This window comes from Streptomyces sp. Je 1-4 4N24, from assembly GCF_026239515.1.
In the GTDB taxonomy this organism is placed as follows: domain Bacteria; phylum Actinomycetota; class Actinomycetes; order Streptomycetales; family Streptomycetaceae; genus Streptomyces; species Streptomyces nigrescens.
In genome coordinates this window covers 8,784,329-8,898,464 of the sequence record NZ_CP110836.1, presented here as the reverse complement: position 1 = coordinate 8,898,464, position 114,136 = coordinate 8,784,329, and the positions used below count along the sequence as shown (strand labels likewise).

The window sequence follows — 114,136 nt, the reverse complement described above, 5'->3', positions numbered from 1 at the left end:
GAGGTCGAGCAGGGGGATGATCTCGTCGGCGCGTTCGGGCCGGGCGGCGACTCCCAGGCTCTCTTCGGAGTCGTCGGAGATAGCCCAGTCGACACGGTGGATGACGTGCTCGTCGTAGGTGCTCAGGGCGATGAGGACCTGGTAGAGGAGCCGGTAGCGGGTTCCTTTGACTCCCTCCTCCAGCTCTTGGCCGGGTTCCATGAAGACGGGGACGACGATGGTGGAGATCTTGTCGTCGCCGGGGTTCTGGCGCAGTGCGCGGCCGACGGCTTGGGTGATGTCGAGGGAGCTCTGCTTGGAGTCGGCGAAGAGGATCGAGTCGGTGCTGGGGACGTCGATGCCCTCGCCCAGGCAGCGGCAGTTGGTCAGGACCGCTCGTTGAGGGGTGGTGTCGGGGCTGGGGCTGTTGATCGGGACGGATGCGAAGGCTTCGAGTGCCTGGCGGCGGACAGCGGGGGTCTGCTTGGCGTTGACGGTGCCGGCGAGGAGAGGCGCTTGCGTCGCTACGGGCATGAGCGCTGCTGTTTCGTGGAGGGTCTCGGCGAACACGCCGGCGGATGCGATGAGGCGGTGGAAGGTCAGGGTCCGCCGCAGGTCGTATCGCTTCTGAGCACGCAGCAGGGCGATTTGGGCGGCTGCCACGCGCAGTCCTTCGGCTCCGGCGGATGCGATGGAGGCGTAGCGCAGGACGCGGTGCAGCTCGGCGTCGCTGATCTCAACGGCGACGATGCGGTAATCCGCGAGGAGGCCCTGGTCGATCGCTTCGGCGAGAGAGATGCGGTAGACGACGGGGCCGTAGAGGCTGTGGTCGTCCATGGAGGCCACTTCGCAGCCGATCGCAACGTGTGAGCCGGCTTTCTCGTCGAAGACGCGCGGAGTGGCGGTCATGTAGAGACGGCAGCGGGCGGGCAGGACGTCGTTGTCGTGGATGACGCCCCAGGCTTTATGGCGGTTGCCAGCGGTGCGGTGAGCCTCGTCGGAGATCACGATGCCCCAGCGCGGCAGGTGGTGATCGCGGTGGGCTCGGGCCAGGTTGTTCAGCGACTGATAGGTGCAGAAGACGTTCACCGGGCCGTCGGTCAGGGAGGCGTGACGGGCGAGTTCGCCCGGGTCGTGGATCATGGTGAGAACGCCGCGCAGCGGGCGGACCTGAGGGTCGTCGCGCCCGCAGTAGCCCAGGTAGATCCCCTGTCGGCCTTCCTGCTGCCAGACGGCGGCCGTCTGTTCGAGAAGGTCCAGGGTGGGCATCACGACCAGCGCGTTGCCCTGGGGAGCGGTCTCCTGGACGGTGTTGAGGGCGACAAGGGTCTTTCCCGTTCCGGTGGCCATGATGACGCTCACACGGGGTGCGCCGTCGGTGAACTCGTCGACGCAGGCGTCGACGGCGAGTGTCTGGTGGCCGCGTAGTGGTGTTCTGAGGCCGTTGCTCGTCAGCGTGGCCACGATGCCCTCCTGGCAGCGGATCGTCACGTTGCGGATCAAGAGTCAGACCCGTGCCGTGGAGGCTGTCGGGGCGTTGCGACCTGGTTCACCCGAAGGGGTTAAGGACGCTTGACCAAGCTGTACGGCGCCTGGCGACGATAGAACACAGGCGTGCGGGGCGGTCAGAGAAGAGAGGGAACGGCGTGGTACTGCAGATGCCGGGGCTCTACGGTCCGCGTCAGCCCCTGCCGCTCCGGGTCCAGCCTCTGCCCGGTGAGTCGACGGGGTCGTTCGTGAACCGGCTGGCCCACGCCAACGGGCTGGGGCTCGCAGATTTCCTTCAGCGCGTGGGCCAGGGCACGGGATCGTCGTCGGACGATGCGGCGCGCGTGGCGAAGTATCCGCAGTGCACCGAGATGTACGTGAACGGGCCGGGCCTTGAGTATCTGGCCATGCTGGCCGGCGAACCGGCGGCCGTGTTGCGGCGGGCACTGCCCGGGCTTGCCACGCGCCATCTTCTGCCCGGTAACGCGGATGCGGTGTGGAAGTGGCCCTGGCAGCCGTCCGAGGGGCATCTCGTACGCTGCTGCACGAGATGTGCGGAGGTCCGCGGGGTCAGGGAGCCGGCCTGGTGGCTGATGTCTGACAGCTGGCGGGTGTGTGCCCGGCACCGGCGGTGGTGCGACGACTCGAGGACGGAGCCGCAGGACGAGCTGCCCTTGAAGGAGCTTCCCGAGGTCGTCACCGCACACCTGGAGCGTGCCCGGCTGCACAAGCAGTTCGGCCGGTCAGGTGCGGAGCTGTTCGCCGACGCTTTCCAGGTAGCGGCGGACTGGTGGCGGGCGATGCCCATGGTGCTGCGCTGGGTCCACCGGGCGTGGGCATGCGGGCTGGAGGACCGCAGTAGCCGGGTGATGCCACTGGTGATCTACCCGGAAGCGGCACGGCTCGCACAGCTGATGGCCGAGTTCGAGCAGTCGGACATCCGGGACACCAATGCCCGCGCCCGGTGGCTCGGCAAGGCCGAGGCGCTCATGGAGGTGTGGGAGCTGGATGCCCAGGCAGGCGGGGCCCCGCTGCTGGACTGGCTGCACCACCACCGAACACCGACCGCGACCGTCCCTGCAGACACGGAAACGCAGCCGGCCACCAGAACCAAGCAGGAACGGCTGCCACTTGCACCGGGACACAACCGGCTCGCCTCACCTACAGGCCCGCTGGAAGCACGATCATGCCTGACCTGAACCGGCCTTGGCAGCCGCGGGTGCCCGGCCGCGCCCGCGTCTGACCTGCACTGGCCTTGGAGGAACTCGTCTGGTGCGGGGGACGGTCCGGAGAGGTCGACGGGGCCGTATGCGACGGGGAGCGGAGGCGTCGCCGACTCCGGTACCTCGCCCAGCCTCAGCACCGCGGCGCTCTGGCGTATCTGCTCGTGCCAGCCGTGCAGTGCACGGCTGGCCGAACGCTCCAGCCAGGTGTACTCGCTCTGCTCCACAACGGCGACGTGTTCATCGGCAGCACCGGAGAACAGCACGCCGGTGTGTAGGGTCGAGGGGACACCGAGGTGAAGCTCGAGCCTCGGCGAGGCGTCCCAGGCCAGGCGTTCCGTATAGGGCATCACGTGCAGCGCGCTGGCTCCTCCGTTGGCGGCGGGCCCGGGCCGGGGGGCGAGCAGCAGGGAGTCAGCATCGACGCCGAGTGTGTCGGCCAGCTCCTCGGCAACAGCGGCGGCGGCGGAGCGAGAGCGGGTGCGGACGATGACGGGGCCGCCTGCCCGGTCGGCCCGTGCCCAGGCGATCAGCGCAAGCAGGAGGTCCCGGCGCGGGTTGTCGTCGTATAGCAGTTCATACAGGTCCAGCACGCCGCGCCGAAGGTCGGGCCATTGGGTCTCGCGGAACAGCCCCCACGGCCCGACCCTCCCCTCCAATGTCCCGCGGGACACCGACCGGGCCAGCGCCCGTGCACCACTGCCGCGCCCCATGAGCACCTGCCAGGCGTCTTGCTTCCCGATCGAACCCCAGCTGCACCACAGCAGGTTGAGCAGACGCACGGCGTCGGCGATCGGCTGCGGCCAGGACTCCGACGTGTGGACACGCCGTGCTGCGACCACACCCGCCACGACCGTCCGATGGAGCTCGGCGAGCTGCTCGTGACGGTATAACGCCACGCTTGCCGTGGCTGCCGGGCGGTGGGCGAGGAGGGCGTTACTGGTCAGGGGACCGTATGCGGGACGATGACCGAGGGTGTGCCGCACGTCGGCGCGCAGCGCGGGAGTCCACGGCCATTGTGTCCAGGCCCGGCCACTGCCTGGCTGGGTGCCCAGGTCGGCCACGGCCACGACGCGAGCGGCATCGTGCTCGCTCGCCCAGGCCAACGCGCGCTCCCAGGACTGGTCGTTGGCCATACTGGTGCGGTCGATGACAACGGTGCCGACGCTGGTCCCCAGCGAGGGCCGGCCTAAGGCGGTGTTGAGGTAGAACAGCCCCGAGGGCGAGTCGACAGCCCTCGTGATCTTTCCTTGGAGATCAACGACCCGGCCGTCACCGCGGATTCTCTGCATGCGCAGGGCTCGCGAGAGGTTCTGCCTGCCGATCGCAAGCTGTGCCAGCCGTACGGTGACGTTGGTACGCAGTCCGACGACGACCACCGGTCCGTCAGGGACCGGGCAGGATGGTCCGCCGGTCAGCTCTGCCCCGCGCCGTATGAGCTGAAGGTAGATCCCGACCAGCACGGCCAGGTCGTGCCGCCCGCGGGGCAGGCTCAGGTACACGCTGCGTTGATTGCTCGATAACGCATGGGACAGCAGGGTCAGGGTGGCACGGTCCAGCGGGCCGAGATCGACGGTGCGGCCGCGGTCCGTCATGCGAAGGGCCTGCACGCGCTCGAAGAAGTCGGCCGGGCCTGCGTCGGGAGGGACGAGGCAGTCCAAATATGTCACGCGCGCAATCACCCACCTGGTATCCCCCCACTACCTGCCGTTACAGTAACGCACGTTGACAGGCCGTCACCTGCTCCTGCCCAATCCGAGGGCGGTGGATCCGGGTTCGGACCACCGGGGGCGTACACATGAACGAGAAGTCAGGAGCGGGCCTCCCTCCGGTCTCACTTCTCGAGGCCGGGCCGGCGCCAGTGGAGTGGAGCCGGATCGCCGAACACGAGTCATGGCGCAAGGAAGTGCACCGGCCCGCGACCTACGTGCACAAGTGGTGGGCGAGGCGCCTAGGCAGCGTCGCACGCCACTTACTGTTGGCTGCCGTGTCCGGGCCGGACGACTCCATTGCGGACGCCTCGGCCAGGCTGCGGGGGCTCGTCGTCTACGACCCCTTCGCCGGATCGGGCACCACCCTTGTCGAGGCGGCCAAACTCGGGGCCGCTGCCGTCGGCCGCGACATCAACCCCGTCGCGACGCTCACCCAGCGGCAGGCGCTGCAGCCATGGGATCTCGAGGTGCTCGCGGACCTCTTCGGGCAGGTCGTCAGGAAGTGCGCCCGCCCCGTCCAGGAACTGCACCGCACCGTCTCCAATGAACCGGTCCTGCACTACTTCTGGGTGGCCCTCGCGCACTGCCCAGAGTGCGGCGAGGACGTGGAGCTCTTCACCACCCGGGTCTTCGCCCGCCATGCGTACCCGCGCAGATTCCCCCGCGCACAGGCCATATGCCCGGGCTGCCGGGGCATCTGCGTCACCGACTTGAGCAAGGACGAGAGGGGGCACTGTCCCGCCTGCGGCATGGCCTTCTCGTTCCAAGGGGCCGCCCGCGGACGGTTCATGACGTGCCGTCTCGGACACCGCACCCCGGTCATTGCCGCGCTGAACGGCGTCGTCCCGGAACGGCGCATGTACGCGAAGCTGGTGCTGCACGCCGACGGCAAGCGTGAGTACCGGGCGATCGACGACTTCGACCTCTGCCTGTACGACAAGGCGGCGAAGTCCCTCGCCGACACATCCCCCGATGAGCTCGTACGCCCGCTCGGCGCGCTGGAGAAAGGCGTCAGCACGGTCCAGGCGCTGCGCTGGGGGTACGACTCCTGGGAGCGGTTCTTCAACGAGCGCCAGCGTTATAGCCTCGGGCTGATCGGCGCGGCGCTGCGCGATCTCCCTGGGGCGTCCGCGGAGCGTGAGGCGCTCATCGCATCGTTCGGCAGAACCGTCGAACACCACAACCTCTTCTGCTCCTACAAGGGGGAGGGCACCGGCCCGGTCCGCTCGATCTTCCACAACCACGTACTGCGACCGGAGCGGTGCAGCGTCGAAGGAGACCCCTGGGGCGCCCAGGGGGGATCGGCCGGGTTCTCCGGGGTGCTCACCCGGCTGCACAAAGCGGCCCAGTACAAGAACACCCCGCTGGACTTCAGGGCCGAGGCCGGCCGGATCCTCGCCGTCGACCAGTCCTCGCTGCCCGTCGCCCGCCCCCTGAGCACGACGTGGCAGCAGTTCGCACGGGATCCCGCAACGGCCTACACCATCACCGGCGATGCCTCGCAAACGGATCTTCCCGACGACAGCGTGGACCTCATCGTCACCGACCCCCCCTACGTCGACAACGTCCACTACTCGGAACTGGCCGACTTCTTCCACGCGTGGCTCAGCGCCATGCGCCCCTACCAGGGCTACCCGGACATACCCAGCACCCGAGCCGTCCAAGAAGTACAGAACGCCGCCCCTGATGGATTCCAAGCCACCGCAGCCCGTGTCTGGCGCGAGTGCCGGCGCGTCCTCAAACCCGGCGGCTGCCTCCTGTTCAGCTTCCACCAGTCGCAGACCAGGGGCTGGTGCGCTCTGATGCGGTCGCTGTCCGACGCCGGCTTCACCGTCACCACCACCCGCGCCATGATCGCCGAAGTGGCCACCAGTCTCTCCAAGACCGCAGCGGCGGAGCCCAACCGCATCGACGTCATCGTGGTGTGCAGGGACGCTGCGGGCACGTCTGCCGGGGCAGCCCCCGACCTCGACCAGGCCGCCGCGCAGGCGCTGTCGGAAATCCAGGGCCTCAGGGGAGCCGGGCTGCGGGTGGGCCCCGGCGATGTCCGCACCGCCGTACGCGCCGCGGTCCTGGCGGCAGGAACACGCCAGGCACCCGCCGACTGGGAGACCCTGCAAACAGAGGCAGACCAGCGAGCCACGGCGGCGGTAGCGGAATTCGACACCACCTGACTCCCCCGCCGGTGCCAGCCACATCCGACCTGCCCCGGACCGGCGAGGAAAACCGGGTGTGGCCCCAACACGCGGACCGTCCAACGTCGGCTGCCCGCCCTCGCACTGCTGCCAGTCGCCTGCCGAGGAACAGGGGGCCGCGTCGCACTGCTCACGACCGGCCCTGTGGTCCGGCTCAGAGCCCGAGGCGGTCCTGCGGCGGCGTTGCGCGGAAGAAGGCACGCAGGGGTTCATCGACGGCGCGTTCGCGGCCGGTGCCGGCAGCAGCAGCGTCGAGGAGGGGTGCGAGGTCTTCAGTGTCACAGGGGGTGAGGACGAGCCAGCGCAGAACAACCTGCCGCACGATCAGCCTGAGGTCACGCAGGGCGGCCAGCTTCTCGCTCTCGTCCTGGTTTTTGAGGACGTCCCCATGCACGTACTTGGAGCGCGCGCTGTACGCATCCTGCACAATTGTCTCGACCTGCTGGCGCAGGGACGGGGTGAAAAACAGGGCGGCTGCACGGGACCGGATCCTTTCGCTGACGCCCTCGTGCTTGTCGTCGGGGCTAGCCATCAGGGCTTCCAGCGTGATGACGTAGTCCAGGTGCAGCTCGTCAGCCTCCTGCTCCCACACGCCGTAGTCGCTGTGGGTGCGCTGGTGGGCCTGCACCAGGTGCCGGGCCGCGCGCTCCAGGCGCAGGGCGCGCCTCCTGGGCAGCCTTCGGCTGCTGGTGGCGCCGTCCACGACGGCGTCGATCTTTGCGGTCACGGCGGAGCAGAAGGCTTGCAGGCGCGGGAGTTGCGCCTGGGTGACGTGGAAGGTGCCAGTCTCGCGGACCTCGACTTCCTCCTGCCTGCCGTCATGGTCCTCGTAGATCTGGAGGGTGGTGGGCACGTGGTTTGGGTGCAGCCCGAACTCGCGACCGCGTTCGACGTCGAACACCGCGTCGACATGCAGGAGTTCGGGGCTCCACAGGATCAACGGCAGCAGCGCCCTCCAGTGCCGGGCCTCCGGCCGCGGGCCGGTGAAATCGAACCAGGGCGCGCCACTGCGGTCCGAGGCACGGTCCGGATCGGGGGCGTGGACGAACGGCGCACCAGCCAGGAGACGGAGGTCGAGCCCGCCCGGCTGAAGGCCGTAAAGGGCGGGCATCTGGCCCAACTGCCTCAGTTCGTCGGCGGTGAAGGTCTGAAGGGTGTACCGGCCCAGCGGGATCCGTGCCCCCTCGGGGAGATCGCCGGTCAGCAACAGCCAGTCCTCCACTGCCGGCGCGGGCGCCGTGCAGAAGGCGACGAAGCTGTCCGCAACCTCTTCCACCGGCACCGTCGCCCCCTGGGCAACCAGACGGGTCGCGTCCCCCAGCCCTGATCCGCTCAAGAGCGTGGACCATCGGGGCATCCAGTCACCATCGGCCTTGCCGTACAGGTCGCGGTGTTCGGATTTCGGCGCGGCGCCCACCACCGCGTTGATCACGGCATCGAACTCCGGCTGCGTCGACAGAGCCACATCGGTGATTGCCTGGGGTATCGAGGCCAGGTCCCGTGCCAGCTCGAGCCAGGCAAGGACGGCCTGACGCAGTGGGGAGGTGTCTTCCATACGGCACGAAAATAGCGCACCCTCGCCGCCCGCCAGACCCAACCACCAGGCCACAGCTCCCGGCCTGAGCGGCCGTTCCCGCGTTGTTCTGCAACTCGGACCGCTGCGCTGATCGGTGGCTGGCCCGCTGCGATCAGTTGATCTTCTCGAATGGGTGACCTGCGGAGAACGGATCTAGCGCTGAGCTGGGCCGGCACCCGCTCGACCTTCCAACGGCATCGAGCTCCGGGGCACCCGTCCACCAGTGGCACTACCCGCAGTACGCCCTCACTCAGCAGTCGTAGCTCTTGAGCGTCTTCGAGGCACCGGTGGCCGACTTCAGGTAGTCGTTCTCCGACTTCAGGCTCTCGTTCTCCGCCGTCGACTCCGCCAACTGCACAACCAGTCCGGCAGCCATGGACAGGAGCCCCTCGTGCTTCGTCTGGAGCCCCTCGTGCTCTTCCTGAAGCCCCTTATACTTCCAGGCAAGGAGCCCGATGGTGGTGGCGGCCAGAACGCTGACGCCGGCCTTACCCACGACCCTGGCTTTGCCGAACTTACCTCCGGCTGGCCCGACACCGCCCTTGCCGATACAAACGTGGCCCGTCTGGTGCAAGTGCTGTTGAGCCTCGCCGAGATGGTCGCTCTGATACGAGCACGATCCGCATTGGTAATGGGCCATCAGTCGTTCCTCTCCCCCAGGGAGATGAGCTTGCCACAGGGCACGTGCCTCCGGAGACCACTTGGTCATCCTCCGTACGCCCACCGACGCTGAGGGAAGGACGCGCACCTGCACGGGCGGCGCGCCCCTGGTTGTGGGCTATGCCGTCAACGCCCCCAGGATGGCCCATGGCGCGCCACGGGTAGCTCGTTCAGGTCTCTGGCCAGCGGGGACGCGTCGGTTCCAGGCCGAGGAGGTCGAGGAAATGGAGCTGGACGCCGCGGCTGATGACGATGATGGTCGGGTCGGTGGCACCGACGACGCGTAGCCGCAGGCCAGAGAGATGGTAGAGGATCATCCGGCCGGTGGGCCGGACCTGCTGGTTGCCGGGATAGAGCCCGGGCATCCTCTGGTCGCTCCCGAGGGCCCGGCGGGCCTGGCGCTCGATCAGGCAGAACACGAGCAGGGCCAGGCAGATCACCGTCACCAGTGCGGCAACCCTCTTGTTGTCCTGCACGAAGACGGGGGTGACTGCCAGGAGGCCCTTGAAGTCGCTGTAGCGGCGCTCGACGGTGCCTTGGCCCTTGTAACACCGCAGTACCTCTGCGGTGTCGGCATGTTCGGGGGTGAGGGTGGTCAGCCGCGTGTACCAGCCGTCGATGGCGGCTTCGGCCTGGAGGACGTCTTGGTCAAAGTGCCAGTTGAAGGTGGGCCGTCCGGTGGCGTCGGTGGTGATGGAGGTACGCAGGCAGCCAGTGACGCGGCGGGCTTTGGCGATCACGCCGATGCGGGCGGCGATCTTCTCTGCAGTGTTGCAGTAGCGGCCGCCGGCCCTGCGCTGCAGCTGTCGAGCTCTTCCCGGGCCTTGACCAGGCGTTTGTCCCGGGCCCGCTGCTAACCGCCCTGATGATCAACCCGTCAGGCGTCGTGCACGCCCTGACCATGTGCCTCGCCCCTGAAATCGCCGCGCTCGCCACCTGGCTGGAGTCGGTGCTCACCGAACAGGCCGACACCGGGGAGGGGCTGCTGCGGCTGCCCGGGGCCGAACAGGGCGGGGCGGAGGTGTTCATGCATGGCTGGATCGACCACCTCCACCAGCTCACCGACCGGGCACGCGCCCGCCGCACCGGCGCCGACGAGGACGTCGACGGAGCGCGGCCGTCCACACGAGCATCGGCGGACATCAGTCCGGCCGGGAGCAGCATGGACGGGACGGACCGCCAGCCGGACGAGGGCGGCCGGGGCGCCGGCCGAGCGGGAGGAACAGAATCAGTGGCCAGGCACGACGGTGAACTCGGCGTCGCAGCGCGGCTAGACGCCCACGGCTTCCTTGCGGCGGCCCGCGCCGTCGTAGAGCACCGTCTGGGCCTCCACCTCGGCGACGAGGAGCACCGGGCGCCGCCCGCCGGCTCCTCTGAATCCCTCCCCGACGGCGCCGACAGCCCGGACCTGTATCTGATGGGCCGCGCCCTCGCAGAGCCTCTCCCCACCGCGACGAGCTCGCCGAGCGCCTGACCCTCGTCCTCGACGGCAGCGCCCTGCTCACCGACCGCCGAGGCATTGCAGTGGCGGTGACGCCCCAACTCCCCGCCGGACGGCGGGCCGTACGCTCCAGGCCCGCGCCACCGGGCGCAGCGGCAGGACGCGGGAACAGCACGGCGCGGGCGGCCCGGAGCGGGGACTTCGCGCAGGTGAGGCCGTCATGAGGCGGGAACCGGGCGGCCCGCGGACCTACGGCTGGGCCCAGCGGCACGACGCCGTACGCGAGCTGCTGGGACAGCTCGCCACCGACGCCACCCTCGCTGGCGTCTGGCCCGGACTCGACGAGCTCGCCCAGTTCGTGCCCGCCGCCTCCTCGACTCTGTCGACCAGGCCGCCAAGGCAGCTGTCGGAACGCACGGAAGATTTCAGTAGAGCACGATTCATTTCGATACGTCCTTCAGAACCGCAGCGAAGATTTCAGTGCTGGCCGTGTCGGAGGCGAGCTCGGCAACCATCGACCGTGCTCGATCGTCCCTTCGGGTATGCCACACCCGAGCCCTGAACCGTCCCCGACTCCGCCTGACTGGCCGCACTGTGGCCACGGCACTACCCCGGAGGACACGGTCGGCTGCCGCGGCATTCACGCCCCTGGTCACACAGTCTGCCTCGCCCATCTGGCCGACGCCGACCGCGACGCCTACCTGGATGGCCTGACACCCGGCGCCGACATCGACCATCGCGGCACCTCCTTCACCGAACCCCTTCTCGATGCCCTCCTCGACGCCCTCCTCGACCCCGCCACCGGACACCCCCGCCTCGGCGAAGCCCGGTTCGACTCGGCGACCTTCCAAGACGATGCCCAATTCGTAAGGGCGATCTTCCAGGGCCACGCGTGGTTCGACTCGGCGACCTTCGAGGGCCTTGCGTGGTTCGACTCGGCGACCTTCCAGGGCCTCGCTCGCTTCGAGTCGGCGACCTTCCAGGGCTACGCCCATTTCGACACGGCGAGCTTCCAGGGCTACGCCGGGTTCAGATCGGCGACCTTCCACGACCTCGCATGGTTCGACTCGGCGACCTTCCAGGGCATCACCAAGTTCGACTCGGCGACCTTCGAGCACCTCGCCCAGTTCGACTCGGCGACCTTCCAGGACGCCTCTTTTGTGCGGGCGGCCTTCCAGGGCACCGGCCAGTTCGGGCAGGTGACCTTCGAGGGTCACGCCTCATTCGGGTACGCAACCTTCCAGGGCGCCGCCCACTTCCGGTCGGCAGTTTTCGAGGGCGACGCTAGGTTCGATGAGGCGACCTTCGAGCGGCTGGTCACCCTCGGCCCCTTGGTGTGCGCCGGGCGGTTTGTGCTCTCCGAGGCGACGTTCAGCAGCCCAGCGAACCTCTCGTTCGCTGCGCGCCGGCTGGAGTGCTTGCGAACCCGCTGGACATCAACGGCCGAGTTACGTCTGCGCTACGCCACAGTGGACTTCGCCCACGCTGTCTTCGAATACCCCCTCACGATCGCCGCGGAGGCCAACCCCTTCGTACTCCCCGACGGACAGACGGTGGACGAACAGGTTCTTGCCGATGCGCCCGACGCCGCGGTGCGGATGGCCTCGTTGCGCGGGGTGGACGCGGCCCACCTGGTCCTCGCCGACGTCGACCTCGCGGGATGCCTGTTCACCGGAACCGTGCACCTGGACCAGCTGCGACTGGAGGGTGCCTGCATCTTCGACACGGTGCCGCCCGCAGTGCATTGGCGGGGCTGGCGCCCCGTACGGTTCACCCAGCGCCGCACCCTCGCCGAAGAACACCACTGGCGCGCGAGCGAGCCATCGGCGGCCCGGGGCTGGAACGTGGCAGTGTTCGGCGCCGGGCGCGTCGGGCCGTTGCAACTGGCACCGGTGTACCGCGCGCTGCGCAAAGCGTTCGAGGATGGCAAGCATGAGCCTGGGGCCGCCGACTTCTATTACGGAGAGATGGAGATGCGCCGCCACGCCGACGACATCCCCCGAAGCGAGCGAAGCCTTCTGACCGCTTACTGGGCGCTGTCCGGCTACGGCCTGCGCGCCTCCCGGGCTCTGGGCTGGCTCGCCGCCGCCATGCTCGTCACCATCGTGCTCCTGATGAGCGTCGGCCTCCCCAAGGACGCCCCGAAGCAGGAAGCGACCGGCACCGTCCCCGTCGGCGGAGGCACGGTCACCTTCGAGATCGACAAGGACGAACCGCACAACCCCACGGGGAACCGGTTCACCGGCGAGCGTTTCGAGAAGGCCCTGAACGTCACGCTCAACTCGGTGGTCTTCCGCTCCGCCGACCAGGACCTGACCACCGCCGGCACCTACATCGAGATGACCTCCCGCCTGGCCGAGCCCGTCCTTCTGGGCCTCGCGGTCCTCGCCGTCCGCAACCGCGTCAAACGCTGACCCACTGCCACCCGACACTGAAGCAATCGCTGCACCCGAACCCACATGAGCCATCGCGCGGAAGATTTCAGTGCCCAAGTCACAGGCTCGCTCACTGAAATCTTCCGTGCTGCCCGACAGCAGCGGACGACGCGGGTACGGGACACCGTCGCCGACCTGGAGAAGGCGTTGCGGGCGGCCGCCCGCAACGCCCGGGGCTCGGCAACCCCGCCCCCTCGGCCTCCTCACCCGCACCCGGGTCCGCGAAGGCACCCCCGACTGGTGACCACCACACCCCGGCCGGACCACTGGGCACCACGGCCGGCTCTGAGCGCTGGGGCGCGTACACGGGGGCGCGGGAGCCCGCCGGGCACCACCCCGTCGGCGGGGGGCGAGTTGTGTAACGCGCAGGATGTACCGGCGAAAAGATGTAACGCCCGCCGGAAGTATCTACCCTTCAGCGGAAATACGTCCCGGCTGACACGGCGCCGGGACGGCCGACGGCCCGTCACCTCGCGCCCCGTCCAGGGTGCCAAGCATTGCAATGTCCAGGCCGACGACGGTGAAGACCGTGTCCTATGACGCGGGGTCGCTGCACCGGTGGACCCGCTCATGTACAGACAGCGGCGAGGGCTGCAGTCATCGCTGCGGCAACAGTGATGACCGCAGCAAACGTGGTGGCGGCCTGCTTGAGGGCAGTGGGGTAGCTGGCGCCGTCCAGGCGAGCGAGTACGGCGGCACCGACGGCGGCCAGCAGCGCGATCACGACGACCAGGGCGGTGGTGAGCAGTACGACGGCGACGTTCACGGCAGGCTCCCTGCGCACGGTGAGGTGTTGACATGGTTGAAGGTCGCGGAATCGGTGTGCGCCGGGGTTCGCCGGAGGGAAGATGAACAGCGGCGAACACATCACGGCCCGGGGGCGAGCACGTGCACGACGAGCAGAGCGAACACCATCCGGCACTGACCGAGCTGCGCAGGAGACTGAACGGCGGACTGGCCCGGGCCCGGCTCGACAAGACGCAACTCGCCACCCGGGCACAATTGGGGCGTACGACCGTGTCGGAGGCGTTCGGGGCCGACGGGCGGGTGCCGTCCGAAAAGACGGTGGCGGCACTGGCCCGCGCGCTGAAACTCCCCGTGCAGGAGCTGCTGGAGCTGCAGCGGACCGCGGCGGCCTCGGATGCGGGGTCCGGGTCGGGGCCGGGCAGGCCGATCGGTGAGTGGGAGCCGCACGCTCTGGAAGTCCACCCGGCCGGTCCCGCCCCGGCCGGTCCCGGTTCCGGCTCGCCGGAGCAGCGAGCCCTGCCCGGCTATGTGCCCCGCGAGCACGACCGGATCCTGGCGGACGCCGTGCGCGAGGCCGGCGAGGGCCACAGCCGGATGCTGATTTTGGTCGGCACATCCTCCACCGGGAAGACACGGGCCTGCTGGGAAGCCATCCAGTCGCTGGCCGAGAAGGGGTGGCGGCTATGGCACCCCTTCGACCCGACCCGCGCCGAGGCCGCGCTCGACGACCTGCACTGCGTCCGGCCACGGACCGTGGTCTGGCTGAACGAGGCCCAGCACTACCTCGGCGACCCGAGGACCGGCGAACGAATCGCGGCCGCCGTGCACAGTCTGCTCGTCCAGCCGGAGCGTGGGCCGGTGCTGGTGCTGGGCACGCTGTGGCCCGAGTACGCCGCCCAGTACACCGCGCTGCCCACCCCAAACGGGCCGGACCCGCACAGCCGGGTCCGGGAACTGCTTACCGGCCGCACCCTCACGGTCCCCGACACGTTCGACGCTCCGGCTCTGGCCGCTGCGAACGTCCTCGCCAAGGGCGGCGACCGGCTGCTGGCCGACGCCCTCAACCGCGCCAGTGCCGACGGACGCCTGACACAAGACCTGGCCGGAGCCCCCGAACTCCTGCACCGCTACCAGAGCGGCACCCCGGCTGCCAAAGCCGTACTGAAAGCGGCGATGGACGCACGCCGCCTCGGCGTCGCCCTCCACCTCCCCCAGGCATTCCTCACCGACGCCGCCCTCGACTACCTCTCCGACATCGACCACGACCAGCTCACCGACGACTGGGCAGAAGCTGCCTTCGCTGAACTCGCACACCTGGTTCATGGGAAGCAAGCCCCCCTACGCCGCGCCAGCCCCCGCCCCCAGCGCCGCACGCCCGGAACCCCACCAATCGCCACGCCCTCCCACCCGACAGCGGCGCCGGTATTCCGACTTGCTGACTACCTCGAACAACACGGCCGCGCCACCCGCCGACGCCTGTGCCCACCCGCCTCTTTCTGGCAAGCTGCCCACACCCATCTCACCGACATGGACGACTTGCTAAATCTCGCTGAAGCAGCGCGATTCCGTTACCGCAACCATTGGGCATTGCACCTCCGACATCAGGCCCGCAGGCACGGGCCTACCCTCGCTGCACAAGCCGAGAATCTCGCCAGCATCGTGGTGGCACCTGAACGGAGAAGGCCACACGAAGAGAGCACAACCGAAAGCTCCGGTGGACAAGTCGCGGACGCCAGCGAGGTGCCTCTCTTCTTACTCGCGCAGCTGCACGAGAGGGCCGGAGACCAGGAATCGGCCGAGGTTTTACTTCTGCAGGCCGCCGACGACGGCGCCCCGGAGGCACTGTTTGCCTTGGCAAGACGGCGAGAGCGTACCGGGGATATAGGCGCTGCCGAGGCCTTCTACCAGCGCGCCGCGGATGCCGGCTACAGAGTCGCACTGGTGACGCTGGGGTGGATCCGCGAGACTTCTAACGACCTTGTCACAGCTGAAGCCCACTATCAGAGGGCCAGCGACGCTGGCATTCCGGACGGCCGAATGAACCTGGCACGCATGCGCGAGCAAGCCGGAGACCGAGATTCGGCCGAAGCCCTGGCCCGACAAGCCGCAGACGCTGGCGACACCAGCGTTCTGGTCGCCCTGGCACGCATGCGCGAACAGGCTGGAGACAAAAAGGCCGCCGAGGCCCTCGCTATGCAGGCCGCCGAGGCTGGGAACACCAGCGCTCTGGTCGCTGTGGCACAGATGCGCGAGGCTTCAGGAAACCAAGACGCCACAGAAGTCCTCTATCGATGCGTTGCCGACTTCGGCGGGCTCTGGCAGTTCCTGCAGGAGCGATGGCCACATGGGTTGGACCCGGATGGCACGCCCGCACAGCCATGGGAATGAACAGCTGGGGCCTTGGGCCTCGCCGGAGGCGGGTTTCCGGCTGCCCACGGAGGTGAACGGGTGCTCGCGGCGCTCACCCCGGGATATCTCCCCGCAACCGTGGTAGGTGAGCTGCTGGCGCAGGTCCAGGTAGCAGAGCAACCGAACGCCGGGCTCGCCCGCGTTCCGGGTCGTGTACTCCGCTGCTCGCCGCCGCCCACCGGTCGGCGAGCAGCTGCTGGAAGGCGAGCGCGGGGCGTCGGCGGCGGCCGCGACGTCGACCAGGCCAGCCGGCTTACGTGCACTTCGTTCATGTACGGCACTACGCCGGGTGTCCCCGGGAGGGTTCCGCCGCAGTGTGTCTTCACCCGACCGAGTGGCAGGCCGTCAGGGGCCGTCGCCGCCCCAGTCCAGCCACGCAGACATAGGGAAATCCCGCGCCGATCACTGCATTCCGAGACGATCACTGAACTCGCACTTCAGGACCTCTCCAGCTTCTACAGCTCCACAAACCCCCAGCTCAGAGCCGCGCCACACCACGGCCAAAAATCCGGAAATGATCACCAGATCCCAAGGTCAGCGCTTCGCTCATGGAGTGATCGGCAACGGATTTGTCACACACGCGGGCCCTTTGCGGTAGAGCCCGGAAGGCGGCGAACGGACTGTCGGCGAGCCGCATCTGCTGGTCGATGTCGGTCACGGCGTACTCGGGAACCGCCGCGGTGAGATCGTCTAGGGCCGTGGCGGGGGTGGCCTGGGCGAGCATACTGAAGCGGCGGATCTCACCGGTGCGGGCGATGTCCTCGAAGAAGCCGGCAACGAAGCACAGCCGAATGAGCGCGTCCTCGTCCAGGCTGCTGGGCTCGGCGAGGTAGGTGTCGACGGCGGGCCAGCAGCTCCTGGCCCGCCGCGTGCAGGGCCTTGCGGGCCCCACGAGCCGGTGCGCCGCGCAGCGGTCCGGTGCCGTCGAGAAGCATGACGCCCCGGCAACGGCCAGTCCGAGCCGCCCGCCGAGGCTGAGGCGGAGGCGGTAATCGATAGCGTGCCCGAGGGCCGACCAGTTCGGGTACTGCACGTCGATCGGCTGCACCGGGTGCGGGAGGCCTGCTACGCGCGCCTGATAGTCGCGGACCAGGTTCTGGCTGTAGGGCAGGTGGGTGGACATGCACTGCGAGATGGGTGAGGAGTCGTACTTCAGCTGTCCGGTCAGGCTCAGCTCGATCATCGGCCGCCCGGCTACCGTGCCGTCCCGGCCGGCGCCGGCCATGGCCTTTTCGTACTCGTCGATCCAGGCGATGCCCTCGGTGTCCAGCAGGTGGCGGGCGTGGGTGACCGCGACGTGGATCAGGCGGGCCTCGCTCGCATTCAGCGCGCGCTGCAGGCCGTGGTCGTCCACCGACGGGGCCATGAAGCCCTTGCCGATGCGTACCGACGGCCACTCGCGTCCCTTGGCCTTGACCACCTGCAGGGCTGGCACCGCTTCGCCACCACCGCCCCCGCCCCGGCCCGGCGACCCGCCCCGCAGCACGGAAGAACGCCTGGCCTACCACTCCAGCTTCGTCACCATCCGCACCCCCGCCATCAGCCAACTCGCCACCCAGGCCCGCACCCTGATGGTCCTCGGCCGCCACAGCAGACCACCGCACGACCCTCCCTGATCGTCACCGGACCCGCCGCAGCCGGCAAACCACCGCCCTCCTCCACGTCGGCCGCGCCTGCCACCTCGCCCACACCCGCAAAAACCCGCCCTCGACCGGATCAGCCCACACCGCGGTACCCGTCGCGTACGTCCTCGTCCCGCCCGGCGCCACCGCGAAAACCCTCATCACCGAGTTCGCCCGCTACCTCGGCATCCCACCACCACCCGCATGACCCAGACCCAGATCACCGACGCCGTCTGCCACACCTACACCGCCACTGGTGTCCAGCTCGTCCTCATCGACGAGATCCACCGCCTCAACCCCCGCACCACCACCGGCGCCCAAACCGCCGACCTGATCAAAGACCTCACCGAACGCCTCTCCGCGCCCTTCGTCTGCGCCGGCATCAACGTCACCGCCCCCCTCTTCACCGGCACCCGCGGCGCCCAACTCGCCGGACGCGCCACTCTCATCACCTGCGGCCCCCTCCCGCCCGCCACGGCACCCGCCACCCCTTCACCGACGTCATCACCGACATCGAAAACAACCTCGACCTCACCCACCACAAACCCGGCACCCTCCCCACCACGCCCCTACCTCCACCAACGCAGCGCCGGCCGCATCGGATCCCTCACAAGGCTCATCCGCCAAGCCGCCATCACCGCCATCAGCGACGGCACCGAACGCATCACCAAAGCTGCCCTCGACGCAGTACGACTCGGCCACCTCGCCGAAACCCACCACCGCCCCCGCACCCGAAACCGATAAACCCACTCGCCAGCACAAACAGCTCTGAACAGCACAAACGCCAACCGGGCCATTACACGCTAGAGCCATCTACAACGAACCCGGTCCCATTCAGCACAGAACACACAACCCAGCTCACACACCACAGCCACCCCGCTGGAACCGAACATCCCGCCTCTCAGCAAATCCGCAACACACCAGGTCAACCGCCACCCCGCACACCAACAACCCCCTCCGAGCGTCAACTGGTCATCGGCGTACGGGACGACTTCTACGGCCGGTGCTTCACCCACCCGGAGCTGCGGGCGGCGCTGCGCGAAGGCGCGCAGCTGCCCGTGGGCCCGCCCTCACGCGCCGAGCTGCGCGAGATCATCGTCGAGCCCGCGGCACAGGCAGGGAGCACGGCCGCCCCGAGCTCGTGGCAACCGTCGTCGCCGAGGCCGCCGACCAGCCCGGCGCCCTCCCGCTGGTGGCCCACGCCCTGCGCGAAACCTGGCACCGCCGCCACGGCCCGCCCTGCGCCTGGACGACTACCGCGCCACGGACGGAATGCGCGGCGCCGTGGCCCCGAGGGCCGAGGCGCCCTACGCAGCCGAACCTCCCACCCGACGGGCCCTGATGCGCGCCGTCTTCCTCCGCCTCACCACGCTCGGCGACGGCACCGAGCACACCCGCCGACACGTACCACGCACCGAACTCAACGAACTCGCCTCACCGGCAGACGTGGACGCCGTTCTGGGGAACTTGACACCCGCCCGGTTGGTCGTGCTGGCGCGCGGCAGCATGGAAGTGGCCCACGAAGCGGTGATCCGGGCCTGGCCCCGGCTGCGTCGCTGGCTGGACGAAGACCGGGACGCGCTGCGAACCCACCGCCGACTCACCGCCGCCGCCACAACGTGGGACGCCTCGACCGGGACAATGGCGCGCTGTACCGAGGCGGCCAGCTTGAGGATGCCCGAGCCTGGACCCAGAAGCGTGGGCGGGCCTCCCTCAACTCCTGGAGGCCGACTTCCTCGACAAATCCGTCATCGCTGGCCGCCGCCGTGAGCGGCGCGCCCACCGCACCCTGATCACTGTCGCCACCCTCCTGTGCCTGGCCTCATCGCCACGACAGTCCCTGCCCACAGCGTCTCCGGGCGGAGAACGAGCGTCGTCTGGCCATCTCCCGTGAACTTGCCACCCACCTCGCCCAATTGAGCGAACGGGCGCCGGGGGGGCGACTTCGGTCTTGGTCAGGTGATGGTTGGGCTGCGACGTTCCATAAGGACGACGTCGCGCCAAGCGCCATGCTGGCGACCGATGCGTTCGCGGGTGCCGATGATGCGGAAGCCTGCCTGCTGGTGGAGCCGGAGGCTGGCGGTGTCCTCGGGGAAGATGCCGGACTGAATAGTCCAGATCCCTGCCGCTTCGGTGGACACGATCAGTGCGTTGAGGAGAGCGGCCCCGGCTCCCTGCCGACGGGCTTCGGGGTGGACGTAGTCGGAGTACTCCACCACGCCCGCGTACTGCGCGCAGCGGTCGGAGACCTTCGTGGCGGCTATCCAGCCGAGGATGCGCCCGTCGGTGTCGAGCGCGATGTGTCGGTGGTTGAGGAGTTTGGCTGCGGCGAATGCTTCCCGGGTGGGTGCGGTGGTCTCGAAGGTGGTGTTGCCTTCGTCGATGCCGAGCTGGTAGCTCGTCAGCACGTCTTGAGCATGTTCGGCGGTCAGCTCGGTGATCCGGAGGGTGCCGGTGGTCGGCGTTTGGCATCCATTACTGACAATCGGGGAGCCTACTCCCGGCTCCGTTCTGGGCTGAGCCGCTGCCGGTCAGCCGTCTGATCAGACCGAGGCTGCGGGCACGGCCTGATCAGCCGAACAGCCGGGAACCGAGCGGGTGCTGCCGGTCGAAGCCGGGGAGGATCAGGAATGTCGCGCTGGCGGTTGTGGTGGTGAAGGGCAGCAGTGCGTCGGAGGTGTCCATGTGGGTGAGGGTGGCGGAGAAGGTCCGCAGGTCGTTCTGGAAGCTGATGAAGAGCAGGCCGGGGGCGGGCTCGTCGGTGCTGTAGGAGCGGCGGAGCATGAGCCCGACCCCGACCACGGTGGCGTGCGCTCTGCGCACGTGGGCGTCCGCGGGGACGAGATAGCGCCCGTCTGGTGTCTTGGCGCCGAGTTCTGGGCCCGAGGCGACGGGGCCGCCGGAGAGGGGGACGCCGCTGGCCCGGCGCCGCCCGAAGACCGCTTCCTGCTCGGTTACGGACAGGGCGGCGAACCGCGGCAGGTCGAGTTCCATACGCCGCAGTACGGCAAGAGTTCCGTCGGCGACCGCAGGGGGCCCCGCCAGCCACAGGTCGCGTTGTTGTTCGGCGGTCGTGTGCGGGCCCACGATGCCATCGATGAAACCGAGCGGGTTGCGTGGCGCGGTAAGGCCGTTGCCGACGGACACGTTCGTACCGCGGCGTGCGGACTGGCGCCAGCGTTCGCGGATGCGGTCACCGGCCCGGTCCAGGAGCGCGGCGGCGACGACCGGTAAGAGCAGTGCGTCGCTGGCGCAGATCTGCATCAGCAGGTCACCGCCGCGTGCCCGTGGGGCGATCCGTTCGCGGGAGAATCGCGGGAGGTCGGTCGCGCCGGGCAACGAGGCACCCACCGTGCGCACCAGCCGGGGGCCCACGCCGACGGTCACGGTGAGGTCGCCCGGCGGCAGGCCCATCAGCCGCGGGTCGGTCCCCGTGGTGAGTGTGCGGATGGCCTGGCCGAGTTCGGCCAGTAACGGGCCCGGAGCCACAGCGGCTCCGAGGTCGGCCACCACGGCCAGCAGGTTGCCCTGGGCCGGCTGGGGAAGCGTGATGCCCGCCTGATACCGGCCCATCGCCGCAACCGGCGTCGGCGTGGCCGCTGGGGTAAGGGCCTGCCGGCCTGGCTGGGCGGAGTCCGATGTGCACCCGGCGGCCAGACCTGCGGCCACCACGGCGCCGGTGACATCGAGGAACCTGCGGCGCGACGGATGGTGATCGGCTCGGTGCATGGTGTGCAGAGTGCCACACCCGCATCGTACGTGCGGGTCAACCTCCCGATTCTGGCTTGGACTTGGACGCCATGCCAGACTGGGATCATGCCTCGATTAGCTCTTCGCGTGGTGGCGGCGGTACTGGGCACGTTGACACTTGTGGTCGGCTGCAGCGGCGGCGATGGCGGATCGGGCATAGGCCGGCGACCGGCCGGTGCGGATGTGACGATCCGAGTGCCTGCCGATGCCCCGACGATCTCGGATGCGGTGTCGTTGGCTCGGCCCGGTGACCTGGTGCTGGTCGCGCCGGGCGTGTACCACGAGTCGGTGAAGATCGACACGGCGCGCATCACTCTTCGCGGTTTGTCCCGGGACAAGGTCGTCATCGACGGGCGGTTGCAGCAGCCGAACGGCGTCGTTGTCTCGGCGCCGGGGGTGGCCGTGGAGAACCTGACCGTGGAGAACAACACGCAGAACGGGGTCCTGGTCACCGGTTCGGCGAAGGCGGCCGCCGGCCTGCCGGGGCAAAGCGGCGGCTACGACACCGGCGATGAGCCCGTCACCTTCCTGAAGTCGTTCCTGGTCTCGTATGTGACCGCGACCCGCAACGGTTTGTACGGCATCTACGCGTTCTCCGCCCAGAACGGTGTCATCGAGCACTCGTACGCGTCGGGCGGCGCCGACTCGGGGATCTACGTCGGCCAGTGCAAGCCCTGCAACATCGTGGTGCGGGACAACGTCGCCGAACTCAACGCGGTCGGTTACGAAGGCACCAACGCCAGCGAGGACATGTACGTGGTCGGCAACCGCCTGGTCGGCAACCGGGTCGGACTCACCACCAACTCCGACCACCAGGAGAAACTTCTCCCGCAGAAGGGCTCCGTCATCGCGGGCAATCTGATCGCCGCCAACCAGCAGTCGGCCACCCCGGAGCAGGCCGACGGCGGGTGGGGCACCGGCGCCGGCATCGACGGCGGCAGCGACAACCGGTTCATCCGCAACCGCATCTCCGACAACAGCAACGCCGGGCTGGTGATCACCGCGACCACCGACATAGCTCCGGTCGGCAACCAGATCGTGGACAACACGTTCACCGGCAACGGCGTCGACGTCGGCTGGACGTTCCCCACCGCCACGCGGGGACGGGGCAACTGCCTGCGGGGCAACGATCTGCGCACCACCGTGCCCGCCCGGCTCGCGACGACTGCGGCCTGCCCGCTTCCGGCCGGGTCGCCCTCGCCGGTCGGCAGGTGGGCGATGCCGACGGCGCCCGGTGGCATCCCCTTCACCGAGGTCGCGGCGCCCGGTCCACAACCGCAGTTCCCCCGCGCCACCGCTACGGGCGCCACCGCTGTCCCGCCCGTCCCGGCCCTGCCGAAGACGGAGGGCATCCGGCTGCCGCCGGCGTCCCTGCTCGCCGCGAACGCGCGGGTGCAGACGTCCTGAACAGCGGCTACCGGGTCGGGGTGGTTCCGGGTACCGGCTTGACCGGAACGTACTTGTGGGTGTCGAAATCGATGACTACCGGCTCCTGCTGCGAACCCACGCTGACGCGGACCCGGTACATGGTGCCGTCGGAGCCGATCCAGTAGTGCACGTTGCCCGCCGTACCGGCGCGGTCAGGGGAGGACGGTCCGGTCATGACCTCCACCCAGCGCCCGTCCACCTGCTCCCGCCCCCACCAAGCGGCGCCGTTCTGCGGGAGCAGTTCGGCGTTGTCCGGCCGGTCGCCGCCGAGACCGAGCGCGATGGACAGGGAGGTGTCCAGCGCGCTGCCGGACGACAGCAGCGGACGGTCGTACCAGCCCGAACGGGGCAGCGAGGCGGGTGCGTGCGCCGGGGCGTCCGTCATCGGGCGGACGTGCACCGAGGTGGGCGTCCACTGGATCAGCCCGTCGCTGGACTTGTCGCGCCCGGTGCCGTGCACCACGCCGTAACCGACCTTGCGCCGATAGTCGACGGACCCGGTGACGGTCAGCCCGCCGGCAGTGCCCGGCACGGTGATCGTCACCGTGCGGCCCTGCGCCTGGTAGTTACGGAATCGCGTGATCGCCAGCCGGCTCGCCTCATCCGTCGTCAGCGAGCGCGGACCGCCGGCGCCGGAGCCGCCGTCGGCGACCAGGAACGCGGCCACCGCGGCCACCGCGACGGCCGCGATGCCGATGACGGCCGCGGCCCGGCGCGACCGCGGCCATCGGCGCCGGTCAGCCGGACGACCCGGTGGGGCTTGCCGGTTTCTCACGCTCCGCACGCGGTTCGACGCTGACACTCTCCGATTCATCCTTTCGATCACTACACCGTCCGGCCGCCGCGGGCTCGCGGCGGCACTCGGCAGTCCGGTGGCAGACCACGCCAAGGCCGGCCCTCGTGGACCGGCCGAGACGTGATCTGCCCGTACGCGCCGTCCGGATCGCGGACGGGCAGATCACCGTTGTGCGGGTGCGTTCAGTGTTGCCGGGCGCGACGATTCCGGGTCACGAACGCGATGACCAGGCCCGCACCCACCAGCAGACCGACGATGCCGATCATCTCCGCCACCCCGGGCGTACCGGTGTTCGCCAGCGAACCCCCGCCTCCACCGGCCGGGGCCGGGCGGTTGGCAGGCGGCGCGGGGGACGGCGGCGTGGAGGCCGCAGGCGGCGTCGGAGTCGGAGTCGGTGTCGGTGTCGGTGTCGGTGTGGGAGTCGGGGTCGGGGTCGGCGTGGGAGTCGGCGTCGGCGTCGGGGTCGGCGTTTCCTTCGGGATGTACACCCCGGCGTCGATCGTGTGATCGACCCCGCCCGGCTTGTCCGGCGCCGTGACAGGCGCGTAGCCGTTGCACAACGGTCCGGTGGTCGGCGGGGTCACATTGGAGTCGTGCGCACGGTTGGCACCGGCCCGCGGGAGCGTGAACCTCAGCTCGCTCGCCGGGGGCTGCTCGGGCACCTGGCTGGTGTCCGCGGTGCACACGTCGAACTGCACCGTGTACTTCGCGCCCGGCGTGAGCTCGTACGCAGCGCCGACACCCCCGAAGTAGTACTCGCCGGCGGCATTGGTCCTGGTCGTGGCGACCCGTTTGCCGTCCGCGTCCAGCAGGTTGATCGTCGCCCCCGGCAGCAGCACATGCCCCGGGTCCTGAATCCCGTTGTGGTCGCCGTCGAACCACACGACGTTGCCGATCTGGATCGGCGCGTTCGCCGCCGCGTACGCGATGTCACCGAGCCCGCCGGCCTTGCCGAACCCGCCTTGTTCCCGGCTGACGAACTGGAATCCGTTGGCGGTCGGGTTGTTGCCCGGGCCCTGACCGGACGTGATGTTGTGGTACCCGGTCCCTGAGGTCGCGACGTTGACGACCGGGTCGAACTCTGTGCTGACGACCCACTCCTGCTGCGGGATATAGGCCACCGACCCCAGCGCGGTCTCCTGGTGCGCGTTGGCGTAAAAGTCACCCGGGAAGTATTCGACGACATCGGCGGCCTGGCCGCCATTGTTGGCGGGGGTGGCGTGGTTGGGGCAGCCCCCGGTGCCCTCCCACTGGTATTCACCGGTGGGAGTGGCGCAGACCATGGTGATGTCACCACCGGACATGCCGTTTTCCGCTGTGTCGTTCCCCGGGCGGGGGTCCAGCCCTCCCCAACTGAGCACGTCCATGAACCGGTCGCGGAAACCCAGGATCATCGAGCCGTCGCGGGCGAAGGCGAGGGAGGCCAACTCCGGCTGCGGATCGATGAAGACGCCGCCCGCCTTCCGGTCGTCCCACGTGTCCAGGCTGGTGTTCCACGGGTTCCAGTGGGTGGCCTTGTCGCCGGAACCGAAGACGCTGCCGCGTTCGTCCGTGAGCGGGTGGCTCAGCACCGTGGTGAACCGCTTGCCGTCGTAGGTGGAGACGAAGGCTTTCAGGTCCGCGCGCTGCCGCGTGCTCTCCGCGCTGCACACGCCACCGACGTACAGCGTGTTGTTGTGGACCTGGAGACCGAACGGCCGCCAGTCGTCGGGGCTCGCGCACCCCGGGTCCGGGATCGGGACCGTCGACTTGGGCGCCGCGGCGGTGGCCCCTGTCGCGTCGAAGCTCACCAGGCTGCGGGTCCGCAGGTTCACCGCGTACAGCGTGGAGCCGTCCTCCGACAGGGCCAGGCCACCGATGCTCTCCTTGCCCGGCGCGTCGGTGAACCCGGGATCCTTGATCATGTTGGCGGTGTCGTGCCGCGTCACCGCGGCGTCCGGCACCCGCGCGAACAGCTCCGGCGCACCCGAGCCATTGACCGGCACCGTGTAGATCGCGCCCCCGCCCTGCGGCCCGTACGGGGCGTACCGGCGGGCGAACGCGCTCTGGAACAGCCGGGTCCGGTGCTTGTCGTACGCCAACCCGAACGTCGTGCCCACCTGGTCCTGCGTGGCCAGCGTGGTCGGGCACGCCACATCGGTGGGACACGTGCCCCGGGTCTTCGTACCGAACGCCACCAACGCCCGGTTGTCGGTCCCGTTGGCGCCGCTGTGGATCGGCACGAAGTACCGCGAGTCAGGCAACGCGTAGTCGGCCTGATCCCAAACCCCCGTCACCACCGAGGCGTTCTTTCCACCCGACACATCCACGAACGACGTGAAGCTGTCGAAGTGGTCCCCCGCCGTCGACGCAGGCGCCGCCTGCAGATAGCCGCTGTACGGCGCCGGGATGCTGACGTCGACGCGGTACCGGCCGCCGCTCAGCACGGTCGACCGCGACACCACGACCTTTCCGGTGGCATCCGTGACGCCGGTGACAACGTGCCCAGCGGGGTCGGAGATCTCCACCTTCATGCCCCGCTGCGGCACGTCCATCGTCGTGTTGATCACGCCGGTGCCGAAGAAGTCGCGCAGCACCTCAACCGTCAGCGTACCGTCGGCGGTCGAAGCGGCGGCCGGTCCAGCCGTCGCTCCCACGGCGCCGCCTGCCAGCAAGAGAACAGATAACCCTATGCGCGCCAGCGCACCCGCAAGCCTGCGGGCCGACCGGCGTGAGTCTCTGCCGACTCGGTTCATGGCATCACACTCCACACTTCTCTTGTCGTGAAAACGAAGCACGCGCTTCTCGCCGCACGGCCACTTCGTGGCCCCAGACGCGGATGCCGGCCGCGACCGCCACGGAAAAGAAAAAGGGCCCACCGCCGTTGCGTGGACCGCTTTGTGGTGATCGCTTTAGCTTATTGCGGGCGAGCCGTAAGTTCCGTGCGCCATGAAAAGCGAACGCGTGTTCAGAGCCTTGAGCAGAATCGCCCCGGGTTGCGTCTTTTTGCAGATCAACCACGGCACCCTCGCCCCCACCGCCTACCTCACCGACCGCCATCGCGAGCAGCGCGCGATATCTTATCCGCTTGAGTCTCGCCGTCACCAGCAGAAGCCCTGGAATCCATCGAGATCCGCGACGGTCCCGGAGCGCCCAGAGAATGGCGATCGGAAGAATGTGCGAGAGCGACGTAATGGTCGGATCCGGCCGGTGGGGTGCGATTACGCCCAGGTGACGCGCCTGGGACGCGCTCGTCACGCAGGGACGTTGCGTAGCCGAGATTGGTCCACGATTCGCCTGCTGCATGATTGTTGGGGCGTCATATTTGTTATGCGGAAAGGGGATCCGAAGTCGTCGCACAGCTCGTCGGGTCCAGGGCCTGGCCGAGCACTCCCGAGGCCCCGGTGAGCAGCAGGGTCGGGCGTTCACCCCGTGGACGGAAGGGGACGCGGCAGTGGATTCGGGCGGCATTCACGGACTCCCCGCGGGTGCGGTGCAGGATGGCGGGTCGTGGTCCGGGGCGAGGACACCTGGGATCAGGCGATGGTGAGCGGCCCGTCGGCCAGGTACGCCGCCAGCGGACCGGTCATCCGGTGCCGTTCCGGCGGATGCAGGTCGGCCCGTTGGCGCAGGTGGCGAGGTAGCCGACCTCATCAGAGGCCATGGAGTCGAGGTCGCCGGGCAGTTCGACCGCGCGCGGGACCACACGAGAGAGGGTGTCCTGCACGCAGTACCGGACGTACAGCGAGTCGGCGAGCATCGACACGTCCGGGCCGCCGTCGTCGATCCGGCGGGCGACGCCCTCCGCGGCCGACATCGCGCCTCGGTCCACCAGCAACCGGACCCGCTCGACCAGTGCGCTGGCGGCCCCCCGAGGTAGCTGCCCGTCATCAGCAGCTGGAACCAGACGAAGCCTGCGGTCAGCACGTCCGGCTGCCCGTCGAGGGCCGAGGTCGTCACCAGCAGCTCCGTCGGCACCAGTACATCGTCGAGGGTGACCTGCGCGCCCTCCGCCCCCGCCCCGCCGACGCTCAAACCCTCGCTTTCTGCGGGCACCAGCGCCACCGCCGATTCCTCGCCATCGTCGCCGTCCAAGCGGGGGACCATGACACTGACAACGAGCAGGTCCATCGACCGGGCCAGACTGCACAGGCGCGTGACCCCGCTGATCCGCACCCCGTCGGGCCCCACCGTGGTGGTCAGCGAGGCGGAGAGGATTCGAGATCCGCGTCGGCTACGCCAAGATCCGCAAAATGGCCGCAGGCGACAGCCTGCGGTTCAACTCCGGCTATCACTTCCTCCTCACCCGCATCACCAACCTCAGCGAGTACACGTCCTTCGAGGAGTTGCTCACCGCGGAGGACAACACCGCCGTCGGCGAACCTGGCACGACCCGCGACCAGTTGCTGGCCGCCTGCCGCGACATCTAACGCTTCGCGGGAAATTCTGCTAACTGTGGCCCCCGTTGCGGGCGCGCCGGGCCTCGCGCACGGATTCCGCCAACGCGGCCATCAGATCCACCGGCGGCTGCGGCTCAAGCGGCGGCGCTGCCTTCCCGCCCGCGGCGAGGGTGGCCACCAGGAGGTTCAGCGCCTGGGCGTAGTCGTCGTGCAGCTCGGTGGTGTCGACGCCGGTCATCTCGGTTGCCTACTCCCATACGTCCGGGCCGCCGCCCTCCCAATCGATCAAGCTCTGGTCGTCCAGACAGATGAGGCTGTCGTCGAGGCCCGCTTGGCGCAGGAGACGCACCACATCGGCTGGGCTATCGGCGACACCGAGCGCCACCCCGCCCAAAGTCGCCGGACGGCCCCCCGTGCTGGAAGGAGGGCAGATCCGCGCAGGAGCACATTCGCCATGGCCCCAGACTCCCCCGAACGCCTCCCGCCGCATCGGCAGCGCGGACTGCGCCATCTGCGCTCTACCGCGCGCCTGCCCCGCACATACATGAGGTCATGAGTGGACCGCTCCTGTCGGAGCCCGACCACGCACGCACAGAGGAGAGCGCCATGGCAGCCTGCGAAGTCTGTGGCAACGACTACGCGATGGCCTTCGAGGTCCGCACAGTCGGCGGTGCGGTCCACACCTTCGACAGCATCGAATGCGCAGCACACAAACTCGCACCCGTCTGCGACCACTGCGGCTGCCGCATCCTCGGGCACGGCCACCAAACCGACCGACACTTCTTCTGCTGCGCCCACTGCGCCCGGGCTGAAGGCCACACCGCACTCACCGACAACGCCTGAGCGCGCACGGCTCTCAGCAGAGCCGGCCCAGACGATGAACACCCCGCCACATGTTCGACGGGCTGGTTCGAACAGCTTGCCGGGTGCCGCTTCACGGGCGGGAGGCGATGCGCCGGCCGAGGCCCGCCGCACCGCCGCTCCTCGGCGCTCCCGCCGCCCCCAGGGCTGAGCCCCCGCCCTGGGGCACCCCCGGCCGCGGCCCGCCCCCTCCGTACGCGTCCCGCGCATTGCGCCAGGCAGTCCAATCCAGGCAACCCGAAGGCGGCGTAGTCGAGCGCCGCGCCACCTGCCCGCGGCCGCCCGGCGGACCGAGCGGCGATCGTATCCGCGAGCCGGTGTGGACGCCCGCTCTCCCCGCGCCCCGTCCGCACCGGTCGCGTCGCCCGCCCGGCAATGCCCCTCTCGCGGAGGTAGTTGAGAGATGACCGGCACCACGCCCGCCACCCAGGAGACCCCGTCCGACGAGCAAGGCGTCTCGCTGACCGTCCGTGCCAATCCACAGACGGCCGTACAGGGGCTCGATCTGACACTGGAGACCACCGTCCGGGTCGGCAGGGGCCCAGCCGGGACGGGCAAGACCGGAAAGTTCCGGATCACCTACGAGGGACAGTTCGCCTTCCAGCGGTTCGATGACCCCAACGGCCTTTTCACCGTGGTGGAGCAGAGCCAGAGCAAGATCGTGCTGGAATCCGTGGAACTCCCGGTCGATGACGCCCGGATGGGCGTCCAGACATTCCCCGTCGTACGGGTGCTGGCCGACCCCGCCTTCGGCCACGCCGAGCTGTGGGCCGGCGCGGAGTTCGTCGGCACCGGCATCGACGTACCGCGCACTAGGAACCCGCTCCAGAAAATCCCCTACGTCCAGAACTGCGCCCTGTACCTCTCCCCGGGCATCGTCCAGCCGGCCCGCCCGGTGGCCGGCGGAGCCGACGCGAGCATCACCTGGACCCTCACCAACAAGGGGCCGTCGAGCGCCGACCACGTCGGCGCGGCTCTGAGCTACGAGGTGCCGGCGGATGGGCGGTCCGGGCCGCAGCTGGTCGATCTCGCCATCAATGGGCAGTCGATCGGCGGCGCGATGCAGTTCGAGGTGCCTTCCCTGGACGTCGGCGGCACGGCGCAGATCGTCGCGAGGTTCCACTATCCCGCCGGGCTCCGCGGAGACTACAACGCCACCCTGTGGGCTTTTCGAGCCGCCCGCGAACCATCCGACACGGTTCCCGTCCACCTCGTTGGCCGGACGCAGCTCACCCTGGCAGGTGAGCCCGCCAACCCAGTCGAGGCGGGCCGCGAAGCGTCGTTCAGCTGGAAGCTGACCAACGCCGGCCCGTCGACCGCGACCGACACCACCATCCAGGCCTCCCTGCCTCCGGGAACCACCTTCACCTCCGCCAACGACAACGGCACCCTGCAGGCGGACGGGACCGTGCGGTGGGAACTCGGCACACTGCCGCCGGACACCCCGCGCGTCCTGACCATGCGAGCCGCCACCTCCCCGGACGCCTGGGCCGGCCTCCGGGCCGAAGCCTCCGGCTGGTCCAGCACACCGGACAACACCGGTAATCCGGCCACCACCGGCGAACAGCACGTCACCGTCCCGGTCAAGGAACGCGCCACCGTCGCGTTCCCCACGGCGACGGTGGCGCCACAGCAGGTGGTCGCCGGCGCGGGCCCCGTCACCTACACCTGGCAACTGCGCAACGCCGGCCCCTCCAGCGTCCGGAACCTGACCGTCACCTCGCCCCTGCCCAAGGGCGTGGCCTTCGTCTCCGCCACCCAGGGCGGCGCCTACCGACCAGCGGACCATACCGTCGGCTGGCAGCTTGGCCGACTCCGTCCCGGGGACCTCCGGCTCTCGGTCACCGCGGACATCCGCCCCGAGAGCACCGGCGCCCAGACCGTCACGGCACAGGCCACCTCACCGACCATCGACGGCGCGACCGGCAAGCCGATTCAGGCCACCGCCCCGGCGGCGACCGTCACCGCCGTGGCACGGGCCGCCCTCTCCCTCACGGCCGGCACCCCCGAGCCGGCCTCGGTCGTCGCCGGGGACCGCGACACCCCCGTGACGCTCCGCTGGACACTGACCAACGTCGGCCCCTCCACCGCCACCGGCGTCACCGCGTCCGCCCAACTCCCCGACCACGCCCACTACCTCGCGGCGGCCCCGGGCGCCACCCTGCAGGACCGCATGGTGCACTGGCAGCTGCCCGACCTGCCGCCGTCCGACCCCGTCGAGCTCACGGTCACCGTGTGGGCCGCCCCCGAGGCGCGCGACGCCCTCACCCTCAAAGCGCGGGCGGACGCCGCCACCAAAGACCCAGCGACCGGCGCCCCGGCCACCACCGGCGAGCGGCCGACGTCCGTCCCACTGACCGTCAAAGCGCCGCTGACCGTCACCGAGACCCGCTTCGTACCCGGCACCGTCCAGGGCAAGGACCAGCTCGCCCTCTCCTGGTGCCTGGTCAACAAAGGCCCCTCACTGGCCCGCGGCGTAACGTGCGACGTGGACCTCCCCGCCACCCTCACCCTGGCCGAAGGACAGAAACTGCCCTACGTCCACCCGGTGCGCCGGGAGGGTAGCCGGTGATCACTGGAGGGACGTGGCCCTGACCTCGGGTACCGGCTGCAGCAGTGCGGCGGTGAGGGGGTGTCGGGGGGTGGTGAGCAGTTGGCCGGTCGGGCCTTGTTCGACGAGGTGGCCGTCGTCGAGGACGGCGATACGGGTGGCCAGGGTCGCGGTGTCGCGGTCGTGGGTGATCAGGACCAGGGACATCTCCGGGTGGGTCCGTACGAGGTCTGCGAGGAGCGTGCGGAGGTTCCGGCGGGTGACGGAGTCCTGGCCGGAGGTGATCTCATCGCAGATCAGGACCCGGGGGCGGGCCAGCAGTGCACGGGCCAGGGCGGCGCGCTGGAGTTCACCGCCGGAGAGCTCCGCGGGCCGGCGGCGTACGAGGTCGCCGGACAGCCCGAGGGTGCTCAGGGTGAGCTCGGCCTCGGCCAGGGCCTCGGGCCGCGGGACACGGCGCAGACGGATGGCGCTGCGCATCACCTGGCCGAGGACCGGGCGGTGTTCGTCGAAGGCGGCTCGGGCGTCCTGGAAGACGTACTGGACCGCGGCCAGTTGCTCACGAGTGCGGTCGCGGAGGCTGCGGGGCAGGGCGACGCCGTCCAGCAGGACCTCGCCGTCGTGGCTCCGGTGGAGACCGGCCAGACAGCGGGCGAGGGTGGTCTTGCCGCTGCCGGAGCGGCCCACGACGGCCGAACAGCCGGGCGGGAGAAGCAGCTCGGGGGTGTGCAGGACGGTGGACCTGCCGTGGCGGGCGGTGAGGCTCCGCACCTGGAGTACCGCCTCGGCGGCAGCCGGCCCGGAGGTGGTGCGGCCGGCCGGTGTCCCGGCGTCCGTGCTCGGGGCGATCGGATCGTCCGGCGGCTCGGCGGAGGCGGCAGGGGTGAGGAGTTCCCGGGTCCAGGAGTGCCGGGGGCGGCTCCAGAGCTGCTCCGGTGTGCCGGATTCCACGATGCGGCCGGCGCGCAGGACATGGACGTCGTGGGCCAGGGCGCGGACGACCTCCAGGTCGTGGCTCAGGAGCAGCACGGCGATGCCCTCCCGGGCCACGGCGGCCAGTTGGTCGGCGATCTGCTGCTTCGTCACGGCGTCCTGGCCGGTGGTCGGTTCGTCCGCGATGAGGGTGCGGGCGCCGGTCAGCAGGGCCTGGGCCAGGACGACGCGTTGCTGTTGGCCGCCGGAGAGCTGGTGGGGGTAGCGGTGCAGCAGGGTTTCGCCGTCGTGGAGCTGGGCCTGCGCGAGCGCGCGCAGGATGCGGCGCCGGATCTCGGACCGGCGGGCGCGGCGGGGCAGAGGGCTTACCTGGGTGCGCGCGATGTCCTGGAGGAGGGCGGCGACCGGCCGGGCGGGGTTGAGCACGGTGGCGGGGTGCTGCGGTACGTAGCCGACGAGGGTGTCGGGGGTGTGCACCTGGCCGGTCACCCTGGCGCCGGGCGGATACTCGTTGAGCAGGGCGAGTCCGGTGGTGGTCTTGCCGCTGCCGGAGGCGCCGATCAGGGCGGTGATCCGGCCGGGTGGCACCCGCAGGCTCACTCCGTCGACGAGCGCCCGGCCGTCGATGTCGACGCGTAGGTCCTGGACCTGAGCGGCCTGGTCCTGGGCCTCGGCGGACTGGCCCTGGGTCTCGGCAGGCTGGTTCATATGCACGGATCGCTCTTCTCGTCTCGCCCGGTCCCGGAGGGCGTGCCGTCGGTGGGCAGCGGTGCAGGGGTGCGGACGGGCCGGGGTGCACGGTCCCGTCCCGGCGTTCGGTCGCGGCGGGTGAGGGCGGCGTCGAAGAGCAGGTTGGTGCCCATGGTCAACGCCATGATCAGTACGGCGGGCAGCACGACGGCCCAGGGCTGGACGAACATGCCCGTCCGGTTGCGGTCGACCATCACCGCCCAGTCGGCGGCGTCCGGTTCGGCGCCGACGCCGAGGAAGGCGGCCGTGGCGACCAGGTACAGCACACCGGTGAGCCGGACCCCGGCGTCGGCGGCGAGGGTACGCAGGGCCGACCGTCCGACGTAGCCCACGGCCGTCCGCCACCAGGTCTCGCCCTGCATCCGCAGCGCCTCGACCGCGGGCCGTGCGGCCGCCTCGGCGGTGGCGGCCCGGACCGCGCGGACGGCGTCCGGGATGTTAACCAGTGCCACCAGCAGCGCGAGGCCGCCGGCACCGGGCGTCAGAACCGCCGCCACCAGCAGAATGATCAGCAGCGACGGCACGGCGAGCAGGACGTCCAACGGCCGCATCAGCAGCTCTTCCAGCCAACGGCGGTGGGTCAGCGCCCCGATGAGGCCCAACGGGAGCGCCACCGCGTAGGCCAGTGCTGTCGCCGCGAGGGCGGTCAGGACCACCGGGCGGCCGCCGAGCAGCACCTGCTGCCAGACGTCCCGGCCGACGAAGTCGGTGCCGGCCCAGTGCCCGCCGCCGACGGTGAACGAGGGCGCCCGTGGTCCGGGCTCCCCGGCGAACAGCGGCCCGAGCAGGGCGAGAAGCAGCGGGATGGCGATGACCAGCAGGGCGAAGGTGAAGCGGCCCGTTCCGGATGCCGTACGGGGGCTCATGCAGCCACCGCCGTCCGGGGCACCAGACGGTAAGTGGCCAGGTCCGCACCGAGGTTGAGGACGACGGCGGTGCAGCCGAAGACGACCGCCAGCCCCTGGATGACCGGGACATCGCGTTCCGCCACGGCATTGATCAGGACCGTTCCGAGTCCGGGAATCACGAAGAGAGCCTCCACGACGATGACACCGCACAGCAGCCAGTCGACCGTGCGGGCGAGCTGCTGGGCGGCGGGCGCAAGGGCGTTGGGGAGGGCGTGCGTATAGCGGGTGCGCGCGCCGGGGATGCCGTAGCGGCGGGCCTGCGCGACGTACGGCGAGGCCAGCGCATCGATCATCCCCGCGCGCACCAGCCGCGCCAGCGAGCACACCGGACGGGACAGCAGCACCAGTACGGGCAGCACCAGCGCCGCGGGATGGGCGAGCAGATCGTCGCCGTAGCCGACGGCGGTCGGCGGCAGCCAGCCCAGCCGCAGCGCGAAGACCGTCACCAGCAGCACCCCGAAGGCGAACTCCGGTACCGCGTACACCCCCAGGGTCACCGAGCTGATGAGGCGGTCCACGAGCCGTCCTTCGTGGCGGGCGGCCAGGACGCCGAGGCCGCCCGCCAGCGGCACCAGCAGGAGCAGGGTGAGCGCGGCGAGCAGCAGGGTCGGTCCGAAGCCGTCGGCGAGGTAGGAGCTGACCGGCCGGCCCGAGGTGAGCGAGGTGCCGAGGTCGCCGTGCAGCAGCCCGGCCGTCCATGAGGCGAGGCGTTCGTGGACGGGCCGGTCCAGGTGCATGGTCTCCCGGATGGCCGCGATCCGCCCGGGGTCGGGCTGGTCGCCGGCGAGCACCACCGCGGCGTCGCCGGGCAGCGCCTCGGTGAGGGCGAAGACGAGCAGCACGACCGCGACGGTCTGCCCGGCGCCGAGCAGCAGCCGCCGGGCCAGCCATGACCGCAGACCGTTCACGCGAGCCACACCTTGTCGAAGCGGGCCCAGTCGAGCGTGTTGGCGGGGGCCTTGTGTGCCACGCCGCGGACCGTGCGGGCGGTGCCCAGGATCCAGTCGGCGAAGCCCCACACCAGGAAGCCGCCCTCGGCGTACAGCCGGCGCTGCATGCGCGCGTACACGGCTGCCCGGTCCTTCTTGTCCTTGGTGGACTGGGCCTGCTGGTAGAGCGCGTCGAAGTCCTTGTGGTGCCACTTGGTGGCGTTGGTGGTGGAGCCGGACAGCAGGCGCTGGGAGAAGTGTGACTCGATGGGCATCGCGCCGGAGCGGTAGCAGCACAGCGTTCCGGATTCGAGGGTGTCCTGCCAGTAGCTGTCCTTGCTGCCCATCGCCACCTTCACCCGCACTCCGGCCTTGGCGGCCTGGTCGCGGAAGATGGCGGCGGCCTCGGTGAACCCTGCGGCGACGGCGGAGGTGTCCAGGGTGACCCGGAGCCCGTCGGCGCCGGCCTTCTTCAGCAGGTGGCGGGCCCGGTCCAGGTCCTGTTCGCGCTGCGGCAGACCGTCCGCGTAGTACTCGTACCCCTTGCCGAACAGGTCGTTGCCGATCTCGCCGGCGCCGGAGAGCGCACCGTCGACCAGTTCCTTGCGGTCGGCGAGGAGGAAGAACGCCTCGCGCACCCTCTTGTCGTCGAACGGCGCCCGGTCGGTCTTCATCGCGAACGCCTGCATCGCGCTGTTGCGCAGCCGGACGATCTCGATCTGCCCCTTGCCCTCGTGTGCGCGGGCGGTCGTCGGCGACAGCTCGTGGGCGTACTCGACCTGGCCGCCCAGCAGGGAGTTGACGCGTGCGGACTCCTCGTTGGCGACCAGGAATTCCAGCTGCTCCAGGTAGGGCGCGCCGTCCCAGTAGTCGTCGTTGCGCCGGAAGACGGCGGAGCGTCCGGGCGTGAAGGAGACGAAGCGGAAGGGGCCGCTGCCGACCGGTTTCGTGTCGAAGTCCGTCGCGCCGTCGGGGACGATATAGGCGCCGAACGCGGCCAGGAGGTTGGGGAATTCAGCAGTCGGACGCTTCAGCGCGAACTCGACGGTGCGCTCGTCGACGGCGCGGCTCGCCTTGAGGTCGAGGGGCTCCAGGGAGGCCTTGGCGCGGAACGCCTTCTTGGGGTCGGCGATCCGGCGGAAGCTGTAGAGGACATCGCGGGCGGTGACCGGCTTGCCGTTGTGGAAGGACGCCTTGCGCAGCTTCACCGTCCAGCGGTCCAGAGTGGTGTTCGGCTCCCAGGACGCGGCCAGCCGCGGCTCGGCGGCGAGATCGGCACCGAAGTCGGCGAGCTTGTCGAAGAGGGCCTTGGCGCGGGCGGCGTCGGCGAAGAGGTTGGCCAGATGCGGGTCGAGGGTCTCGCTCGCACCGCCGCCGGCGAAGGCGGCACGCAGCTTCCCGCCGCGCCGGGGCTTGCCGCCGCTGTCAGCGGCGCCCTCGGAGGGGCTGGTGCAGCCGGCGAGCGCGAGCGCGCCGAGGCCGGCCGCCCCGCCGGCCGCGGCGAGGAAGCCGCGGCGGCGCAGGCCGGGGAAGCGGGGGTCGTTGACGGGACCTTCGTACATGGCGGTTTCCTTGCTGTGCGCGGGTGGGTGGAGGGAGGCCGGGCGGCCGTCAGTCGTGCCGGGTCAGCCGGGCGACGAGGTGGAGCCGGTCCCCGTCGGCGGACTCGCCCGGCCCGGCGCCCTCGTGCCAGGCCGGGTCCGTCCGCGGCCCCGGCCCGTCGTGCAGGTCGAGGACCTCGAAGCCGTGCGCGGCGAGGACGTAGCGCAGCTCCTGGGGGAAGAGCAGGCGCCATGCGGAACGCTGCTCGTGTGGCGGGGTGCCGTCGTCGGTGGTCCAGAGGCGGGTGCGGCGCAGGAGTTGGGCGGCGCGGTCGATGTACAGCGTGGTGGTGGAGGAGTAGGCGGTGCCGCGCCAGGTGAAGTCGTTGACGGCCGGGGCGTCGAGCAGTTCCGTCCGGCCGAGGAAGAAGGCCCCGTTGCGCATCTCGGCCACGAGCAGCCCGCCGGGCGTGAGGCCGCGCCGGCAGGAGGCGAGGAAGCCGTCGAGTTCGGCGTTGGTGTGGCAGTAGAGCAGGGCGCTGTCCAGGCAGACGATGGCGTCGAAGGGGCCTTGGCGGAGGTCGAAGTCGCGCAGGTCGGCTTGTACGTAGTCCGGACCGGGGTGCTGTGTGCGGGCGTGGGCCAGCATCGCGGCGGAGAGGTCAGCGCCGACGACGGTGCGGCCCGCCCCGTGCAGATGGGCGGCGTCCCGTCCGGTGCCGCAGCCGAGGTCGAGCACGCGGTGTCCCGCGCGGTGCCGGCGCAGGCAGTCCTCGGCCCAGCGGCCGGCGAGCCGTTCGGTGTCGGGGAAGCGGGCCTCGTAGAGCTCCGGGTTGTCGGTCAGCAGGTTTTCGCTGGTCATATCCGTTTCCATGGGTGTGGTCAGGCCTTCCCCGCCGTCGTGGGCTCCGCGGTGGCCGGTACGGGGTCGGTTGCCCGCCCCGGCAGACCGCGCAGCCGGTGCAGCCAGGCGACGCCGGCCGCGGAGACGAGGCCGAAAGCCAGGCAGCAGGCCCACGGCAGCCACTGGGTACGGGTGTGTTCGCCGGTGTCCATGGCCCAGCCGACGACGGTGTTGCCCGCCGCAGCGGCGATGCCGGAGACCACGTAGAACAGTCCGAAGTAGGTGCCGGTGAGCTCGGCGCGGCCGAAGGCGGGAATCAGCTCCATCACGAACGGCTGGGCGACCATGACGCCGAGGTAGAGCAGCAGCGCCCCGGCCAGGACGGGCAGTGCGCGCAACGCGGCCTCGCCGGGGCCGCCGGACGGCGGTCCCAGGGCCGCGACAGCCATCGGCGGGACGAAGCCGAGGCCCATGAGACCGAGGCCGGCGCTGATCCACCGCGCGCGGTCGCCGCGCTCCTTGAGGGCGCGGGTGATCCGCATCTGGAGCGCGAGGTTGGCGACGGTGCCGATGAGGAACACCAGACCGGCCGCGCCGTCCCAGCCGGTGGCCCGCCGGGCGCCGTCGGGCAGCAGCAGATACAGCTGGTTCTGCATGGTGAACATGCCGACCATGGCCAGCGCGAAGGCCAGGAAGACGCGGTTGCCGAGGACCTCGCGCCAGTCGCCGAGGACGCTGTTGGCCGCCGGGGCGACCTTGGACGCGGGCAGCACCACGGCCTGGGCGACGGTGAGCAGGGCGAAGATCGCGGCGGCGGTCAGCGCGGAGACCCGGAAGTCGACCAGCAGCAGGGCGCTGCCGAGCAGCGGCCCGATCAGGGCTCCGGTGGTCGCGAAGACGTTGAAGAGCGCGAACGCCTCGGCCTTGCGCGGGCCCGCCTCCTGCGCGAGATAGGCGCGTACCGCGGGGTTGAACAGCGCGCCGGCCAGCCCGGAGAGCACGGACGCCGCGATGAGGACGACCAGGCCGTCGCCGAGTGCGAAGAGGCCGAAGCCGACGGTCCGCAGCGCGCAGCCGGCGATGATGACACCACGTGCGCCCAGCCGGTCGGCGGCCGATCCGCCGATGAGGAACAGGCCCTGCTGGCTCAGGTTGCGCACGCCGAGGATGATCCCGACGACCGCGGCGGACATTCCGAGGTCTTCGCCGAGGTGCACGGCGAGGTACGGAATGAGCAGATAGAAGCCGGTGTTGACGCCGAGCTGGTTGATCAGCAGCAGGCGGATGGCGATCGGGAAGCGGCGCATCTCGTGCCAGGTCTTCACCGGTTTGCCTCCCCGCCGCGGACCGGCTCCGTCGTCTCCTGGCCTGCTGTTTCTTGGTCCGCCGTCTCCTGGCCCGCTGTCTCCTGGCCCGCTGTCTCCCCGCCCGGTGGCGGTGCGCCGTGGGCCGGCCGGACGCCGAGGCCCGGTTCCCGGCCGGCGCGTACGGTGCCGTCCGTGCCGCCGATACCGGTCCAGGGGTCGTGGGCGAGCAGCAAGTGGCCGTCCAGGTCCGTCCATCGGGCGCGGTCGGCGAGGTGGACGGCGGGGGCGAGGCCGAGGGTGCTGGCGGTGAGGCAGCCGAGCATCAGCTCGGTACCGCTGCCGGCGAGCAGGTCGGCGATGCGCAGCGCCGCGGTGACCCCACCGCACTTCGCGAGCTTGACGTTGATGCCGTGCACCCGCCCGGCCAGCCGCCGGGCATCCTCGAAGCCGGCCGCGTCCTCGTCGGCGATGATGGGCAGCGGCGAGCGTGCGGCGAGTGCGGCCAGTGTCTCGGGGTCGCCGGGGGCGAGCGGCTGCTCCACCGCCTCGACGCCGAGGCCGGCGTAGCGGGGCAGCAGGGCGTCGGCCAGGGTGGTACTCCAGGCGCCGTTGGGGTCGAGCAGCAGCCGGGCGTGCGGTGCGGCGTTGCGTACCGCCAGTACGCGGTCGAGGTCGTCCTCGGGGTCCGGAGCACCGGCCTTGATCTTGATGACGGAGAAGCCGAGCCGGGCCAGCCGGCCCGCCTGCTCCGCGGCCGCACGGCACGAGGTGATGCCGATGGTGCGGGCGGTGGCGGCGCTCGGCGCTTCCGACGCGCCGAGCAACTGGTGCACGGGCAGGCCGGCGCGCTTCCCGACGAGATCGAGCAGCGCGGACTCCACGGCCGCGGTCACCGCCGGGGGCATGCCGGGCGCGGGCAGGTCGCCCGCGCGCAGGGCGTCGAGGGCGCTCTCGGGGGTGGCGCAGCGGGCGAGTTCCCGCGCGGCCTCGTGCAGCAGCCGGCCGAGGGTGGCGGCGTCCAGGCCGTAGTACGTGCTGGTGACGGCTTCTCCGTAGCCGCTGTGGCCTTGGTGCTCGATGGCGAGCCATACGGCGTCGCGGGCCGCCATCGTGGAGCGGGATATCCGCAGCGGCTCGGTGAGTTCGAGTCGTACGGTGCGCTGGCTGACCTTCACGGGGCTTCTTCCCAGGTGGTGGGGCAGGCGGGGTGGTGCGTGGCGGCGGGCAGCGGGGCGGGCGGGCGTCCGCTCGCCGCGGCCGGGGGTGCGAGCGGGTCGGCGACCGTCCCGCACCGGGTCCATCCGGTCGCCTCCGCGGCCGTCGGATGCGGGATCTCGACCGGGCGGGTGGCGGCCGTGGCCAGGTCCAGGCCGTGGGCGGTGGCGAAGTCGTCGTCGTAGACGCTGTTGAGGTAGCGCTGCGGACCGTCGGGGAAGACGGTGGCGACCACGGCCCCGGGGTGTACCCGTGCGGCCCATGCGGAGACCAGGGCGACCGCGCCGGTGCTCCAGCCGCCGCTGACGAAGTTGCCGGTGGCGAGCCTGCGGCAGGCGTCCGCGGACTCGGCCGGGCCGACCCAGTGCACCTCGTCGAAGGCGTCGTAGGCCACATTGCGTGGATGGATGCTGCTGCCGAGGCCCCGCATCAGCCGGGCCCTGGCGGGCTGGCCGAAGATCGTCGAGCCGGTGGCGTCCACACCGATCAGCCGCAGCTGCGGCCAGTGCCGGCGCAGCGGGCCGACGACGCCCGCGCTGTGGCCTCCGGTGCCGACGCTGCACACCAGGACGTCGAGATGGTCGAGTTCGGCTGCCATTTCGGCGGCGAGGGAGGCGTAACCGGCGACATTGTCGGGGTTGTTGTACTGGTCGGGCCAGTACGCGCCGGGCAGCTCGGCGAGCAGCTGCCGCAGCCGGGCCAGCCGGGCCGCCTGCCATCCGCCGTCGGCCGCCGGACGGTCGACGAGTTCGAGCCGGACCCCGTGGGTCCGCAGCAGCTGGCGCATGGACGGCTCCAGCTCGGTGTCGCCGACCAGCACGACCGGATGGCCGAGCGCCTGGCCCGCGAAGGCCAGACCGATGCCGAGTGTGCCGGAGGTGGACTCCACGACGGGGGCGCCGGGCCGTAGTTGGCCGCGCTCCCGGGCGCCGAGCAGCATGGACACGGCGGCCCGTGCCTTCATGCCGCCCGCGCCGAGCGCTTCGAGCTTGGCCCAGAAGCCGGGGTGCGGGCAGGGGAGGTCGGCGGTGACCCGGGCGAGCGGAGTGCGGCCGAGCAGGCCGAGGAGCGCGCGGTTGCCGGTCGGATGCCGGACGGCCGTGGTCACCGGGCGGCTCCGGATGCCTCGTCGCGGTAGCGGTGGACGAGACCCGGTCCGCCGTCGAGCCAGAAGAACGGGTACGGCTCCGCACACACCGCGCTCACCCCGGAGCCGAGGAACCGCGGCAGCACCGCGCTGCCGGTCTGGGCGAACATCACCAGGGGCTTGCCGTGGCGCAGCGCGTGCTCCCGCAGCGGTTCGAAGCTGCCGTTGCCCAGGGTCATCCCGGAGGCGAGCACCGCGTCGCAGTGCTCCAACTCGGCGAGCGCATCGGTGCGGACGGGCTCGCCCCACTCCGTCGTACCGCCCTTGAGGTCGCAGGGCACATACGACAGCTCGCGCTCACGGAGCGCCTCCAGCAGCGAGTTGACCACGCCGACCACGAGCACCCGGGAGCCCGGCGCGGTAGCGACCAGTCCGGTGACGGCCCGTGCCCTGGCCCGGGACTTCCGCAGGGACGACCCGGCCGGCAGCGACCAGGGCCGTGCGCCGTTCGCGGGCGTGTGCGGGAGGACATGCATCAGATAGGTGTCGAGGGCGGCCACCCGCACCGGGCGCAGTTCGTGCGCCAGGAGGCGGGCCAGGTCCGCGCCGACACAGTCCTCGATCGCGGCGTCCGGCAGCTCACCGGGCTCCACCGCGCAGGAGCCGACGGCAGCGGCCAGCCGCAGGCTCAGCACTTCGTTGCGGTAGCCGCCGCTGCGGCCCTCGTGGCGTACGGCCTGCCGGGTGCTGAAGGCGACGGCGACCTTCTGGGTACGCGGGTCGGGCCCGAAGTCCCCGTCGAGGACACGGGCCACGAGGTCGTCGTACGAAGCGGCGGGGGCAGGGAGGTGGGTGGTGGGGGTGGTCATCGGTTCACCACCCGCGGGCGCAGCTCGGACAGCAGCGCTTCGACGCGCCGGCGCGCGGCCGGGCCCTCGGCGTCGCCGGCCATGACATGCCCCAGGTACTCGTTGTTGCTGCCGGCCGCCTTGACCGCCTTGCCGGGGTCGGCGAGCTGGACTTCGAGCACACCCGGCGCCTTCCGCACGAGGTCCGCGCCGTCGATCTCCTCCAGCACGCCCGTGGACTGCGGGACGAGGAAGCCGATCGCGGCGCTGCGCAGCCCGGTGTCCCGTATCCGCAGATCGGGACGCTGTCCTATCGCCACGTCCACCGCGGCAGCGGCAATGTCGACACCGGTGACATGGCGGATCAGTTCGGTGATGCGGTTGCCCGCGGGGCGGGGGTTGACCTCGATCAGACGCGGTCCGTCGGGCGTCAGCTTGATCTCCGTGTGCGCCACGACGCCGTCGAGTCCGAGTGCCTCGATCGCCTGGCGGGCCGTCTCCCCGGCCGCTGCCGTATCGGCCGCCGGGAGCGGGGCGGGGAACATATGGCCGGTCTCGATGAAGGCCGGCGCCCCGCCGACGCTCTTGTCGGTCACCCCGACCACCTCGGTGGCGCCGTCGAACGTCACGGTCTCGACGCTGACTTCGGGTCCGTGCAGCAGCTCTTCGAGGAGGACCACGGGCGCCCGGCGCTGACCGCGGGCGTTGACGGGGAAGCCCTCCAGCGCGCGGTAGGCGCGGGCCAGCTCCGCTTCGTCGTCGACGCGCCGGACGAACATGCCCGCGCACAGATCGACGGGCTTGAGTACCAGCGGATAACCGATCCCGGCCGCCGCGGCGGCGGCTTCGGACCGGTCCCTACAGACCGCGAAGCGCGGCCCGGGGAGCCCGGCGGCGGCGAGCACCTGCCGGGTCGCGTCCTTGCGGCAGGCGTTCTCGACCGCTTCGGGTGCCGGGCCGGGCAGTCCGAGGTGGCCGGCGATCCGCGCGACGGTCGGGAGGTAGTAGTCGCAGGAGGTGATCACACCGTCGAAGCCGAGCGCGGGGTGCAGCCGCTCGACGTACGGCAGCAGCGATTCGAGGTCGTTGGTGTCGGCGGTCAGCACATTGCGGGCGCCGAGCAGCGGGTGAGCGGCGCCCTCGGGCGCGGAGCGGAGGTAGTGGTGCAGGTCGCGGGTGAGGAAGGTGAACTCGTGTCCGCCCTCACGGATCGCGCGTGGGAGCAGCCTGCTCATCGCTCCGACCCAGCTCTCGACCATCAGCAGATGAGCCACGGTGTCCCTTCTTCGCAGCGTTGTTCGGGCCTTGTTGCGGCGGTACTTGACGGAGCGGTGGCCCCTTGGCGAGGGCCGTCCGGCTTGACCGGGCCACACTGTAAACGATAATCATTTTCACCACCAAGTCCTGCGGCACCCTCCGCCGCACTCCCGAATGCGAGACCTGTGATTCCTGCCGTACGCCGCACGGGCCTGCTCTGCGCCCTGACGGCCACCGCCGCCCTGCTCCCGGCCGCCCCCGCTCCCGCCGCTCCCCCGCCACCGGCTCTCCACTTCGGCTCCTGCCCGGACTCCGTACCGGCCCCGCCCGCGCCCGAACGGGTCGAGTGCGGCCGGCTGAGCGTCCCGCTGGACCGGAGCCACCCGCACGGCAAGCACCTCGACATCGCCGTGTCCCGGGTCCGCGCCTCCGGACCGGACTCCGAGCGGCGTGGCGTCCTGCTGGTCAACCCGGGCGGGCCCGGCGGGTCGGGCCTCCCCTACGCGGTCACCAAGCGCGCCAAACTGCCGGAGCAGGTGCGGCGTTCGTACGACGTGATCGGCTTCGACCCGCGCGGCACCGGTGCCAGCGCGCCCGCGGACTGCGGCCCGATGGGCGGCCTCTTCGACAGCCCGGGCCAGGACCCGGTGCCGGCAGGGCGGACGGCCGAGCAGGCGTACCTCGACGGACTGCGGCGGACCGCCGACGACTGCGCCCGGCACCTCAAGGACGCGCTGCCACATCTGTCGACCACCGAGACCGCCCGGGACATGGACGCCATACGGGAGGCGCTCGGTGAGCGCCGGATCGGCTATCTCGGCGTCTCCTACGGCAGCTATCTCGGGGCCGCCTACGCCGCTCAATTCCCGCAGCGGGTGGGCCGGATGGTGCTCGACAGCGTCGTCGGCCCCGGGGAGTGGTACGACTTCGATCTTCTCCAGAGCCGGGCCATGGTGCGCCAGCGGGCGGTGTTCTTCGCCTGGGCGGCCCGGCACGAGAAGCGCTTCGGGCTCGGCACGGACGGGACGGCGGTACGTACCGCGTACCAGCGGGTGCGGGACGGTCTCGCCGAGCGCCCCGTGGACGGCTTCGGGGCGGCGGAGTTCGACCGCGCCGTGTACCGGGCGCTGGGCCGCACCGAACGCTGGGCGGGCCTCGCCGACGGCCTGCGGACCTACCTGCGCGACGGCACCACCGGCCCGCTGCGCCCGGCGGAGCCCTTCGACGGCCCCGCGTCACGTACGTATGAAGCCGCCAACCGCACGGTCAAGTGCGCGGACGGACCGGCACCCTCGCCTGCCCGCGTGGTCGCCGACATCCGGCGGATGCGGCGGCTCGACCCGCAGCCGGTGCTCACCGGGATGGAGGCCTCGGTGTGCGCGTACTGGCACCACCGGCCCGCGCACGCTACGCCGCTCGGCAGCCCGGACGCACCACCGGTCCTGCTGATCGCCTCCGAGCACGACCCCGTCACCCCCGTCGAAGGCGCCCGGGCACTGCAACGACGGCTGCCCGGCTCCCGTCTGGTCTCCCTCCACGACGACTACTCACACGGAGTGTTCGCCAGCCGGGGCAACGGCTGTGTGGACGGGACGGCCGCGGCCTATCTGACCGACGGAACCGTGCCGCGCGCCGACGTGCACTGCACGGGGCCCGGACTGCCCACCCCATGAGCCTCGTTGAGTGAGGGCGGACGGCCCGGCCCGCGCCACAGGACCGGGCCCGCGCCGTCGCCCGCCCGGCGTTCACCCTCCGCCCGCGCCCGCCTCTCCACAGAGCGCACAGCTGTCCTTGCCGTCCCATTCGCCCCACCCGAACACCGCGGGAGACAGGGGCAGCCCCTCCAGTTCGTCGCGCACCGCCACCCGGTAGGCCCTCACCGCTGCGAGGTAGGGGTGATAGACGTCGTGGAAGGCGGGTGAGGTCGACGAGGCGCCGGTCGCGACCACGCGCTGCAGGCTGCGGAGGTGCGCGAACATCGCCTGTCCGGGCGCCGGCGATGGTGGTGGTCGCATCGATGTCGATGCACACCTCCCGCCGCCGCGCCTCGGCACCACGGTCGTGTGCGTGCCGATGCCCGAGGGCTGTCTCGTCACTCGATGACCCATGGCCGATGCCGACGCTTGACCTTGCAGTTGCTGTAAGGGTGACCATGGCCTCATGTTGTCGATCAGCGAATTCAGCGAAATGTGCCATCTGCCGCCGCAGACGCTGCGGTACTACCACTCCGAGGGGCTGCTCGTCCCGGCCCACGTCGACGAGCAGACCGGATACCGCTCGTACCTGCTGGAGCAGGCCGAACAGGCCATGCTGATCACCGTCCTGCGCGGCACGGGAATGAGCGTCAAGCTCGTCCGGCGTGCTCTCGACGAGCCGGACGCGACCCCGGCCCTGTTGCAGCAGCACAGTGCGGAGGTGGAGCGGCAGCGGCAGGCTCAGGACGAGGCGATCAGGGACGCACGGAGATTCTTCGACTCATGGCCGGAGGTGCGCCGGCGCCACACACCCGAGATGACCGTGGTGTCGAAGCTGGTGCCCGGCACGTCAGCCGTGCGCAACCCGTACGAATGGGATGAGTCCGATGCCGCCGTCACCGCCACCGTTCAGGACATGGTCAAGACCGTGGAGTCCTGCGGAGCCGTCGTCTCGGGGCCTCCTTGGCAAACCCTGGCCGGCGAGACCCCGGAGCAGAAGAGGCAGGCCCTCTCCGGCGAGGGGCCGTGCTGGCTGGTGAAGATTCCCGTCACGGCGGACGAGGACGCCCTCGCGGCTCTGCCCGGCGACATCGAGGTACAGCTCTTCGAGGCCCGCGAGGAACTGTCGATATTCATCCCCGGCACATTCTCGATCGCCAAGTACTGCACCGCGCTCTCGCGCCTGGTCCCGCATCCCGTCGACGACGCATACGTCGACATCACCCGCATGCGGCATCTGCTGCACGACGACGGTGTCGAAACCGCTGCGGCGATCCGTACGCTCGACGAGACCGGCGCGGACGAGTGAGGCGACGAGCGGCTCCCTGTGCACCGAGAGTCCTGGGGAGGAGCGGCGCCGGAGCTACGACCGGCGGCGAGGCTTGCCGCGCCGGGCGCCCTTGGGACTGCCGGAACCGCTGCGCGGACTCTTGCCGGCCGGCTTTCCCGCTGCCTTGCCTGCCGCGGGCTTGCGCCGGGCGCCACCCGCCTCGGGGCGCTTGGCCTTCGGCTGTGCCGGGGCCGGGGCCTGCGAGCGCCCCCGTGTGCTGTTGACGGTCCGCCCGCGGACGATCCCGATGAAGTCTTCCACCAGGTCGGTGGTCTCTTCCTGCAGCCAGGACAGCGCGACGCGCGACGCGGGGCCGTCCGTGAGAGGCCGGTAGGTGAGGTCCTTGCGGTGGTGCAGCCGGGCGAGTGACTGCGGGACCACGAGGAGTCCCACCCCTGCCGCCACCAGCTCGATGGCGTCCGCCGTCGTGGCGGGGCGCTCCTTCGCGGGCCGTCCCGGCCGGTGCTCCCAGTCGAGGGTCTCGTCGAGCGGGTGCAGCACGATCTCGTCGGCCAGATCCTCGGCGGCCACCTCGTCGACCGCCGTCACGAGGTGGTCCTTCGGAACCACGACCACGGTCGTCTCGGTGTAGAGGGGAATCGCGGCGAGATCCGTCCGGTCGACCGGCAGCCGCACAAAGCCCGCGTCGGCGCCACCGCCCCGCAACAGCTCGCAGGCTTCGGCGGCGGGCACCGCGATCAGGTTCAGTGGGATGTCGGGCAGCCGCTCGTTCCAGATCCGCACCCACTTCGTGGGCGTCACTCCCGGGACATAGGCGAGCCGGAACGACGGGGATGCTTCCGAGCTTGTCACGCCGCCAGGTTACCGGTCGTGGTCGGAGGTAGCGCACATGCTCGATACCCTTGACACCATGAAGTCGCACCAGACCCCCCAGACGATGAAGCCCGCGACCGCGGCGAAGAAGCTGGGTGTGTACCTCGAGGCCACCCCCACCGAGTTCCAGGAGGGTGTCGTCTCGCGCACCGAGTTGAACGCACTGCAGGCCGATCCGCCCGAGTGGCTGCTGGAACTGCGACGCAACGGCCCGCACCCCCGGCCGGTGGTCGCGGCGAAGCTGGGCGTTTCCATCTCCGGTCTCGCCCGCGCCGGTGTCACGGAAGCCCTCACCACGGAGCAGATCGACGCCCTGAAGAACGAAAGCCCCGAGTGGCTGCAGCGGGAGCGCGCCACCCAGGCCGAGGTCCGCAAGGAAGCGGTGCGGATCAAGGAGAAGAAGGCGGAGAGCAAGGCGGAGAGCGGCGAGCAGCCCCGCCGCCCGCGCTCCTGACCTCTGTCCCTGCACGATGCCGGCCGCGGGCGCGCGGGTCATACCTGCCCGCCCGGCCCGGCGGGCGGCGAACTCCTCCGTAGCCGGCCGTCACCGGTACGGCACCCTGAGCGAGAGCGGCTACTCGAACCGCGTGGGGTCGCCCGCCCCCCGGCGGACGATCTCGGCACCGTCGCCGGAGAAGTCGATGACCGTGGTCGGCTCGGTGCCGCAGTCGCCCGAGTCGAGTACGGCGTCCACCACGTGGTCGAGCCGTTCCTTGATCTCCCATCCCTGGGTCATCGGCTCCTCCTCGTCGGGCAGGAGCAGGGTGCTGGAGAGCAGCGGCTCACCGAGGTCGGCGAGCAGGGCCTGAGTGACGACATGGTCCGGGATCCGCACGCCGACCGTCTTCTTCTTCGGGTGCAGCAGCTGGCGCGGTACCTCCTTCGTCGCGGGAAGGATGAAGGTGTAACTGCCGGGGGTGGCGGCCTTGATCGCGCGGAACACGTCATTGTCGATGTGCACGAACTGACCCAGCTGCGAGAAGTTCTGGCACACGAGGGTGAAGTGGTGACGGTCGTCGAGATTCCGGATGGACCGGATCCGCTCGATACCGCTGCGACTGCCGAGCTGGCATCCCAGTGCGAAGCAGGAGTCCGTCGGGTACGCGATGAGAGCGCCGGAGCGGATGCTGTCGGCCACATTGCTGATGGTGCGCCGCTGAGGATTCTCGGGGTGCACGTCGAAGTACTTCGCCATCCGTCGAGCCTACGTGATCAGGACTCCCGCGCCCGGATGGGCAGGACGCCACTGCCCCGTGGAGGACGCCCGGAGAGCGTGTCCCCGTGGCCGCGGGGCCGACGTCATGTTCCGCGCGGCCGCGACGTCGGGCCGGGTCACCGCCCGAGCAACAGCCGGGCGATCGCGAGCTGCTCCTGGTCCAGCTCGTCCTCCTCGTCCTCGATGTTCCACAGCAGGTTCTGCAGGGCCCGCCCCAGCGTCCAAGCGGCCGCCCGCTGCCGGTCGAGGCCCAGCGCCTCGGTCATCAGGTCGAAGCGGTAGCGCACTTCGGACGGCGCGAAGTCATTGGCGAGCGCGGGCATCAGCTCGAAGCCCGGGTCGCCGGCCAGCGGCTTGGGGTCGATGGCGAGCCAGGGCTCACGGTCCGCGGCGAGGATGTTGTCGTAGTGCAGATCCCAGTGGAGCAGCCGGTCACCGGGGTCGCCCACGACCTCGCGTACGGCCGCCGCACAGCTCTGCAGGAGCGCCCGTTCGGCAGGGTCCGCGACCTTCCGTACCGCGTCCGGCACCGCGTCGAGCATCTGCCGTGCGATGTCGCCCAGCTGACGCAGACCCCCGGGTGCGGGCACGGCGCTGAGCCTGGCCAGCAGTTCGGCGAGGATCCGCGTGGCCTCCCGGGAGTCGTCGAGCGTCGACAAGTGGCGCTTCTCGTCGAGGCGTTCGAGCAGCAGCGTATTGGTGTGCACATCGTGGTCGAGCAGCCGTACGACGCCGTCGCCGCCCCAGACACGCAGGGCGACCGGCTCCCCTTCGCTCTCCTCGTCCAGCAGCTGCATCTTGAGTGCGGCCGGGGTCCCGTCGGCCCGCTCGACCGGCAGGACGAGCGCGGACATGCCGTTCAGGGAGGGTCCGGTCAGCTTCAGTCCCCAGCGGTCGAGGAACTCCGCGGCCCGCTCCGGCAGCGCGGCGATGAAGTCGCGGCCCGCCGCCCCGTTGAACCTGATCTGGGTGGCGACGAGTTCTTCCGGGATGTCGATCACACGGTCGATCCTACGAGCATGCACGCCTCGGCTCCTACCGAATATCCGCCGCGCTGTCGGTGCCCCCGCCCGTATCGGAAACAGGCAGGTGAACGGAGGCGCCGCACGTCCCTGCGGCACCACGGGGACGGCGCCCGCCCAGCACCACGTTCCTGCCGTTCCTTCCCCGCCGCACCCCCGCTACCGTTCGATCATGGCTAACACAGAAGTCCTTGACGCGGTCGCCGCGATGCCGCCCATGGTGTCCTCGGAGTACCACGTCGTGGCGACCGGGATAGCGACCCGGCTGGGGGCCGCGGAGATGGCCGTCCTGGAGCGGTGCATCGCCGATACGTCGGACCCCACACGCGGCTTCAACGCGCTGTACGTCGAGGAACGGGCGAGGGCCGGAGTGGTGCGTCCGACCCGCCTGATCCTGCCCGCCGTCCTCGGCGGCGGACTGCTGCTGGCGGCCTTCCTCACCTGACCGGACGGTGACCGCCGGTGGAGAGGGACCGAGTCCTCCCGAGCCACTCCGCACCCGGCTCCGTCCCTTGACGCTTCAGACACCCACGCCCTTCTTCCGCACCCCTCAGCCGGGCTCGACGAGCAGGTGCCGGGGGCCGCGCAGTACCGGGCTGCGCCGGTACGGAGGCGGGTCCTCGACCAGGCGGGGGCTGCCGAGGTGCTGGATGAGTTCGTTCAGGGCGATCTGGGCTTCCAGACGGGCGAGCGGGGCGCCGAAGCAGCTGTGGATGCCGCTGCCGAACCCGAGATGCTGGTTGTCCTCGCGGGCCGGGTCGAAGCGGTCGGGGTCACGGAACCGTTCGGGGTCACGATTGCCGGAGGCGAGCATCAGGATGAGGGGGGCGCCCTTGGGGATGGTGAGCCCCGAGATCTCGATGTCGGCCAGCGGGGTGCGCTGCGGGAGCATCTGGACGGGAGGCTCGTAGCGCAGCAGTTCCTCCACCGCCAGGGGCATCAGAGCGGGGTCGCCGCGCAGACGTGCCAGCTGGTCGGGGTGGCGCAGCAGGGTGAGGATACCGTTGGTGATCAGGTTGACGGTGGTCTCATGGCCGGCGATCAGCAGCAGCACGGAGGTGGTCATGATTTCGAGCTGGGTGAACTGCCCGTCGGTGCCGTGGCCCGTGGCGAACGCGGAGAGCATGTCGTCGGACGGATGGTCGCGGCGCTTCCCGGCGAGCTCTCCCAGATAGAGCGCCATCGTCTTCCGGGCCTCTGCGGCGGCGCGTTGGCGCTCCGCGGGGTCGTCCCCGGGGCTGGGGTCGATACCGGCGACGATCGCGTCCGACCACTGGCGGAACTGTGGCTCGTCCTCGATGGGTACGCCCAGGAGGCGGCAGATCACGGTGACGGGGAGCGGGTAGGCGAAGTCGTCGACGATGTCGATCCGTTCCTTGCCCGCCAGGCCGGCGATGAGGTCCTTGACGATGCGGGTGATCTCGCCATGCATGGCATCGATCCGGCCGGGCGTGTGGGGCGGGCCGAAGGACCACATCGCCAGGCTCCGCAGCCGGTGGTGTTCGGGGTCGTCGAGCCCGATGAAGGCCGGCGGGAGTCCTTCCTCGCCGATGCCGGTCTCGTCCGGTGCGGTGCGGTTGCGGCGGTCCGAACTGACCCGTGGATCGTGGAGCAGCGCGGCGATCTCGTGGTAGGTCCCGACCAGGTAGCTGCCGTCCTCCTGTCGTGCCACGCGGTTCTCGCGGAGTTCGGCGTAGAGCGGATAGGGGTCGGCGCGGTGGGCGTAGTCGGTGATCCGTTGGAACAGGGTGTCCGCAGCCATGCGCGGGGGCTCCTCATCGCTATGAGTGGCGGTGGTCTCAGCGGGCCGGCCGCACCACCGTCAGGCGTCGGTCCGGCAGATGACCGGTGAGGGCGACGGTCGGACCGTGCGAGAGCATCTTCGGGTCCGGTACGTCGGAGGGGACGGGAACCGGGGACTCGATCTGGTCGGCGGCTCCCGGCGCGGGCGGAAACGGCGCGGCCGTCTCGATCAGCCGCTGGTAGTACTCCAGTGACCTGGCCTGGTTGACGCTCACGGCCGCGGTGACCCGCCCCCGGTAGCCGTAGACGGCGACCAGCCGGGCGTCCTTCAGCGAGCCCTGGGCGATGACCACCTGGTCGGAGAAGGTGGGCACGCCCACCGACTTGATGTTGAGGCCGAACTGGCTGGACCAGAAGGCCGGTACCGTCAGGTGCGGGAGCCGGCGCGGCCCCGGATTGACCATGTTGTGGGCCGCCACCTCGGCCTGCGCGACCGCGTTGCCCCAGTGCTCCAGGGAGAGCAGCTGATACTCGAAGAGCGGGTGCGGGAACCGGGCGATATCACCGGCGGCGAAGACGTCGTCGGTCACGATCCCGTACATGTCGAAGGCGCGGCACCCCGCGTCGCAGGTCACCCCTCGGGGGCCCGCGGCGAGTCCCGATTCGGCCAGCCATTCGGTGTTGCGGATCGCGCCCAGGGCGACCACGGCGACATCGGCATCGATGCGTGTGCCGTCGGAGAACTCTGCGCCGGTGAGCCGGCCGTCGCCCTCCAGGGCGGTGACCGTCACTCCGCAGCGCAGGTCGACACCGTGGGCGCGCTGCAGCTTCGCGGCGAGCGCGCCCAGCGTTCCGCCGAGGGCACCGACGAGGGGCGCCGGGCCCCGCTCCGCGACCGTCACCGCCAGGCCGCGCTCCCGGCAGGCGGAGGCGATCTCCGAACCGGTGAAGCCGGCGCCGATGACCAGGACGCGCCGCGGTCCGGCGTCGAGACGCTCCGCCAGGCGGCGTGCCTCGTCGCTGGTGCGGAGGGTGAACACCCCGTCCAAGGCGGCCTCGGCAGGGTTCGGCCAGGGCCGGGCACGGGTTCCGGTGGCGATCAGCAGCCGGTCGTAGGGCACTTCCTCGCCATCGGCGAGCAGGACCCGCTTCCCGATCGGATCGAGTCCGGTGGCACGGACCCCGAGTCTCCACTGCGCCTCCACGTCACGGCGCCGCGGCAGCCCGGTCCGGTCCGCGGGAACCCTCCCGAGCAGCACCTGCTTGGACAGCGGAGGCCGGTCGTAGGGAGGCTGCGGTTCCTCCCCGACCAGGGTCAGTGAGCCGGTGAAACCCTTTTCCCGGAGCGTCTCGGCGGCCCGCAGCCCCGCGAGGGACGCGCCGACGATGACGATCCGGCCGTCGCCCGCTTCATCGCGCACCGGCGCCCGCCTCCTCGCCCATGAGGATGGCCTGCACCGGGCATGCCGCCACGGCCCGGCGCACCCGTTCCAGCTGCCCGTCCGGCACGACCGGGTGGTACAGCAGGGACTCCTCGCCATGCATCGTGAACACCTCGGGGGCGAGGAACGCGCACTGCGCATAGCCCTGACAGCGATTGAGATCGACGACGACGTTCAACCCGAGCCACTCCTCCCACCGCCCACCACCGCACCCGTCGTCATCCGTCCTACTACCGGTGGCAGCGCGGCGCAGACGATGCTCGGCCATCCGAGTGCTGACGCGGGGTGACCAGAAGCGCAGGTCAGCCTGCATCCCATACACCTCCCGCCGCACACTTCAGGCTCCCCCTTCACGCCCCACCCCTCAGGCCGAAGCAGCTCCAGATCGCTCCCCCAGGAATGCAGAATCGCGCAATGCCCGGAGACCGGGAAGCCGTCGCGGTGCCCTTTCGCCGACCGGTAGGCGAAGTTGAGATACTCGTCCAGCACGTCATTGGCCGCCTGCCGTGCTCCGCACGGCTCAGTGTCTGCTTGCGGCGCACGAGTTCGGTGACCGTGCCGTCCGGATCAGCAGGGACCCCGGCGGCGAACGAAGCAAGCGCGGTTCCCGTGTCCGCGTCCGGGTCATGTGCGGAGGAAGAAGGGACTGAGTTCACTTCATACACACAAGTTATCTGCCGCCACAGCCGTATGTCATCGGGCACCGGAGAGGTGGCGCCCCTCCCCCGTCAGACGGCTGCCGGGGAGCCGACGGATCCACCGTCGGAAAGCCTCAAAGGAGTGACGTCCGGACAGAGTTCAGCTCCCGGGCGGACGGTCCACGGGAGCGCGGAGACGTCCCGTATGGCTCATTCACCGCTCATTTCTTGACTGATGGAGACTGTGCGCGCGACACCCGAACTCCCCGTGTTCGTAGGCCAGTTGATCGATGGAGTCGACCACATGAGTCATGGGCCCGACGATAAGGAAGTGCGACTCCGGGTTAATTGCGGAGAGAGATGAGTAACATCCAGCCAACCGTAGATCGACCAGGCGATAGAGAGCAGGCTGTGTCATGTCAGACTCGGAATTCGCTGCGCAGGTAGCTGCCAAACTGGAGGGCATCGCGAAAGAGATCGACGAGCTGCAGAAACTCAAGGCGAAGTTGGAGGACCTCCAGAAGCACCTCGGAGCCGGTCCCCGGAAGGCAGCCGTCGCACCGCAGCCGGCGGAGCCCGAACCCGCGGTGACGAAACCGGTGACGGTACCCTCGGCACGACGGGCGCAGGCCGCCGCACCGAAGGCCAAGCCGGCGTCGAAGCCCCCGGCCAAGGTGGCGAAGAGCGCGAAGAAGAAGACGCGGAAGACCAAGCCGGCCCGGGCCACCGCAGGCCGTCAGAACTCCACCCGCGCCGACCGCGTTCTCGCACTCCTTGACGAGCAGCCGCGCACGGTGTCGGAGATGACGAAGCTGCTCACGCAGCAGCACCCGGACCACTCCGCACCGGAGACCGCCGTCCGCAACACCCTGGAGACCTCGCTCGTCGCCAAGGGCCTCGCACACCGCAGCAAGCAGGGCAGGAGCGTCTTCTACTCCCGCCCGGCGGCCGGCGCCGGAACCCAGGAAGCCGAAGCGGCCGTGGCCCAGGAGGAGGCCGCCTCCACGCCCGCCTGACGGGTATCTCGTCCGGTGCTCGGCGACGCCGTCGGCCCCTGCCTCGTGCCGGTCTCGCCGACGGTGCGCCGAGCCGGACCCCGCCCCTGGCTGAGGCCTCCGGCGTGGGCCGGGCGGTCCGGCCGCGGGCGCGGTCGCCGCAGGCGGAACGACCTCGCAAGTCGTGCGATCAGCCGGATCGCCTGTAGGGTCGGGGGGCTGTGGTCCGCCACGGCGATCATGTGCCCGAGCTGCGGAAACGATGCAGATCGGCCCGCAGTCGCCGGACGGGATGGAGCCGTCCGGCGGGCCCGCACGTGGTCGCGCCGGGGCGGGCGGCGGGCCACCGCAGCCGCAGTCCTGACGCTGTCGGTGAGGGCAGTCGCAGGGGGTGAATCGGCCGAGTCTTGACGAACGGGCCCTGCCCGATCTTGACTGCCAGAGTCCCACCCCTGCCAGGGCCCCCACCAGGGGTATTGGCCCACTCACCGAAGGTCACAAACATGACGGTTGACGTCTCCGCCGCCACTGAAGTCGGGCAGTTCCTGCTCGGCGACTCCTTTGCTTGCCTGGCCGGCCGTTCAGCATGGCGACAGGGTGGCATCACCCACCGCCACTACACATGGTTCGGTGATGACACCACGGGCGAGCAGATGGCGGCTGATCTGCAGGCGTATGTGGAGGCGGTGGACTGGGCCGCCAAACCCTTCACAAGCTTCGTGGCCACCTTCTCGGGCCCTCTGAACCTGTCGGAGACCGAGTTCGAGCAGCATTTGTGGCAGCAGCTGCAGGCGCTGCACGACCACGACAGCCGTACGCACTCCTGGGCCGAGGGCTACGATCCCGACCCGTCGTCCGGTGCCTTCGCCTACAGCGTCGCCGGGCACCCGTTCTTCGTGATCGGACTGCACGAGACGCACAGCCGCGTCGGCCGCCGCCCGCCGTTCCCGATGCTCGCCTTCAACTCCCACCACCAGTTCGACCGGATAAAGGCCGCCGGCCTCTGGGACCGGCTGGCGGAGAAGATACGCAAGCAGGACATCGAGCTGCAGGGCAGCATCAACCCCAATCTCCTGGAGTACGAGAAGCTCTCCGAGGCCCGGCGCTACTCGGGCCGCCCCAAGCCGGCCGACTGGGCCTGCCCCTTCTCCGCCCGGGTCTGAGACCGCCAGGAGCGACAGCGCCGAGCTGCCGCACGCACCCGCCGCCTGCCCCCCGCCCGGTCCTGTGCCCCTGGGCGGCGGTATCGCGAAGACGGGATCGCCCTCGCCATCGGCGGGGGCGGAGCGCCCTGGCCATCGGCTCAGGGGCCCTTCAGGCGCCCCGGGCCGCCCCGGTGCCGAGGCGGGCGAGCTGGCGGTCGTGGAGGCGGCTGAGGAGCAGGAGCGAGACGACCGCTCCGAAGAGTGCGCAGGCCATGTCCCACTGGGTGTCCCACTGGTCCCCCTGGGTGGCGAGGAACGCATCGGCCGCGGCGCCGCCGGCCAGCGCCGTCCACCACTCGATCATCTCGAAGAACGCGCTGAAGGCCAGGCATGCGCACACGGTCAGCGGGCCCAGCCAGGCACTGCCGCGCAACGGGGAAGTCCGGACCAGCAGTTCGCGGACCAGGATCGCGGGCACAAAGCCCTGCATGAGATGCCCGATGCGGTCGTAGGGATTACGGGAGAGGTCCAGCGCGTCCTGCAGCCAGTGCCCCACCGGGACCTCGGCATAGGTGTAGTGGCCGCCGACGATCAGGACCAGTGCGTGCGCGGCGAGCAGACAGCACAGCAGCGGGCTGAGCGGAAAGCGCTTCCGCACCGCGACCAGCACCGGCAGGCCGACGATCACCCAGCAGGTCTCCATGAGCCAGGTGGCGCGGTCGTGCGGCTGGAGGCCCGACAGGGCCAGGGCGAGGAGCACCGCCGCGAGCAGAACCGGCGGCAGGGGGCGGGGAGCGGTCATGGCCTTCATGGATCAGCCTCGGAGACATCGGATACGGGTCGGCGCGACCGCCACGGGGCGGACGGACGGGGCACCGCGTACGGCGTATGCCCCGGTCGGCGCCAACACACCACCTTGTACGGGAGGGGTGCTCCGCCGTGCACGTTCATTCCGCTTCAGCGTCGTGGCCGCCACGGGGCGCTGTCATGAGTACCTCTACTCAGATGCTCAGATGCTCAGATCCGTGCCGGTGCGCCGGAGCCGCCACCCACAGCCGCCGTGTTCCGTTCTCCGATGAACAGAACGGTGGGGGCCGAGCTTCTCTCGGCCCCCACCGTCATCCTCGGCTGTCCCGGCTCGGTCCTCGCGCCCAGCCGGCCGGCGCGAGGTCTGCCGGCGCGAGGTCTGCCGGGCTGCTACTCCACCGCGTAGGACAGCTTGTAGTGGGCGTCGTCTCCGGTGAACTCCAGCACGCCGCTGCCGCGCCGGACCGTGTGTTCACCGAGGAAGTCGTTGTCATCGCCGCCGTAGTCGGCCTCGTAGATCTGGATCAGGGCCTTGCCGGTGAAGTCGACGTACTCGTCGAGGGTGTCCGTGTCGCCCGCGTCCATGGAGTGGAAGTTCCTCACGATGCCGTTGACTTTGATCACGACATCGTCATGAAAGGTCCAGTCCTCCTGCTCAATGCACTTGATCTTCTTCAGGTGAAGTGTGGGCATGACGCTCCCCGGTCGTTGCGCTCGTGGCCATCTGCGGTACCCACGCTGCCGCCGCGCTCTAAACGATCACTAAACGACGGGGTTCCGCGGCTCGGGAGAAGGCGTCTCGGTGGCGGTGACGGTGGCGGTCCCCGCTCAGGACGCCTGAGCGGTCACCGGCGCCGCCTCCGCCCCGCCTGCCGACGGACCGAGCCACCGGGCCCGGTCGCGTTCCGCCCAGCGCACCACCGCACCCATCCCGAGCCCGGTCACCAGGAACAGCGCTCCCAGCACGAGCCAGCCCGGCACTCCCCAGGTGACGAGCAGCGAGGTGAGCAGCAGGGGGCCGAGCGTGCGCGCCAACGGGACGCCCGTACCGAAGAAGCCCTGGTACTGACCGACTTGACGGTCCGGCGCCAGGTCGAAGCTGATCTGCCAGGATCCGGCCGACTGCAGCATCTCGCCGACGAGCTGGAGCACCGCGCCCACGACGAGCACCGCCCCGGCGGCCCACGGCCCCATATCCGCGGCCGACAAGGCGAAGACCAGGCACGAGGCCAGCATGATCAGGCAGGAGTGCCACACCGCCCGCGAGGCGCTGCGCAGTCCCGTCACCATCCGGGCCGTGCGGACCTGGAAGGCCATGACACCAAGGGTGTTGAGGACGAACAGCGCCGAGACCAGCCAGCTGGGCGCGTCCGTACGCGCCACGATCCACAGCGGGATGGCGAGGCTGAGCAGCGGCATCCGCAGCAGCAGGACCGCGTTGAGGAAGGTCAGCACGGCGTACGGGCGGTCCCGCAGCACCGCGAACCGCGGCTCACCGCCCGTACAGACCGGGACCGGGGCCACCGCGGGCAGCAGGAGCAGCACCGCCGTACAGCTCAGGAAGCCCACCGCGTCCAGGGCGAAGACCGCGAGGTAGGCCTCTTGGGTGTCGTACTGGAGGGCCAGTCCCCCGAGGGCCGCGCCGATGGCCAGCCCGGCGTTGAGTGTCGACTGGAGGTGGGCCAGTACGCCGGTGCGGGCCGAGCGGTCCACGAGCCCGGCGAGCAGCGCCTGGCGGGCCGCGGCCAGTCCGCACTGCGCGGTGGCGTACAGGCACACGACGACGAGGAACGGCACGAAGGAGCGGATGAACAGGAACGAGGCGACGGCGATACTGGTGACCAGGGCGAGCAGCACCGCGGTGCCGCGCGGCCCCCGGCGGTCGGCGAGCGCGCCCAGCGGCACTCCCGCGACCGAACCGACGGCCCACGCCACGGTCAGCCCCAGGCCGATCTGGGTGGGTGAAAGTCCGATGACCCGGGTGAAGTAGAGCGCCGAGCAGACGTAAAAGGCGCCGTCGCCGACCGAGTTGCTCAGCTGTGCCGCGGCGAGGACGCGTGGTGCGCCGGCCGGCGGCAGGATCCGTAGGGACACAGGACTCCCGGGTACGACGACCGGACGGCCGGTCTCACACGATGCGTTGACGCAATGACGCTAGACAGCCGGCGGTCCGGTGGACAGATCCACTTGCGGCCCGCGGGAGTGGGCCAATTCGGCCTCCCGGCGGCCAATGCCTCCGATTCAGGCCGGGTCGGCCAAGCCAGTAGTGACGTGCACATGGCGCGGATACGATCGACTGCCCCCCTACGCGAAGGACTTCCCCCATGAAGCAGACATCCGCGAAGAACACAGCCTTGAAGCACACGGCCTCGAAGAACACAGCCGTGAAGAGGACAGCTGCGAAAGAGACCTCTGCCCGCGGAGTCACCTGGCGCATGCTGCTCGCGCTCAGCGGTATGGCGGCGTTAGCCGTGCCCGGCGCCGGCGCCGCCGAGGCCGCACCGCGCGCCGCCGGGGACGAGGGCCGTGCGGGCCGGTGTGTCGTCGTGTACTTCGATCTCGGTGAGACCTTGGTGCACACGGCCGAGGACAAGAGCGTGCGGTACCTGCCGGGTGCTGCCGCGTATCTGCGTGCGCTGCGCGCCCGCCATATTCCCGTCGGCCTGATCACCAACGTGCCGCCCTCCTGGGGCTCCACCGACGCGGAGCGTGCGGCGGAGCTGAAGAAGGTGATCGACAAGGACTGGGCGGGCACCAGCCCGTTCGCCTGGTCGGACTTCGGCGACCGGATCTTCACCCCGCGGACCGAGGCGGAGCGGAAGCCCGCCCCCGCCCTCTGGAAGCGCGCCAAGAAGGCCGCGGGCCCCTGCCGGGTGGTCTACCAGGCGGAGACGGCGGAGGAGGCACAGGTGGGCGGCTCCCTCGGATACCTCGCCTACCAGGTGACCCGACCCGGGTGGCCCCCGTACCTGCCGGTGCGGCTGATCGCCGCCCTCTCCCACCTGCCCTACGGGAACACCGCACTCCCCAAGGGGCGTTGAGGCCGTCAGCCCGCCGATCGGGCCCGGCCCGGGACGCGACGAAGAGGCATGAGGCCTGACGTGGTGTGGCGCGACCTGGCTGCACCTGGACGGAGGGCGTCCCTTATGGCGATGCCCTCCGCTCCCGCCTCGGCCGCCTCCCCGACCACCGGCCACAGCTACCGACCGCCGACTTCGCCCGGTGCATACGGCCGACGAGCCGAGCCGGCGGTCACCCTGCCGTCGTTGTGCTGTAGCGCTCCAGCCGGTCCGCCAGCTCGGCCGGACGGGACAGCATCGGGAAGTGCCCGCCCGCCATCTCATCCGGCACCAACCCCAGGCGCTCCGCCGCCACCGCACGCAGGAACGGTGCCGGGAAGAGACGGTCCTGACGGCACAGCAGGAACCGGGTCGCCACATCGGGCCAGGTCCGCATCGGCCATGGCCGCGCGGCCGGGGTCTCGGACTGCCGCCGCCACCGGACCGCCGCCTCCGCGGCCAGCTCCGGCGGCAGATCCTGGAAGAACGGGTCCGCGGCCGACCCAGCGGCCTCCGGCACACCCTCCGCACCCGTGCCGTCGCCCGCCCGCTGAGCCGCCCGCCCGGCCCGTCTGACCTGTGCGTCCGGGTGTCCCGTCGCCGCCCACCACTCGTCCGGCGCCTCCCCCGGCAACGGCACCATCGCCGCCACCAGCACCAGCATTTCCACCGGCACCCGCGCACAGACCAACGGCGCCGTGAACCCGGCGAACGAGTGCGCCACGAGCATCAGCCGGTCACGCCCCTCCACGGCGGCGACGACCGCGTCCGGATACTCCTCCAGACCCGCCGCGTCGTCCTCACACGGCAGATCCACGCTCACCACCGCCCGCCCCCGGGCCCGCAGCTCCGCCTCCAGCAGATGCCAGTGCCAGGAGCCGCACGCGGCACCGGGAATCAACACAAAGGTCGTCATGAAACGCCGCCTCCTGCCGGCCACCGGCCCAGCCTGGGTGCGTGCGCCCGGGGCCGGTGGCGCGCACCACTGTCAGGTCCAGTTGCACCAAGAACTCTCCGCCACCGAGAACGGAATACCGAAGACGCCATACCTGTCGAGAACGGAATTCGGCGGCGCCTTCTGCGGCACGGCTCACGCCTGATGGGCGCCTCGGCAGATCGTGCACATGATGCGGCGCGCCATCTCCGGCAGGGTGCTCTGGCCCACCCCCTGTACGCGGGCCACGGTGTGCGGGGCGGACCGGGCATGCTGGTGACACAGCGCGGCGCCGCAGTTCCGGCAGATCGCCACCGCGGCGGTGGTTCCGTGGCCCGGCGCGCAGTCGTAGCAGTTCATGGCACATTCCGATCTCGTGAGGTGGGCCGGCGGGCCCCCACGGCAATGTACGTCGCAGCGCCTGACGGAAGGCGGCAGCACATGCCGGGTCGGGGCGGGGCTCACCTGGCCGCCCCAAGGAAGACACCTCCTCTCCGCGGGCGGGGGACGGCCCCGTCCGACCGCCGCGGACGGACCCGCGCCCCTTCCCTCGTCTCCGGCCGATTTCCCTCGTCTCCGGCCGATCGCCCCGGCCGGTCAGGCAATCTGGCAGGGTCAGTCGACCGGCTCATGCGGAACGGGCTGGTCGGTGCGGAAGCCCGCGGCCTTTTGACCGCCGGTCCGCCCGGTGCCGGCCTGGTCGGTGTCGGGAACCGTCTCGTCGGGCCCGTCGCTTTCGCTCTCCGACAGCTCGGGGTCCCAGGGGTCGGGGACCCGGCTCTCGGCATCAGCCTGGTGGCTCGGCAGGTCATGGGGCAGCGGGGTGCGGTCCTCGCCGTCCGCGTCATAACGGGTCATCAGTTGACGTGCCTCCTCCATGCGTACGTTGAGTGTCCTGGCCCGGTACCCGGGTACCGCAGCGCCATGCTCGACGCAGACTGAGACACAGACCACCCGCCTGCGTCTCGACGCCTCACCACGACGGGCACGAGGGGTACGACGGGTACGACGGGTACAGGACCGTGGGAGGCCGGCCGTGCCCCACCGTGGCCTCCTCCCGCTACGAGCCGCCCCCGGACGAGCCGCCGCGCCCGAGAGCTGACGGTGGCCGACTGCATCTCCGGCCGGGCCACGGCCGCTCGCAAAGGAATTGCCGGGGACTGAGAAGTCGGTCATTCGCGATCTTCGGGCGCCCGGATCGACGCCGGCAAGCACCGCACGGCTCCGCCGCGGTGCCCACAGTCACCGATTCCACGGCATCGTGACATCCGTCATATCGGCGCCCGGCATCAACTAAGCCGGATAGTAGAGAGCAGCCTGGCGACATAGGGGACTTGTCCGTCTTGAGTCGGGAATTTCTCGCGCCGAGCCGGCCGCCATTCGGCCCGCTTGATTCTTTTGCCCACGCCTTGAGCGCATAAGTGCATCTGACGAGGCAACAGCAATTCTCGAAAGCGACGAAATCCGGACCAGCACGCTCGTATCTCCATTGCAAGGGTCGCGGGTACTACTAAGCGCAGTAGTACCGAGGAGCGTTGCCTTGCCGTCCGGCGGCCCCAAGAATGACGAACCGCAAGGCGTCTTCGCAGCTCAGGCGCGGGGATTGCACAGAGCCAGCCGTGCCGGGGACGCTCCGCAATTACCGAGTGAGGTCACGCATGAGTAAACATCGCAAGAAGCGGCACTATCGGCAGATAACCATCGCTGCTGTCGCCATAGGTGCCGTGGGCGTGCCCTCTGTTGCCATGGCCTGTCTGGACGGGCAGGAGAATGCGGGCGGCCGGCATCACGGCCAGTGGAAGAATGCGTCCGCCGATCACCGGTGGTCGAAGGGCGAGAAGGACGCAAAGCCGGCGGCGAAGACTTCCCCGGCACCCGCCGCGTCCCCGAGTGCCGCGAAAGCCACCGCCACGGCATCCGGCGCCACGGCCCGCGTAGTCGAACTCGTCAACGATGAGCGCCGCAAGGCCGGCTGCTCACCGCTGACCGTGAACGCAAAACTGACAAAGGCCGCCCAGGACCACAGCAAGGACATGGCGGACCATCGGAATATGTCGCATACGGGTTCCGATGGATCGTCGCCGGAGGACCGGATCACCCGGGCCGGTTACGACTGGAGCTCCTACGGCGAGAACGTCGCCTACGGCTACTCCACGCCCGAAAGCGTGATGGAGGGCTGGATGACCAGCCCCGGTCACAAGCGCAATATCCTCGACTGCTCCTTCAAGGAGATCGGCGTCGGCCACGCACAGCCCGACGACTACTGGACGCAGGACTTCGGAACGGCGCGATAACGGCATCGGCCACGGGCGGCACCCTGAGCAATGAGCTGACCGCGTCAGGGTGGCGGCCGGCAGGGCGCGGAAGGGAGCCAGCCTCCCCCCGCCGCACACCGAAGGACACATGAGGTCCCCGACCGGGTTCCGGTCGGGGACCTTGTGCTGCCCGGCCGAGGACGGCACTGCGGCCCGGGCGCCGGGACAGGCCGACCCACACCACGGGCAACGCCCCGGCGCGTACCGCCTAGAGCAGATCGGTGGCCGAGTCCGCGAGCCGGCGCCGTGCCGCGCGGGCGGCGGGGAGGACCGAGGCCGTCGCGGCGATGGTGACGGCGATGGCGATGACCAGCAGGAGAATGCCGAGGTCGGGGCGCTGGGCGATACCGGTCCCCCAGCCGCTGGTGCGGCCCTGGAGGTTGATCAGCCACTGGGAGGCGAGGACGCCCAGAGCCGTGCCGGCCAGCGCGGCGGCCAGGGTGATGAAGGCGGTGGCCGAGACGATGACGGCAGTGATCTGACGCGGCGTCAGGCCGACGGCCCGGAGGGCGAGCAGATCGCGGCCGCGGTCACGGACACCGGCGCCGACGGTCGTCGCGAGTTCCACGAGCCCGATGAGGATCAGCACCGCAATCAGTCCGACGCTGACGGCACGGACCGCGGACAGCTGGTCGGCGGGGTTGGGGATCTCGCGCACTTCCAGACGGCCGGCGGACGCCTTGTACAGGGCGTCGCGCACGGAATCCGGGTCGGCGCCGTCGTGCAGGACCAACTGGTAGAAATCCGGGCGCGGTGGGTGCGACGCCTGGGGCGCCCCGCTGTCGGTGTCGCCTTCACGCAGGGTGTCCAGGGTGGTGGAGACGACCCGTCCGCCGTCGGTGGTCTCGATGCTGCGGCCGACGATGTGGAGGACGTGCGGGCGTCCGGCGACGGTCATCCGGACCCAGTCGCCGACCCGCGCGTCCAGGAGGTCGAGCAGGCCCTGCCCGGCGACCGCTTCGTCGGGGCCGTGGGCGGCGCGCCCTTCCACTACGGCGCCGGGGTGGGGCCGGGCGTCGGTGCCGAGCCCACGAAGGGTAATTGTCCCGGTCTGACCCGGTACGAGCGCCTGGACCTCAGCGCCCGGGTAGGCGGTCAGCTGCCGCTGGGAGGCGAGGAGTTGGCGTAGCTCCCGGTCACCGAGGGTGTCGGAGCGCGCGGTGAGGGCCGCGGACAGGCCGACGTTCTCGGGGTGCGAGGTGAAGCGATCCAGGGTGGTCCAGGCGCCCAGGGCGATGGTGATCAGCAGCAGCGGGACGGCCAGCCGCGCCACGGCTGCCGAGGAGCGCAGCGGACGGTGGAAGGCGCCCCGCCAGCCGAGCACCAGTGCCGGGGGGACCCGGAGGCCGAGCGCCCGGCGGGTCAGAGCGGAGGCCCGGCCGCCGGTGGCGGTGGCGGCGCGGGCGACGGGCACCGGGGGCACCCGCCCGGCCCGCCACGCCGCCAGGCAGGTCGCCGAGCCGATGAAGGCCACCACACCGCCGGAGATCACCAAGGTCAGCCAGGCGTGCCCGGGAAGCTGCCGCCACAGGGCGATCGCCTCCCCGATCCGCCCGGGGACCAGAGTGCCGGCCACCTGGGTCAGCAGTGCCCCGAGGGCGACGCCCAGCAGCGCGAGGCCCAGGTGGAGGGCGACGAACATGCGGACCACCTGGCCGGGGGTGAACCCGATGGCCTTGAGGATGGAGATGTCCCGCAGATGTCCGCGGATCCTGGTGCTGATGGCGCCGCCCACCGCCAGGGCCGCGGCGAGCAGTGCGCCGAGTCCGAACAGGCCGAGCAGCCGCCCCAGGAGCTGGTTGTCGCCTTCGGCTTCGGCCTTGGCCTGCCGCCAGGTGGAGACGTCGGTGATCTGGTCGGCGCCGAGCTGGGTGACCGCCCGCTGGACGACGTAGTCGGTGTCCGCGGGGTCGCCGAGCTGGAGGCCGATGGTGCGTCCGCGCTGGTCGCGGCCCGCGTCGGAGGTGTCGAGGGTCTCGGGGAGCACCCAGGCCACCCCCGGGGTCTCGCCCGCGCGGAAGGTGACCTCGGCGGTGTCCGCGACGCCCACCACGCGCAGCGGTGACGGGAAGCCGCTCAGCACGAGGGTGTCGCCCGGTTTGGCCCACATCGCGCGGGCCACCGAACTGTCCAGGACGATGCCCTTGGTGGTGCCCGCATCGGCGCCCGCCTCCAGCCAGCGGCCCGCGACGATCTGGGGTGCGGCGGTGGCGGGGCGCTTCGCCGCACCGCGCAGTTCCAGGGTCGCCTTGGCGTCGCCGGGCTGCAGACTCGCGGTGGTGCGGACCGTACGGAAAGGCCCGGAGGTGGCCCGTACCTCGTCCAGGCCGGCGAGCGATCCGGCGGCGGCGCCGCCTTGGGTGTGGATCCATACGTGAGCGCCGGAGGACTGGGTGAAGGCCCGTTGCCAGGGGTCGGTCGCATAGGCGAACAGAGCGGTGGCCAGCAGCAGCGAGATGGTGATCCCGGCCGTGGCCAGCGCGGTGAGCACCGCCGCCGGGCGGTGTGCCGTCAGATGCGCCTGGGTCCAGCGCGCCGCTGCTCGCACCGCTCAGCCCTTGAGCTTGAGTACGTCGGCCACACCGGCCGCGGGGCGCTTCGGGCCGTCGCCGAGGTGGGCGTCGTCGACGACCTGGCCGTCGAAGAAGCTGATCACCCGGTCCGCGGCACTGGCCATCCTGGCGTCATGGGTGACCAGCAAGATCGTCTGGCCGCGCTGGTGGAAGCGGGCGAGCAGCCGCAGCACCTCCCGGGTGCCCTTGCTGTCCAGGCTTCCGGCGGGTTCGTCGGCGAGCAGCAGGCTGGGGGTATTGACCAGGGCGCGGGCCAGGGCGACGCGCTGCTGTTCACCGCCGGACAGCTCCCCCGGTGTGCTGTTCTCCTTGCCGGTCAGCCCCAGCTCGTCGAGCAGCTCGGCCCGGTCGGTGCGGGCCTGCCGGGGGGACCGGCCGGCCAGCAGTGCGGGGAGTTCGACGTTGTCGGCGACGGAGAGGTTGGAGACGAGGTTGAAGAACTGGAAGACGATCCCGATGTGGTTGCGGCGCAGCACCGCCCAGCGTGCCTCGCTGTAGGCGTCGACCTGGCGGCCGTCGAGCCAGATCGAACCGCTGTCGGGCCGGTCCAGACCGCCGAGGAGATGCAGCAAGGTGGATTTGCCGGCTCCCGAGGGGCCGGTGAGGGCGACGAACTCCCCGCGTTCGATGCTGAGGTCGACGCCCCGCACCGCGTGGACCGGGGCAGCGCCTTCCGGCCGGTGGGTCTTCACCAGGCCCGCTGCCCGGACTATCGGGCCGGACGGCTCGTCCCGGTTCATTCCAACTCCTCTTGACAGCGCTCCAGCCAGTCCAGATCCGCCTGCAGATGCAGCATCGCGCCCTCGATCAGCAGCTGTGCCACCCGGTTCTCCCGGTCCTCACCCGCCGAGAGTTTCGACAGGTCACGCATGGTGTTGAGGTAGAGGCGGCGCTGCTTGTTGATCAGGGCGATCTGGTCTGCGGTCCCGGTGTGGGGGGCCAGGGCGAGCTTCATGAAGAATTCGTCCCGGACCCGTGGTTCGGCGGTGGACTCCTCGAACCACGCGTCCACCGTCTCGCGCCCCGCGGCGGTGATCCGGTAGATGCGCTTGTTCGGGCGGTCCGACTGCTCGACGTCCTCTCCCTCGATCAGGCGCGCCTTCTCCAGCCTGCCCAGGGTGACGTAGATCTGGCCGACATTTGGCTGAGGGTATGCGGCGCCCAGGAGGTTCTCAAGGGCTTGCTTGAGTTCATAGCCGTGTGCGGGTCCGCTGACCAACAGCGCCAGGAGTGGCAGCCGCACGCTCTCCCTCTCCCTCCCCGCCCGGGGTGTGTCTCTCGGATCAGCCCTAGTTGCCGGTCATCTGACCCCATACGGCTGTGAGCCGGGTCGCTTTCGCATCTTCCTGCAGCATCTAGTATCCCGCATGGCTAACAGGTATACATGGGGCGGGCTGTCGGTCCAGTGTCCCGTCGACGCCTGGTTCAAGGAGGAGCCCATGCGGTGGAAGCGTGCCGCCGGCAGGGCTCTGCTGGTCTGCGCTCTGCTGTTCGCGGGCAATGCGGGCGCGCAGGCCGGGGAGCCGGCGGGCGGCTCGGACGGGCGGGGCCCGATCACTCTGGTGACGGGCGGAGACCTCACGGGCTATCTGCGGGGCGTCCTCGACGGCTGGAACGACCGGCATCCGCGCGAGAAGGTGACCCTGGTCGAGCTGCCGGACGCGGCCGACGAGGTGCGGGCGCAGATGGTCACCGAGCTGCGCTCCCGCAGCGACCGCTTCGATGTGCTGAACATCGATGTGGCGTGGACGTCGGAGTTCGCGGCCGCGGGCTGGATCAAGCCCGTGAACGGTGCGCAGTTCCCGCTGAAGCGCTTCCTGCCTCCCGTGGTGGACACCGCCACCTTCCGTGGGCAGCTCTACGCCGTCCCCTATGTGACCAATGCGGGGCTGCTCTACTACCGCAAGGACGTGCTCGACCGGGAGGGTGCGCGGCCGCCGCGCACCTGGGCCGAGTTGAGGCACCTGGCGAAGACGGTCGCGCCCAAGTACGGGCTGGACGGTTACGCGGGCCAGTTCCTGCCGTACGAGGGGCTGACCGCCAATGTCGTCGAGGCGGTCCAGTCGGCCGGCGGCACGGTGCTCGCGGGCGAGGGCTCGCGGGTGACGGTGGACTCCCCCGCGGCCCGTCGCGGGCTGTCCTTTCTGCTCGACGGGGTGCGTGAGGGCTGGATCCCTCGACGGGCCCTGGCGTACAAGGAAGAAGAGTCCCGTAAGGCGTTCCAGGACGGCCGGCTGCTGTTCCTGCGGAACTGGCCGTACGCCTATGCGCTGGCCAATGCCCAGCCCTCCGGGGTGGCGGGCAAGTTCGGTGCGGTGCCGCTGCCGGGTCCCGACGGGCCGGGCTCCAGCGCGCTGGGCGGCTCCAACCTGGCGGTCAACGCACAGTCGCGGCACCAGAAGACGGCGACCGAGCTGATCTCCTATCTGACGACCGAGTCGGTCCAGCGCCGGGTGCTCACCAAGGGTGCGCTGCCACCGGTCTGGGCCGATCTGTACACGGACCCGGAGCTGGTGCGGCGCTTCCCGTACCTCCCGACGCTCAAGCGGGGCGTGCTGGCGGCCAAGCCGCGCATCAAGAGCCCGCACTACGACCAGGTGAGCCTGGCGGTGCAGGCGGTCCTGCATGACGCGCTGATCCACCGTCGGAGCACGGATGCCACCGTCGCACGTCTGACGCGCGAGCTGACGGCCATCGTCGGCCGCGGCTGACGTCGGAGCCTCTTCGCCTCTCTCCAGCAACTTCTCTACTTACTTGTTAGGTACAGGCTAGCTGGATAATTCCCCGCAAATTCGGGCATCTCGCAGCGAATTTTGACCATTTCGTTGACACCGAAAAGACATGCCTACTTAACATGCATGCATAACAGCGATCGCAGCCGCACGGCATGCCCCATGCAAGAACGGGATCACGGCAGATGCTCATAGCCACGGCAGGGAACGGCTCCTCGGCCGACTCCACGCCCTCCCCCTCCCTCCCCGGTCCGGCCTCCGCCGCACTCTCGCCGGCCACCGGGTCCACGTCCCGGAACACGGCGCAGCACTGGTGGCGCGACGCGGTGATCTACCAGGTCTACGTCCGCAGCTTCCTCGACAGCACCGGCGACGGCATCGGTGATCTGGCCGGTGTGCGGACGGGGTTGCCCTACCTCAAGAAGCTCGGGGTGGACGGCATCTGGCTCAGCCCCTTCTACCCCTCCCCCCAGCACGACCACGGCTACGACGTCGCCGACTACCGCGATGTCGACCCCGTATACGGCGATCTCGCCGAATTCGACCTCCTGGTGGCCGACGCCCACCGGCTGGGTCTGAAGGTGCTCCTGGACATCGTCCCCAACCACTGCTCCAGCGAGCACCCGTGGTTCCGCGCCGCCCTGGCCGACGGACCGGGGAGCCCGGCACGGTCGCTCTTCCACTTCGCCGACGGGCGCGGGGAGAACGGTGAGCTGCCGCCCAACAACTGGCGGGCCATGTTCGGCGGCCCCGCCTGGTCCCGGGTCAAGGAGGCGTCGGGCGAGGAGGGCCAGTGGTACCTCCACATGTTCACGCCCGAGCAGCCCGACCTGAACTGGCGCAACCCCGCCGTGGGCGCCGACTTCGACAGTGTGCTGCGCTTCTGGCTGGACCGCGGGGTCGACGGCTTCCGTATCGACGTGGCCGCCGGACTTTTCAAGCACCCCGAACTGCCCGACTCCCCCGACCCGTCGGCCGACGAGCGGACCCGCGACTCGGTCAACCCGCTGGCCTGGAACCAGCCCGAGGTGCACCAGGTGTGGCGCGACTGGCGTGCCCTGTGCGAGGAGTACACGGCCCGCGACGGCCGCGACCGGCTGCTGGTCGGTGAGGTCTCCGTACGGACGCCGAGCGAGCAGGCCGCATACGTCCGGCCCGACGAGCTGCACCAGGCGTTCTTCTTCCACCTGCTGACCGCGCGCTGGGACATCGGCACCTTCCGCAAGGTCATCTCCGAGGCGCTCACCGACATCGCGGGCACCGGCTCCACGGTCACCTGGGTGCTCAACAACCACGACCAGGTCCGGACCGTCACCCGGTACGCGACCGACCCCGGGGGCGCCGGGCGGACGGAGTCCGCGGGAGGTCTGGGCCCGGCGCGGGCCCGTGCCGCCGCGCTGCTGATGCTGGCACTGCCCGGCGCTGCGTACGTCTACCAGGGCGAGGAACTGGGCCTGCCGGAGGTCGTCGACCTGCCCGACGAGGTCCTCACCGACCCGATCTACCACCGCACGGGCAGCCGGGAGCACATCCGCGACGGCTGCCGGGTGCCGCTGCCCTGGTCCGGGCACGCCTCGCCGTTCGGCTTCACCAGCGGTACCGACGCGGCACGGCCCTGGCTGCCGCAGCCCGACTGGTTCGCCGACCATGCGACGGACCGGGCGCTGGCCGACACCCGGTCGTTCTGGCACCTGTACCGCGAGGGGCTGGCGCTGCGCCGCAGTCTTCCGCAGCTCGGCGAAGGCACGCTGCGCTGGCTGGACTCCCCGCCCCAGGTCCTGGCGTTCGTCCGTGGCGACGGCCTGGTCTGCGCCGTCAACTTCGGCACCGAGCCGGTGTCGGCCCCCGTACCGGGCGTCCCCCTGCTGGCGAGCGGCGACTGCCCCGCCGGAACGCTCCCCGGTTCCACCGCCGCCTGGTGGATGGACGCCCCATAAACCCCTGACCCTCTCGACAGCCCGACCTCCGCAGTCCTCCCGCACTCCTTCCGCAGTTCTTCCCGAAGGGAATCCCAATGATGAGACGACCCTCAGTACGACACACCCGAGCCGCCCTGTCCGGTGCGGCCGTGCTCGGCCTGGCGCTCTCCGCCACCGCCTGCGGCGGCGGAGTCTCCGCCGGGGGCGGCAAGCAGGAACTGAGCGGTGAGAGCGTCACCGTGGCCGGTGTCTGGACCGGTGTGGAACAGCAGAACTTCAAGAAGGTCCTGGACGCGTTCTCCGAGAAGACCGGCGCGAAGGTCACCTTCTCCTCCACCGGCGACAACGTCTCGACGGTGATCGGCAGCCAGGTCGAGGGCGGCAACGCCCCCGATGTGGTGATGGTGCCGCAGGTCGGTGTGCTTCAGCAGTTCGCCAAGAAGGGCTGGCTGGCGCCCCTCTCGGCGGAGATCGGCGCCGAGGCGAAGAAGAACTTCGCGCAGGTGTGGAAGGACTACGGCACGGTCGACAAGACCTACTACGGCCTGTACTTCAAGGCCTCGCACAAGTCGACGGTCTGGTACAGCCCGGAGGCCTTCGCGCAGGCCGGCGTCAAGCCCGCGAAGACCTACCAGGAGCTGCTGAAGTCGGGCCGTACGCTCTCCGACTCCGGTGTGCCGGCGTTCTCCGTCGCGGGCGAGGCCGGCTGGCCGCTCACGGACTGGTTCGAGAACATCTACCTCTCGCAGGCCGGGCAGGAGAACTACGACAAGCTCGCCGCCCACAAGATCCCGTGGACCGACCCCACCGTGGTCAAGGCGCTCACCGCGCTGGGCAAGCTCTTCAGCGACAAGAACCTGGTGGCCGGCGGCGGTTCGGGCGCGCTGCGCACCGACTTCCCCGAGTCCGTCCAGCAGGTCTTCGGCCCGGAGCCGGGGGCGGCCATGGTCTACGAGGGGGACTTCGTCAGCGCCCTGGTCACCGATGAGCTCCACAAGAAGGTCGGCAAGGACGCCAAGTTCTTCCCCTTCCCGGCGGTCGACAACGGCAAGGCGCCGGTGGTCAGCGGCGGTGACGCCGCCGTGGTGCTCAAGGCCGGCAAGCACAAGAAGGCCGCGATGGAGCTGGTGAAGTACCTGGCCACGCCCGAGGCCTCCGAGGCGTGGGCCAAGGCCGGCGGCTATATCTCGCCCAACAAGAAGGTGCCCGCGGACGCTTACCACGACGAGGTCACCCGCAAGGCCGCCCAGTCGCTGACCGAGGCCGGGAACTCCGTGCGCTTCGACATGTCCGACCAGGCCCCCGCGGCCTTCGGCGGCACCCAGGGCGCCGGCGAATGGAAGCTGCTGCAGGACTTCCTGCGCGACCCCTCGGACCCCGAGGCCACGGCCCGCAAGCTCGAGGCCGCCGCGGCCAAGGCGTACGGAAAGTAAGGACCAAGGGCCCGATCCCATGCCTGTCACCACTCCCGCGGTGCCACCCGCCACGTCGAGCGGCACCGCGTCCCTCCCCCCGGGCGACACGCCCGGCAGGGCGAGCGCCCCCGTGCGGAGCGCGGTCCGGCGCCGCCGGCGGATCGCCGCGGTGTTCCTGTTCCCCGCGCTGTTGCTGCTGGGCGCCCTCGTCGCGTACCCCATCGTGTTCTCGGTCATCCGCAGTCTGTACGACGCCTCGGGCGACACCTTCGTCGGCGCCGACAACTACACCGCGATGTTCCAGGACCCCGCCACGCTCCGGGCCATCCGCAACAGTGCGATCTGGGTCGTCTTCGCCCCCGCGCTGCTGACCGGACTCGGCCTGGTCCTCGCCGTCCTGACGGAGAGGATCCGCTGGAAGACGGCGTTCAAGCTGCTGATGTTCATGCCCATGGCGATCTCCTTCCTCGCCGCCGGCATCATCTTCCGTCTCGCCTACGAGCAGGATCCGCAGCGCGGTGTGCTCAACGCGGTCACCGTCGGCATCCACGACAGCGTCCAGGGGAAGTCCACCTCCTTCCCGACCGCCAAGGCGCGCCTCGGCGACAAGCAGCTGACCAAGGGCCAGGACGGTTCCTACCGCACGGCGCAGCGCACCGGCCCCGGGAACACCGTCAACCTCGGTCTGGTCGGTGTCCCGCCCAAGGACATGCCGTCGCAGGCGCGGCCCGCCGCACCGGCCGCCAAGTCCCCCGCCGCCGACGGTGAACTGCGCGGTGTGGTCTACCTCGACTTCACCCCGGGCGGTGGCGGCAAGCCCGGCACGGTGGACCGCGGCGAACGCGGGCTGCCCAGGCTCTCGGTCGAGGCGGTCGACTCCCACGGCAAGGTGGTCGCCACGGCCACCACCGCATCCGACGGCTCCTACCGCCTGGCCGACCTGGCCCCGGGTTCCTACGCCGTCCAGCTCCCCGCCAAGGACTTCGCCCCGCCGTACGAGGGCATCTCCTGGCTCGGTCCGGCTCTCATCACCCCCGCCATCATCGGCGCCTACATGTGGATCTGGACCGGCTTCGCACTCGTCCTCATCGGCGCCGGGCTCTCCTCGATGCCGCGGGACGTCCTGGAAGCCGCCCGGATGGACGGCGCCAATGAGTGGCAGGTCTTCCGCAGGATCACCGTTCCCCTGCTCGGCCCGGTCCTGGGTGTGGTGTTCGTGACGATGGTGATCAATGTGATGAAGGTCTTCGACCTCGTCTACATCATCGCCCCCGGACCCGTGCAGCAGGACGCCAATGTCCTGGCCCTGCAGATGTGGCTGGTCTCCTTCGGCGGCGGCAACAACCAGGGACTCGGCAGCGCCCTGGGTGTCCTGCTGCTCCTCCTGGTGGTGCCGGCCATGGCCCTCAACATCCGACGTTTCCGCAGGAGCCAGTCATGACCACCGTCAACGGAACTCCCGCGTCCCGCCGGCGGGCCGGTGCACGGCCGGCGAAGTGGCTCAGCCGCGGCGTGATCCAGGTGTTCCTGCTCGTCGTCGGTCTGGTCTGGCTCACCCCTGCCGCCGGGCTCTTCCTCTCCTCGCTGCGTACGGAGGAGGCGAACGCGGGCAGCGGATGGTGGACCGCGCTCACCACGCCCGGCCAGCTCTCGCTCGACAACTACACGGCGCTGCTGAAGGATTCCGGCATCGTCCAGGCCTTCTGGAACACGGTGCTGATCTCGGTGCCCACCACCCTGGCCGTCGTGGTGATCGCCGCACTGGCCGGATACGCCTTCGCCTGGATGGACTTCCCCGGCCGGGACTGGGTCTTCCTGGTCGTGGTCGCCATGCTGGTGGTGCCGGTCCAGATCGGTCTGCTGCCGGTGGCCAAGTTGTTCGGTGCGCTCGGGCTGTTCGGCTCGATTCCCGGCGTGGTGCTCTTCCACACCGCCTACGGGCTGCCGTTCGCCATCTTCCTGCTGCGCAATTACTTCGCGGAGATCCCCAAGGAGATGCTGGAGGCCGCCCGGATGGACGGCGGCGGGGAGTGGCGGATCTTCTCCCAGCTGGTGCTGCCGCTGGGCCGCCCCGCCATCGCCAGCCTGGCCATCTTCCAGTTCCTGTGGGTCTGGAACGACATGCTGGTCGCCCTTCTCTTCGCCGACAACCAGTCGCAGCCACTGACGGTGGCCCTGCAGTCGCAGATGAGGCAGTTCGGCAGCAACATCGGGGTACTGGCGCCCGGGGCATTTCTGTCCTTGATCGTGCCGCTGATCGTGTTCTTCGCGTTCCAACGGCACTTCGTTCAGGGCATCATGGCCGGTTCGGTCAAATAGCCGGCCCGGTGGTCCGGGGGGGGGGACCGGGCCTCCCCGGGGAGGGGAGGGCAGCGCGCGGCACACGTCAGCATCGTGCCGCGCGCTGCTCCGTTCCTCGACGGAGGGGGCACGACGAGCCGGTGGCTCCGTCCCGGCCGTGCCCGTCCCGAGGGCGCCGCGTTATCCGGTCGTCCTCCGGGCGTGCGCGGGCTAGGTTGGCGCGATGTCCGAACTGCGTACCGAGCGCCTGCTGCTCCGCGAATGGCGGGAGTCCGATCTCGGCTCCTGGGCCGCGATGAATGCCGATCCCGAGGTCCGGGCGCACTTCCCGGAGGTGCTCACGCCTGAGCAGAGCGCGGCATCCGTCGCCAGCTTCCAGGCCGATCTCGCTCACCGCGGCTGGGGATGGTGGGCGCTCGAAGTGCGCTCCACCGGGGAGTTCATCGGGTTCACCGGTCTGGACCCGGTCGATGAGCACATGCCGTTCACCGGAGTGGAGGCCGGCTGGCGGCTGGCCCGTCCGGCCTGGGGGCACGGCTATGCCACCGAGGCCGGCGAGGCCGCCCTGTCCTTCGGCTTCACCACTCTCGGCCTGCCGGAGATCCTCGCGGTGACGACGGCCACCAACCTCCGCTCACAGGCGGTGATGCGCCGCCTCGGCATGACCCGCAACCCCGCCGACGACTTCGACGATCCCGACGTGCCCGAGGGCCCGCTGCGCCGGAGTGTGCTGTACCGGATCTCCGCCGGAGCGTGGCGGGCCGTCGAGCGAGGGTGAAGCCGGCCGGTCCGCGCCGTCAGGGAAGCGGCGGGGCGCCGGAGCCGGTCCGGGCCGGCGGGAAGGGGCCCGCTCCCCCGGCCGCGGTGAGGCCGCATGGGCGCGGAGCCGGGGCGCCGCACAGGACGATGCGGCGCCCGGCACGGTGCGGTCACCGGCTCGCAGGGGCGGCGTCCGGCCTCGGCTCCATCTCCAGTCCGGCCGGCAGTGGCCCGGTGTGGATCACGCCCAGCCGTTGTGTCGCCCGGGTGAGCGCGACGTACAGATCGCTCGCACCGAGCTCCGCCGGTTCCACCACGATCACGGAGTCGAATTCCAGGCCCTTGGCCTGCCGCGGGCCGAGCAGCACCACCGCACTGGTCAGATCCGGGGCGGGTCCGGCGGAGACGGCCGGGAGGACGGCGGCCAGGGCCTCGTGATGGGCGGACGGGGCGATCACCGCGAGCCGGCCGTCCAGGTGGCTCTCCTCTGCGACCGCCTCGGCGACCACATGCGCGAGGTCGTCCGTACGGTGCGCCCAGGGGCGTACACCGGTCGAGCGGATCGAACGCGGTGGTGTGAAGGACGGATCCACGGACCGGGGTACCTGCGCCGCGACCTCCATGATCTCGGTCGGCGTACGGTAGTTGACGCCGAGCCTGACGAGGTCCCAGCGGTCGTCCACGTACGGCGCGAGGATCGCCTCCCATGAACCGCAGCTGCCGGGCTCGGCGGTCTGCGCCGGGTCGCCGACCAACGTCATCGAACGGGTGGGACAACGGCGCATCAGCAACCGCCACATCATGGCGGACAGCTCTTGTGCCTCGTCCACGATGATGTGGCCGAACGCCCAGGTCCGGTCGGCCGCGGCGCGTTCGGCGGCGCTGCGGTGGTCGGCCTCTTCATGCCGGTCGGCGAGCAGTTCCGCGTCCACCAGGTCGTGCGCGGCCAGCACCTCCGAGTCCTCGTCGTCGCGTTCCTCGAACTCCTGGGTGCGGGAGCCGTAGGAGAGATCGAGCACGCCCTGGGCGTAGTCGATCCGTTCCTGGCGCTCCGCCTCGGCGGCGGCGCGGGCCGCCGAGGTGTCCTCGCCGAGGAGTTCGGCCGCCTCGTCCAGCAGCGGAACGTCCGCAGGGGTCCAGTCGCCGTCCGCCCGACGGATCGCGTCCGCCTCGGCGTCCGGGAGGTGGACGGGATCGGCAAGGAAGTCGGCGATCAGCTGTTCAGGGGTGAGCTCGGGCCACAACTCCTCGATGGTGTGGTGCACTTCGGCGCTGGTGGCGATCTCCTTGCCCAGCTGGGCGATGTCGTCCGGGCCGAGGAAATTCGGCCCGCCGAAGGGGTCCGCGCCGATCCGGTCGACCAGTTGCGCGGTGAGCGCGTCGATGACGCGGAAGGCGAAGTGGGGTCGGGCGAGGTTGTGCGGCAGCCTGGTCTCCCGTGCCCGGCTCCGCGCCTCCCGCGCCATGTCCGCGTCCAGCCGCAGTTCGCCGTCCTCGTGGTCGATCACGATCACGGGGTCGGGCAGGGCCTGCCGGTCCCGGACGAAGGCCGCGAGCGCGTCGGCCATCGCCGCACCGCCCTTGACCTCGGCGGCTTCGGGGGTGTCGGTCCCCGTCGCGGTCACGCCCGGGAAGAGTTCGCCGGGCGAGGCGAGCAGCACACCCGTCTCGCCGAGCGAGGGAAGCACCTCCGCGATATAGCTGAGGAACGCCGGGTTCGGCCCGACGATCAGTACGGCACGGCGGGCCAGCTGTTCCCGGTGCGCATAGAGCAGAAAGGCGGCGCGGTGCAGTGCGACGACGGTCTTTCCGGTGCCGGGACCGCCCTCCACGACGAGGATGCCGTGGTGCGGGGCGCGGATGATGCCGTCCTGCTCGGCCTGGATGGTCTGCACGATGTCGTGCATCCGTCCGGTGCGCGCCGCGTCCAGTGCGGCCAGCAATACGGCGTCCGCGTCGGTGCCCTCGTGTCCGGTCCGCACGGCGTCGGCGAGGTCCATGATCTCGTCGTGCAGGGCGGTGACGCGTCTGCCCTCGGTCGTGATGTGCCGCCTGCGGCGCAATCCCATCGGGGTGTGCCCGGTGGCGAGGTAGAACGGGCGGGCGACCTCGGCCCGCCAGTCGATGACGAGCGGCGTGCGGTCCGCGTCGTCGCGCCGGATGCCGATCCGGCCGATGTGGTGATCGCGGCCGTCGCGGAATGCCAGCCGGCCGAAACACAGACCGTTTTCCCCGGCGTTGAAGGCGGCCAGCAGGCCGGACTGTTCGGCCACCAGCACATTGCGCTCCAGCCGCATCTGGGCGTGGTTGCCTTCGGGCGGCAGGGCGGCGGCGTGCACCGCCGTCTCGGCCAGGTCCCGCAGCTCGGTGAGCCGGTCATAGAGCAGATCGATGAATTCCTGCTCGTGTTGCCATTCCTTGTTTGACAATTCAGCTCCGCTCGGATAAAGTTCGGTATATAGGTGAGCTTGTGTCTTTGAATTTCTCAAGACACAGAAGCCCTCAATATACCCAGAGAAATACCCCGGCCGTCAACTCGGTCCGGGGTATTTCTTTTTCTCCGGCAGGAACTCCACACGAGAGCCGCCCGGTGTCAGCTCATGCTGTTCAGCGGAGCGACACCGGGCGGCCCTGGATCGTGCGCCGGATCACCAGGTGTGCGCGACGTCCACGATCAGCTCGTGACCGGACTGCTGCACCCGGAACGGCAGCTTGGCGCGTACACCCAGACCGACCTGGGTCTGCCCCTCGAAGCTCGCCCCGAACTTGGTGTCCTTGAACGTGCGGTATCCGGCGAGGTTCACCCTCGGCAGCGGCTTGCCGGCCGTCGCGGCGTAGGTCTGCTTGCCGGTCGCCGGGTCGTGGCTGGGCGCGGACACAAAGACCTGCAGGATGGCGCCGCCCTTGACCGGTATCTTCTCGCCCGAGCCGTCCTGGTGGAACGCGTCGACATACCCGACGTGGTAGCCGGCCTTGCCCTTCGCCCCGCTGATGTCGAACACCATGCGGTCGTAACAGGCGTTCCGGCCGGTCTTGATGTTCTTCAGCGGCCCACCGTACGCGTCCGTGGCCGACTTGGTGCCACTGCCCCAGACGGTCGAACAGGTCGTGGCCGGGGCGGCTTTACCCACCGGGCCGGTCGCGGCGCCGGCCACCCCGGCCGTGCCCGCCACCCCGACGCCCGCCAGCACGAACGCCGCGGCCGCTGTCCCCAACCGTCGCATGACTTACCTCCAGAGAAACCTGTGTACAGATGCATGCGGTAGGACGGGCGCGGAGGCGACGGAGTTGTGCGCCGGTCGGCTTTTGGCCGACGAAGGGGCCAAGTTGTCGTGAATACGGAGTGACGGCCACCGGGCACCCTCCGGCCGGCACGCGTTGCTGCCACGGATGTGCCGTCGGCGGCGAGGCGCCGTCGGACGCGGAAGGGCCGTCAGCCGTCGAGGTGCCGTCAGACCTCGGCCACGTCGACGGTCACGCCCTTGCGGCGCAGCGCGGTCAGTTCCTCGGCCGGTGTACCGCGGTCGGTGACGACCCGGTCGTAGTGGCCGATGTCGCCGTAGGCGTGGGTGGCGGTCTTGCCGAACTTGCTGTGGTCCACCAGCAGAAGTGACCGCTGCGCGCACTCCAGCATGGCCTCCTTGATCTCGGCGTACTCGCGGATCGGGTGGAAGAGGCGGCCGCCGAGCACGGACACCGCCGACATCACCGCGAGGTCGGCGCGGATCCGGCCGAGACCGCGCAGTACGTCGGGACCGACACAGGAACCGAACTCGGCGCGGTAGCGACCGCCCAGGAGTGTGACGTCGGTGTCCGGCGTCTCGTCGAACAGCCGGGCCACACCGAGGGAGTTGGTGACCACGGTGACCGCTTCGGTCCGGGCGATCCGGTCCGCGAGCGGGAAGACCGTGGTCGAGTCGTCCAGCACAACGGTGCTGCCGGGCCGGATCTCGTCGGCGACCGCGGCGCACAGTGCCTCCTTCACCGGGTGGTTCACGCCGATGCGGAAGCGGGTGGCGGTCTCCATGGTGAGGGTCGGGAAGGGTGCGGCCCGGCCGCGTTCCTTGCGCAGCAGCCGGCGTTCGGCGAGCTGGTCCAGGTCGCGGTGCATGGTCGCGAGGCTGACCCCGAAGTGTCTGGCCAGATCGTCGATGCGGACTTCTCCGTGCTCGACGACATGGGTCAGTACGTCCTGCCGTCGCCGGTCGACCTCGGCCAGCGACGACCGCGTGGAAGCCATCGGGCCGCCCCTTTCCGTTCGGACAGCGGCAGCGCCTACCGCTGCGGGTAGATGACGGCCTTCACGGCGGTCGCGTCGTGGGTGGCGACGGTCAGTGCGCTCTCGGCCTCGGCAAGACCGTAACCGTGCGAGACCAGGGAGTCGAGCCGGACCGCACCCGACGCCACCAGCGCCGTCGCGGTGGGCCAGGTGTGGGCGTAGCGGAAGGTGCCGGTCAGTTCCAGTTCGTAGTTCTGCACCCGGCTCAGCGGGAGCGGGATCTCGTCGCCGCCCATGCCGACGAGGACCACCCGGCCTGCCCGGCCCACCGTACGGATTGCCTCGCCGCTCACCGCGGGGACGCCGGAGCACTCCAGGAGGACGGTGGGGGTGTAGCCGGCTTCGCTCAGCGGGGTGGCCGACACGTCCAGGGCGGTGGCGCCGGTGGCGCGGGCAAGCGCAAGGCGGTGCGGGAGGACGTCGGTGACCATGACCTCGCGTGCGCCGAAGGCCCGTGCCGTCTGGGCGGCGACCAGGCCGATGGGCCCCGCGCCGGTGATCAGGACGCGGTCGCCGGGGGCGACGTGGGCCTTGCGGCAGGCCCAGACGGCCACGGACAGCGGCTCCAGCAGTGCGGCCTCCTCGAGGGTGAGGGAGTCGGGGACCTCGTGGGCGAAGTCCTGGTGCACGGCCAGGTATTCGCAGAAGGCACCGTCCACCGGCGGGGTGGCGAGGAACCGCATGTCCGGGCACAGGTTGTAGCGGCCCGGACGGCATTCGCCGCAGCTTCCGCAGGGGGTGCCGGGCTCGATGGAGACGCGCCGGCCCATCCGGCGGGTGTCGGCGCCCGGGCCGCAGGCGACGACCGTGCCCGCCGCCTCGTGCCCGAGGACGAGCGGCTCCCGTACGACGAAGTCGCCGATGCGTCCGTGCCGGTAGTAGTGCACATCCGAGCCGCAGGTCCCGACCGCCTCGACGCGGACCAGGACCTCCCCCGGGCCGGGATCGGGGACGGGACGTTCCTCAAGGCTCAGCTTCCCGGGTCCGTACAGGACGGCGGCGCGCATGGTGGCGGGAATCCCGGATGTGGCGGTCATAACGGGCTCACGGCTCCCTCAGGGGGTGGGGATGTGGAAAGGGCGTCGCGCGCTCCGGTTCCGGACCGGCGGGCCACCGCGTCGCCCCTTGGCTTCAGCACGGTACCGCCTCTTTTTTTATCAGAGCAGTCTTGACTTCGCACAAAATGCGAGAAGACTTACGCCGGCTCACCGTCTCCGCGACCGGTGCGCCACTCCCCGTGCCCACCCCCTCGTCAAGATCCGCCCCCTTGGAGGGCCCATGAGCAGCTCCGCTCGCCGTCGACCGCCACGGAACCCGGCCGCCGGCCCCCGTCGCTCCCTCTCCGCCCGTCTGGGCATTCCCCCCGCCCTGACCTGGGGCTTCGTCGGGGTCCTGCTGTTCATGACGGGCGACGGGGTGGAGACCGGCTTCTTCTCGAAGTACCTGGCCGACCAAGGCCTGGCCAAGGCCGATGCGGCGGTGGTCATCGCCGTCTACGGCATCACCGTCGCCGTCGGCGCCTGGCTCTCGGGAGCCCTGTCCGACCTGTGGGGACCACGGCGGGTGATGACCGCGGGCTTGGCCATCTGGCTCGTCTTCCAGGTGGTCCTGCTGACGGTGGCGCTGCCGTCCATGAACTATCCGCTGCTGCTGCTCGTTTACGGATTGCGCGGATTCGGCTACCCCCTGTTCGCCTACGGGTTCCTGGTGTGGGTGACCGCGGCGACCCCACCGCAGCGGCTGGGAACGGCGGTCGGCTGGTACTGGTTCGCCTTCACCGGCGGCCTGCCGACCCTCGGCTCACTGGTGGCCAGCGCCACGATCCCGATGGTGGGCTCCTACCAGACCTTGTGGCTCGCGCTCGGCCTGGTGGCGCTCGGCGGTCTGCTCGCCCTGCTGCTCGTGCGCGAGCCCACCGGCCGGTCCGGGCTCGCGCCGCTCGGCGGGAATCCGCTGACGACGCTGGCGGGCAGCGTCTCGATCATGCGGCGCCGCCCGCGCGTGGCCATCGGCGCCGCGGTGCGCGTCGTCAGCACCGGTTCCCAGTTCGGCTTCCTGGTCTGTCTGCCGTTCTTCTTCACCGAGACGGTCGGCTTCAGCACCTCGGCCTGGCTGCGGCTGCTCAGCGTGATGTTTGCGGCGAACATCTTCGCCAACCTGTTCTTCGGCGCCGTCGGCGACCGGCTCGGATGGCAGCGCACCATGACCTGGTTCGGCGCCGTGGCCTGCGCGGTGACCTGTCTGGCGCTGTACTACGTCCCGGTCGTGGCCGGTCCGCACTTCGCCGCCTCCGCGGTCGCCGCCGCCCTTTACGGCATCGCCCTGGCCGGCTACGTACCGATCTCGGCACTGATCCCCGCGCTGGCGCCCCGCCACAAGGGACAGGCCATGTCCGCACTCAATCTGGGAGCCGGGGCAAGCACCTTCGCCGGACCGGCCATCGTCGCCGTCGCCCTGGGACCGGTCGGGGTACAGGGCATCGCCTGGATCTTCGCACTGCTGCATCTCGCCACCGCGGTCGCGATCCGCTTCCTCGAACCCGACCCCGAGTTCACCGCGCCTGTCACCGCACCGGCCGTCGACGACAGGGGAGTTCCCGTCGGCCGTCACTGAACGCCGTAGGGGCTTCTTGCCTCGCTCGCCGACCGGCCGGGCGGCCGGCCGGGCCTACAGGGGCCGGCCGGCCGCGGTCCTGCCTTCGGCGATCGGCGAGCAGCGAGCAGCGAGCGATAGCGGCCCGATCAGCCCGCGCTGCCGTGCGGGCACAGCTGCTGGACCGGCGGCATGGCGTGCCGGCCTGCCGGGCGCAGCGGTGAGAAGTAGTGGGTGAGCGCCCAGACGCCGATACGGGTGCCGGCGCGGCATCCGACGACGTCCGCCGTCCGGAAGTGGATTCCGCCCCAGACGCGGGCGTTGATCATGTCCTGGTTGAACTGGCGGGCCTCTTCATAGTGGCGTGTGGTGCCGGTGATCTCGGAGGGAACGTTGAGGTCGATATGAGTGGTGCCGAGGATCCCGGTCAGGGTCCGGATCACGGCGCCGGCGACCGTGGTGTGACCGCTGAGGTAGTCGGGGTGCGGTGGTGTGACGAGCAGTGGCTGCCACTGCGGGTCGGCGTCGGTCGCGGGGTTGCCATCGGTGTCGGCCAGCTGGATGGCGGTGATCGGCCGCCAGAATCCGTAGTGGAGTTTGGCGTCCCATGCGGTGATTACGGCGTCGGTTGCCGATGCGTTCCCCGCGGCGAACATCCGTGCCGTATCGGCGATGTCCAGGTGGTGCCGGGCGGTGTGATCCCGGAAGGCCGACTGGAACTGCACCGCCAGATTGCCCCCGAAGAACAGGGCGGTCTCGGTCTGCTGCGCCGTGCGGGCCGAACCGGTCTTCGCCCCCATCGTCTTCACCTCGTTCACGTCCTGGGCGTAGCGGGCCGAGGACAGCGCGGGCGGCCCGCCGGGGCGGAACTGGGCCGGGGAGGTGAGCAGCAGGGGACGGAGGGTGGCGAGCCAGGGGTCGATGAAGGGCAGATGGGCCGGCGGGGTGGGCCGCCAGACACCGGGCGCGGGCGCGGCGGTGAACTCCACCGGTGCGAACCGGCCGTCGTCTTCGCGCAGCTCGATGAGGTGGTCGGCGGCACGCTCCCCGAAGGCCACGCCCTGCCGCTTCGCTCTCCCTTCGGGGATCTTCGCGAGCGAATCGGCGTACGCGGCATCGAGCGGCGTCTGGGAGGCGGGGAAGTAGGTGAGCAGCACGCGGTGTGCGGCGGTGACGGCCGCCGCCTCGGGCGAGGCGGTGGAGGGTCCGCGCGCCCGCCACTTGTAGGGGGCGTAGGTGCGCTGGATGCCGACCACGGCGTTGTAGACGGCGGCCGAGACGAATCCGTGCCAGATGACCACCTGTCCGGAGGGGCGGGTGGGGCCGAGGTTGGCGCTGATGGTGTCGGTGGCGATGACGTTCCAGTCGCGGATCGCCGCGGGGTCCGCTGCGGGCGGCGGGTGGCTTTCGGCGGCGGCCGTGGGGCCCGCCACCGCAGTAAGGGCGAGGAGCAGCAGTGCGGTGACGGCGCCGATGGCGGCGCGTCTGCGTGAACGAGAAGTATCCATAACCGACTTAACAGTCAATCGGGTGAAGGGACACGCCTCTGCGCCGCCAGGAGTGCGTACGCCGGAGCGTGTACTTGGCTCTCGTGGCCTCCTCCCCCACTACCGCGTGTGGGCGTCGGCCGGACCGGCGCGGTACGCCCGGGTCCGGCCGCCGGCGTCACCCGGACCGGCGCTGTGCGGCGGCGCGTTCGCGGGCGGCCGCTGCGCGTACCGGGTCGCCGAGTTGCTCCTCCAGCCGGGCCTTGGCCGACCAGTTGTACGGGCAGATCGGGCGCAGTTGGATACGTTCGCTGAGCAGGGTCCGGGCCAGCTCGGCGCGGTCGGCACGGAGGGCTGCCTCGACGAGGGTCCGCTGGACGGCGTCCCGTTGGGCGTGGCTGCCGCCGAATTCGTGCAGCCGGTGGCGGACGGGCAGCAGCAGATCGGTGGCCCGGCCGTAGTCGTGCTGTCCGTAGGCGATCAGGGCGCGGCAGACGGGCAGTCCGATCTCGGCCGTCATGGCGCGGTTCGACCCGCGGGGCTCCGCCGCCACCCAGCGTTCCCGGTCCTGGACGAGGCGCTGCGCCTGGGCGACACGCCCTGACCCCACATAGGCCATGACCGCGTGCGCGTCGTTGAAGGCGTAGTGCGGGCCGTCGTCGCGGTTCTCCCAGGCGTCGGCGAGCCGCGCCCACCGTGCGCTCTGTTCGTCCTGTGCCAGATACAGCCGCCACAACAGGGCTGCGGCGTCGAGCAGTTGCATCGCCATACCCGGCGAACCGTCGTGGTGGAGCGCGGAGTCATAGATCTCCAGCACCCGGGCGGTGTCGCCGGCCTCCAGTGTGTAGAGGGCGTAGTGCCACCAGTTGTGGACCGTGAGCAGGCTGCCCTGTGACCAGTGGTCGGTACGGGCGTCGAGAAAGCGGATCCCGTCCGTGAAGCGCCCCCGCATCTCGTAGGTGTGCACCACACTGTGGATCCCCCACACATCGCCCGGATGCCGCGCCAGGGCCGCCAGGCCGACCTCCTCGGCACGTTCGTAATGGCCCGACTCCTCCAGGCCGAACGCGTACATGCCGAGCAGCGGACCGTGGTGGGGGTCGTCCTCGTCCCAGGCGTCCAGGGCGCCTCCGACGCGGTCGCGGAGGCGTGCGGCGTCCCCGGTGAGGAAGTCGTGCTGGTGCCCCGCGAAGAGGGCCAGCGCATCGCGCGGGTAGGCGATGGTGAGGTCGCCGAGGATCCGGCCGGCGCCGTGCACATCACCGTCCAGCCATGCCGTGGCGGCCGCGAGATGCATACGCTCCCGAGGTGTCAGCCCTGCCGTGTCCAGTCCGGAGCGGAAGCGGGCAAAGCTGTCGCGTGCCGCGGCTGCGTCCTTCTCCTCGGTCCCGAGTACGCCCAGATAGGCGGCCAGCGTCTGGCCCATCACCGAGCGCGGCGCGGCGGCCAGTACCGCCTGTGCGGCCTCCGCGACCCGGGGCCGGAAGAACAGCAGGTCGTCCAGGGCTTGTTCGTATGGGCCGAGGGCCTCGGCGCCGGTGTCACTCATCAGATGTCCGTGGCGGTCCGCTGTCATGGTGGCTCCTGCGGGCTGAGTGCGGTGAGGGAGTGGGGAGGTGACGGGCAGGAACACCCGGTCACTTCCGGGCGAGCCTGTCCGCCGACCACGACGGTGCGGCGGCAACGGCCGTCCCGCAGCGCGGAAACGGGGCGCGGAGCCGGTGCCCGTGGCCCCACCTCGATGCCAGGCCGACGCTGCCGCCGGATCTCCATCCATACCCGCTTCACGACGGGAGCCACGGCGGAAACGTCCGGTTCATCTGGGAAGACGTTCCGGGAAACACGTGCTGCCTAATGTCCCCGCCATGGACACAGCACCGGATGCGCCGTCCGCGGCCTCACTGCGCCCGTCGGCGCGAATGCGAGGTATGACACCGCATTCCCCTTGCACCCCAGGAGGTCCGGCATGAGTGCCGAACCACGCGTGATGGCCCCCGACGGCAGCCGGCGGCCCCGGCACACCGAGGCGCCCGCCGAGGCCCCGGGCGAGGCGACCACCGACAGAGCGGTCAACGAGACCCTGGAGGACTACACCCTCCGGTTCGCCCCGCGCAGTTACCGCCGGTGGACACCGATGGTCGTGGCGACCACGGCGCTCGGCGGTATCGCGTACATGGCCGACTTCTCGATCGGTGCGGGCATCGGGCTCACCCATGGCACCGGGAACGCGCTGGCCGCGATCCTCGTCGCCGCAGTGGTCATCTTCGTCACCGGCTTTCCGCTCGCGTACTACGGGGCGCGCTACAACATCGACCTGGACCTGATCACCAGGGGCTCCGGCTTCGGCTACTACGGCTCGGTGCTGACGAGCGTCATCTTCGCCAGCTTCACCTTCATCTTCTTCGCCCTCGAAGGCTCGATCATGGCCCAGGGCCTGAAGCTGGGCTTCGGACTGCCCCTGTGGCTGGGCTATGTGATCTCGACGCTCATGGTGATCCCGCTGGTCATCTACGGGATGAAGGCACTCAGCAAGCTCCAGGTCTGGACGACCCCGATCTGGCTGCTGCTGATGGTGGGGCCGCTGGTCTACCTGGTCGCCACCGACCCCGGTACGGTGCACGCCTTCCTCTCGTATACGGGCGCGCACGGCGGCGGTGGCGTCAATCCGGCCTCGGTGCTGCTGGGGGCGGGCGTGTGTCTGTCGCTGATCGCGCAGATCGGTGAGCAGGTCGACTATCTGCGCTTCATGCCGCCCAAGACCGAGCGGAACAAGCGCGCCTGGTGGACGGCCGTCGTGATGGCCGGCCCCGGGTGGGTGGTGCTCGGCGCGCTCAAGCAGGCCATCGGGGTCTTCCTGGCCGTCTACATCCTCGCCGAGGTGGGGCCGTCCTCGGCCACCGAACCCATTCAGCAGTTCACCGGCGCCTTCGCTGCCATGATGCCGTCCTGGCTGGTCGTCCCGCTGGCCGTGGTGCTGGTCGTGATCAGCCAGATCAAGATCAACGTCACCAACGCCTACTCCGGTTCGCTGGCCTGGACGAACTCGTTCACCCGGGTCACCAAGCGCTACCCCGGCCGGATGGTGTTCGTCCTCGCCAATCTGGCCTTCGCGCTGATCCTGATGGAAGCGGACATGTTCAGCTTCCTCAACAACATCCTCGGGTTCTATTCCAACTGCGCCATCGCCTGGATCGTCACCGTCGCCACCGACATCATGGTCAACAAGTACCTGCTGAAACTCTCCCCGCACGCCCCCGAGTTCCGGCGCGGCATGCTCTACGCGGTCAACCCGGTGGGAGTGGTGGCCTTCCTCGCCGCATCGGGACTGTCCATCGCCCTGTACTTCCACGCCCTGGGTGACACGCTCCAGCCGTACTCCCCCGTCGCGGCGGCGGTGATCGCCTTCGTCGTCACCCCGCTGATGGCGGTCCTGACCAAGGGCAGGTTCTACTTGCGGCGCACCTCCGACGGGATCGACGCTCCGCTCCTGGACCCGGACGGCAATCCCAGCTCGGCCACGTTCCCGTGCCATGTGTGCCGACAGGACTTCGAGCGCCCGGATCTCGCCGCCTGCCACAGCCATGGCGCGATGGTCTGCTCCCTGTGCCTGAGCACCGACCGGACCGGCGTCCATCTGCTGCCCGCGGAGCGGAACTGACGCAGCGGCGGTCCGGCCGCGCGCCGCCAGGGCGTCAACACGGGCGGCCATATCACCTAAAAGTCTGCTCTTCGCGCCCGGTGTCTCTGGAGCGGGAGCCGGTGGGGAACGACAGCTTCGTACGGGCGGCTCACAGCCGTGGCGCACCGCGGTCAACGGGACCGCAACGCCATGAGCCGCAGTTCCTCCACCAGTTAGGAGACTGACCGATGGCTCACCGGATCAAGAGTGCTCTGGTAACTGCGGGCGCCTGCGCCCTCGTTCTCGGCGGGGCGGGTGTCGCCGGTGCCGACAGCGGCGCCGGGGGTGCGGCTCTCGACTCACCTGGCGTGGTGTCCGGCAACAACATCCAGATCCCCATCCAGATTCCGGTCCATCTCTGCGGCAACACCGTCAGCGTCATCGGACTGTTCAACCCCGCCGTCGGCGACCCCTGCTGACCGGCTGACGCCCGGTCTGTGCCCGGTCGTTCAGAGCGCGCAGCCGCCCCGGCCGGTGCCGGCCGACGTGGCCCTCGGAGAGACATCCGGGGGCCACTTCATCTGGGCGGAAACGAGAGGAAGGTAGCCGGTCATGCGCCTGGGACGGTGTGCTGCAGCCGCAGCTGCCGCAGGAGCGTCGCGTTGTCGGGCGTACGCCGGACCTTCTCCAGCAGGGACTGCATGTTCGCCTGGCCGTCCCCGGTCTGGAGGGCGCGGCGCAGTCGACGCGTGGCCGTCAACTCGGCCGGTGGGAGCATCAGTTCCTCCCGGCGTGTGCCGGAGGCGGCGGCATTGACCGCCGGATAGACGCGCTTGTCCGCGAGTACCCGGTCGAGACGGAGTTCCATGTTTCCGGTGCTCTTCAATTCCTCGAAGAAGTAGTCGTCGGCACGGGAGCCGGTCTCCACCAGGGCGGTGGCGAGAAGGGTGAGCGAACCGCCCTCCTCGGCGAGCCGTGCCGCGCCGAAGAGCCGTTTGGGGCCCTGCAGCGCGGCGGCGTCGACGCCTCCGCTCAGCGTGCGGCCGCCGGACGCGGCGGCGTTGTTGTGGGCCCGGCACAGCCGGGTGAGGGAATCAAGGAGGATGACGACGTCCTGCCCGTGCTCGACGAGTCGTTTGGCGCGCTCCACGGCCAGTTCGGCGAGGGCGATGTGTTCCCTGGCCGGACGGTCGAAGGTGGAGGCGAGCACCTCGCCGCGCACCGAACGACGCATCTCGGTGACTTCTTCCGGCCGTTCGTCGATCAGCACGACCATCAGCCGGCATTCGGGGTGGTTCTCGGCGACGGCGGCCGCGAGTTGCTGCAGCAGCACGGTCTTCCCCGTCTTCGGCGGTGCCACGATGAGCCCTCGCTGTCCCTTGCCGACCGGAGCCAGCAGGTCGACGATGCGCGGGGCCGGTCCGCCTGTGGCGCTTTCCAGGCGTAGGCGGTGCCGAGGGTGCAGCGGTGTGAGGTCCCGGAAGTGCGGCCGGCCGCGCACGGCGCCCGGCCGGTGCCCGTTGACCGTTTCGATCCGGGCGAGCGACCGCGGGCGTTCGCAGACCCCTACGACGAAATCGCCGGTGCGCAGGCCGGCCGCACGGATCAGGGCGGCGGGCACCCGGACGTCGCGGGACGAGGCACGGCAGCCCTCCACGCGGAGAAATCCGGATTCCTGCCGTCCGTTCACCGTGTCCAGGACCCCGGCAGCCGTGACGACAGGTGATGTCGAGGACGCGCCGGCGGGCGGTGCGACGGTGCGGGAAGCGGCGGTGGTGGGGGTGCTGAGGTGGGTGCTACTGGTCACTGGGGTCCTCTCGGGACGTTGGTACAGGGCCGATGGGAGGGAACCGGCAGGGAAGGGCGGTGAGATCACGCCCCGCGGGCGAAAGGGCCCGCGGCCGGAGAGAGAAGCTGCGGCATCGCTGGAGTGCGGGTGCCGAAGAGCCGTGCTGGATCGCCGGCCGGGAAACGGCGGGCGCAACAGCGAGGGAAAGCAATCCGCTGCGGAGAGAAGCGGAGAAAGAGGCACCGGCGCCGGAAATCGGCGAGCACGCGTGTGTCTCTCCGGCACGGTACCACCACCCGGCGGGGCCGATGCGGTGAAGCGCGCACCGGATCTATGCTGAGGGCGATGTTCGCACCCCAGGGACCCACCTTCCGTGAACTCGCCGTCCAGGCGCTGTCCTCCGTCGAGCGGGGCTACGACCTGCTCGCCCCGAAGTTCGACCACACTCCCTTCCGGACCCCGGACCGGGTGCTGACACCGGTTTCACGGGCGCTGCACGGGCTCGGGCCGTTCGACAGCGGTCTCGATCTGTGCTGCGGAACCGGCGCGGGCATGGATGTCCTGCGGCAGGTCTGCCGGGAGCGGGTCACCGGTGTCGACATCAGCGCGGGGATGCTCTCCGTGGGCCGGACCCGTGAACGGATGAGCGCGGCCGCACCGCGCGTCGAGTGGGTGCGCGCGGACGCACGGGCCCTCCCCTTCGGGCCGGCCTTCGACCTCGCGGTGAGCTTCGGCGCGTTCGGGCACTTCCTGCCCCGGGAGCGGCCGGGGCTGTTCGCGCAGGTCCACTCCGTGCTGCGCCCCGGAGGCCGGTTCGTTTTCCCGATCGGGGCCCCTGCCCGGCCGGGGTCGGCCGGCTACTGGACGCTGCTGGCCTTCGACGCGGTGATGCGGGTGCGTAACGCGCTGTGGCGCCCGGACTTCGTCATGTACTACCGCACGTTCCGGCTCACCGAGGTGCGCGCAGAGCTGGTCCAGGCCGGTTTCGAGGTGCAGCTGCAGGCTCTGCCGGAGCTCGGCCGCCGCCCCGACGGCAGCCCCCGGTGCCGGCTGGTGGTGGCCACCCGGGCCCGGTGAGCGAGGGCGCCGTACGGGCGGGCCGCCCGCCCTAGTGCAGGAGCGTGGGCGGCCCGTACACACCGGGGCAGCCAGTCTCCTCCCGGCCCAGGTATGACCGCCCTCTTCACCAGCGCACAGCGGTGAAATCGATGGGCTGCGGCTGAAGGGTGCGGGTGCGGGCCGTCAGGTGCGCGAGGCGGCGGGTCATCTCCTCGGCCGGGAGACGCTTGCGGTCACCGTGGCCGGGCAGCACCCACTCGAAGCGCAGCCCAGGAGCCGTCCGGGCCAGGGAAGCGGCCAGTTCCGTGATCGAGTACCAGGTGACACTGGCGGCCACCTCCAGATCGGCGGTGGTGCGCGACCAGTAGAAACTGTCGCCACTGAAGCAGTACGTACCGTCGGCGAGGTAGAGCACGCTGCCACGTGTATGGCCGGGCAGCGGATACGCGGTCACCCCCGCACCGATCTCGACCGGATCGGTGCCCCGGATGAGATGGTCCGCATCCGGAGCGGCGTCGAGGTCGCCCTCGTGGATCCACAGCCGGGCCCCGAACCGGTCCGCGTAGCGGCGGCCGTGTGCGGCATGGTCCCGGTGGGTGAGCAGGACGTCGGTGACGGGGCCCAACGCCTCGTAGCGGTCGGCCAGTTCGGCGCTCCATCGGGGCGTGTCGATCATCATCGTGCTTCCCGTGGGCCGGCGCAGCAGATAGGCGTTCGCCCCCGCCGTGTGGCGGGAGTTGTGGCCGCAGAGATGAACCGTGTCGTCCAGGGCGAGGGGGAAGGGGTCCAGGTCGGGGGTGAGGTGGTGCGCGGGGTGGCGGATGGACCGGGTGTGGCAGGCGAAGGCGGCCGCGTACAACTGCCGTTGCTCCGCCTCGGATTGCGGTTGCCGGAACACTTCCGCCCGCCCGTCGTGCTCGCGGATCACGTCGGGGGCCAGCTGCCGGGCCACGTCACAGTTGGTGCAGCGCGTATCGACGTACCAGCCCTCACCGCCGCTCTCCTCCGGTACCGCCTCGGGTGACAGGTCGTCGCTCATGACAGGTCCGTCCTTCCTGGTCCGCGTGGGTGTCCGGTCGGTGCGCGCTGCCAACAGAAGTACCCCGTCGTGCACCAAAACCGGAAGAGGGGGCAGACCTTGCGCTTTGCTGCTGGAACGCCTCTTCCGGTGGGGAAACGGGCGTGTGGGGTGGGGTGATTTATAGCCATTTGGCCTACCCGTTGACGGCTAACCGGCGCGACGGCCGGGGCCTCCCCCTCCACATGCCGGGGAGGCTCGGCGATTCAAGCGGCCGTCCGGCAGGCGGCGCTCAGCCGGCGGAGGGTCGCGCGCATACCGGCGCGATTGAGTGCGGCGCGCCGGGCGGCCGGGGTGCCGGTGAAGACCAGTCCCAGCAGCTCGGCGAGCCGGCGGCGCCACCCGTGACGACGGAGGTCGATCCAGTACTCGGTGACCAAGGTGCCCCGCTCCGTCGGGGTCAGCCGATAGCCCCAGCGCGCCACGGGGAGACCGAAGGTGGCGTTGTCGAAGGCGAATTCGCGCCCGGGGTCAGCGGTGACGATCCGGCAGGTGGCGAACCAGACCCAGCAGGCCCTCCGGTTGATGCCCACGAAACGGTCGCCGCGGGACCACACCCAGATGACTTCCGGGCTCCACTCCTTCATCCGCCGGACGTCGGCGAGGGCCGCGTAGACGGTCTGCGGCGGGGCCGGTATCTCCAGGGATTCCTCCACGCTCCACACCCGGCCGGTCATCGCGCACTCCCCTGGGGCATGGCCTCGTGCGGCCGGGCCGTGATGACCGCGGCGGCATCGAGCACCTGCCGAGCGACGTCCGTTGCACCGTTGAGGCTGGTGAGGTGTCCGCACTTCGGCCGGATGATGAGGCGCCCGTCGCGGCAGGCATGGAGGAAGCGGCGTTCATGACAGCGGAAGTGGTCGCGTTCGCCGTTCACCAGCCAGACCGGGCCCGGGTACGCGGAGAGTGACGCCAGTGGATCCATCCCTTGCACGGCCTCCACGATGCTCGGCGTGATCCCGGAGCTCAGACCGCCCGCGACCATGGCATCCGCCTGGGGGCGGGGCAGTGCGCGGCGGAAGGCGAAGGCGCTGAGCCGGTTGGCCTCATCGGGGTACCGGGCCGCCAGCCGCGCCGCTCCCCGGTAGGCGGCGCCGAACAGCCCGCGCGGCAACGCCGTACAGCCCATGGCCACCAGGCCGAGGACGCGGTCCGGGTGGGCACCGGCGGTGGCGAGGGCGACATAGCCGCCCAGGGACAGCCCGACGAGCAGGGCACGGCCGCCGAGTTCGTCCACGGCGTCGGTGACCGCCGCCACGGCGTCCGGTATGCCGAAGGGTTCCCCTCGCCGGTCGCCGTGGCCCGGCAGGTCGGGCGCCGCCATGGGGTGTCGCTCTCCGATGACTTGGATCACGGGTCGCCACATCGTGCCGCTCACGCGCATGCCGTGCACGAAGACGATGGGCAGCCCGGCTTCTTTGGACTCCATGCCCGGCACGCTACCTCAAATGCAACGCAACGTTGCGTTGTTCTTGATGCTAATCTCCCCTCATGAGCGAGGAACGGCACGGAACACGGCGCGGCGGCGGCCCACGGAAGGCGCAGGAGATCTTCGACGCCACGCTGGATCTGCTGGCGGAGAAGGGCTATGAGGGGCTGACCATCGAGGGGGTCGCGCAGCGGTCCGGCGTCAACAAGACCACGATCTACCGCTGGTGGCCGTCCAAGGGAGCCCTCCTGGGTGCCGCACTCATCGGCGCACGCCAACTCGATTTCACACCTCCCGACACCGGCAGCCTCACGGGAGACCTGGAGGCGCTGCTGCACACGGTGGTGGCCCTCCTCACCACGCGACCGGCCTCCGATATCGCCGTCTCCGTGCTGGGTGCCGCCACCCAAAGTCCCGAACTCGCCCTTCACATACGGGATTTCTTCGCTGACCGGATCGCGCTGGAGCAGCCGGTCTTCGAGCGTGCCCTCGCCCGTGGTGAACTCGCGGCGGACACCGACACCATGCTGCTGGTGGACCTGCTGGCCGGGGCCGCCTGGGTGCGCGTCGTCCTCCGACAGCTGCCCCTCGGCAAGGACTTCGTCTCGCGCGCCGTCGGCACCGTCCTCAACGGGGCCCTCGCCCGGACCTGATGCTGCCTCCGTTTCAACCCCTTTAAAGAGGCCGTTTCACCATCAACTACAACTTTACTAATTCTTGGTGTAGTTGAATCAGATTTCACACCAGTCTCAAACCTAACAGCGACGAAGGTCACACTCGGACTCGTCGCTTCCACAAAGCTGGGTGAGAGGTAACAAGCACGATGGCAAGAAGCGGAATGATCCGGCACGGAAGCCGGCTGATGGCGCTGACCACGGCGTCACTGGGTCTGGTCGCGGCGATGGCCGTGCCGGCCGCCGCGGCGGACGAACCCACCCGGGACCAGCTCATAGCGGACTGCGCTTCCGGCGAAGGGAAGTGCACCTTCAACGAGCCGAAGCTCGGCAAGGCGTACCTCGGAGACTTCCGCCAGGTCTCCAACTCCCTGTACAACTGCAGCACGTCGGACGCCACCCAGTCGATGGGCTGGTCCGACACCGTGGGCTCCACGGACTCGGCAGGGGTCTCCGTCACGGCCGGCGGAAACATCGCCGGCATCATCGACCTGAGTGTCACCGCGACCTACAGCCACACCTGGTCGAGCTCGCACACCGAGAACAGCTCGCTGAACATGACGGTGAAGCCCGGCGAGGTGGGCTGGATCTCCCGCGCGCAGGTGATGCAGACGGTCTCCGGCACCTGGCAGACGCACTACGACAGCCCGAAGTGGGACCACTACTACTGGTTCGTACCGGACACCGTCACCGGGCCCGCGCCCAACGGGACGGACGGACAGAGCAATGCGGTGACCGTCAAGACCCGGAAGATGACCACCGCGGAGAAGAAGTCCTGCTCGGCCGAGTCGAAGAAGGACCAGGCGTTCGTGGTCAAGCGCTGACCACGGCGGAGTCGCGCAGCTGAACGGGGGCGCGGTCTCGTGCGTTCGGGCACGGAGCCGCGGGATCACAGCCGCCGACCGCAGTGCCTCTCGGCCCGCACGGGACCGGGAGGCACACTCGGATCGGGAGGCACACTCGGATCCGGAGGCGCACTCGGATCGGGAGGCGCACTCGACCGCGCTGCCGGCGCCATGTCCGAGGGCTGTTCGCGGCATCCGCGCATAAGCTCCGCCCGTGCACTCTCCACGTTCCCTCGCCGTCGGCGGCGCCCTTGTCCTGGTCATGGCGCTCGGCACGGCATGCTCCGCCGGCCGTCCCCCGCACACCGCCGGCCCGGGGTCATCGGCGCCCTCCCCCGCTGTTCCCACCGCGGTGCGGCCGCCGACCGCGAACGCCGTCTTCGACTATCAGCTCGGCGGCGCCTATCCGCCGCCCGGCAAGGTCCGGGCCGTCTCCCGCGACCGCACGGCGAAACCGGCTCCCGGCCGCTACAACATCTGTTACGTGAATGCCTTCCAGGCACAGCCCGACGACGCCGGCTCCTGGGAGGACGACCACCCCGAACTGCTCCTGCGGGACGAGCACGGAGACCTGGTCATCGACGAGGACTGGGACGAGCCGCTGCTCGACATCTCCACCGGCGCCAAGCGTGCGGCCCTCATGGAGATCGTCGGCCCGTGGATCGACGGCTGCGCCAAGGCCGGCTATGACGCCGTCGAACCCGACAACCTCGACTCCTACGAGCGGTCCGACGGCAAGCTCACCGCCCGGCACGCCGCGGACTTCGCCCGGCTCCTGGCCCGCCGCGCGCACCAGCGGCATCTGGCCATCGCCCAGAAGAACACCGCCGATCTGCTGCCGCAACGCGGCCGCATCGGCTTCGACTTCGCCGTCGTCGAAGAATGCGCCCGCTACAAGGAGTGCACCGACTTCGCGACGGCCTACGCCAACAGGGTCTTCATCATCGAATATGCGCAGCAGGACTTCACGGCCGCCTGCCGGGCCTGGGGCAGGAAGCTCTCCCTCACCCTGAGCGACCGCGATGTCCGCCCCGCCGGCACCAAGGGCTCGCTGCGCCGGTACTGCTGACAGCTGCCCCGACTCCGCGGGGCGGAGTGGCCGGAGCGGTCAGGCATTCCGGGTGGGGCGCATCGCCCGTGCCGGAGCGGTGCCCAGATATCCGTAGGCCGAGAAGGCGCTCGCCACGAACGCCTCTTCCGGGCGTGCCAGCTCGGTGGTGGCGACCTCCTTGCACGCGGTCCGGGGCTCGGCGGTGCTCTGGCCGAAGCGGCAGGCGACGGCGGTGAGTTTGATGGTGACGAAGTCGGCGATCTGGGCGCCGTATTGGATGGGGCGGCCGTGGATGGTGATGTCGCCGACGGTGAAGGGCTTGCTCGTGGGGACCTCGTAGACGGCCCGGACCCGGTGGTCCGCTTCACCGCGCTCGTAGGTCCAGTAGCTCTGGGGGTCGGAGCCGTCGGGGGTGGCCCAGCCCTCGGTGGAGAGGCCGTCGAAGTAGAGGCCCACGGGGTCGGCGAGGGTGATGGAGGCCTTCTGGCGGGCCAGCGCGTTCACCGAGCCACCGATGTGGGGGTCACTGTTGCGCTCGGGCTGGCCGTAGTCGCTGCACAGGCAGAGCTCCTGCTCGGCGGTGAGCTCGCGGCCGTCGATGACCCGGCGGATGGTGGCCGCGGCGGCCAGTTCGATCTCCGCGGCGAGGGTGTTGTTCTTCTGGATGAGGTGCATGGCGCCGTGCGTGGTGGTGCTGTTCCACTTGTTGTAGCGGTCGTACTCACCGTTGACGAACAGATCGCTCTCCTGCACCTCCGGGCTGATGTACCGGCGGTAGAGGCTGAGGGCGGTGTCCGGGCTGGTCTTCGCGAGGACGTCCCAGTACTCGGGCCCCTCGCAGGTGAACGTCACCCTGGTGACCTTGCCGTCCGTGCGGGTGACGCTCCACTCGCAGTACTCGTCCTGGGCCTTCCGGCTGGCCTCGGCCTTCTTCCAGCGCTGGAGGTCGGAGGTCGAGTTCACCTTGAGGATGCGGGGGAACGCCGTCCAGCTGACGGTCGCGGTCCGGGCATCGGCGGCCGTCTCGGTCTTGGTGAGGTTGTAGAACTGCGGCCGGGGGCTGTCATGGAGCACCTGGCTGCTGTCGGGGCCCTTGATGGCGTAGTCGACATTGTCGGAGACGAAGACGTCCCATGCTTTACGGCCGAAGTCGCTGAGGTCGGTCAGTCCTCCGGGCGCCGAATAGGTGCCGTTCCTGGTCATGGCGGTGCTCCTCAGATCCGTGCGGTGACCGTGGTGTCATCAGGTCTGTGCGGTCACGGTGGCGTCTTCCTTCATCCGCAGCGTCGCTGCGGTGGCGGGGATATCGGTGGCCGGCAGGGTCAGTTCGAACTCGTGCAGCTTCATGGCCTTGAACTGTCTGCGGCGTGACTCGGCCAGCCGGACGTAGTCGTCGAAACCTCCCCTGGTGGTGATCCGTTCCTGGACCTTCTTCAGATAGGCGGTGAGCCGTTCGGAGAAGTCGCCGCGCCAGGTGGCGTCGGGAAGGTTCCAGTGCGCGGCGAACCGGGCCTCCGGACTGTCGGCCGGCAGCGTGCCGGCCGCGGCCAGGATCTGCTGGGCGATCCGGTCGCCGAGCGAGTCCGCGGCGGTGGCCGTGGTGGGCACATAGCGCATCAGCCGGGCGCGGTCGGCGCTGAAGACAGGGTTGGGAAAGTCGACCATCAGCGCGCAGGCCGCGAACTTCGGTGAGATCAGGCCCCGTTGACCCATCTCCCGGACGACGGCGTTGTCCTCCAGGGCCGCCTCGGGCACCACGAACGCGAAGAAGGTGTCCCCGGGGCGGCTGAAGTTGCCGGCCTTCTCCTCCAGCCGGAACCCGAAGGTGTCGAGGCTCTGTGCGTACAGGGCGGTGGTGGTGGCCGGGACGGGTGCCTCCACCTCCAGTTCGAGGTCGTCGAGCAGCGCGTCGTTGTTCATCCAGAAGCCCATCGGCAGCGGCAGCGGCTCGTCGCCGGGGCGGATACCGACGCTCTGGGTGGCGGAGCTGGTGAGGTTGACCGTCGTCGTGGTGAACAGCTGGCGCAGCAGATGGTCCGGGTGCTGCACGATGCCGCCGGCGGTGACCGTCTCCAGCCTGGCCGCGGTCCAGCGGTTGATCTGCGCGCGGACGGTCGTTTCCAGGTTCTCGGCGCCGATCACCCGCCGGTAGAGGGGGTTGTCGCGCAACGGGTCGTCGTCAGGCAGCTGGATGGCGGCCGACTGGGACTGCCAGTTGATCCACGGCTGCTTCAGTTCCTTCATCACGACACTGCCGTTGACGTGGCTGTCGAAGCAGCCCTGGCCGCGCGAGGCGGCGGCCAGCGCGTCCCAGGAGTTGCCGGTCCAGATCCAGGCCGGGGTGATCCGCATGTAGTAGTTGAAGACCTTGTTCCGGTCGTCCCAGGCGGCGACCTGCAGGAAGGTCGTCCGGGGGTCGCTGTTGGCGCCGGTGCTGATCAGCAGGTCGGCTTCAGTGCCCCCTACGGCATAGGTGAGGGCGAAACGGATGTCGCGCCGGAGGTGCGGTGCGTCGGCCGACGGGATCGTGCCCGACTCGCTCACCAGGTAGACCTTGGGCTGGTCGACGACGCCGGGGAGCTGGTCCAGCAGATCCTGCACGGCCATCGGGAAGATGTGCCGCTGGAAGCACAAGGTGGCCATGGGGTCTCCCAGGGCGGCGAGTTCCTCCTGGCTCACCTCTCTGGGCCGCTCCTCCACTCCGCTCACCAAACGGTGGAGCCGGCCGGCCCGGAGAAGGGGGTGTCCGCTCCCTGCGTCGAACTCGGCGTGCTCGGCGGCGATCGGCCCGTCAGGGCGTTGCAGCCAGGCCGTCGCCCGGCGCCGTTCCGCAAACTCGTCGGGCATTCCGGTCCTCTCGCCGCCCGTCCCGTGGTCAGTTGCCCCGTGGTCAGTTGTGCTCCGTCGGATCGTCGCGGGCCGGTTCGGTCCGGCGCAGGTCGGTGTCGGAGAGCGGTTCGAGTTCGCCGCGGGTGTCGAGCCAGTACAGAAAGGCCACGGCCGGGCAGACGAACACCGCGGCCACGAGGGTGACCAGGCCGGTCCAGCGCAGGCTGCCGGGGGCACCGGCGCCCTCGGCCACGGTCAGGGACGTGGGGATGAGGTAGGGGCGTTGGGCGGCTCCCCAGGCGATGATCGCCGACGCGACCACGCCGACGGCGGTGACCCGGGCCCAGGCCCCGGACCGGCGCAGCAGCAGCCATCCGGTGGCGACGGAACAGACTCCGGCCAGGATGACGAGGCCGAGACCGACGCCATGGGTGAGCCCGTGCCAGACGTGCGGGGCGTCGCTCCGGGTGACGGTCAGCATGACGGCCGCAAGGACGGCGAGCGCGACGACACTGCCCAGAGCCCGCCGCCGGAAGTAGCCGACCAGGTCGGGGGCGCCGAAACGGGCGGCGTCGCCGGCCAGGAACACGGCGCCGAGGAACGCCGTCGCCACGATGGCGATCAGTCCGAAGAGGACGGAGGTCGGGTTGGACCAGGCGTGGGCCGAGGCCTCCGTTCCCGGCACCGCCCGGCCCGAGGCGATACCGCCGACGGCCGCGCCGAGGAAGAACGGGGTGAGCAGTGAGGCGATGGCGAAGACCGCGCCGTAGAGGCGTCGCCCGGCGATCCGGCGGAGGGGTTTGCGCAGCGCGAAGCCGGCGCCGCGCAGGACCAGGCCGATGGCGGCCAGGGCCAGCGGCAGCCACATGGCGGAGAACACCGTCTGGAAGAGCGTGGGGAAGCCGGTCCACATGATGACGAAGATGAAGACGAGCCAGACGTTGTTGACCTCCCATACGGGGGCCATGGCGTGGTCGATCAGCCACCTGGGGCGCGCGCCGCGCTCGGCGCCACCGGCCGTCAGGTCCCAGAACCCGGCTCCGTAGTCGGTGCCTCCGGCGCAGGCGTAGGCGGTCACGGCGAGCAGCAGCGCCACCGCGATGACATCGGCGATCACGGCCGGCCGTCCTCGGCCGGTCCGTCCCCGGTGCCGCCGCCGGACGGCGGGTCACCAGCCGGTACCCGTGAGCGGGGCCCGTACGGGGTGTCGGCCTCCGGTTCGTCGGTCCGCTCCCCCGACGCCCGGCGTGCGTCGGCGAGCCGCCAGCCCGTACGCATCTTGAGCAGCACCGCGAGCAGCGATCCGAAGATGAATACATACACCACGATGACCAGGCCCAGCATGATCCAGAGGCTGGTGGAGCGGGTCGGTGTCACCGCCTCGGCGATGCGCATGTGTCCGTAGACGATCCAGGGCTGGCGCCCGACTTCGGCGGTGATCCACCCGCATTCGACGGCGACGACGGAGGCGACGCCCGCGCAGGCCGCGCCGCGGAAGAACCACGGTGAGGCGGGCAGCCGGCGTCGCCGCAGCCAACACCAGCCGTACCAGAGGGCGAGGAGGATCAGCAGGGAGCCGATCACCACCATGAGGTCGAAGGCCCAGTGAGCGATGGTCGCCTGGGTGGCCGTCGGCCGGTCGTCCGCCGGGACGGAGGTCAGTCCGGTCACCTTGGTCCCGGGGGTGAACCCCGCCAGGATGGAGTCGAATTGGGGGATCTTGATGCCACCGGAGATGCTGCCGTCCGGGTGCAGCCGGCCGAAGATGTACTCGGGTACATGGGTGTCGGTCCGCCAGACGAGTTCCGTCGCGGCGAACTTCACCGGCTGCTTGTGGAAGACCGACCGGGCGATCGAGTCGCCCAGCAGGAACTGCACCGGGGTGAACACCGCGGCGAGGGTGAAGGGGACGGTGAAGCCGAGCCGGTGGTAGCGGTCGCGGCGGCCGCGCAGCCAGCCGACGGCGTAGACACCGGCGACGGTGTAGCCAGCGGTGATCAGCATCGCCACGACGAAGTGCCAGTACTGCGGCCCGAACATCGGGGTGAAGATCGCCGACCAGATGTGCACGTCCTCGGGCTTGCCGTCGGCGCCGAGGGTGAATCCCTGGGGCGTGTTCATCCAGGAGTTGGCCGCCAGGATGCCGAACGCGCCGAGCAGGGCGGCGGCGGGCAGAGGCAGGCCGAGGAGGAAGTGGGTGCGGGGCTTCAGCCTCCGCCAGCCGTAGAGGTAGATGGCGATGAGGACCGCTTCGAGGAAGAAGGCCCAGGCCTCCACCCCGAATCCGATACCGAAGACGCCGCCCCATGTGCCCATCAGGCCCGGCCAGAGCAGTCCGAACTCGAAGGACAGCACGGTGCCGGTGACCACACCGACCGCGAACTGCACGGCCATCACCGCCGACCAGCGTCTGGCGAGGAGCAGCGCCACGGGGTCGTTCCGGCGCAGTCCGCGATGGTGCATCACCAGCGTGATCAGCGGGAGCGCCACCCCGAGCGGCACCAGGATGATGTGGGTGGCCAAGGTGAAGGCCATCAGCTGCCGGGCCGGCAGCAGTTGGGCCGGGGCGTCCGCCAGCAGGGTGACCGTGGTGTGCATGCCTACGTGCCTTCGGTGCTCGGGACGTTCAGGAGAGCGCCGGCCTCGTCGTCCACGCTTGCCTGCCTCCTCGGTGCACGGCCCCGGCCCTGCGGGGCACAGCGCCGGTCGCGCCGGCTCGTCACACAATCACCGGTGGGCGCGCGGCAGCACGCACGGTGCGGCCGGGTTGAGCCGTTGCGCCGATGTTCTTCGCCCGGTCGGCCCAGCCGACGGCTCGGCGCACTCCGGGGCCGGTCCGGCGGCAGGCGACCGGCCGGTTCGCGGGGCCACGGACAGAGTGCGAGGGGCCCGGCAGCCCCACACCGCCGAACCCCTCTGTCAGGGAGACCCGCCGGTCTCCCTCGTTCCACTCAGCCCTTCGCCGCGTTACGCCGTCTCATGACTGGCGTTGCCGTTGATCTTCTCGATCGCCTGGCGGGCCTGTTCCTGCGGCGAGCGGGCGGGCAGCGGTGACACCGTCGTGGACGCCATGGCGGGCTGCGTCCGCTCCTGCGGCATGGCCTTGGCATGGGCGGCGGGCGGCCGGATGCGGAGCCGGTGACTGGCGGCCTCGTCCAGGGTCACCGGTCGTTTGAACCGGGCAGCCAGCCGGGCGGCGTCCTGACCGAGCGCGGCGACATCCTCCCACTGCACGCGCACCACCAGAGAAAGTTCGGCGTCTCCGTCCGGCAATGCCTGCAGCTGCGGGATACCCGGGTCAGTCATGCTGCCTCCTCACATCGTGGACCGGTGCCCCAGGGGCACGGATATGGAGAGATACGCAGGGGCACCCGTCACCGTTCACCTCCCGCCGGAGGGAAATGGGGAGCCAGGAGATCGCCGGGACGGGACCGGCCGACGGAGGTGCGGATTCCGTAGGGCACGATGGTGGGTGGAACGGTGAGCGGGTGATGCCAGTGATGAGTCTGCAGAGGCTTCTCAACTCCGTCGGGCCGGCCGTGCTGTCGGGGGTGTGCGCCCCCGGAGGCACCGCGGTCCCGGTGGGAGACGTGGTGATCGCCGAGCCGGACGGTGGCTTCGATCTGCGTCCGGGCGATGTCGTCCTCGGAGTGAACCTCACGGACCGTTCCCAGGCCCTGCGCCTGTTGTCGTTGTGCGCCGAGCGGTCGGCCGGCGCTCTGCTGCTGAAGGCCCCGGCCGCGGTCGACGAAACGGTGGTCACGGCCGCGAGCGCCGCGGGACTCCCACTGGTACAGGTCGAGCAGCAGGCGGGCTGGGCCCAGGTCGTGTCGCTGCTGCGGGCGGTGCTCGACAGTGAGGGGTACGTGGACTCCGGCAGCGGGTCGGCGGGCGCCGAGGCGGGTGATCTCTTCGGCCTGGCCGATGCGATCGCCGCCGTGATCGACGCGCCGGTCACCATCGAGGACCGCAGCTCCCGGGTCCTTGCCTACTCCGCGCGCCAGGAGCGCGGGGACGAGGCGCGGGTCGCCACGATCATGGGGCGGCACGTCCCCGACGAGGTGAACGCCCATTTCCGGCGGTACGGCGTCTTTCACCAGATCGCCCAGGACACCGGCCCCATCTACGTACCTGCGGTGGTCGAGGGAACCAAACCACGGCTGGTCGTGCCGGTACATGCCGGCGGGGATGTGCTCGGCTCGATCTGGGCCATCGTGCCGGGACCGGTGCCCGCCGAGCGGGCCGAGGCGTTCGCTGACACGGCCGCGACGGCGGCCCTGCATCTGCTGCGCCGGCGCGCCGGTGCGGATGTGGAGCGTCTGGTGCTGACCGACATGGTCGCCACCGTGCTGCACGGCCAGGAGGGAGCGGCCGACGCGGCGCGGCGCCTGGGGCTCACGACCGGCCCCTGGCGAGTGATCGCCGTGGGGGTGCGCTGCGAGGACGACGGTGAGGCGGAGCGACAGCGCCTGACCGTTTGGGAGCGGATGTCCCGGTTCCGCGGCAGTCGTCTGCGGTCCCCCGCGGCGATCGTCGGAGGTGTGGTCTACGGGATCGTCCCGGCGGAGAGGGTCGCCCCCGGCGCGGACGACGGGTCGGGGTGGCTGGAGACGGTCCGAGGCACCACCAAAAGACCCGCTCCGCTCGTCGCGGTCGGCGGACTCGCGGCGTCGGTCCCCGGGCTGGCCCGCTCGCGTGAGCAGGCCGATCTCACCCTCGATCTGCTCCGGACGGGCCTGATCGCGCGCGACCAGGCCGTACACGACGAGGTGTGGGCCACCGTCGTGCTGCGCCATGTCGCCCGGTCCGCCGCGGCGGCACGGATTGCGGGCGTCGGGCCGCTGCAGCAACTGGTCGACCACGATCGTGCACACGGGACGAACTGTGTGCCGACGCTGCACGCCTGGCTGGAGGCGATGGGCGATCCACGGGACGCCGCCGCCCGGCTGCACATCCACCCCAACACGCTCCGGCACCGGATGCGCCGGCTCCAGGACGTCGTGGCGCTGCCGCTGGACGACCCGGAGGTCCGCACCGCCCTGCTGCTCCAGCTCACCGCCCGCCGCTACGGCACGGAGGGCCCGGACGACGCGGTGGGTGCTTCCGCGTGAGGCGCCCCGGGCCGCTGCCCGGTATGCCGCTCTGAGGAACCGGCGTCTCCGTATGCCGGAATTTCCGCATGCCGGGTCCGTATGCCGTCCTCCCGTACGCCGCCCCCTCCCGTACGCCACATCCTGCCCCTCCGCCCCTCCCCGTTGTCCCGGCCCCACTGCCGAGCGGCCCGAGACGGTGCCGATCGCACGATGACGGGCCGTTCCCCCGTCGAAACCATGGGTCCACCCGCAGCCCACCGGGCAGCATTGGTTTCCCTGGAAGGACGGTGGCATGTCATTCGGCATTCCCCGCGAGGCCGAGAGCGCCGACGCCGGACCCGGAGCGGCGGTGACCGCGGTGGTGAACCGACACCCTCCGGGGGTGTCCGCCACACCGTCCTCCACGGGGCCGGACCCGGTCGGCGGATCGATGGCCGGGCCGCACGGCCAGGAGGCGCAGGGGGCCGGAACACCGCACGCACAGGCCCGTATTGACCTCTCGGCGGTCCGCGCCAATGTCAGCCGGTTGTGTGAAGCAGCCGGGTCCGCCGAGGTGATGGCCGTGGTCAAGGCCGACGGCTACGGTCACGGCATGGCCGCCGTCGCCCGCGCGGCGCTCGCGGGCGGTGCCACCTGGCTCGGCGTCGCCGGGATGCGGGAAGCACTGGCGCTGCGCGCGGCCGGCGTCCCCGGCCGGCTGCTCGCGTGGCTGCTGACCCCGGGTGACGACTGGAATGCCGCGGTGGCCTCAGGCGTCGAGCTGTCGGCCGGTGCCACCTGGGCGGTGCGGGCCGCGGTGCGGGCGGCGCAGGCCGTGGACCGTCCCGCGCTGCTGCACCTCGAAGCGGAGACCGGGCTCGGGCGCGGCGGCGCCACCGCGGACGACTGGCGGGCGCTGCTGGAGACCGCGGCACGCGCCGAAGCGGCCGGGTACGTCCGGGTCGTCGGCGTGTGGTCGCATCTGGCACGGGCCGATGAGCCCGGACACCCCTCCTGTGACGAGCAGTTGGCCGCCTTCCGCAGCGCTGCCGGGCTCGCCCGTCGGGCCGGGCTCACCCCCGATGTCCTCCATCTGTCCAACTCGGCCGCCACGCTGACGCTTCCGGAGGCACACTTCGACCTCGTACGCCCCGGGCTCGCCGTCTACGGACTGAGCCCGGTGCCGGACCTGGCCGTGCCTTCCGAGCTGGGGCTGAAGCCGGCGATGACCCTCACCGCCCGCCTCTCCTCCGTCAAGCGGGTCCCCGCCGGGCAGGGCGTCTCGTACGGCCACCGCTATCGCACCGCCCGTGAGACGACCCTCGGTCTGGTCCCCCTCGGCTATGCCGACGGTGTTCCCCGGCATGCGTCGCAGGCCGGCCCCGTCCTTGTCGCCGGGCGGCGGCACACGGTGGCGGGCACCGTGTGCATGGACCAGTTCGTCCTCGATCTCGGCGACGCCCCCGCCGCGCCCGGGGACGAGGTCGTCCTCTTCGGGCCCGGCGACCGTGGGGAGCCCGGTGCGGCGGACTGGGCGCGGGCCGCCCACACCATCTCCCACGAAATCGTCACCCGTATCGGCGCCCGCGTGCCGCGCACCTACACCGGCGGCTCGGCCTCCGGCGCACTCTGACGGTGGCGGCCGCTAAGCCACGGCATGGAAGAGAGCCGCCGCCGCTCCCCGTGACTCGACGCCCAGTTTGGTGAGGATCTTCGCGACATGGAACTTCACCGTCGACTCACTGATGTGGAGTTCCTGGGCGATCGCCCGGTTGCGGTGCCCGAGCGCGAGCCGGGCCAGTACCTGGAGTTCCCGCTCGCCCAGTGAGGTGAGCGGGTGCGGTGCCGGATCCTGGGACACCCGCAGCGGGAGGGTCGCCGACACCGTGGTCCCCCACCCGGGCACCGCGTCGACATCCAGCCGTCCATCCAGTACGGCGAGTCGCTCGGCGACCCCGCCGGGGGCCAGGGCGCCGGGGGTGAGGGTGCCGGGCCCGTCGTCCCGTACGGTCGCGCGCAGTTCGTCGTCGGTGATCTGCCAGGCGACATGGACGCGGGTCACCGCCTCCTGTTCCAGGACCTTCAGCAGCAGCGCCCGGACGATGACCCGCGCGGTGTGTGCCACGTCGGCTGCCACGGTCCCCGGGGAGTCGGGGGCGCCCAGCTCCAGTCGTACGGGGCTGTAGCGGACCAGCGGTCGCAGGGAGTCGGCGAGCCGGGCGAAGGCCTGCCCGGCCGGCTCCTCGGCGATCTGCTGGTCGCGTTCCGCCTCCGCACGCAGGTCCACCAGGGCCGAGACGGCCAGATCCGTGGCGGTGGCGCGGGCCGCCGCATCGTCGAGGCTGCGGCTGCGCAGGACTCCCAGCACCCCGGTGAGCGCGGCCGAATAGGCCTCGCCCAGCTCCGCGATCACTCGGGCCCGGGTTCCGGCGGCGGTCCGCGAGCGGGCCAGCGCACCGGGCAGGGCCTCCGCCGCCATGCGGTCGAAGTGGCTGGTGACCACGTCCCACAGCGCTTGTACGAGAGCGGCGGCCGCCTCGTCGGCGGGGGTGGCGTCTACGTCCCGTACCAGCAGCAGGACGGCGCCGCGGGGTGTCGCCCGGCTCGTCACGACGAGGGCCTGCCGCTCCGCACCGGCGAGGGTGAGCATGCCCTGCCATGGGCGGCCGGGGATGCCGGAGGCGAGCAACGGCGCCAGGTCGGCGGTGGACAGCCGGCCGGTGATCTCGGCCGCGCCGTAGGTCTTGAACGGTGAGTGGGCGCAGTGTGTGGAGAGTTCAGCAACCGCCCGGTGCGGCACCAGCTCGGCCAGGACGACGGAGAGCCGGGGCACGATCTCGCCGAGTGGCTGGCGGATCACCTCGTATGCGGCGGTCAGGGCGGGCACGGATCCGGTCAACTGCATGAGCCTCAGCGTAGCCAGCGGCTTGGGCGCCGGCGCCGGCCTTTCGGCCAGGCCGGACTGTCCCGATGGCCGGCGTCGGTCCCGTCCCCAGGAACGAGGGTGAAGGCATCAACCCCCTTGCCTCCACGGCAATTCCTGCACCGAACGAGGAGACCGTTATGCGAGCGATCATTTACGACACCTTCGGCGGCGCCGAGGTGCTCCGCCTCGGGGACACTGAACAGCCGGTGCCCGGACCGGGCGACGTACGGGTGAAGGTGGTGACGGTCGGCGTCAATCCGCTGGACTACAAACGGCGTTACGGCTGGGTGGAGCAGTTCTACCCGACGACGTTTCCCGCCGTGCCGGGTCTGGAGTTCGCCGGCGTGGTGGACGCGCTCGGCGACGGCGCGGGAGACGAATTCGCCGTCGGCGACGAGGTCTTCGGCTGTACCAGGACCGGCGCGTACGCGGAGTACGCCCTCGCGGGAGACATGGTGCGCAAGCCCGCGTCGCTCTCCTTCGAGGCCGCGGCGGCCCTCCCGGTGGCCGGTGAGACGGCGCAGCGCGTCCTCGACCTGCTGGGCCTGGCGACGGGCGAGACCCTGCTGTTGCACGGGGCGGCGGGTGCGGTCGGCCAGGTCGCGGTCCAGCTCGCGGTGGCACGGGGCGCCACGGTGGTCGGTACGGCGTCCCCGGCCAATCACGACTTCCTGCGCGCGCTGGGTGCGGTTCCGGTGGCGTACGGGGCGGGCCTGGCCGACCGGGTCCGGGCGGTTGCCCCCCAGGGCGTGGACGCGGTCTTCGACGCGGCCGGACAGGACGCGCTGCCGGTCTCGATCGCGCTGCGTGGCGGAACGACGGACCGGATCGTCACCATCGCCGATATGAACGCCGCCGAGCACGGTGTGCCCTTCTCCGCGGGCGGTACGCCGTCGGAGCAGATCCGGGCAGGCCTGGCCGCGCACGCCCGCCTCGCCGTCGAGGGCAGGCTCGCGCTGCCGGTCGTCGAGACCTTCCCGCTCGCCGACGCGGCCAAGGCGCAGGAGCTGAGCGAGGCGGGGCATGTGCGCGGCAAGCTCGTCATCACGGTCTGAGCCGGCGGCAGCCGGTGTGGCGGCCGGCTGACGGCGGCGCGCAAAAGGGCGGTGCGCCACAGGCTGGCTGCCTGTGGCGCACCGGTACCGGAGCGGTGGCCGGTGGGGGCGGCGGTGACTGCCAGGGCCGCGGAGCCGAGTACAGCCATGGCGATACGCGAAGCGTTACGGAACATCGAACCTCCTGTGGGGGACGCCGCTTGCACGGCGCCCAAAAACCGGACTGCCGGCCGGGTTGACCGGGCTCTCACAGAGTGACGACCCGTCATGCTTTGGCGGAAGAAATCCCCGTTGGTGTGACAAAACACGGAGATATACACAACCACACCACGCCAGGCTCGTACGCCCCCGCGCTCGCCCCACCACCCGCAACACCCCCTACACGCCTCCCCGTGCAGCCCTACGGGGCACGGCCACCCGCGGGCGACCGGCCGACGGACCTGGCGACGGTCCGCTCACCCAAGTCCTCCGCCCCATCCGGACGTTGCTCCGAGAGGCGGTTTCTCGCTCCCTCCCGTGACACGAACTCAGCTTTCCGGTGAGCCACTCAGGCACCATCCGTTGCCTGGAGCCCCCGGAACCTCTACGTTGAGCGCGCCTGATTTCAGCTCAGCCCGGTGCATTGCGCCGGGCTTCGGGAGGAACCCCCCATGCGCAGAAACACCTCCGGACAGCACCGCAGACGCACGTCCATACGCACCGCGGTGTCCGTCGGCATCGCCGCGGCGGCGGTGGCCGCGACGGCCGCCGCGGCCACCGCTGGCGCCACCCCGGCTCCGCAGGCCCAACGCACCCAGCACGTCGAGTACTTCAACGGCGCGGACGGCCACCCACGGCAGACCACCGTTCCGGCCTCCAAGCCCCTGGCGCCGTCCGAGAAGGCGGCGACCGCCGCCGGCGACGGCGATGTCACCTCGATCGTGCAGAACGGCACGGTCGGCACCAAGCTCGATGTCGTCTTCATCGGTGACGGCTACACGGCCGCCCAGCAGGAGGACTTCCACGCCGACGTCCGCGCCAAGTGGGCCAAGATCTCCGGCGTCGAGCCGTACGCCACCTACCGCGGCCTGTTCAACGTCTGGGCCGTGGACGCCGTCTCCAACGAGTCCGGCGCCTCCGGGGACCCGACGAAGGACGTGGTCCGCGACACCGCCCTCGACTCCGCGTTCTTCTGCGACAACACCGAGCGGCTGCTCTGCGTCGACACCGGCAAGGTCGAGTCGTACGCCTCCAAGGCCCCGGCCGCCGACCTCGTCGTGGTCCTCTCCAACTCCACCAAGTACGGCGGTGCGGGCTACAACGACATCTCCTCGCAGGTCGGTTACGACGGGATCGCCACCGCCTCCTCCGACAACGACCAGTCGGACCAGATCGCGGTGCACGAGACCGGCCACTCACTCGGCAAGCTCGCCGACGAGTACGACTACGGCCAGTCCGGTACCTACACCGGCCCCGAGCCGGCCCAGGCCAACCTCACCAAGCTCTCCGCCGACCAGATGACCGCTCAGCAGCAGAAGTGGTACCGCTGGATCGGCCAGCAGTCCCCGGACGGCGGCGCGGTCGGCGCCTTCGAGGGCGGCGGCTACTACCAGTACGGGCTCAACCGTCCCACCGACAACTCGATCATGCGGACCCTGGGCCGGGAGTTCAATCTCCCCGGCCGCGAGGCGATGATCGCGGGCTTCTACCGCTATGCGAGCGTACTGAGCAGCCCGGTCTCCACCCACCACGCGGTCTCCCGCGGGACCCGTATCCGTGTCACCGCACCCGCCTCCGCGCAGCTGAAGTGGTACGTCGACGGCCGCGAGCGCAAGGCCGCGCGCGGCAGCACCACGGTCGTCCCGCGCACTCTCGGCGTCCCGGCCGACGGCCGCCCCCATAAGGTCACGGCTCGGGCCGCCGACCGTACGAAGGCGGTTCGTGACCCGGCGCTGCGCAAGCTGCTGTCCCGATCGCTGAGCTGGCACATCGCGCCCTAGTACGCCCCCAACAGCTCCTCGCACACCGCCCCGGTCACCGGGCGGGCCGGTCCACGCGCCCGCCCGGTGACCGGGACTGCGTCTTGCCCGGGGCGGAACTGCTGCCGGTCGGCCGCTGCGGTCAGAGGCGCACCACCATCTTTCCGGTGTTCCGGCCGTCCATCAGCCCGAGGAAGGCCTCCACTGTGTGGGCGATGCCGTCCTCGACCGTCTCACGGAAGCTGATTTTCCGTGCGGCCAGCCAGCCGCCCATCTCTTCGGCGAACCGCGGCTGGATACCCGCATGGTCCCCGACCTCGAAACCGCGCAGTGTGATCCGCTTCTTCACCAGCTCGACCATGTTGCGCGGCCCCGCCGCCGGCTCGGTGTCGTGGTACCCGGAGATCGCTCCGCACAGCGCGGCCCGGCCGTTCGGGTTCAGCGCGTCGATGGCGGCTTCCAAGTGGTCTCCTCCGACGTTGTCGAAGTACACGTCGATACCGTCCGGGGCGGCCTCGGCGAGCAGCTCGCGCACCGTGCCGGACTTGTAGTTGAAGGCGGTGGTGAAGCCGAGTTCGCCGGTCAGGTACTCCACCTTCGCCGCGGAACCGGCGCTGCCGATGACCGCCTTCGCCCCGCGCAGCCGCGCGATCTGCCCGGCCAGGCTTCCCACCGCCCCGGCCGCGCCGGAAACGAAGACCGTGTCCCCCGCGCGCATTTCCGCGATCTCGGTCAGCCCGGCGTACGCGCTCAGTCCGGGCATCCCGAGTACGCCGAGGAACGCGGAGTCCGGTACCCCCTCGATACGCTGCAGCCTGGTGAAGCGTCCGGCAGGAGCGACCGCGCCGGTACGCCATCCCAGGTCGCTGAGCACCAGGTCCCCCGGCGACAGACCGGCCGCCCGCGAGGCGACGATCTCACCGACCGCGCCACCCGTCATCGGCCGGTCCAACCCGTAGGCCAGGCTCCCGGCCGCCGTGGCACTCATCAAGGCCCGCATATAGGGGTCCACCGAGAGGAAGGTGTTACGGACCTGCACTTCGCCTTCGGCCGGTGCCGGTAACTCCCGCTCCACGAGCCGGAAGTCCCCCAGCACCGGGCGCCCCACGGGGCGGGCGGACAGCTGCCACTCCTGCACGGTGTCGCTCATGCGCTGTTCTCCTTGTGTGCGCCGGACTGCTTCTCCGTAAGGTGCAGCGCCACCGGCCGCCAGGACATTCCGGTGCCCGCGGTCCGGTATCCGACCGACTGTGCCCGCCAAAGTCAGCGCGGCGCCGCAAGGTCCTGGGTCCACCAGGGCCCGCCCGAGCCCTGGACGACGCCGATGCCGACTTCCGTGAAGGCGCAGTTGAGCAGGTTGTCGCGGTGCATGCTGTCGCCCATCCAGTCGTTCACCGCGTCGGCGGCGCTCCGCGGACCGCGGTGGAGGTTCTCGCCCCAGCTGCTCCACCGGTATCCGGTGGCGGTGATCCGCGCGTCGGGACCGGTGCCGTCCGGGGCCTCGTGCTCGTAGTACTGCCGTGCCGCCATATCGGCGGAGTGACGCTGCGCCGCGGTGTGCAGGCGACGGTCGATGCGCAGCGGCCCGCAGCCGGCCCGCGCCCGCCGCTGGTTGATGAGTGCGGTGGCCTGCTCTTCGAGGTCGGGCGGGGTGGCCGACGGCGTGGGGGGCGGTGTGGCGGACCGTGTGGGAGGCGCGGTCCTGGAGGGCGACGGGGTCGGGGTGGGTGTGGGGGTGGGGCGTGGCGAGGGGGTGCGGGCGGCCACGGTACGGGGCGTCTTCGGCTCATTCTTCCGGTTGTCCGGCGGCGTGCCGGGAGACCACCACACGGCGGCGCTGACAGCCACCGCGAGGGTGGCGGTGCCCGCGACGACCGTGCCCTTCTTCACCCGGGGCGGCCGCTTGGGCAGTTGGTGTGCGCCGGGCGCACCGGACGCGGGATCCGCGGGTGCCGGGGCCGCCTGCACGGTCGCGGCGGCAGGGGCGGGCAGGACGGACTGCGGAGTGAGGTGCGAGGGCAGCGGCAGCAGGGCGAGACCGGCCAATAGGCCCTCGGCGGGCAGCAGGTCGTCCCAGTGTCCGGAGCAGGCCGTGCACTGACGCGCATGGCGGGCTATTCGCTTGCGCCAGAGGGCGCAGGGCTCGTGGTCCCAGGTTTCCGTCAGCTGGGACAGCTCGGGGCAGAGGGGAGTTGCCGAGAGCGCGCGGACCACGACGCGGCCGGCTTCGAGCTGTTCCTTCATCCGCTGCACACGGACCGCCGCATGGCGGGAGTCGATCCCGACGGCGGCAACCAGATCCGGCCTGCTGATCTCGCCGGCGGCCTCCAGCCACCACAGGGACAGCAGTGACCGGTCCCCCTCGTCCAGCCAGCGGGTGGCCGCGGCCACTTCACGGCGCTGGCCGGACAAGCCCAGCTTCAGGATGGTCAGGTCCACGAAGTCGGCGGAGCGGTCGGCCCGTTCCGTCGCCTGGTCCAGGCCGACAACGGGTGTCCTGCGGGCCGCGGTCCACCGGCGGCGCACCTGGTTCATGGCGATCGCCACCAGCCAGGAGCGGAAGGACGCCGGCTCCCGCAGGTCGGCCAGCGACTCCAGGACGCGCAGCATGGTCTCCTGCACCACGTCGTCGACGTCCGCATGGCCGTCCAGCGCGCGGCCCACGACGTTGTAGATCAGTGGCAGGTATGCGGCGACCAGCTGCTCCCGGGCCTCTTCGTCCCCGGCCTTGGCTGCCTCGACGGCCTCCGTCCCGTTTTCCTGCTTCACGCCTATTCGTTCCTGTTCCTTCGTGCGTACCCGTAGCCCCCGCACACAGGAGATCCCGCGCGCTCGCCGCGATAACAGAAAAAACCTACGTGGCTCCGGAAGCACCCCGGTCCCCGGCCGACGCCCATGGCGCACTCCAGGCGCCCCGGCCGGCCCGCGCAGCGTGGAATCCGGCCTGCTGACGGCCCACGAAAAAACTTTTCGCACTTTCCGTTATCGGGCCCCGGCCCCGTGCTCTCCCATGTGTCGGCCCGCGAGAACAACGAGTCCCCCAGGCTCAGCGGGCCGGCAGATCCCCATCCCCCACAGGAAACGGAACCATGAACAACGACCACCTTCAGACGGAGCGCCACGACGAGACGCCGGCCGGGAACGGCCGCGGGGCGGGCGAGGCCGGTGGGCACCGGCGTTCCGGCGGGGCCGGGGCGGGAGGCCGGCACGGACGGAACAGCGGCGCGCACCGCGCAGGCAGCACTCCGCGGCGCAAGGCCACCCTCCTGGCGGTGGCGGCCGTGGTCACCGTGGGCGGCGCGTCCGTGGTGCTGATACGCCCCGACTCGGGAGCCGACCGGGCGCTCGCGGCGGATCCGTCCGTGCCGTCGGCACCCACGGCGAGCGTCTCCGCTGAGCCGACGCCGTCCACCTCGCGCGCGCCCAAGACCCACAAGCCCTCGGCCTCTCCGTCCAAGGCCAAGCGGCACGGCAAGCGGCATTCCTCGCCCCGGCCGCAGACCAGCCGTCCCGGCAGCGGCAACGGTGACTCCGCCCGGCACACCGCGCCCCGTACGTCCCACGTCGGCTCCGGAGCGGGAAGCACCACGCCGAACGGGGCACAGGCCGCATCCGGCACCGCCGCGCGGTTCGCGCAGAAGGTCGTCGAGCTGGTCAACGCCCAGCGGGCGCGGCACGGTTGTGGCCCGCTCACCGTCGACCCCCGCATTCAGAAGGCGGCACAGGCCCACTCGGACGACATGGCCGCCCGCAACTACTACGAGCACAACACGCCGGAAGGCGTCGACCCCGGTACCCGGATGACCAAGGCCGGGTTCCCGTGGGGCAGCTGGGCCGAGAACATCTTCAAGAGCCCCAAGGACCCGGCCACGGCGGTGGACGGCTGGATGAAGAGCCCGGGCCACCGCGACAACATCCTGAACTGCTCCTACAAGGCCACCGGTGTGGGCGTCAATCTCAGCGGCAACGGCCCTTGGTGGACGCAGGACTTCGGCACCCGCTCCTGAGCGACGCCCTGACCGGTCGACCCCGGCTCGTCCGCCCGTGCCCGGGGTGAGCGGGCCGGGCTTCCCCGTGGTGCGGGCCCGCTCCGGCCCGCACCACGGGGGCCCCGCGGCGCCGAACGCTCAGCTGCGTGCCGGGGCGAAGGTCCGGTCGAGGAAGCCGTCGAGGCTGCGGCGGGCCTTGGCACCGTGCGGGCCGGCGAAGATCTCGGCGGCGTGGAGGGTGCCGGGCAGTACCGTGACCTCGGCCTTCGGGAAGCTGTGGGCGACCTCGCGCAGCCGCCCTTCGTCGGAGAGCGGGTCGTCGGCGGTACCCAGGAGCAGCAGTTCACCCTCGTAGGACGTGCCGTTTCCGGCGGAGTACCCGCCCAGCGAGGCGAGGGGGCTGATACCGGCGACACCGGCCGGGCGGTCGGTGCGGTCCGTCAGCATGCCGAGCATGAGCGTGCCGCCCATGCAACCGCCCACCCACGCCACGTTCGTGGCGCCGCGCGAGCGCAGCAGCCGGGTCGCTTCGGACACGGTCCGGCGGCGGTCCCCGCCCCAGTCGAAGGTGACCACGTGATAGCCGTCGGCGGCGAGCCGCTTGGCCTCGGCCGCCCATTCACAGGCGTCGCCCCAGGAGATGGGCGCGAAGACCACCCCGCGGGGACCGGTGCCCAGGGTGACCAGGCGGCCGTCCCCCGAGGACCCGGGCGGGCGGTACGCGGTGGCGCCGCGGACGCCGTGGAAGCACGACGGCAGCCGGTCCGGTGTGGCGCTGAACTCTCGCACTGCGATGGTTCCTTCCTCGGTGGAGCGACGGTTTTCCGCCATCGCACTCCCCTGTGGGGCCGTTTCCACGTCACGGCCCGCACAGGCGGTGACGCTGGTCAGGGCCAGAAACAGGACCGCCGTCATGGCCAGGGCACGTCTCGGCTCACGCTTGAACATGAGAGAAGCATAGAGAGAAAGCATTGGAAAAAGCTATATTGAAAGATAGATGGAAAGCTTTTCACAGCGTCCACATCTGGCAACCACACAGTCTCCCCAGGTCAGAACGTGCCTGTGCGGTGGGTGGGATATCTTTGTACTGAGCATCGGGTAGAGGGAAGGCGGTTCACAGTGGAGCCTGACCACGTAGACGAGATCATCTCGGCATGGGGACACGAACTGCCCGAAATTGCCGGTCTCCCCCTGGAACTGGCCAAAAGGACCGCCCTGTTGGTTTCGGCCTTCGATATCGCGGCCGGCGCCGAGCTGGAGAAACTGGGGCTCACCCAGGCCGAGTACGGAGTACTCGCCACCCTCCGGCGGATCGGCGCCCCCTACCGCCTCAAGCCGACCGAGCTCACCCACGCGCTCCTGCTGTCCTCCGGTGGGACCAGCAATGTCATCAAGCGCCTGGTGGCCGCCGGCTATGTCACCCGCGCGGCGGCCGAGGACGATGCGCGCAGCAGCTGGGTACAGCTCACACCGAGCGGGGTGGAGACCGCCGAGGCGGCGGTGCGCGCCACCACCGCCGTGCACGCCCGGCTCGTCGACCGGATTCCGGGACGCACCGCGAAGGCCCTCAGCGAACAGCTGCGCATCGCGCTGGCCGCCATCGAGGAGGGCGTGCTGATCCGGCGCTGACGCAAGAGGTCAGCGGCCGGCCAGCCGGTCGCGCACCTCCTCCGCCCGTGCCAGCAGCCGCGGCAGTCCGGCGTACCGCAGCCGCCCCGCGCGCTTGACGATCCGTCCGGCGACCAACACGGTGTCGACGTCGGCGCGGTCCATCGACGACACGACGGCCGCGGTGGCGTCGTGCAACGGCGCCACACCGGGGCGGTCGGTCCGCAGCACGAGCAGGTCGGCCTGCTTGCCCGGGGTGAGAGAGCCGATGCGGTCCGCCATCCCGAGCGCCTCGGCGCCGCCGAGCGTCGCGAACTCCAGCACCTCCCGGGCCGTGAGCAACGCCGCTTCCGGGCCCGCGTGGCCCTGCAGCGCGGCGAAGCGCCCGATCTGGAAGGCGGCCCGCATCTGCGTGAACATATCGCTGGGTGCGGCGACTTCGACATCGACGCTGAGGCTGGGACGCAGACCGGCGGCCGCCGCCGCGGCGAACGGCGGCAGTCCGTGCCCCATGGTCATCTCGATGGCGGGCGCGACCGACAGCGCCCCACCGCTGTCGCGGATCAGCTCCAGCTCACCGGCCGCCATCCCGGTGCCGTGGATGAACACCGCGCCGGGGCGCAGTACCCCGAGGCGGCGCAGCCGGGAGACGGGGCTGCCGCCCCGGACGTGCAGCGCGGTCGGCACATCGAGTTCGCGGGCCAGGGCCCAGCCGCGCCGGATGTTCTCGTCGCTGCCGGCCTCGGCGTTCAGCGCCATGGTCACCAGGCCGTCCTTGGCGTGCAGCCGGCCGCCGCGGATGCGGCGGGCGTCCTGTGCCGTGCCCTGCCCGTAGGCGAAGACGCTGCGCAGCCCGGATTCGGTGAGCGCGTCGAGCAGGGCGTCGGTGTGCTCCTCGGTCGGCTTGTCGACATTGGAGATGTCCTGGACGGTGGTCACCCCCGCGTCCAGGGCGCCCAGGGCACTCAGCAGATTGCCCAGGTGGAGATCGTCGGCGCTGAGCCGGGGCGCCAGGGTGTGCAGGACGGTCGCGAAATACTGGTCGAGGGTCTG

97 protein-coding genes and 3 pseudogenes (2 of these 100 cut by a window edge) are annotated in these 114,136 nt (G+C 70.6%); 40 read left to right on the top strand and 60 right to left on the bottom strand.

Annotated features, from left to right (window positions below; genetic code table 11):
- Positions 1-1,443, bottom strand: partial view of a DEAD/DEAH box helicase gene (locus SLV14N_RS38600; RefSeq protein WP_263267373.1) — the 5' portion only. Its footprint begins 864 nt before the window's first position; the window shows 1,443 of its 2,307 coding nt (coding positions 1-1,443); its start codon is at positions 1,441-1,443; its stop codon lies beyond the left edge, outside the window.
- A 194-nt stretch (positions 1,444-1,637) separates the two neighbouring features.
- On the opposite strand from SLV14N_RS38600, the pseudogene SLV14N_RS38595 reads away from it, so the two are divergent.
- Positions 1,638-2,087 (top strand): annotated as a pseudogene (locus SLV14N_RS38595) (TniQ family protein); the annotation flags it as partial.
- A gap of 263 nt (positions 2,088-2,350) precedes the next feature.
- Here the strand turns inward: SLV14N_RS38595 and SLV14N_RS38590 are convergent.
- Positions 2,351-4,285 carry a hypothetical protein gene (locus SLV14N_RS38590; protein WP_263273423.1) on the bottom strand — a complete coding sequence of 645 codons (1,935 nt, stop codon included), beginning with the start codon at positions 4,283-4,285 and terminating at the stop codon, positions 2,351-2,353.
- A gap of 392 nt (positions 4,286-4,677) precedes the next feature.
- On the opposite strand from SLV14N_RS38590, the gene SLV14N_RS38585 reads away from it, so the two are divergent.
- Positions 4,678-6,576: a DNA methyltransferase gene (locus SLV14N_RS38585; protein WP_263267374.1), complete on the top strand. Its 1,899-nt coding sequence runs from the start codon at positions 4,678-4,680 to the stop codon at positions 6,574-6,576.
- A gap of 175 nt (positions 6,577-6,751) precedes the next feature.
- On the opposite strand, the gene SLV14N_RS38580 is transcribed toward SLV14N_RS38585, so the two are convergent.
- The 3 genes from SLV14N_RS38580 to SLV14N_RS38570 form a co-directional block, all read right to left on the bottom strand.
- Complete coding sequence (locus SLV14N_RS38580) at positions 6,752-8,152, bottom strand: HEPN domain-containing protein (protein ID WP_263267375.1); 1,401 nt, start codon at positions 8,150-8,152, stop codon at positions 6,752-6,754.
- A 271-nt stretch (positions 8,153-8,423) separates the two neighbouring features.
- On the bottom strand, positions 8,424-8,813 hold the full coding sequence (locus SLV14N_RS38575) for a hypothetical protein (RefSeq protein WP_263267376.1): 390 nt from the start codon (positions 8,811-8,813) through the stop codon (positions 8,424-8,426).
- A 190-nt stretch (positions 8,814-9,003) separates the two neighbouring features.
- Complete coding sequence (locus tag SLV14N_RS38570; RefSeq protein ID WP_263267378.1) at positions 9,004-9,573, bottom strand: hypothetical protein; 570 nt, start codon at positions 9,571-9,573, stop codon at positions 9,004-9,006.
- Between the two features lie 125 nt (positions 9,574-9,698).
- Between SLV14N_RS38570 and SLV14N_RS38565 the strand changes: the two genes are divergently transcribed.
- Positions 9,699-10,307, top strand: a complete 609-nt coding sequence (locus SLV14N_RS38565; protein ID WP_263267380.1) for a hypothetical protein — start codon at positions 9,699-9,701, stop codon at positions 10,305-10,307.
- A 509-nt stretch (positions 10,308-10,816) separates the two neighbouring features.
- The gene (locus SLV14N_RS38560) at positions 10,817-12,688 is read left to right on the top strand and encodes a pentapeptide repeat-containing protein (RefSeq protein ID WP_263267382.1); all 1,872 of its coding nucleotides are present in this window, start codon (positions 10,817-10,819) and stop codon (positions 12,686-12,688) included.
- 589 nt (positions 12,689-13,277) lie between these two features.
- On the opposite strand, the gene SLV14N_RS38555 is transcribed toward SLV14N_RS38560, so the two are convergent.
- Positions 13,278-13,475, bottom strand: coding sequence for a hypothetical protein (locus SLV14N_RS38555; protein ID WP_199218996.1), 198 nt, complete (start codon positions 13,473-13,475; stop codon positions 13,278-13,280).
- Positions 13,476-13,597: 122 nt separating this feature from the next.
- Between SLV14N_RS38555 and SLV14N_RS38550 the strand changes: the two genes are divergently transcribed.
- Positions 13,598-15,844, top strand: a complete 2,247-nt coding sequence (locus tag SLV14N_RS38550) for a hypothetical protein (RefSeq protein WP_263267384.1) — start codon at positions 13,598-13,600, stop codon at positions 15,842-15,844.
- 168 nt (positions 15,845-16,012) lie between these two features.
- Here the strand turns inward: SLV14N_RS38550 and SLV14N_RS39040 are convergent.
- Positions 16,013-16,108 (bottom strand): annotated as a pseudogene (locus tag SLV14N_RS39040) (hypothetical protein); the annotation flags it as partial.
- Between the two features lie 235 nt (positions 16,109-16,343).
- A complete protein-coding gene (locus SLV14N_RS38545) occupies positions 16,344-17,300 on the bottom strand; it encodes an ATP-binding domain-containing protein (protein ID WP_263267385.1) in 957 nt (318 codons plus the stop codon).
- Here SLV14N_RS38545 and SLV14N_RS38540 point away from each other — a divergent pair.
- The 4 genes and pseudogenes from SLV14N_RS38540 (at position 17,278) to SLV14N_RS39030 (ending at position 19,257) form a co-directional block, all read left to right on the top strand.
- The gene (locus SLV14N_RS38540) at positions 17,278-17,481 is read left to right on the top strand and encodes a hypothetical protein (protein WP_263267387.1); all 204 of its coding nucleotides are present in this window, start codon (positions 17,278-17,280) and stop codon (positions 17,479-17,481) included. The two genes, SLV14N_RS38545 and SLV14N_RS38540, sit on opposite strands and share 23 nt — an antisense overlap.
- Before the next feature lie 210 nt (positions 17,482-17,691).
- Complete coding sequence (locus tag SLV14N_RS38535; RefSeq protein ID WP_263267388.1) at positions 17,692-18,231, top strand: TniB family NTP-binding protein; 540 nt, start codon at positions 17,692-17,694, stop codon at positions 18,229-18,231.
- Positions 18,228-18,829 (top strand): annotated as a pseudogene (locus SLV14N_RS39035) (hypothetical protein). Before SLV14N_RS38535 ends, SLV14N_RS39035 begins: the two are co-directional and overlap by 4 nt.
- Positions 18,727-19,257: a hypothetical protein gene (locus SLV14N_RS39030; protein ID WP_369292830.1), complete on the top strand. Its 531-nt coding sequence runs from the start codon at positions 18,727-18,729 to the stop codon at positions 19,255-19,257. Before SLV14N_RS39035 ends, SLV14N_RS39030 begins: the two are co-directional and overlap by 103 nt.
- Before the next feature lie 185 nt (positions 19,258-19,442).
- On the opposite strand, the gene SLV14N_RS38530 is transcribed toward SLV14N_RS39030, so the two are convergent.
- Together SLV14N_RS38530 and SLV14N_RS38525 are read right to left on the bottom strand one after the other, a co-directional pair.
- Positions 19,443-19,895 (bottom strand): GNAT family N-acetyltransferase, encoded by a 453-nt coding sequence (locus tag SLV14N_RS38530; RefSeq protein WP_263272985.1) that lies wholly within the window; start codon positions 19,893-19,895, stop codon positions 19,443-19,445.
- A 163-nt stretch (positions 19,896-20,058) separates the two neighbouring features.
- Positions 20,059-21,216 (bottom strand): Dyp-type peroxidase, encoded by a 1,158-nt coding sequence (locus tag SLV14N_RS38525; protein ID WP_208679289.1) that lies wholly within the window; start codon positions 21,214-21,216, stop codon positions 20,059-20,061.
- Positions 21,217-21,432: 216 nt separating this feature from the next.
- Here SLV14N_RS38525 and SLV14N_RS38520 point away from each other — a divergent pair, with 216 nt between their 5' ends.
- Entirely contained in the window at positions 21,433-22,644 is a 1,212-nt protein-coding gene (locus tag SLV14N_RS38520; protein WP_208687610.1) for a right-handed parallel beta-helix repeat-containing protein, read from the top strand.
- Positions 22,645-22,651: 7 nt separating this feature from the next.
- Here SLV14N_RS38520 and SLV14N_RS38515 read toward each other — a convergent pair whose 3' ends face one another.
- From SLV14N_RS38515 to SLV14N_RS38505, 3 genes are all read right to left on the bottom strand, one after another.
- Complete coding sequence (locus SLV14N_RS38515; protein ID WP_208687611.1) at positions 22,652-23,332, bottom strand: hypothetical protein; 681 nt, start codon at positions 23,330-23,332, stop codon at positions 22,652-22,654.
- Between the two features lie 311 nt (positions 23,333-23,643).
- Positions 23,644-26,196 carry an SdrD B-like domain-containing protein gene (locus tag SLV14N_RS38510; RefSeq protein ID WP_263272984.1) on the bottom strand — a complete coding sequence of 851 codons (2,553 nt, stop codon included), beginning with the start codon at positions 26,194-26,196 and terminating at the stop codon, positions 23,644-23,646.
- An 830-nt stretch (positions 26,197-27,026) separates the two neighbouring features.
- Positions 27,027-27,257, bottom strand: a complete 231-nt coding sequence (locus SLV14N_RS38505; RefSeq protein ID WP_263272983.1) for a hypothetical protein — start codon at positions 27,255-27,257, stop codon at positions 27,027-27,029.
- 436 nt (positions 27,258-27,693) lie between these two features.
- On the opposite strand from SLV14N_RS38505, the gene SLV14N_RS38500 reads away from it, so the two are divergent.
- A complete protein-coding gene (locus SLV14N_RS38500) occupies positions 27,694-27,870 on the top strand; it encodes a hypothetical protein (protein ID WP_263272982.1) in 177 nt (58 codons plus the stop codon).
- Positions 27,871-27,889: 19 nt separating this feature from the next.
- On the opposite strand, the gene SLV14N_RS38495 is transcribed toward SLV14N_RS38500, so the two are convergent.
- A complete protein-coding gene (locus tag SLV14N_RS38495) occupies positions 27,890-28,078 on the bottom strand; it encodes a hypothetical protein (RefSeq protein WP_208679291.1) in 189 nt (62 codons plus the stop codon).
- Positions 28,079-28,446: 368 nt separating this feature from the next.
- Here SLV14N_RS38495 and SLV14N_RS38490 point away from each other — a divergent pair, with 368 nt between their 5' ends.
- Positions 28,447-28,683 carry a hypothetical protein gene (locus SLV14N_RS38490; RefSeq protein WP_208679292.1) on the top strand — a complete coding sequence of 79 codons (237 nt, stop codon included), beginning with the start codon at positions 28,447-28,449 and terminating at the stop codon, positions 28,681-28,683.
- Between the two features lie 421 nt (positions 28,684-29,104).
- Positions 29,105-31,273, top strand: a complete 2,169-nt coding sequence (locus SLV14N_RS38485; RefSeq protein ID WP_263272981.1) for a DUF11 domain-containing protein — start codon at positions 29,105-29,107, stop codon at positions 31,271-31,273.
- Here SLV14N_RS38485 and SLV14N_RS38480 read toward each other — a convergent pair whose 3' ends face one another.
- From SLV14N_RS38480 to SLV14N_RS38435, 10 genes are read right to left on the bottom strand one after another with little or no spacing between them, the layout of a single operon-like run.
- Positions 31,274-32,893, bottom strand: a complete 1,620-nt coding sequence (locus tag SLV14N_RS38480; protein ID WP_263272980.1) for an ABC transporter ATP-binding protein — start codon at positions 32,891-32,893, stop codon at positions 31,274-31,276.
- A complete protein-coding gene (locus SLV14N_RS38475; RefSeq protein ID WP_263272979.1) occupies positions 32,890-33,801 on the bottom strand; it encodes an ABC transporter permease in 912 nt (303 codons plus the stop codon). Before SLV14N_RS38475 ends, SLV14N_RS38480 begins: the two co-directional genes overlap by 4 nt.
- Positions 33,798-34,751: an ABC transporter permease gene (locus tag SLV14N_RS38470; protein ID WP_208687472.1), complete on the bottom strand. Its 954-nt coding sequence runs from the start codon at positions 34,749-34,751 to the stop codon at positions 33,798-33,800. The genes SLV14N_RS38475 and SLV14N_RS38470 overlap by 4 nt, the downstream gene beginning before the upstream one ends.
- A complete protein-coding gene (locus SLV14N_RS38465) occupies positions 34,748-36,334 on the bottom strand; it encodes an ABC transporter substrate-binding protein (RefSeq protein ID WP_208687471.1) in 1,587 nt (528 codons plus the stop codon). The genes SLV14N_RS38470 and SLV14N_RS38465 overlap by 4 nt, the downstream gene beginning before the upstream one ends.
- 49 nt (positions 36,335-36,383) lie before the next feature.
- The gene (locus SLV14N_RS38460; protein ID WP_208687470.1) at positions 36,384-37,175 is read right to left on the bottom strand and encodes a class I SAM-dependent methyltransferase; all 792 of its coding nucleotides are present in this window, start codon (positions 37,173-37,175) and stop codon (positions 36,384-36,386) included.
- 20 nt (positions 37,176-37,195) lie between these two features.
- Entirely contained in the window at positions 37,196-38,482 is a 1,287-nt protein-coding gene (locus SLV14N_RS38455) for an MFS transporter (RefSeq protein WP_263272978.1), read from the bottom strand.
- Positions 38,479-39,639 carry a mandelate racemase/muconate lactonizing enzyme family protein gene (locus SLV14N_RS38450; RefSeq protein WP_263272977.1) on the bottom strand — a complete coding sequence of 387 codons (1,161 nt, stop codon included), beginning with the start codon at positions 39,637-39,639 and terminating at the stop codon, positions 38,479-38,481. The genes SLV14N_RS38455 and SLV14N_RS38450 overlap by 4 nt, the downstream gene beginning before the upstream one ends.
- The gene (locus SLV14N_RS38445; RefSeq protein ID WP_269470894.1) at positions 39,636-40,787 is read right to left on the bottom strand and encodes a PLP-dependent cysteine synthase family protein; all 1,152 of its coding nucleotides are present in this window, start codon (positions 40,785-40,787) and stop codon (positions 39,636-39,638) included. The genes SLV14N_RS38450 and SLV14N_RS38445 overlap by 4 nt, the downstream gene beginning before the upstream one ends.
- On the bottom strand, positions 40,784-41,635 hold the full coding sequence (locus SLV14N_RS38440; RefSeq protein ID WP_263272976.1) for a DUF364 domain-containing protein: 852 nt from the start codon (positions 41,633-41,635) through the stop codon (positions 40,784-40,786). Before SLV14N_RS38440 ends, SLV14N_RS38445 begins: the two co-directional genes overlap by 4 nt.
- Positions 41,632-42,888 carry an ATP-grasp domain-containing protein gene (locus SLV14N_RS38435; protein ID WP_263272975.1) on the bottom strand — a complete coding sequence of 419 codons (1,257 nt, stop codon included), beginning with the start codon at positions 42,886-42,888 and terminating at the stop codon, positions 41,632-41,634. The genes SLV14N_RS38440 and SLV14N_RS38435 overlap by 4 nt, the downstream gene beginning before the upstream one ends.
- Before the next feature lie 168 nt (positions 42,889-43,056).
- Between SLV14N_RS38435 and SLV14N_RS38430 the strand changes: the two genes are divergently transcribed.
- The gene (locus tag SLV14N_RS38430) at positions 43,057-44,544 is read left to right on the top strand and encodes an alpha/beta hydrolase (protein WP_263272974.1); all 1,488 of its coding nucleotides are present in this window, start codon (positions 43,057-43,059) and stop codon (positions 44,542-44,544) included.
- A gap of 72 nt (positions 44,545-44,616) precedes the next feature.
- Here SLV14N_RS38430 and SLV14N_RS38425 read toward each other — a convergent pair whose 3' ends face one another.
- The gene (locus SLV14N_RS38425; RefSeq protein ID WP_263272973.1) at positions 44,617-44,886 is read right to left on the bottom strand and encodes a hypothetical protein; all 270 of its coding nucleotides are present in this window, start codon (positions 44,884-44,886) and stop codon (positions 44,617-44,619) included.
- 145 nt (positions 44,887-45,031) lie between these two features.
- Between SLV14N_RS38425 and SLV14N_RS38420 the strand changes: the two genes are divergently transcribed.
- Positions 45,032-45,874, top strand: coding sequence for a MerR family transcriptional regulator (locus SLV14N_RS38420; protein WP_263272971.1), 843 nt, complete (start codon positions 45,032-45,034; stop codon positions 45,872-45,874).
- 54 nt (positions 45,875-45,928) lie between these two features.
- Here SLV14N_RS38420 and SLV14N_RS38415 read toward each other — a convergent pair whose 3' ends face one another.
- Entirely contained in the window at positions 45,929-46,708 is a 780-nt protein-coding gene (locus tag SLV14N_RS38415) for a LysR family substrate-binding domain-containing protein (protein WP_263272969.1), read from the bottom strand.
- A 58-nt stretch (positions 46,709-46,766) separates the two neighbouring features.
- On the opposite strand from SLV14N_RS38415, the gene SLV14N_RS38410 reads away from it, so the two are divergent.
- Positions 46,767-47,183 carry a DUF5997 family protein gene (locus SLV14N_RS38410; protein ID WP_208687463.1) on the top strand — a complete coding sequence of 139 codons (417 nt, stop codon included), beginning with the start codon at positions 46,767-46,769 and terminating at the stop codon, positions 47,181-47,183.
- A gap of 120 nt (positions 47,184-47,303) precedes the next feature.
- Here SLV14N_RS38410 and SLV14N_RS38405 read toward each other — a convergent pair whose 3' ends face one another.
- Together SLV14N_RS38405 and SLV14N_RS38400 are read right to left on the bottom strand one after the other, a co-directional pair.
- Entirely contained in the window at positions 47,304-47,924 is a 621-nt protein-coding gene (locus SLV14N_RS38405; RefSeq protein ID WP_263272968.1) for an L-threonylcarbamoyladenylate synthase, read from the bottom strand.
- A gap of 137 nt (positions 47,925-48,061) precedes the next feature.
- Positions 48,062-48,946 (bottom strand): aminoglycoside phosphotransferase family protein, encoded by an 885-nt coding sequence (locus SLV14N_RS38400; RefSeq protein ID WP_263273420.1) that lies wholly within the window; start codon positions 48,944-48,946, stop codon positions 48,062-48,064.
- Positions 48,947-49,139: 193 nt separating this feature from the next.
- Between SLV14N_RS38400 and SLV14N_RS38395 the strand changes: the two genes are divergently transcribed.
- Positions 49,140-49,412, top strand: coding sequence for a hypothetical protein (locus SLV14N_RS38395; protein ID WP_263272966.1), 273 nt, complete (start codon positions 49,140-49,142; stop codon positions 49,410-49,412).
- Between the two features lie 105 nt (positions 49,413-49,517).
- Here SLV14N_RS38395 and SLV14N_RS38390 read toward each other — a convergent pair whose 3' ends face one another.
- Genes SLV14N_RS38390 through SLV14N_RS38380 form a run of 3 tightly spaced genes read right to left on the bottom strand, consistent with a single transcriptional unit; the run spans position 49,518 to position 52,330 of the window.
- Positions 49,518-50,729 carry a cytochrome P450 gene (locus SLV14N_RS38390; RefSeq protein ID WP_208687460.1) on the bottom strand — a complete coding sequence of 404 codons (1,212 nt, stop codon included), beginning with the start codon at positions 50,727-50,729 and terminating at the stop codon, positions 49,518-49,520.
- A gap of 37 nt (positions 50,730-50,766) precedes the next feature.
- Entirely contained in the window at positions 50,767-52,131 is a 1,365-nt protein-coding gene (locus SLV14N_RS38385) for an NAD(P)/FAD-dependent oxidoreductase (protein WP_221174728.1), read from the bottom strand.
- On the bottom strand, positions 52,121-52,330 hold the full coding sequence (locus SLV14N_RS38380) for a ferredoxin (RefSeq protein ID WP_093636495.1): 210 nt from the start codon (positions 52,328-52,330) through the stop codon (positions 52,121-52,123). The genes SLV14N_RS38385 and SLV14N_RS38380 overlap by 11 nt, the downstream gene beginning before the upstream one ends.
- A gap of 876 nt (positions 52,331-53,206) precedes the next feature.
- Between SLV14N_RS38380 and SLV14N_RS38375 the strand changes: the two genes are divergently transcribed.
- Both SLV14N_RS38375 and gntA read left to right on the top strand, forming a co-directional pair.
- Positions 53,207-53,806: a hypothetical protein gene (locus tag SLV14N_RS38375; protein ID WP_208687458.1), complete on the top strand. Its 600-nt coding sequence runs from the start codon at positions 53,207-53,209 to the stop codon at positions 53,804-53,806.
- Positions 53,807-54,288: 482 nt separating this feature from the next.
- Complete coding sequence (gene gntA, locus SLV14N_RS38370) at positions 54,289-54,948, top strand: guanitoxin biosynthesis heme-dependent pre-guanitoxin N-hydroxylase GntA (RefSeq protein WP_093636019.1); 660 nt, start codon at positions 54,289-54,291, stop codon at positions 54,946-54,948.
- Positions 54,949-55,099: 151 nt separating this feature from the next.
- On the opposite strand, the gene SLV14N_RS38365 is transcribed toward gntA, so the two are convergent.
- From SLV14N_RS38365 to SLV14N_RS38355, 3 genes are all read right to left on the bottom strand, one after another.
- Entirely contained in the window at positions 55,100-55,732 is a 633-nt protein-coding gene (locus SLV14N_RS38365) for a DUF2238 domain-containing protein (protein ID WP_263272962.1), read from the bottom strand.
- Positions 55,733-56,127: 395 nt separating this feature from the next.
- A complete protein-coding gene (locus SLV14N_RS38360; RefSeq protein WP_208687456.1) occupies positions 56,128-56,430 on the bottom strand; it encodes a hypothetical protein in 303 nt (100 codons plus the stop codon).
- Positions 56,431-56,565: 135 nt separating this feature from the next.
- A complete protein-coding gene (locus SLV14N_RS38355) occupies positions 56,566-57,831 on the bottom strand; it encodes an MFS transporter (RefSeq protein WP_263272960.1) in 1,266 nt (421 codons plus the stop codon).
- Between the two features lie 341 nt (positions 57,832-58,172).
- Here SLV14N_RS38355 and SLV14N_RS38350 point away from each other — a divergent pair, with 341 nt between their 5' ends.
- A complete protein-coding gene (locus SLV14N_RS38350; RefSeq protein ID WP_265875056.1) occupies positions 58,173-58,778 on the top strand; it encodes a hypothetical protein in 606 nt (201 codons plus the stop codon).
- 211 nt (positions 58,779-58,989) lie between these two features.
- Here the strand turns inward: SLV14N_RS38350 and SLV14N_RS38345 are convergent, their stop codons facing one another.
- The 3 genes from SLV14N_RS38345 to SLV14N_RS38335 form a co-directional block, all read right to left on the bottom strand.
- A complete protein-coding gene (locus SLV14N_RS38345) occupies positions 58,990-59,712 on the bottom strand; it encodes an alpha/beta fold hydrolase (RefSeq protein WP_263272958.1) in 723 nt (240 codons plus the stop codon).
- 174 nt (positions 59,713-59,886) lie between these two features.
- Entirely contained in the window at positions 59,887-60,090 is a 204-nt protein-coding gene (locus SLV14N_RS38340) for a DUF2180 family protein (RefSeq protein WP_208687453.1), read from the bottom strand.
- 255 nt (positions 60,091-60,345) lie between these two features.
- A complete protein-coding gene (locus SLV14N_RS38335) occupies positions 60,346-60,609 on the bottom strand; it encodes a hypothetical protein (protein ID WP_263272956.1) in 264 nt (87 codons plus the stop codon).
- A 779-nt stretch (positions 60,610-61,388) separates the two neighbouring features.
- Between SLV14N_RS38335 and SLV14N_RS38330 the strand changes: the two genes are divergently transcribed.
- Positions 61,389-62,024 carry a CAP domain-containing protein gene (locus tag SLV14N_RS38330; protein ID WP_208687451.1) on the top strand — a complete coding sequence of 212 codons (636 nt, stop codon included), beginning with the start codon at positions 61,389-61,391 and terminating at the stop codon, positions 62,022-62,024.
- A 229-nt stretch (positions 62,025-62,253) separates the two neighbouring features.
- On the opposite strand, the gene SLV14N_RS38325 is transcribed toward SLV14N_RS38330, so the two are convergent.
- From SLV14N_RS38325 to SLV14N_RS38315, 3 genes are read right to left on the bottom strand one after another with little or no spacing between them, the layout of a single operon-like run.
- Positions 62,254-64,593 carry an ABC transporter permease gene (locus tag SLV14N_RS38325; RefSeq protein ID WP_263272953.1) on the bottom strand — a complete coding sequence of 780 codons (2,340 nt, stop codon included), beginning with the start codon at positions 64,591-64,593 and terminating at the stop codon, positions 62,254-62,256.
- Positions 64,594-64,596: 3 nt separating this feature from the next.
- On the bottom strand, positions 64,597-65,358 hold the full coding sequence (locus SLV14N_RS38320; RefSeq protein ID WP_208687449.1) for an ABC transporter ATP-binding protein: 762 nt from the start codon (positions 65,356-65,358) through the stop codon (positions 64,597-64,599).
- Positions 65,355-65,861, bottom strand: a complete 507-nt coding sequence (locus tag SLV14N_RS38315) for a PadR family transcriptional regulator (RefSeq protein WP_208687448.1) — start codon at positions 65,859-65,861, stop codon at positions 65,355-65,357. The genes SLV14N_RS38320 and SLV14N_RS38315 overlap by 4 nt, the downstream gene beginning before the upstream one ends.
- A 196-nt stretch (positions 65,862-66,057) precedes the next feature.
- Between SLV14N_RS38315 and SLV14N_RS38310 the strand changes: the two genes are divergently transcribed.
- From SLV14N_RS38310 to SLV14N_RS38285, 6 genes are all read left to right on the top strand, one after another.
- Positions 66,058-67,329 (top strand): ABC transporter substrate-binding protein, encoded by a 1,272-nt coding sequence (locus SLV14N_RS38310; protein WP_208687447.1) that lies wholly within the window; start codon positions 66,058-66,060, stop codon positions 67,327-67,329.
- Positions 67,330-67,535: 206 nt separating this feature from the next.
- The gene (locus tag SLV14N_RS38305; protein WP_263272951.1) at positions 67,536-69,287 is read left to right on the top strand and encodes a glycoside hydrolase family 13 protein; all 1,752 of its coding nucleotides are present in this window, start codon (positions 67,536-67,538) and stop codon (positions 69,285-69,287) included.
- Positions 69,288-69,367: 80 nt separating this feature from the next.
- A complete protein-coding gene (locus SLV14N_RS38300) occupies positions 69,368-70,702 on the top strand; it encodes an ABC transporter substrate-binding protein (protein WP_263272949.1) in 1,335 nt (444 codons plus the stop codon).
- A 19-nt stretch (positions 70,703-70,721) separates the two neighbouring features.
- A complete protein-coding gene (locus SLV14N_RS38295; protein WP_263272948.1) occupies positions 70,722-72,125 on the top strand; it encodes an ABC transporter permease subunit in 1,404 nt (467 codons plus the stop codon).
- Positions 72,122-73,003, top strand: a complete 882-nt coding sequence (locus SLV14N_RS38290; protein WP_263272947.1) for a carbohydrate ABC transporter permease — start codon at positions 72,122-72,124, stop codon at positions 73,001-73,003. The genes SLV14N_RS38295 and SLV14N_RS38290 overlap by 4 nt, the downstream gene beginning before the upstream one ends.
- Before the next feature lie 205 nt (positions 73,004-73,208).
- On the top strand, positions 73,209-73,763 hold the full coding sequence (locus SLV14N_RS38285) for a GNAT family N-acetyltransferase (RefSeq protein ID WP_208687444.1): 555 nt from the start codon (positions 73,209-73,211) through the stop codon (positions 73,761-73,763).
- Positions 73,764-73,914: 151 nt separating this feature from the next.
- Here SLV14N_RS38285 and SLV14N_RS38280 read toward each other — a convergent pair whose 3' ends face one another.
- The 4 genes from SLV14N_RS38280 to SLV14N_RS38265 form a co-directional block, all read right to left on the bottom strand.
- On the bottom strand, positions 73,915-76,173 hold the full coding sequence (locus SLV14N_RS38280) for an AAA family ATPase (protein WP_263272945.1): 2,259 nt from the start codon (positions 76,171-76,173) through the stop codon (positions 73,915-73,917).
- Between the two features lie 219 nt (positions 76,174-76,392).
- Complete coding sequence (locus SLV14N_RS38275) at positions 76,393-76,968, bottom strand: hypothetical protein (protein ID WP_263272944.1); 576 nt, start codon at positions 76,966-76,968, stop codon at positions 76,393-76,395.
- A 227-nt stretch (positions 76,969-77,195) separates the two neighbouring features.
- A complete protein-coding gene (locus SLV14N_RS38270) occupies positions 77,196-77,984 on the bottom strand; it encodes a DeoR/GlpR family DNA-binding transcription regulator (protein WP_208687441.1) in 789 nt (262 codons plus the stop codon).
- Positions 77,985-78,019: 35 nt separating this feature from the next.
- Complete coding sequence (locus tag SLV14N_RS38265; RefSeq protein WP_208687440.1) at positions 78,020-79,060, bottom strand: NAD(P)-dependent alcohol dehydrogenase; 1,041 nt, start codon at positions 79,058-79,060, stop codon at positions 78,020-78,022.
- 241 nt (positions 79,061-79,301) lie between these two features.
- On the opposite strand from SLV14N_RS38265, the gene SLV14N_RS38260 reads away from it, so the two are divergent.
- Positions 79,302-80,636, top strand: coding sequence for an MFS transporter (locus SLV14N_RS38260; protein WP_208687439.1), 1,335 nt, complete (start codon positions 79,302-79,304; stop codon positions 80,634-80,636).
- 128 nt (positions 80,637-80,764) lie between these two features.
- On the opposite strand, the gene SLV14N_RS38255 is transcribed toward SLV14N_RS38260, so the two are convergent.
- Together SLV14N_RS38255 and SLV14N_RS38250 are read right to left on the bottom strand one after the other, a co-directional pair.
- The gene (locus SLV14N_RS38255; protein WP_208687438.1) at positions 80,765-82,123 is read right to left on the bottom strand and encodes a vanadium-dependent haloperoxidase; all 1,359 of its coding nucleotides are present in this window, start codon (positions 82,121-82,123) and stop codon (positions 80,765-80,767) included.
- A gap of 157 nt (positions 82,124-82,280) precedes the next feature.
- Complete coding sequence (locus tag SLV14N_RS38250; RefSeq protein WP_208687437.1) at positions 82,281-83,678, bottom strand: tetratricopeptide repeat protein; 1,398 nt, start codon at positions 83,676-83,678, stop codon at positions 82,281-82,283.
- A 390-nt stretch (positions 83,679-84,068) separates the two neighbouring features.
- On the opposite strand from SLV14N_RS38250, the gene SLV14N_RS38245 reads away from it, so the two are divergent.
- Positions 84,069-85,760: a cytosine permease gene (locus tag SLV14N_RS38245; RefSeq protein WP_208687436.1), complete on the top strand. Its 1,692-nt coding sequence runs from the start codon at positions 84,069-84,071 to the stop codon at positions 85,758-85,760.
- Between the two features lie 209 nt (positions 85,761-85,969).
- A complete protein-coding gene (locus SLV14N_RS38240; protein ID WP_208687435.1) occupies positions 85,970-86,200 on the top strand; it encodes a chaplin in 231 nt (76 codons plus the stop codon).
- A 131-nt stretch (positions 86,201-86,331) separates the two neighbouring features.
- Here SLV14N_RS38240 and rho read toward each other — a convergent pair whose 3' ends face one another.
- On the bottom strand, positions 86,332-87,528 hold the full coding sequence (rho, locus tag SLV14N_RS38235; protein WP_263272941.1) for a transcription termination factor Rho: 1,197 nt from the start codon (positions 87,526-87,528) through the stop codon (positions 86,332-86,334).
- 327 nt (positions 87,529-87,855) lie between these two features.
- Between rho and SLV14N_RS38230 the strand changes: the two genes are divergently transcribed.
- Positions 87,856-88,587 (top strand): class I SAM-dependent methyltransferase, encoded by a 732-nt coding sequence (locus SLV14N_RS38230; RefSeq protein WP_263272940.1) that lies wholly within the window; start codon positions 87,856-87,858, stop codon positions 88,585-88,587.
- Between the two features lie 106 nt (positions 88,588-88,693).
- Here the strand turns inward: SLV14N_RS38230 and SLV14N_RS38225 are convergent, their stop codons facing one another.
- The 3 genes from SLV14N_RS38225 to SLV14N_RS38215 all read right to left on the bottom strand — a co-directional run bounded on the left by SLV14N_RS38225 (position 88,694) and on the right by SLV14N_RS38215 (position 91,076).
- Positions 88,694-89,608 carry an MBL fold metallo-hydrolase gene (locus SLV14N_RS38225; RefSeq protein WP_208687433.1) on the bottom strand — a complete coding sequence of 305 codons (915 nt, stop codon included), beginning with the start codon at positions 89,606-89,608 and terminating at the stop codon, positions 88,694-88,696.
- Between the two features lie 245 nt (positions 89,609-89,853).
- The gene (locus tag SLV14N_RS38220; protein WP_263272939.1) at positions 89,854-90,324 is read right to left on the bottom strand and encodes an SRPBCC family protein; all 471 of its coding nucleotides are present in this window, start codon (positions 90,322-90,324) and stop codon (positions 89,854-89,856) included.
- On the bottom strand, positions 90,321-91,076 hold the full coding sequence (locus SLV14N_RS38215) for an alpha/beta fold hydrolase (RefSeq protein WP_263272937.1): 756 nt from the start codon (positions 91,074-91,076) through the stop codon (positions 90,321-90,323). The genes SLV14N_RS38220 and SLV14N_RS38215 overlap by 4 nt, the downstream gene beginning before the upstream one ends.
- A gap of 62 nt (positions 91,077-91,138) precedes the next feature.
- On the opposite strand from SLV14N_RS38215, the gene SLV14N_RS38210 reads away from it, so the two are divergent.
- The 3 genes from SLV14N_RS38210 (at position 91,139) to SLV14N_RS38200 (ending at position 93,664) form a co-directional block, all read left to right on the top strand.
- A complete protein-coding gene (locus SLV14N_RS38210) occupies positions 91,139-91,729 on the top strand; it encodes a TetR/AcrR family transcriptional regulator (protein WP_263272936.1) in 591 nt (196 codons plus the stop codon).
- A 185-nt stretch (positions 91,730-91,914) separates the two neighbouring features.
- Positions 91,915-92,574: a hypothetical protein gene (locus tag SLV14N_RS38205; protein ID WP_259670684.1), complete on the top strand. Its 660-nt coding sequence runs from the start codon at positions 91,915-91,917 to the stop codon at positions 92,572-92,574.
- 235 nt (positions 92,575-92,809) lie between these two features.
- Positions 92,810-93,664, top strand: coding sequence for an endo alpha-1,4 polygalactosaminidase (locus tag SLV14N_RS38200; RefSeq protein ID WP_263272935.1), 855 nt, complete (start codon positions 92,810-92,812; stop codon positions 93,662-93,664).
- 39 nt (positions 93,665-93,703) lie between these two features.
- Here the strand turns inward: SLV14N_RS38200 and SLV14N_RS38195 are convergent, their stop codons facing one another.
- From SLV14N_RS38195 to SLV14N_RS38175, 5 genes are all read right to left on the bottom strand, one after another.
- Complete coding sequence (locus SLV14N_RS38195; RefSeq protein WP_208687428.1) at positions 93,704-94,849, bottom strand: hypothetical protein; 1,146 nt, start codon at positions 94,847-94,849, stop codon at positions 93,704-93,706.
- A gap of 39 nt (positions 94,850-94,888) precedes the next feature.
- Positions 94,889-96,493, bottom strand: a complete 1,605-nt coding sequence (locus SLV14N_RS38190) for a hypothetical protein (RefSeq protein ID WP_208687427.1) — start codon at positions 96,491-96,493, stop codon at positions 94,889-94,891.
- 43 nt (positions 96,494-96,536) lie between these two features.
- Positions 96,537-97,592, bottom strand: a complete 1,056-nt coding sequence (locus SLV14N_RS38185; RefSeq protein WP_208687426.1) for a cytochrome d ubiquinol oxidase subunit II — start codon at positions 97,590-97,592, stop codon at positions 96,537-96,539.
- Positions 97,589-99,073: a cytochrome ubiquinol oxidase subunit I gene (locus tag SLV14N_RS38180; protein ID WP_208687425.1), complete on the bottom strand. Its 1,485-nt coding sequence runs from the start codon at positions 99,071-99,073 to the stop codon at positions 97,589-97,591. Before SLV14N_RS38180 ends, SLV14N_RS38185 begins: the two co-directional genes overlap by 4 nt.
- A gap of 369 nt (positions 99,074-99,442) precedes the next feature.
- The gene (locus SLV14N_RS38175) at positions 99,443-99,781 is read right to left on the bottom strand and encodes a hypothetical protein (RefSeq protein ID WP_174876496.1); all 339 of its coding nucleotides are present in this window, start codon (positions 99,779-99,781) and stop codon (positions 99,443-99,445) included.
- 194 nt (positions 99,782-99,975) lie between these two features.
- On the opposite strand from SLV14N_RS38175, the gene SLV14N_RS38170 reads away from it, so the two are divergent.
- Both SLV14N_RS38170 and alr read left to right on the top strand, forming a co-directional pair.
- Positions 99,976-101,586: a CdaR family transcriptional regulator gene (locus tag SLV14N_RS38170; protein WP_208687424.1), complete on the top strand. Its 1,611-nt coding sequence runs from the start codon at positions 99,976-99,978 to the stop codon at positions 101,584-101,586.
- A 412-nt stretch (positions 101,587-101,998) separates the two neighbouring features.
- Positions 101,999-103,180: an alanine racemase gene (gene alr, locus SLV14N_RS38165; protein WP_208688315.1), complete on the top strand. Its 1,182-nt coding sequence runs from the start codon at positions 101,999-102,001 to the stop codon at positions 103,178-103,180.
- A gap of 12 nt (positions 103,181-103,192) precedes the next feature.
- Here alr and SLV14N_RS38160 read toward each other — a convergent pair whose 3' ends face one another.
- Entirely contained in the window at positions 103,193-104,452 is a 1,260-nt protein-coding gene (locus SLV14N_RS38160) for a LuxR C-terminal-related transcriptional regulator (protein WP_208687423.1), read from the bottom strand.
- 158 nt (positions 104,453-104,610) lie between these two features.
- Between SLV14N_RS38160 and SLV14N_RS38155 the strand changes: the two genes are divergently transcribed.
- Entirely contained in the window at positions 104,611-105,528 is a 918-nt protein-coding gene (locus SLV14N_RS38155; RefSeq protein WP_263272932.1) for an NADP-dependent oxidoreductase, read from the top strand.
- A gap of 650 nt (positions 105,529-106,178) precedes the next feature.
- Complete coding sequence (locus tag SLV14N_RS38150; protein WP_263272931.1) at positions 106,179-107,507, top strand: M64 family metallopeptidase; 1,329 nt, start codon at positions 106,179-106,181, stop codon at positions 107,505-107,507.
- A 121-nt stretch (positions 107,508-107,628) separates the two neighbouring features.
- Here SLV14N_RS38150 and SLV14N_RS38145 read toward each other — a convergent pair whose 3' ends face one another.
- Complete coding sequence (locus SLV14N_RS38145) at positions 107,629-108,636, bottom strand: NADP-dependent oxidoreductase (protein WP_263272930.1); 1,008 nt, start codon at positions 108,634-108,636, stop codon at positions 107,629-107,631.
- Positions 108,637-108,749: 113 nt separating this feature from the next.
- Entirely contained in the window at positions 108,750-110,255 is a 1,506-nt protein-coding gene (locus SLV14N_RS38140) for a sigma-70 family RNA polymerase sigma factor (RefSeq protein ID WP_263272928.1), read from the bottom strand.
- Positions 110,256-110,575: 320 nt separating this feature from the next.
- Here SLV14N_RS38140 and SLV14N_RS38135 point away from each other — a divergent pair, with 320 nt between their 5' ends.
- On the top strand, positions 110,576-111,493 hold the full coding sequence (locus tag SLV14N_RS38135; protein ID WP_263272926.1) for a CAP domain-containing protein: 918 nt from the start codon (positions 110,576-110,578) through the stop codon (positions 111,491-111,493).
- A 120-nt stretch (positions 111,494-111,613) separates the two neighbouring features.
- Here SLV14N_RS38135 and SLV14N_RS38130 read toward each other — a convergent pair whose 3' ends face one another.
- Entirely contained in the window at positions 111,614-112,423 is an 810-nt protein-coding gene (locus tag SLV14N_RS38130) for an alpha/beta hydrolase (RefSeq protein WP_208687416.1), read from the bottom strand.
- Positions 112,424-112,594: 171 nt separating this feature from the next.
- Here SLV14N_RS38130 and SLV14N_RS38125 point away from each other — a divergent pair, with 171 nt between their 5' ends.
- Entirely contained in the window at positions 112,595-113,104 is a 510-nt protein-coding gene (locus SLV14N_RS38125; RefSeq protein ID WP_208687415.1) for a MarR family winged helix-turn-helix transcriptional regulator, read from the top strand.
- Positions 113,105-113,113: 9 nt separating this feature from the next.
- On the opposite strand, the gene SLV14N_RS38120 is transcribed toward SLV14N_RS38125, so the two are convergent.
- Positions 113,114-114,136: the 3' portion of an amidohydrolase family protein gene (locus tag SLV14N_RS38120; RefSeq protein ID WP_263272923.1), read on the bottom strand. It continues 240 nt past the right edge of the window; the window shows 1,023 of its 1,263 coding nt (coding positions 241-1,263); its start codon lies beyond the right edge, outside the window — the gene reads right to left on this strand; the stop codon is at positions 113,114-113,116.

Excerpts from the sequence above, each read along its gene's own strand:
- SLV14N_RS38420 (WP_263272971.1), top strand. The coding sequence starts at position 45,032 with ATGTTGTCGATCAGCGAATTCAGCGAAATGTGCCATCTGCCGCCGCAG.
- SLV14N_RS38160 (WP_208687423.1), bottom strand. The coding sequence starts at position 104,452 with ATGCAGTTGACCGGATCCGTGCCCGCCCTGACCGCCGCATACGAGGTG.
- SLV14N_RS38295 (WP_263272948.1), top strand. The coding sequence starts at position 70,722 with ATGCCTGTCACCACTCCCGCGGTGCCACCCGCCACGTCGAGCGGCACC.
- SLV14N_RS38145 (WP_263272930.1), bottom strand. The coding sequence starts at position 108,636 with ATGAGCGACACCGTGCAGGAGTGGCAGCTGTCCGCCCGCCCCGTGGGG.
- SLV14N_RS38320 (WP_208687449.1), bottom strand. The coding sequence starts at position 65,358 with ATGAACCGGGACGAGCCGTCCGGCCCGATAGTCCGGGCAGCGGGCCTG.
- SLV14N_RS38230 (WP_263272940.1), top strand. The coding sequence starts at position 87,856 with ATGTTCGCACCCCAGGGACCCACCTTCCGTGAACTCGCCGTCCAGGCG.
- SLV14N_RS38190 (WP_208687427.1), bottom strand. The coding sequence starts at position 96,493 with ATGCCCGACGAGTTTGCGGAACGGCGCCGGGCGACGGCCTGGCTGCAA.
- SLV14N_RS38305 (WP_263272951.1), top strand. The coding sequence starts at position 67,536 with ATGCTCATAGCCACGGCAGGGAACGGCTCCTCGGCCGACTCCACGCCC.
- SLV14N_RS38210 (WP_263272936.1), top strand. The coding sequence starts at position 91,139 with ATGAGCGAGGAACGGCACGGAACACGGCGCGGCGGCGGCCCACGGAAG.
- SLV14N_RS38330 (WP_208687451.1), top strand. The coding sequence starts at position 61,389 with ATGAGTAAACATCGCAAGAAGCGGCACTATCGGCAGATAACCATCGCT.
- SLV14N_RS38155 (WP_263272932.1), top strand. The coding sequence starts at position 104,611 with ATGCGAGCGATCATTTACGACACCTTCGGCGGCGCCGAGGTGCTCCGC.
- SLV14N_RS38335 (WP_263272956.1), bottom strand. The coding sequence starts at position 60,609 with ATGGAGGAGGCACGTCAACTGATGACCCGTTATGACGCGGACGGCGAG.
- SLV14N_RS38580 (WP_263267375.1), bottom strand. The coding sequence starts at position 8,152 with ATGGAAGACACCTCCCCACTGCGTCAGGCCGTCCTTGCCTGGCTCGAG.
- SLV14N_RS38410 (WP_208687463.1), top strand. The coding sequence starts at position 46,767 with ATGAAGTCGCACCAGACCCCCCAGACGATGAAGCCCGCGACCGCGGCG.
- SLV14N_RS38260 (WP_208687439.1), top strand. The coding sequence starts at position 79,302 with ATGAGCAGCTCCGCTCGCCGTCGACCGCCACGGAACCCGGCCGCCGGC.
- SLV14N_RS38220 (WP_263272939.1), bottom strand. The coding sequence starts at position 90,324 with ATGACCGGCCGGGTGTGGAGCGTGGAGGAATCCCTGGAGATACCGGCC.
- SLV14N_RS38505 (WP_263272983.1), bottom strand. The coding sequence starts at position 27,257 with ATGTCGGCCGCGGAGGGCGTCGCCCGCCGGATCGACGACGGCGGCCCG.
- SLV14N_RS38345 (WP_263272958.1), bottom strand. The coding sequence starts at position 59,712 with ATGACGACCTTTGTGTTGATTCCCGGTGCCGCGTGCGGCTCCTGGCAC.
- SLV14N_RS38565 (WP_263267380.1), top strand. The coding sequence starts at position 9,699 with ATGATCAACCCGTCAGGCGTCGTGCACGCCCTGACCATGTGCCTCGCC.
- SLV14N_RS38480 (WP_263272980.1), bottom strand. The coding sequence starts at position 32,893 with ATGAACCAGCCTGCCGAGACCCAGGGCCAGTCCGCCGAGGCCCAGGAC.
- SLV14N_RS38340 (WP_208687453.1), bottom strand. The coding sequence starts at position 60,090 with ATGAACTGCTACGACTGCGCGCCGGGCCACGGAACCACCGCCGCGGTG.
- SLV14N_RS38425 (WP_263272973.1), bottom strand. The coding sequence starts at position 44,886 with ATGCGACCACCACCATCGCCGGCGCCCGGACAGGCGATGTTCGCGCAC.
- alr (WP_208688315.1), top strand. The coding sequence starts at position 101,999 with ATGGCCGGGCCGCACGGCCAGGAGGCGCAGGGGGCCGGAACACCGCAC.
- SLV14N_RS38300 (WP_263272949.1), top strand. The coding sequence starts at position 69,368 with ATGAGACGACCCTCAGTACGACACACCCGAGCCGCCCTGTCCGGTGCG.
- SLV14N_RS38170 (WP_208687424.1), top strand. The coding sequence starts at position 99,976 with ATGAGTCTGCAGAGGCTTCTCAACTCCGTCGGGCCGGCCGTGCTGTCG.
- SLV14N_RS38310 (WP_208687447.1), top strand. The coding sequence starts at position 66,058 with ATGCGGTGGAAGCGTGCCGCCGGCAGGGCTCTGCTGGTCTGCGCTCTG.
- SLV14N_RS38285 (WP_208687444.1), top strand. The coding sequence starts at position 73,209 with ATGTCCGAACTGCGTACCGAGCGCCTGCTGCTCCGCGAATGGCGGGAG.
- SLV14N_RS38575 (WP_263267376.1), bottom strand. The coding sequence starts at position 8,813 with ATGGCCCATTACCAATGCGGATCGTGCTCGTATCAGAGCGACCATCTC.
- SLV14N_RS38225 (WP_208687433.1), bottom strand. The coding sequence starts at position 89,608 with ATGAGCGACGACCTGTCACCCGAGGCGGTACCGGAGGAGAGCGGCGGT.
- SLV14N_RS38495 (WP_208679291.1), bottom strand. The coding sequence starts at position 28,078 with ATGACCGGCGTCGACACCACCGAGCTGCACGACGACTACGCCCAGGCG.
- SLV14N_RS38290 (WP_263272947.1), top strand. The coding sequence starts at position 72,122 with ATGACCACCGTCAACGGAACTCCCGCGTCCCGCCGGCGGGCCGGTGCA.
- SLV14N_RS38440 (WP_263272976.1), bottom strand. The coding sequence starts at position 41,635 with ATGACCACCCCCACCACCCACCTCCCTGCCCCCGCCGCTTCGTACGAC.
- SLV14N_RS38215 (WP_263272937.1), bottom strand. The coding sequence starts at position 91,076 with ATGGAGTCCAAAGAAGCCGGGCTGCCCATCGTCTTCGTGCACGGCATG.
- SLV14N_RS38245 (WP_208687436.1), top strand. The coding sequence starts at position 84,069 with ATGAGTGCCGAACCACGCGTGATGGCCCCCGACGGCAGCCGGCGGCCC.
- SLV14N_RS38475 (WP_263272979.1), bottom strand. The coding sequence starts at position 33,801 with ATGAGCCCCCGTACGGCATCCGGAACGGGCCGCTTCACCTTCGCCCTG.
- SLV14N_RS38465 (WP_208687471.1), bottom strand. The coding sequence starts at position 36,334 with ATGTACGAAGGTCCCGTCAACGACCCCCGCTTCCCCGGCCTGCGCCGC.
- SLV14N_RS38150 (WP_263272931.1), top strand. The coding sequence starts at position 106,179 with ATGCGCAGAAACACCTCCGGACAGCACCGCAGACGCACGTCCATACGC.
- SLV14N_RS38395 (WP_263272966.1), top strand. The coding sequence starts at position 49,140 with ATGGCTAACACAGAAGTCCTTGACGCGGTCGCCGCGATGCCGCCCATG.
- SLV14N_RS38590 (WP_263273423.1), bottom strand. The coding sequence starts at position 4,285 with ATGACGGACCGCGGCCGCACCGTCGATCTCGGCCCGCTGGACCGTGCC.
- SLV14N_RS38135 (WP_263272926.1), top strand. The coding sequence starts at position 110,576 with ATGAACAACGACCACCTTCAGACGGAGCGCCACGACGAGACGCCGGCC.
- SLV14N_RS38525 (WP_208679289.1), bottom strand. The coding sequence starts at position 21,216 with ATGCACCGAGCCGATCACCATCCGTCGCGCCGCAGGTTCCTCGATGTC.
- SLV14N_RS38405 (WP_263272968.1), bottom strand. The coding sequence starts at position 47,924 with ATGGCGAAGTACTTCGACGTGCACCCCGAGAATCCTCAGCGGCGCACC.
- SLV14N_RS38350 (WP_265875056.1), top strand. The coding sequence starts at position 58,173 with ATGCTGCTCGCGCTCAGCGGTATGGCGGCGTTAGCCGTGCCCGGCGCC.
- SLV14N_RS38490 (WP_208679292.1), top strand. The coding sequence starts at position 28,447 with ATGGCAGCCTGCGAAGTCTGTGGCAACGACTACGCGATGGCCTTCGAG.
- SLV14N_RS38510 (WP_263272984.1), bottom strand. The coding sequence starts at position 26,196 with ATGAACCGAGTCGGCAGAGACTCACGCCGGTCGGCCCGCAGGCTTGCG.
- SLV14N_RS38560 (WP_263267382.1), top strand. The coding sequence starts at position 10,817 with ATGCCACACCCGAGCCCTGAACCGTCCCCGACTCCGCCTGACTGGCCG.
- SLV14N_RS38375 (WP_208687458.1), top strand. The coding sequence starts at position 53,207 with ATGTCAGACTCGGAATTCGCTGCGCAGGTAGCTGCCAAACTGGAGGGC.
- SLV14N_RS38275 (WP_263272944.1), bottom strand. The coding sequence starts at position 76,968 with ATGCGACGGTTGGGGACAGCGGCCGCGGCGTTCGTGCTGGCGGGCGTC.
- SLV14N_RS38240 (WP_208687435.1), top strand. The coding sequence starts at position 85,970 with ATGGCTCACCGGATCAAGAGTGCTCTGGTAACTGCGGGCGCCTGCGCC.
- SLV14N_RS38390 (WP_208687460.1), bottom strand. The coding sequence starts at position 50,729 with ATGGCTGCGGACACCCTGTTCCAACGGATCACCGACTACGCCCACCGC.
- SLV14N_RS38485 (WP_263272981.1), top strand. The coding sequence starts at position 29,105 with ATGACCGGCACCACGCCCGCCACCCAGGAGACCCCGTCCGACGAGCAA.
- SLV14N_RS38195 (WP_208687428.1), bottom strand. The coding sequence starts at position 94,849 with ATGACCAGGAACGGCACCTATTCGGCGCCCGGAGGACTGACCGACCTC.
- SLV14N_RS38535 (WP_263267388.1), top strand. The coding sequence starts at position 17,692 with ATGACCCAGACCCAGATCACCGACGCCGTCTGCCACACCTACACCGCC.
- SLV14N_RS38130 (WP_208687416.1), bottom strand. The coding sequence starts at position 112,423 with ATGTTCAAGCGTGAGCCGAGACGTGCCCTGGCCATGACGGCGGTCCTG.
- SLV14N_RS38175 (WP_174876496.1), bottom strand. The coding sequence starts at position 99,781 with ATGACTGACCCGGGTATCCCGCAGCTGCAGGCATTGCCGGACGGAGAC.
- SLV14N_RS38205 (WP_259670684.1), top strand. The coding sequence starts at position 91,915 with ATGATCCGGCACGGAAGCCGGCTGATGGCGCTGACCACGGCGTCACTG.
- SLV14N_RS38500 (WP_263272982.1), top strand. The coding sequence starts at position 27,694 with ATGGCCGCAGGCGACAGCCTGCGGTTCAACTCCGGCTATCACTTCCTC.
- SLV14N_RS38460 (WP_208687470.1), bottom strand. The coding sequence starts at position 37,175 with ATGACCAGCGAAAACCTGCTGACCGACAACCCGGAGCTCTACGAGGCC.
- SLV14N_RS38250 (WP_208687437.1), bottom strand. The coding sequence starts at position 83,678 with ATGACAGCGGACCGCCACGGACATCTGATGAGTGACACCGGCGCCGAG.
- gntA (WP_093636019.1), top strand. The coding sequence starts at position 54,289 with ATGACGGTTGACGTCTCCGCCGCCACTGAAGTCGGGCAGTTCCTGCTC.
- SLV14N_RS38265 (WP_208687440.1), bottom strand. The coding sequence starts at position 79,060 with ATGACCGCCACATCCGGGATTCCCGCCACCATGCGCGCCGCCGTCCTG.
- SLV14N_RS38360 (WP_208687456.1), bottom strand. The coding sequence starts at position 56,430 with ATGCCCACACTTCACCTGAAGAAGATCAAGTGCATTGAGCAGGAGGAC.
- SLV14N_RS38270 (WP_208687441.1), bottom strand. The coding sequence starts at position 77,984 with ATGGCTTCCACGCGGTCGTCGCTGGCCGAGGTCGACCGGCGACGGCAG.
- SLV14N_RS38180 (WP_208687425.1), bottom strand. The coding sequence starts at position 99,073 with ATGCACACCACGGTCACCCTGCTGGCGGACGCCCCGGCCCAACTGCTG.
- SLV14N_RS38365 (WP_263272962.1), bottom strand. The coding sequence starts at position 55,732 with ATGACCGCTCCCCGCCCCCTGCCGCCGGTTCTGCTCGCGGCGGTGCTC.
- SLV14N_RS38255 (WP_208687438.1), bottom strand. The coding sequence starts at position 82,123 with ATGGATACTTCTCGTTCACGCAGACGCGCCGCCATCGGCGCCGTCACC.